The sequence below is a fragment of the Haliea salexigens DSM 19537 genome (assembly GCF_000423125.1).
Classification (GTDB): Bacteria; Pseudomonadota; Gammaproteobacteria; order Pseudomonadales; family Halieaceae; genus Haliea; species Haliea salexigens.
Genome location: NZ_AUHJ01000006.1, coordinates 57,672 through 173,014, shown reverse-complemented (window position 1 = coordinate 173,014; position 115,343 = coordinate 57,672). Strand labels below are relative to the sequence as shown.

Annotated in this window: 93 protein-coding genes and 1 other RNA gene (2 of these 94 cut by a window edge); 41 read left to right on the top strand and 53 right to left on the bottom strand. The window is 60.1% G+C overall.

The genetic code is table 11. The features are described 5' to 3' along the window. The 17 genes from G533_RS21245 to G533_RS0108790 form a co-directional block, all read right to left on the bottom strand. Positions 1–285 carry the 5' portion of a GspE/PulE family protein gene (locus G533_RS21245; RefSeq protein WP_035527260.1) on the bottom strand. 1,437 nt of this gene lie to the left of the window's left edge, so 285 of the gene's 1,722 nt are visible here — the first part of the coding sequence; its start codon is at positions 283–285; its stop codon lies off the left edge, out of view. 93 nt (positions 286–378) lie between these two features. Further along, the gene (locus G533_RS0108865) at positions 379–1,581 is read right to left on the bottom strand and encodes an acetyl-CoA C-acyltransferase (protein ID WP_027949655.1); all 1,203 of its coding nucleotides are present in this window, start codon (positions 1,579–1,581) and stop codon (positions 379–381) included. Between the two features lie 525 nt (positions 1,582–2,106). Further along, complete coding sequence (locus G533_RS0108860; RefSeq protein WP_205622589.1) at positions 2,107–2,898, bottom strand: SDR family oxidoreductase; 792 nt, start codon at positions 2,896–2,898, stop codon at positions 2,107–2,109. 24 nt (positions 2,899–2,922) lie between these two features. Continuing rightward, positions 2,923–4,113 (bottom strand): acyl-CoA dehydrogenase family protein, encoded by a 1,191-nt coding sequence (locus tag G533_RS0108855; RefSeq protein WP_027949653.1) that lies wholly within the window; start codon positions 4,111–4,113, stop codon positions 2,923–2,925. Further along, entirely contained in the window at positions 4,110–5,276 is a 1,167-nt protein-coding gene (locus tag G533_RS0108850) for an acyl-CoA dehydrogenase family protein (RefSeq protein ID WP_027949652.1), read from the bottom strand. The genes G533_RS0108855 and G533_RS0108850 overlap by 4 nt, the downstream gene beginning before the upstream one ends. Before the next feature lie 10 nt (positions 5,277–5,286). After that, positions 5,287–6,174, bottom strand: a complete 888-nt coding sequence (locus tag G533_RS0108845) for an SDR family oxidoreductase (RefSeq protein WP_027949651.1) — start codon at positions 6,172–6,174, stop codon at positions 5,287–5,289. Position 6,175: 1 nt separating this feature from the next. Continuing rightward, positions 6,176–7,324 (bottom strand): acetyl-CoA C-acetyltransferase, encoded by a 1,149-nt coding sequence (locus G533_RS0108840; protein ID WP_027949650.1) that lies wholly within the window; start codon positions 7,322–7,324, stop codon positions 6,176–6,178. A 21-nt stretch (positions 7,325–7,345) separates the two neighbouring features. Further along, positions 7,346–8,392, bottom strand: a complete 1,047-nt coding sequence (locus tag G533_RS0108835; RefSeq protein WP_027949649.1) for an acyl-CoA dehydrogenase family protein — start codon at positions 8,390–8,392, stop codon at positions 7,346–7,348. A gap of 2 nt (positions 8,393–8,394) precedes the next feature. Then, positions 8,395–9,558, bottom strand: coding sequence for an acyl-CoA dehydrogenase family protein (locus G533_RS0108830; protein ID WP_027949648.1), 1,164 nt, complete (start codon positions 9,556–9,558; stop codon positions 8,395–8,397). Between the two features lie 15 nt (positions 9,559–9,573). Next, on the bottom strand, positions 9,574–10,326 hold the full coding sequence (locus G533_RS0108825) for an enoyl-CoA hydratase family protein (protein ID WP_027949647.1): 753 nt from the start codon (positions 10,324–10,326) through the stop codon (positions 9,574–9,576). A 27-nt stretch (positions 10,327–10,353) separates the two neighbouring features. Next, positions 10,354–11,427: an NAD(P)H-dependent flavin oxidoreductase gene (locus G533_RS0108820; protein ID WP_027949646.1), complete on the bottom strand. Its 1,074-nt coding sequence runs from the start codon at positions 11,425–11,427 to the stop codon at positions 10,354–10,356. 8 nt (positions 11,428–11,435) lie between these two features. Continuing rightward, the gene (locus G533_RS0108815; RefSeq protein WP_027949645.1) at positions 11,436–12,239 is read right to left on the bottom strand and encodes a CoA-transferase subunit beta; all 804 of its coding nucleotides are present in this window, start codon (positions 12,237–12,239) and stop codon (positions 11,436–11,438) included. A 21-nt stretch (positions 12,240–12,260) separates the two neighbouring features. Beyond that, complete coding sequence (locus G533_RS0108810; protein WP_027949644.1) at positions 12,261–13,133, bottom strand: CoA transferase subunit A; 873 nt, start codon at positions 13,131–13,133, stop codon at positions 12,261–12,263. 11 nt (positions 13,134–13,144) lie between these two features. Beyond that, a complete protein-coding gene (locus G533_RS0108805) occupies positions 13,145–13,612 on the bottom strand; it encodes an Lrp/AsnC family transcriptional regulator (RefSeq protein WP_027949643.1) in 468 nt (155 codons plus the stop codon). Further along, positions 13,609–14,115 carry an Lrp/AsnC family transcriptional regulator gene (locus G533_RS0108800; protein ID WP_240472405.1) on the bottom strand — a complete coding sequence of 169 codons (507 nt, stop codon included), beginning with the start codon at positions 14,113–14,115 and terminating at the stop codon, positions 13,609–13,611. Before G533_RS0108800 ends, G533_RS0108805 begins: the two co-directional genes overlap by 4 nt. Before the next feature lie 7 nt (positions 14,116–14,122). Further along, entirely contained in the window at positions 14,123–15,718 is a 1,596-nt protein-coding gene (locus tag G533_RS0108795; RefSeq protein ID WP_240472404.1) for a FadD3 family acyl-CoA ligase, read from the bottom strand. 133 nt (positions 15,719–15,851) lie between these two features. Beyond that, positions 15,852–17,483, bottom strand: coding sequence for a 3-(methylthio)propionyl-CoA ligase (locus G533_RS0108790; protein WP_027949640.1), 1,632 nt, complete (start codon positions 17,481–17,483; stop codon positions 15,852–15,854). 239 nt (positions 17,484–17,722) lie between these two features. Here G533_RS0108790 and G533_RS0108785 point away from each other — a divergent pair, with 239 nt between their 5' ends. The 5 genes from G533_RS0108785 to G533_RS0108765 are packed head-to-tail and all read left to right on the top strand — an operon-like array spanning position 17,723 to position 22,759. Continuing rightward, positions 17,723–17,989, top strand: a complete 267-nt coding sequence (locus G533_RS0108785; protein WP_027949639.1) for a DUF4212 domain-containing protein — start codon at positions 17,723–17,725, stop codon at positions 17,987–17,989. A gap of 10 nt (positions 17,990–17,999) precedes the next feature. Further along, entirely contained in the window at positions 18,000–19,730 is a 1,731-nt protein-coding gene (locus G533_RS0108780; protein ID WP_027949638.1) for a sodium:solute symporter family protein, read from the top strand. Between the two features lie 19 nt (positions 19,731–19,749). Continuing rightward, positions 19,750–20,214, top strand: a complete 465-nt coding sequence (locus G533_RS0108775) for a hypothetical protein (RefSeq protein ID WP_027949637.1) — start codon at positions 19,750–19,752, stop codon at positions 20,212–20,214. Positions 20,215–20,216: 2 nt separating this feature from the next. After that, positions 20,217–22,094 carry a putative nucleotidyltransferase substrate binding domain-containing protein gene (locus G533_RS0108770; protein ID WP_051230132.1) on the top strand — a complete coding sequence of 626 codons (1,878 nt, stop codon included), beginning with the start codon at positions 20,217–20,219 and terminating at the stop codon, positions 22,092–22,094. Continuing rightward, positions 22,094–22,759 (top strand): 3'-5' exonuclease, encoded by a 666-nt coding sequence (locus G533_RS0108765; protein WP_027949635.1) that lies wholly within the window; start codon positions 22,094–22,096, stop codon positions 22,757–22,759. The genes G533_RS0108770 and G533_RS0108765 overlap by 1 nt, the downstream gene beginning before the upstream one ends. Positions 22,760–22,768: 9 nt before the next feature. On the opposite strand, the gene acs is transcribed toward G533_RS0108765, so the two are convergent. From acs to fabV, 3 genes are all read right to left on the bottom strand, one after another. Further along, positions 22,769–24,709, bottom strand: coding sequence for an acetate--CoA ligase (acs, locus tag G533_RS0108760; RefSeq protein ID WP_027949634.1), 1,941 nt, complete (start codon positions 24,707–24,709; stop codon positions 22,769–22,771). Positions 24,710–24,794: 85 nt separating this feature from the next. Next, positions 24,795–25,628, bottom strand: coding sequence for an MBL fold metallo-hydrolase (locus tag G533_RS0108755; RefSeq protein WP_027949633.1), 834 nt, complete (start codon positions 25,626–25,628; stop codon positions 24,795–24,797). A gap of 3 nt (positions 25,629–25,631) precedes the next feature. Beyond that, positions 25,632–26,822 carry an enoyl-ACP reductase FabV gene (gene fabV / locus G533_RS21240; protein ID WP_035527255.1) on the bottom strand — a complete coding sequence of 397 codons (1,191 nt, stop codon included), beginning with the start codon at positions 26,820–26,822 and terminating at the stop codon, positions 25,632–25,634. A 201-nt stretch (positions 26,823–27,023) separates the two neighbouring features. Between fabV and G533_RS0108745 the strand changes: the two genes are divergently transcribed. Further along, positions 27,024–28,871 carry a choice-of-anchor I family protein gene (locus tag G533_RS0108745; protein WP_027949632.1) on the top strand — a complete coding sequence of 616 codons (1,848 nt, stop codon included), beginning with the start codon at positions 27,024–27,026 and terminating at the stop codon, positions 28,869–28,871. Here the strand turns inward: G533_RS0108745 and G533_RS0108740 are convergent, their stop codons facing one another. From G533_RS0108740 to G533_RS0108700, 9 genes are all read right to left on the bottom strand, one after another. Continuing rightward, on the bottom strand, positions 28,872–30,632 hold the full coding sequence (locus G533_RS0108740) for an alpha-amylase family glycosyl hydrolase (protein ID WP_027949631.1): 1,761 nt from the start codon (positions 30,630–30,632) through the stop codon (positions 28,872–28,874). Continuing rightward, on the bottom strand, positions 30,629–31,861 hold the full coding sequence (locus tag G533_RS0108735) for a glycosyltransferase family protein (protein WP_027949630.1): 1,233 nt from the start codon (positions 31,859–31,861) through the stop codon (positions 30,629–30,631). Before G533_RS0108735 ends, G533_RS0108740 begins: the two co-directional genes overlap by 4 nt. 5 nt (positions 31,862–31,866) lie before the next feature. Continuing rightward, positions 31,867–32,709, bottom strand: coding sequence for an HAD-IIB family hydrolase (locus G533_RS0108730; RefSeq protein WP_027949629.1), 843 nt, complete (start codon positions 32,707–32,709; stop codon positions 31,867–31,869). Further along, the gene (locus G533_RS0108725; protein ID WP_027949628.1) at positions 32,706–33,635 is read right to left on the bottom strand and encodes a hypothetical protein; all 930 of its coding nucleotides are present in this window, start codon (positions 33,633–33,635) and stop codon (positions 32,706–32,708) included. Before G533_RS0108725 ends, G533_RS0108730 begins: the two co-directional genes overlap by 4 nt. Positions 33,636–33,708: 73 nt before the next feature. After that, complete coding sequence (gene aceF, locus G533_RS0108720) at positions 33,709–35,439, bottom strand: dihydrolipoyllysine-residue acetyltransferase (protein ID WP_027949627.1); 1,731 nt, start codon at positions 35,437–35,439, stop codon at positions 33,709–33,711. 20 nt (positions 35,440–35,459) lie between these two features. After that, positions 35,460–38,111 carry a pyruvate dehydrogenase (acetyl-transferring), homodimeric type gene (gene aceE / locus G533_RS0108715; RefSeq protein WP_027949626.1) on the bottom strand — a complete coding sequence of 884 codons (2,652 nt, stop codon included), beginning with the start codon at positions 38,109–38,111 and terminating at the stop codon, positions 35,460–35,462. 254 nt (positions 38,112–38,365) lie between these two features. Beyond that, positions 38,366–41,224 carry an insulinase family protein gene (locus G533_RS21235; RefSeq protein WP_084638899.1) on the bottom strand — a complete coding sequence of 953 codons (2,859 nt, stop codon included), beginning with the start codon at positions 41,222–41,224 and terminating at the stop codon, positions 38,366–38,368. A 3-nt stretch (positions 41,225–41,227) separates the two neighbouring features. Further along, complete coding sequence (locus G533_RS0108705) at positions 41,228–42,304, bottom strand: AI-2E family transporter (RefSeq protein ID WP_027949625.1); 1,077 nt, start codon at positions 42,302–42,304, stop codon at positions 41,228–41,230. Positions 42,305–42,322: 18 nt separating this feature from the next. Continuing rightward, positions 42,323–42,562 (bottom strand): sulfurtransferase TusA family protein, encoded by a 240-nt coding sequence (locus G533_RS0108700; RefSeq protein WP_027949624.1) that lies wholly within the window; start codon positions 42,560–42,562, stop codon positions 42,323–42,325. A 194-nt stretch (positions 42,563–42,756) separates the two neighbouring features. Here G533_RS0108700 and G533_RS0108695 point away from each other — a divergent pair, with 194 nt between their 5' ends. Further along, complete coding sequence (locus G533_RS0108695; protein WP_027949623.1) at positions 42,757–44,217, top strand: M48 family metalloprotease; 1,461 nt, start codon at positions 42,757–42,759, stop codon at positions 44,215–44,217. On the opposite strand, the gene nadA is transcribed toward G533_RS0108695, so the two are convergent. Then, the gene (nadA, locus tag G533_RS0108690; protein WP_027949622.1) at positions 44,218–45,291 is read right to left on the bottom strand and encodes a quinolinate synthase NadA; all 1,074 of its coding nucleotides are present in this window, start codon (positions 45,289–45,291) and stop codon (positions 44,218–44,220) included. 251 nt (positions 45,292–45,542) lie between these two features. Between nadA and G533_RS0108685 the strand changes: the two genes are divergently transcribed. The 6 genes from G533_RS0108685 (at position 45,543) to G533_RS0108660 (ending at position 59,975) form a co-directional block, all read left to right on the top strand. Beyond that, a complete protein-coding gene (locus G533_RS0108685; RefSeq protein ID WP_027949621.1) occupies positions 45,543–47,252 on the top strand; it encodes a putative bifunctional diguanylate cyclase/phosphodiesterase in 1,710 nt (569 codons plus the stop codon). Between the two features lie 123 nt (positions 47,253–47,375). Next, on the top strand, positions 47,376–49,181 hold the full coding sequence (locus tag G533_RS0108680) for a two-component system response regulator (protein WP_035527330.1): 1,806 nt from the start codon (positions 47,376–47,378) through the stop codon (positions 49,179–49,181). A 115-nt stretch (positions 49,182–49,296) separates the two neighbouring features. Continuing rightward, positions 49,297–51,207 (top strand): S8 family peptidase, encoded by a 1,911-nt coding sequence (locus G533_RS0108675; RefSeq protein ID WP_240472408.1) that lies wholly within the window; start codon positions 49,297–49,299, stop codon positions 51,205–51,207. Positions 51,208–51,527: 320 nt separating this feature from the next. Next, positions 51,528–52,151: a hypothetical protein gene (locus G533_RS21230; RefSeq protein WP_035527327.1), complete on the top strand. Its 624-nt coding sequence runs from the start codon at positions 51,528–51,530 to the stop codon at positions 52,149–52,151. Between the two features lie 140 nt (positions 52,152–52,291). Continuing rightward, complete coding sequence (locus tag G533_RS0108665; RefSeq protein ID WP_027949618.1) at positions 52,292–56,785, top strand: two-component regulator propeller domain-containing protein; 4,494 nt, start codon at positions 52,292–52,294, stop codon at positions 56,783–56,785. A gap of 34 nt (positions 56,786–56,819) precedes the next feature. Continuing rightward, positions 56,820–59,975, top strand: a complete 3,156-nt coding sequence (locus tag G533_RS0108660) for a triple tyrosine motif-containing protein (protein WP_084638898.1) — start codon at positions 56,820–56,822, stop codon at positions 59,973–59,975. Here the strand turns inward: G533_RS0108660 and G533_RS0108655 are convergent. Continuing rightward, positions 59,963–60,721 carry an enoyl-CoA hydratase/isomerase family protein gene (locus G533_RS0108655; protein ID WP_027949616.1) on the bottom strand — a complete coding sequence of 253 codons (759 nt, stop codon included), beginning with the start codon at positions 60,719–60,721 and terminating at the stop codon, positions 59,963–59,965. The genes G533_RS0108660 and G533_RS0108655 overlap by 13 nt on opposite strands. A gap of 115 nt (positions 60,722–60,836) precedes the next feature. Here G533_RS0108655 and G533_RS21225 point away from each other — a divergent pair, with 115 nt between their 5' ends. The 4 genes from G533_RS21225 to G533_RS0108635 all read left to right on the top strand — a co-directional run bounded on the left by G533_RS21225 (position 60,837) and on the right by G533_RS0108635 (position 65,077). After that, the gene (locus G533_RS21225) at positions 60,837–61,427 is read left to right on the top strand and encodes a DNA-3-methyladenine glycosylase I (protein WP_035527250.1); all 591 of its coding nucleotides are present in this window, start codon (positions 60,837–60,839) and stop codon (positions 61,425–61,427) included. 26 nt (positions 61,428–61,453) lie between these two features. Next, positions 61,454–62,800 (top strand): MATE family efflux transporter, encoded by a 1,347-nt coding sequence (locus G533_RS0108645; RefSeq protein WP_027949615.1) that lies wholly within the window; start codon positions 61,454–61,456, stop codon positions 62,798–62,800. An 85-nt stretch (positions 62,801–62,885) separates the two neighbouring features. Then, a complete protein-coding gene (locus G533_RS0108640) occupies positions 62,886–64,205 on the top strand; it encodes a TetR/AcrR family transcriptional regulator (RefSeq protein WP_035527247.1) in 1,320 nt (439 codons plus the stop codon). After that, positions 64,202–65,077, top strand: a complete 876-nt coding sequence (locus G533_RS0108635; RefSeq protein WP_027949613.1) for an acyl-CoA thioesterase — start codon at positions 64,202–64,204, stop codon at positions 65,075–65,077. Before G533_RS0108640 ends, G533_RS0108635 begins: the two co-directional genes overlap by 4 nt. On the opposite strand, the gene G533_RS0108630 is transcribed toward G533_RS0108635, so the two are convergent. The 13 genes from G533_RS0108630 to hrcA all read right to left on the bottom strand — a co-directional run bounded on the left by G533_RS0108630 (position 65,064) and on the right by hrcA (position 80,470). After that, on the bottom strand, positions 65,064–65,771 hold the full coding sequence (locus tag G533_RS0108630) for a histidine phosphatase family protein (protein ID WP_027949612.1): 708 nt from the start codon (positions 65,769–65,771) through the stop codon (positions 65,064–65,066). The genes G533_RS0108635 and G533_RS0108630 overlap by 14 nt on opposite strands. Further along, on the bottom strand, positions 65,771–67,522 hold the full coding sequence (aceK, locus tag G533_RS0108625; protein WP_027949611.1) for a bifunctional isocitrate dehydrogenase kinase/phosphatase: 1,752 nt from the start codon (positions 67,520–67,522) through the stop codon (positions 65,771–65,773). Before aceK ends, G533_RS0108630 begins: the two co-directional genes overlap by 1 nt. 17 nt (positions 67,523–67,539) lie before the next feature. Next, positions 67,540–68,331, bottom strand: a complete 792-nt coding sequence (locus G533_RS0108620; RefSeq protein ID WP_027949610.1) for an SDR family oxidoreductase — start codon at positions 68,329–68,331, stop codon at positions 67,540–67,542. After that, positions 68,331–69,371, bottom strand: a complete 1,041-nt coding sequence (locus G533_RS0108615; protein WP_027949609.1) for an LLM class F420-dependent oxidoreductase — start codon at positions 69,369–69,371, stop codon at positions 68,331–68,333. Before G533_RS0108615 ends, G533_RS0108620 begins: the two co-directional genes overlap by 1 nt. 53 nt (positions 69,372–69,424) lie before the next feature. Further along, positions 69,425–70,564, bottom strand: a complete 1,140-nt coding sequence (locus G533_RS0108610) for an acyl-CoA dehydrogenase family protein (protein ID WP_027949608.1) — start codon at positions 70,562–70,564, stop codon at positions 69,425–69,427. Positions 70,565–70,591: 27 nt separating this feature from the next. Continuing rightward, positions 70,592–71,770 (bottom strand): acyl-CoA dehydrogenase family protein, encoded by a 1,179-nt coding sequence (locus tag G533_RS0108605; RefSeq protein ID WP_027949607.1) that lies wholly within the window; start codon positions 71,768–71,770, stop codon positions 70,592–70,594. Between the two features lie 48 nt (positions 71,771–71,818). Then, on the bottom strand, positions 71,819–73,564 hold the full coding sequence (locus G533_RS21220) for an alkyl sulfatase dimerization domain-containing protein (protein WP_158413404.1): 1,746 nt from the start codon (positions 73,562–73,564) through the stop codon (positions 71,819–71,821). 158 nt (positions 73,565–73,722) lie between these two features. Further along, positions 73,723–74,577 (bottom strand): thioredoxin, encoded by an 855-nt coding sequence (gene trxA, locus G533_RS0108595; RefSeq protein ID WP_420835524.1) that lies wholly within the window; start codon positions 74,575–74,577, stop codon positions 73,723–73,725. Positions 74,578–74,622: 45 nt separating this feature from the next. Beyond that, positions 74,623–75,426, bottom strand: a complete 804-nt coding sequence (gene dapB / locus G533_RS0108590; RefSeq protein ID WP_027949605.1) for a 4-hydroxy-tetrahydrodipicolinate reductase — start codon at positions 75,424–75,426, stop codon at positions 74,623–74,625. Continuing rightward, positions 75,423–76,556 (bottom strand): molecular chaperone DnaJ, encoded by a 1,134-nt coding sequence (gene dnaJ, locus G533_RS0108585; RefSeq protein WP_027949604.1) that lies wholly within the window; start codon positions 76,554–76,556, stop codon positions 75,423–75,425. The genes dapB and dnaJ overlap by 4 nt, the downstream gene beginning before the upstream one ends. A gap of 117 nt (positions 76,557–76,673) precedes the next feature. Next, entirely contained in the window at positions 76,674–78,596 is a 1,923-nt protein-coding gene (gene dnaK / locus G533_RS0108580; protein WP_027949603.1) for a molecular chaperone DnaK, read from the bottom strand. 99 nt (positions 78,597–78,695) lie between these two features. Continuing rightward, positions 78,696–79,307, bottom strand: coding sequence for a nucleotide exchange factor GrpE (gene grpE, locus G533_RS0108575; protein ID WP_027949602.1), 612 nt, complete (start codon positions 79,305–79,307; stop codon positions 78,696–78,698). A gap of 86 nt (positions 79,308–79,393) precedes the next feature. Then, positions 79,394–80,470 (bottom strand): heat-inducible transcriptional repressor HrcA, encoded by a 1,077-nt coding sequence (gene hrcA, locus G533_RS21215; protein WP_051230129.1) that lies wholly within the window; start codon positions 80,468–80,470, stop codon positions 79,394–79,396. Between the two features lie 59 nt (positions 80,471–80,529). Between hrcA and recN the strand changes: the two genes are divergently transcribed. Together recN and G533_RS21210 are read left to right on the top strand one after the other, a co-directional pair. Beyond that, positions 80,530–82,260: a DNA repair protein RecN gene (recN, locus tag G533_RS0108565; RefSeq protein ID WP_338035397.1), complete on the top strand. Its 1,731-nt coding sequence runs from the start codon at positions 80,530–80,532 to the stop codon at positions 82,258–82,260. A gap of 78 nt (positions 82,261–82,338) precedes the next feature. After that, positions 82,339–82,986, top strand: coding sequence for a TetR/AcrR family transcriptional regulator (locus G533_RS21210; protein ID WP_051230128.1), 648 nt, complete (start codon positions 82,339–82,341; stop codon positions 82,984–82,986). Between the two features lie 51 nt (positions 82,987–83,037). Here G533_RS21210 and G533_RS0108555 read toward each other — a convergent pair whose 3' ends face one another. From G533_RS0108555 to fur, 5 genes are all read right to left on the bottom strand, one after another. Then, positions 83,038–83,916, bottom strand: coding sequence for an SDR family NAD(P)-dependent oxidoreductase (locus G533_RS0108555; RefSeq protein WP_027949600.1), 879 nt, complete (start codon positions 83,914–83,916; stop codon positions 83,038–83,040). A gap of 78 nt (positions 83,917–83,994) precedes the next feature. Next, positions 83,995–84,759 (bottom strand): acetoacetate decarboxylase family protein, encoded by a 765-nt coding sequence (locus G533_RS0108550; RefSeq protein WP_027949599.1) that lies wholly within the window; start codon positions 84,757–84,759, stop codon positions 83,995–83,997. A gap of 58 nt (positions 84,760–84,817) precedes the next feature. Then, entirely contained in the window at positions 84,818–85,789 is a 972-nt protein-coding gene (locus tag G533_RS0108545) for a Rieske 2Fe-2S domain-containing protein (protein WP_027949598.1), read from the bottom strand. Between the two features lie 15 nt (positions 85,790–85,804). Then, positions 85,805–87,052: a cytochrome P450 gene (locus G533_RS0108540; RefSeq protein ID WP_027949597.1), complete on the bottom strand. Its 1,248-nt coding sequence runs from the start codon at positions 87,050–87,052 to the stop codon at positions 85,805–85,807. 137 nt (positions 87,053–87,189) lie between these two features. After that, positions 87,190–87,606, bottom strand: coding sequence for a ferric iron uptake transcriptional regulator (gene fur / locus G533_RS0108535; RefSeq protein WP_027949596.1), 417 nt, complete (start codon positions 87,604–87,606; stop codon positions 87,190–87,192). A 74-nt stretch (positions 87,607–87,680) separates the two neighbouring features. Here fur and G533_RS21205 point away from each other — a divergent pair, with 74 nt between their 5' ends. After that, entirely contained in the window at positions 87,681–88,052 is a 372-nt protein-coding gene (locus G533_RS21205; protein ID WP_035527241.1) for an outer membrane protein assembly factor BamE, read from the top strand. 4 nt (positions 88,053–88,056) lie between these two features. Here G533_RS21205 and G533_RS0108525 read toward each other — a convergent pair whose 3' ends face one another. The 3 genes from G533_RS0108525 to G533_RS0108515 are packed head-to-tail and all read right to left on the bottom strand — an operon-like array spanning position 88,057 to position 90,207. Beyond that, positions 88,057–88,371 carry an RnfH family protein gene (locus tag G533_RS0108525; protein ID WP_027949595.1) on the bottom strand — a complete coding sequence of 105 codons (315 nt, stop codon included), beginning with the start codon at positions 88,369–88,371 and terminating at the stop codon, positions 88,057–88,059. A 6-nt stretch (positions 88,372–88,377) separates the two neighbouring features. Further along, positions 88,378–88,809 carry a type II toxin-antitoxin system RatA family toxin gene (locus G533_RS0108520; protein WP_027949594.1) on the bottom strand — a complete coding sequence of 144 codons (432 nt, stop codon included), beginning with the start codon at positions 88,807–88,809 and terminating at the stop codon, positions 88,378–88,380. A 42-nt stretch (positions 88,810–88,851) separates the two neighbouring features. Continuing rightward, positions 88,852–90,207 carry a sodium-dependent transporter gene (locus G533_RS0108515; protein WP_027949593.1) on the bottom strand — a complete coding sequence of 452 codons (1,356 nt, stop codon included), beginning with the start codon at positions 90,205–90,207 and terminating at the stop codon, positions 88,852–88,854. 107 nt (positions 90,208–90,314) lie between these two features. Here G533_RS0108515 and smpB point away from each other — a divergent pair, with 107 nt between their 5' ends. The 9 genes from smpB to G533_RS21185 all read left to right on the top strand — a co-directional run bounded on the left by smpB (position 90,315) and on the right by G533_RS21185 (position 98,116). Continuing rightward, positions 90,315–90,797, top strand: coding sequence for an SsrA-binding protein SmpB (smpB, locus tag G533_RS0108510; RefSeq protein ID WP_027949592.1), 483 nt, complete (start codon positions 90,315–90,317; stop codon positions 90,795–90,797). A gap of 85 nt (positions 90,798–90,882) precedes the next feature. Next, positions 90,883–91,869: an AAA family ATPase gene (locus G533_RS24505; protein ID WP_027949591.1), complete on the top strand. Its 987-nt coding sequence runs from the start codon at positions 90,883–90,885 to the stop codon at positions 91,867–91,869. A gap of 12 nt (positions 91,870–91,881) precedes the next feature. Next, entirely contained in the window at positions 91,882–92,826 is a 945-nt protein-coding gene (locus G533_RS24500; protein WP_027949590.1) for a DUF58 domain-containing protein, read from the top strand. After that, positions 92,823–93,293: a DUF4381 domain-containing protein gene (locus G533_RS21200; protein ID WP_051230126.1), complete on the top strand. Its 471-nt coding sequence runs from the start codon at positions 92,823–92,825 to the stop codon at positions 93,291–93,293. The genes G533_RS24500 and G533_RS21200 overlap by 4 nt, the downstream gene beginning before the upstream one ends. Further along, complete coding sequence (locus G533_RS0108490; RefSeq protein WP_027949589.1) at positions 93,286–94,266, top strand: VWA domain-containing protein; 981 nt, start codon at positions 93,286–93,288, stop codon at positions 94,264–94,266. Before G533_RS21200 ends, G533_RS0108490 begins: the two co-directional genes overlap by 8 nt. Beyond that, positions 94,263–95,246: a VWA domain-containing protein gene (locus G533_RS21195; RefSeq protein WP_035527236.1), complete on the top strand. Its 984-nt coding sequence runs from the start codon at positions 94,263–94,265 to the stop codon at positions 95,244–95,246. Before G533_RS0108490 ends, G533_RS21195 begins: the two co-directional genes overlap by 4 nt. Then, complete coding sequence (locus G533_RS21190) at positions 95,243–95,899, top strand: tetratricopeptide repeat protein (protein WP_035527233.1); 657 nt, start codon at positions 95,243–95,245, stop codon at positions 95,897–95,899. Before G533_RS21195 ends, G533_RS21190 begins: the two co-directional genes overlap by 4 nt. Next, positions 95,896–97,158, top strand: coding sequence for a BatD family protein (locus G533_RS0108480; protein ID WP_027949588.1), 1,263 nt, complete (start codon positions 95,896–95,898; stop codon positions 97,156–97,158). The genes G533_RS21190 and G533_RS0108480 overlap by 4 nt, the downstream gene beginning before the upstream one ends. 241 nt (positions 97,159–97,399) lie before the next feature. Next, positions 97,400–98,116 (top strand): class I SAM-dependent methyltransferase, encoded by a 717-nt coding sequence (locus tag G533_RS21185; protein ID WP_084638893.1) that lies wholly within the window; start codon positions 97,400–97,402, stop codon positions 98,114–98,116. Between the two features lie 183 nt (positions 98,117–98,299). Here G533_RS21185 and G533_RS0108470 read toward each other — a convergent pair whose 3' ends face one another. Further along, the gene (locus G533_RS0108470; protein WP_027949587.1) at positions 98,300–99,364 is read right to left on the bottom strand and encodes an Ldh family oxidoreductase; all 1,065 of its coding nucleotides are present in this window, start codon (positions 99,362–99,364) and stop codon (positions 98,300–98,302) included. Between the two features lie 126 nt (positions 99,365–99,490). Between G533_RS0108470 and ssrA the strand changes: the two genes are divergently transcribed. The 12 genes from ssrA to G533_RS0108410 all read left to right on the top strand — a co-directional run. Next, positions 99,491–99,882: a transfer-messenger RNA gene (gene ssrA / locus G533_RS23940) on the top strand. Positions 99,883–100,066: 184 nt separating this feature from the next. Next, positions 100,067–101,287, top strand: a complete 1,221-nt coding sequence (locus G533_RS0108465) for a tyrosine-type recombinase/integrase (RefSeq protein WP_027949586.1) — start codon at positions 100,067–100,069, stop codon at positions 101,285–101,287. A gap of 366 nt (positions 101,288–101,653) precedes the next feature. After that, on the top strand, positions 101,654–101,917 hold the full coding sequence (locus G533_RS21180; protein ID WP_051230125.1) for a helix-turn-helix transcriptional regulator: 264 nt from the start codon (positions 101,654–101,656) through the stop codon (positions 101,915–101,917). An 800-nt stretch (positions 101,918–102,717) separates the two neighbouring features. Beyond that, positions 102,718–104,190, top strand: a complete 1,473-nt coding sequence (locus G533_RS23450) for a DUF5906 domain-containing protein (protein WP_051230124.1) — start codon at positions 102,718–102,720, stop codon at positions 104,188–104,190. Between the two features lie 824 nt (positions 104,191–105,014). After that, entirely contained in the window at positions 105,015–105,215 is a 201-nt protein-coding gene (locus G533_RS0108445; RefSeq protein WP_027949583.1) for a hypothetical protein, read from the top strand. A gap of 237 nt (positions 105,216–105,452) precedes the next feature. Then, a complete protein-coding gene (gene radC, locus G533_RS0108440; RefSeq protein ID WP_205622587.1) occupies positions 105,453–105,950 on the top strand; it encodes a RadC family protein in 498 nt (165 codons plus the stop codon). Between the two features lie 27 nt (positions 105,951–105,977). Beyond that, the gene (locus G533_RS0108435) at positions 105,978–106,166 is read left to right on the top strand and encodes a hypothetical protein (RefSeq protein ID WP_027949581.1); all 189 of its coding nucleotides are present in this window, start codon (positions 105,978–105,980) and stop codon (positions 106,164–106,166) included. 650 nt (positions 106,167–106,816) lie between these two features. Then, on the top strand, positions 106,817–108,637 hold the full coding sequence (locus tag G533_RS0108430; protein ID WP_027949580.1) for a class I SAM-dependent DNA methyltransferase: 1,821 nt from the start codon (positions 106,817–106,819) through the stop codon (positions 108,635–108,637). Next, positions 108,627–110,054: a restriction endonuclease subunit S gene (locus G533_RS21170; protein ID WP_084638892.1), complete on the top strand. Its 1,428-nt coding sequence runs from the start codon at positions 108,627–108,629 to the stop codon at positions 110,052–110,054. Before G533_RS0108430 ends, G533_RS21170 begins: the two co-directional genes overlap by 11 nt. Next, positions 110,047–111,228, top strand: coding sequence for a DUF4268 domain-containing protein (locus tag G533_RS0108420; protein ID WP_027949579.1), 1,182 nt, complete (start codon positions 110,047–110,049; stop codon positions 111,226–111,228). Before G533_RS21170 ends, G533_RS0108420 begins: the two co-directional genes overlap by 8 nt. Before the next feature lie 177 nt (positions 111,229–111,405). Then, entirely contained in the window at positions 111,406–114,561 is a 3,156-nt protein-coding gene (locus G533_RS0108415; protein ID WP_027949578.1) for a type I restriction endonuclease subunit R, read from the top strand. Between the two features lie 59 nt (positions 114,562–114,620). After that, on the top strand, positions 114,621–115,343 hold the 5' portion of the coding sequence (locus G533_RS0108410; protein ID WP_158413403.1) for a KAP family P-loop NTPase fold protein. It continues 624 nt past the right edge of the window; only the first 723 of its 1,347 coding nucleotides appear in the window; it begins with the start codon at positions 114,621–114,623; its stop codon lies off the right edge, out of view.

The window sequence follows — 115,343 nt, the reverse complement described above, 5'->3', positions numbered from 1 at the left end:
GCCGCTATCGTCAGCGGCGACCGGCACCACCAGATTGTTGACCAGGAACTCCTGAGCCACGCCGTCAACCGTCACCGGCTCCTGGGGGTACTCGGAGGCCGGGTGCAGCGGAATCTCGAGCTGCTCGCTCAAGGCCAGCGCCACATCCTGCTCGGATACCAGCCCCAGCTTGACCAGTACCTGGCCGAAGCGATCGCCCATTTCGCTCTGGGCCAACAGGGTACGCTCGACATCGCGCTCCGATATCTTGCCCTGCTGGACCAGCAGCTCACCAATCCTGATCATGCTCCACCGCCACTTGCCTTCATGAGTAACAGACGGCTGAGACCGCCGTCTGCTTCCATCGAGCGCTGGATTGTAGCACAGGCCCGGCGCCGATCAGGCGACCTCAAACAGTCCGGCTGCGCCCATGCCACCGCCGATACACATGGTGATCACCACGTATTTCACACCGCGACGCTTCCCTTCGATCAGGGCATGGCCGACCATGCGGGCACCGCTCATGCCAAAGGGGTGACCAATGGAAATGGCGCCACCATTCACATTGAGCCGGTCGTTGTCGATGCCGAGCTTGTCGCGGCAATACAGCACCTGGCAGGCGAACGCCTCGTTCAATTCCCAGAGGCCAATATCATCCATCTTCAGGCCGTGACGCTGCAGCAGCTTGGGAATGGCGAACACCGGGCCGATGCCCATTTCGTCCGGGCCGCAGCCGGCCACGGCCAGGCCACGATAGATACCCAGTGGCTGCAGCCCCTGCTTCGCCGCCAGCGCACCGTCCATCAACACACAGGCTGAGGCGCCATCCGACAGCTGCGAGGCATTGCCCGCCGTGATGAAGCGGCCTTCCTTCACAAACTGGCCATCCTTGAAAACCGGCTCCAGCCCCTGCAGGCTTTCCAGCGTCGTGGAGGGGCGGTTACCTTCATCTTTCTGCAAAGTGACCGCCTCGTAGGTGGTCTCCTTGGTTTCCTTGTTGAATACCGCCTTGGTGGAGGCCATCGGCACGATCTCCGCATCGAACAAGCCGGCTTCCTGCGCCGCTGCGGTACGCACCTGGCTTTGGAACGAGTACTCATCCTGCGCCTCGCGGGAAACGCCATAGCGTTCAGAGACGATCTCAGCCGTCTCGATCATCTGGATATACGCTTTGGGCGAAACCTCCAGAACGGTTTTCGACACGTTGCGGTAGCTGTTCTTGTGCTTGTTCTGCACCAGCGAGATGGACTCCAGCCCACCCGCCACGGCAACGTCGTACTCGTTGCACATGATGGCCTTGGCGGCTGTGGCAATGGTCATCAAGCCGGAAGAACACTGACGGTCCATGGTCATGCCCGCTGTCGTGTCCGGCAGACCGCCGGCGACACCGCAGAGCCGGCCCAGGTTGTAGGCCTGTGTGCCCTGCTGTGCCGCCGCACCCATCAGGCAATCGTCGACCAGCGCAGGATCGATGCCGGCGCGCGCAACCGCCGCGCGGACGACGTGGCCGCCGAGTGCGGGGGCTTCGGTGTCATTGAAGGCGCCGCGGAAGGCTTTGCCGATCGGGGTTCTGGCGGTGCTGACGATAACTGCGTCTCTCATGGTGTACTCCTTTGATTCGGTTGTGAGTGCTTTGTTGTTGTGTTGGAATTTGGGGATTGTACTGCTACTGGGGGGAATTTGCTGTGCCGCTGGTGGTTGGGGGGGTGTGCCTCAATCCGGAGCGGCTACGGGGTTGCCCCTGACAAAACGCGTCGTGAACCCGTTCGTGGGGGATTGTGCCTCCATCCGGAGTTGCTACGGGGTTGCCCCTGACAAAACACGCCGTGAACCCATCCATGGGGGCTTCGCGCTCGCATCCATGCGAGCGAGAGTTTTGTCAGGGGCAACCCCGCATCCACTCCTCGCTCACGGAAGTGTTCAGGGTGAGCACGCACGATTAAGCCCCGAGAAGCAAGACACTAACGAACTGGCAAAATCGGTAGGAGGCTGTGGGTGGGGGCGCCGGGCGGGACCGTAGCAAACATGGATGTTTGCTTCGAGCCTACAGGGACGTATTCACGGCGAGTCCCGCCCGGCACACCCGCTCACAGCCTCCGGCACGCCCCTCCGTCCGCACGCGCCCCATCAAGCCCGCTGACTGGAGCAGGAAACAATCTCCCCGGTCATATACCCCGAATAATCCGAGGCCAGGAACATCATCACGTTCGCCACTTCCCACACCTCGGCCGCACGCCCGAAAGCCTCCTTCGCCGCCAGCTCTTCCAGCAACTCCATCGGCGTGGTCTTCTTCAGGAACTCGTGAAAGGCAATGGAGGGCGACACCGCATTGATGCGCACACCGTGGTCGGCGGCCTCCAGCGCGGCACAGCGCGTCAGCGCCATCACACCCGCCTTGGCCGCCGCATAGTGGCACTGTTCCTTCTGCGCTCGCCAGCCCAGCACGGAGGCGTTGTTGACGATCACGCCTGCACCGCGCGGCTGCATCTTGCGCAGCATGGCACGGGTCATGCGCATGGTGCCGGTGAGGGTAATATCCAGCACGCGGCTCCACTCGTCGTCGGGCATATCAACGAGTAGACGAGTACCGCCCAGGCCTGCGTTGTTGATCAATACGTCAACGCCGTCCATGGTTTCCTCAGCGTAATCCACCAGCGCCTGCACATCGTTCTCATCGGTCACATTGGCCAGCTTGCCATACACCGCATCAAGACCGGTCTCCGCTTTCAGCTGCTCGACCGCCTTTCCCAGCCGGCCTTCATGGATGTCGCTGATCATGACGGCCCGGGCTCCCTCCTCGGCCGCCCGCGTGGCAGCGGCGAAGCCAATGCCGGCGCCGGCAGCAGCGGTAATCAGAACGGACTTGCCCGCCAGCAGATTGTGCCCGGCGACGTAGGGTGGTGGTTCTTTCAATGCCATGCTGTGTTTCTCCTTTAGCCCGCGCTAGCCGCGGGGTTCGCGGGGCATGCCAAGTGCGCGCTCGGCGATGATGTTGCGCTGGATCTGGTTGGTGCCGCCGTAAATGGTGTCGGCGCGTGTGAACAGGTACATGGACTGCAGCCGGCTCAGGCCGTAGGGCGCCTCGGGAACAATCTCGCTTTCTGCGCCCAGCACATCCATAGCCAGCTTGCCCAGGTTGCGGTGCCAGCTGGACCAGTACAGTTTGTAGATCATGGCCTCTTTTTGCAGGCTGCCGTCGTCACCGCCGCCGGAGAGCATGCGCATGCTGTTGAAGCGCATGATACGCAGGCCGATGTGGGCTTCGGCAATCCTCTGGCGCAATGCCGGGTCACATGCAGCGCCGTTGGCCTTGGCAACGCGCACGATCTCGTCCAACTCGTTCTGGAACAGCATCTGTTGGCCCAGTGTGGAGACGCCGCGTTCAAAGCCCAGCAGCCCCATGGCGACTTTCCAACCCTCGCCTGGCGCACCGACGATGTCATCGGCAGCGCACACCGCGTCATCGAAGAACACTTCGTTGAACTCACTGGTGCCGGTAAGCTGCTCGATCGGGCGCACCGTTACACCCGGCTGGTCCATGGCGACGAGGAAGAAGCCCAGCCCTTTGTGCGCGCTGGAGTCAGGGTCGGTGCGGGCAATCACGAACACGTACTGAGATTCGTGCGCCAGCGAAGTCCACACCTTCTGCCCGTTGATCTGCCACTGTCCTGTGCCTTCATTGAGCCGGGCGCGGCTTTTGACGTTGGCGAGGTCGGACCCAGCCGAGGGCTCGGAGTAGCCCTGACACCAGAACTCGCGGCCTGCACGGATACCGGGGAGATAGCGCTCGCGCTGTGCCTCACTGCCGAAAGCGATCAACGTGGGGCCCATCAGGGTTTCGCCGATGTGCCCCATGCGACCGGGGCCGCCGGCGCGTGCGTACTCTTCGTTGAAAATAACCTGCTGTTCAACACTCGCCGCGCGGCCGCCGTACTGTTTGGGCCAGCCGATGCAGGTCCAACCACCTTCGGCCAGTTTCTGCTCCCAGGCCTTGCGCTCTTCGACGAAGGAATGCTCATCCCCGGGGCCACCGCGAAAGCGGATGGGCTCGAATTCGCCACAGAGGTTGTCTGCCAGCCAGATGGCCACTTCTTCGCGGAACCGTTCGTCTTCCGGACTGAAACTCAGTTTCATGCCTCACCTCCATCCAGCAGCTGTTGCGCAAGCCGCTCCCTGTGCCAGGCCGCATCGCCCAGCAGGGTTTCAGCCGATTTGGCACGTTTGAAATACAGTTGTATGTCGTATTCCGAGGTAATACCCACGCCACCGTGCAATTGAATGCCGCAGCCCGCATTGAAAAACGCCGCTTCTGAACAGTAGGCCTTGGCGATGCTCGCCGCTTCCGCGAGCCCGCTGCCCAGCGGGCCGCCGGCCAGCGCTTCATCGGCGATGCAGGCTGCGTAATAGGCTGCGGAACGCGCCGCCTCCACCTTGAGCATCATGTCGGCGGCCTTGTGCTTGATCGCCTGATAGGACGCAATGGTGCGACCGAACTGCACGCGCTCGGTGGTGTAGGCCACGGAGCTGTCCAGCGCCTGCTGCGCCACCCCAACCTGCTCGGCCGCCAGCGCGATGGTGGCGAGGTCCAGCGTTTTTGCCAGTGCCGGCCAGGCCTGGCCGGGCTCGCCCATGCAGGCGCTGCGCTCAACCTGCACATTCTCCAACACGATGCGAGCCTGCTTGCGAGTCTGGTCCATGGTGGGCAACCACTCCCGGCTGATCCCCGCGGTGCTCGCGGGCAACACGAACAGGCTGACGCCCTCGGTGCCCGCGCTGCCCGGTGCGCGGGCGGCCAGCACCAGAATGTCCGCCGTATGGCCGTCGAGTACGTAGCGATACTCACCGTCGAGCACGAAACCGTCGCCTTCACTGCGACAGGTTGCCTGGATGGCATCGGCATCGGGCCGGCTGCCCGGCGCCATGAAGGCCAGCGTGGCGGTTTTGCCGGCAGCAATGTCGCCCAGATACGCCGTTTGCTGCGCCTCGCTGCCTGCCACCAACAGGGCGTTGACGGCAAAACCGACCGTGGAGAGAAACGGTGCGCAGAGCAGGGTACGGCCCATTTGCTCCTGCATGGCAGCCAGTTCGACAAAGCCCAGGCCCAGGCCACCAAACGCCTCGGGGATATGCAGCGCGGGCCACATCAACTCTTCGCTGATCTGCTGCCAGAGCGCATCGCTGTAGCCACGCTCCGTCGCCATCGCCTCGCGCACGGCAGCCGCGGTGGACACCTCCGACAGAAACGCCTCGGCGGTGTCGCGGATCATTTGCTGTTCTTCGGTAAAACGAAATTCCATGCGCCCTGCCTCAGGTGCCGTAGACTTTTTGCGCCGGCACTTCGCGTGCCAGCAACTGCTGCACCGCACCGGCCACTTCAGCCGGCTGCCAGCGATCGCCCTTGTCCACCGGCTCGGTGGTGCGCCAGCCATCGGCGATGGAGATGCGCCCTCCCTCTGCCTCAAACACGCGGCCAGTCACCGCTGCCGACTCGGTGGAGACCAGGTAGGCAAACAGCGAGGAGACGTTCTCCGGCGCCCAGTAGTCGAAGCTGCCGTCCTCGGGCTTGGCCATGCGCTGCGCCATCTCTTCCACGGCGGTGGTCATGCCGGTGCGCGCGGCGGGCGCCACGGCATTGGCAGTCACGCCGTAGCGCGCCAATTCGGCAGCCTGGTTCAAGGTAAGCGCCGCGATTCCGGCTTTGGCGGCGGCATAGTTCGATTGGCCGATAGAGCCCTGCAGGCCCGCACCGGACGTCGTGTTGATAATGCGCGCATCTACCGCTTTGCCTTCCTTGGACTGGCCGCGCCAGTAGTGCACCGCGTGGGAGCTGATACAGAAATGCCCTTTCAGGTGCACCGCCATGATGGTGTCCCACTCCGCTTCAGTCATGGAAGCGAACATGCGGTCTCGGTTGACGCCGGCATTGTTGATGACCGCGTGCAGGTCGCCGAAGGCATCAATGGCCTGCTTGACCGCGTTCAGGCTGTCGTCGTAATGCGTGATGTCCGAGGTGTTCACCACGGCTTCACCGCCGGCCTTGCGGATGTCGTCCACCACCGCCTGCGCCGCCGCTTCATTGATATCGTTGACAACGACTCTGGCGCCCTCACTGGCAAGTACCCGTGCGTGCGCCGCCCCCAGGCCGCCGCCTGCACCCGTGATGATTACCACGCGTCCTTCACATATTCCGCTCATATCACAACCTCTCGATAATGGTGACGTTCGCCTGACCACCGCCTTCGCACATGGTTTGCAGGCCGTAGCGACCACCGCTGCGCTCCAGTTCGTGCAGCAGGGTGGTCATCAATTTCGTACCGGTGGCACCCAGTGGATGTCCCAGGGCAATCGCGCCGCCGTTGACATTGGTTTTCGCTGGATCGTAGCCGGTGTCCTTCAGCCAGGCCATCGCCACCGAGGCGAAGGCTTCGTTGATTTCCACCAGGTCGATATCCGCCAGGCGCATACCGGCGCGCTTCAATGCGTACTCGGTCGCGGGAATGGGTGCCGTCAACATCCAGATAGGGTCCGCCGCGCGCACGCTCATGTGCGCAATCCGTGCCCGCGGTGTTAGGTTGTAGCGTTTGAGTGCCGCCTCCGAGACAATCAACATGGCTGACGAGGCATCACAGGTCTGGCTGGACACAGCCGCCGTGATGGTGCCGCCCTCCTGCAATGGCTGCAGTTCCGCCATTTTCTCCATGGTGGTCTGGCGCGGCGTCTCGTCCATCTCCACACCGGCGAGGGGCGCGATCTCCCGGGCGAAGCGCCCTTCACTGATTGCCTGCAGCGCTCGCGTGTGGGACTGCAGCGCGAAGGCCTCCATGTCGCTGCGGCTCAACCCCCACTTGTCTGCGATCATCTGTGCAGAATTGAACTGCGACACCGGCACCGTGCCATAGCGCGCCACCCAGCCTTCGCTACCGGAAAAGGGGTCGGAGAAACCCAGAGGCTCGGCAGCCAGCATGGCCGAGGAAATGGGGATCTGCGTCATGGTCTGCACGCCGCCGGCAATCACCACATCGTTGACCCCGGCCATGATCGCCTGGGCGGCAAAATGCACCGCCTGCTGTGACGAGCCGCACTGACGGTCTATCGTGGTGCCGGGTACGGCCTCATCCAGCCCCGCCGCCAACCAGCAAGTGCGGGCAATATCGCCCGCCAGCGGGCCGATGGTGTCCACGCAACCGAACATCACGTCATCGTAGTCGGCATCCGGAATGCCGTTGCGCTCCACCAGCGTCTTCAATACGTGGGCACCCAGGTCGGCGCCGTGCACGCCGGCGAGCCCTCCCTTGCGGCGGCCCGTGGGGCTGCGCACTGCATCAACAATATAGGCGTCCGCCATGATCTGTGTCCTCGTCTGTATTTATTGGAAGGTGGCGCCGGCGCCCAGCGCCGCACCATCCGCAAATATCACCGCCGCCACTTGCTGCTTGTGCCAGCCGGCATCGCCCCAGGTGTTGGCCAGCGCCCAGGCCTTCTTCATGAAGATGTGCAGGTCCACCTCCCAGGTGTACCCCATCGCACCGTGTACCTGAATACTGTTCTTGGCTGCCAGGTTGGCCGCCTCGCAGGCCATCAGCTTGGCCTGCGCCACTGCCAAGGCAGCGCCGGAAGCATCCTCGGCCACAGCATACGCCGCGCGGTGGACCGGTGCCTTGGCGTATTCGAGCCGCACGGCCACATTGGCCATGTGGTGCTTGACAGCCTGGAAAGAACCGATCGCCTTGCCGAACTGTTTGCGCTCGGCGGTGTACTGTACGGACAGGTCGATCATGCGCTGCGCGAGACCCAACGCCTGTGCAGCGCAGCCCAGTGCGCCACGGTTCAGGCAGGCCGCGCGCAATGCGTTGGCCCGGGCGCCCTCGACTATCGGGGCGGTGCCCGCCTGCACAGTCACGGAATACAGGCGCCGGGCCGGGTCGATACTTTCGCTGCGCTCACAGCTGAACTGCCCCTGCTCCAGCGCAAACCACTGGCCCTCGCGCTCGAGCAACAGGAGATCGGCGACATGCGCGTCTTCCACCATCAGGTTCTGTTCGACGGCGGCGATGATGCGCGCCTCGCCGGTTGCAGCCAGGGGCAACCAGCGCGCCGCCAGTTCACCGCCGATATCCTGCAACAGGGGCACGGCAACCAGCGCGTGATTGACCAGAGGTTCGGCAAGCGCCACATAGCCGCATTCCTGGGCCAGCAATACAAAGTCCACGGCGTCCATGCCCAGGCCACCGTGTTCCTCGGGCACCGTGATACCGGTGAGACCGAGTTCGGCAAACTGCTGCCAGAGTGCAGGGTCGCGGCCCGTGTCTGTTTCCCAACCGGCGCGCAGCCGCTCGGGGGTGATTTCGTTGACCAGAAAGTCGCGGACGGAATCCTGAAACAGCAATTGGTCTTCGCTGAAAGTGAAATCCATGGTTACCTCGGCATCCCGAGCATGCGCTCGGCAATAATGTTGCGTTGAATCTCGTTGGTCCCGGCGTAGATCGGCCCCGACTGGGAGAACAGCCAACCGTCCAGCCAGGTGCCGACACCCTCCGCCGCCGGCGCATGCGCCAGCAACTCGGCGCGCGCACCGAGAATACTCATGGCGGTGGCGTGCATGTTCTGGTCGAGCTCTGACCAGAAGATCTTGTTGGTGGAAGATTCCGCGCCGATTTTGCCGCCCTGGCTCAGGCGACAGGCGGTTTGGTAGGTGCTCAGGCAGTAGCTCTCGGCATCCAGATAGGCCCGCATGACCGCCTCGCGGATCTGGGGGTCGTGGCTGGCGCTCGCTTCATTGGCGCGGTACAGCTCAACCAGGCGACGCGCGGTTTCCTGGAAGCGTGCCGGTGAGCGCAGCATCAACCCGCGTTCGAAACCGGCAGTGGCCATGGCCACCGCCCAGCCAGCGCCATCGTCACCCAGGCGATTGCTCACATCCACTTCCACATTGTCGAAGAAGATTTCGGCAAAGCCCGGCAGACCATCCAGTTGCGGGATGGGGCGCACGGTGATGCCCGGGGTGTTCAGGGGCACCAGGATGAAAGTCAGCCCGCGGTGGCGCTCGGAATCCGGGTCAGTACGGAACATGCCGAACAACCAGTCAGCCCACACCGCGCGCGTCGACCAGGTTTTCTGGCCGTTGATAATGTACTTGTCGCCCTCCAGCTGCGCCGTGGAGCGAATGGCCGCCATGTCGGAGCCGGCGCCGGGTTCAGACCAGCCCTGTGCCCAGACGTCACGCCCTTCCGCCATGGCCGGCAGAAAGCGGGCTTTCTGCTCTTCGGTGCCGTACTCCATCAAGGTGGGGCCGAGCAGGAAAATACCGTTCTGGTTCACCCGCAGCGGCGCCCGGGCGCGGTAGTACTCTTCCTCGAATATCAGCCATTCGATGAGGTCACAACCGCGCCCGCCCAGTGCTTCCGGCCAGGTGACCATACCCCAGCGGCCCTGGTTCAGGGTGGCTTCCCACTCGCGGTGCTGCTGAAAGCCTTCCTCGGTGTCGAAAGTCTGCAGCGGTTGCGCGGGCACATTGGCTTGCAGCCAGGAGCGAATCTCGGCGCGAAAGGCCTGTTGCTGTTCAGTAAATGCCAGTTGCATGTGTCAGTCCTGCGTTCAGAATTTGGCGTCGCGTTTTTCGATAAAAGCATCGCGGGACTCCTGGGAGTCGCCCACGGTGTAGGCCTCCAGCGTGAACCCCTGTTCCCAGCGGTACTTGTCTTCGAGGTTGCCGTCTTCGATACCGGTGAGGGCCTCCTTGGCCAGCTTGACCATGGCCGGGGATTTGCTGGCGATGTTGGCGGCAATGGCACGCGCGGTCGGCAGCAACTCCTCGCGACTGACAACCTTCTCGATGGCGCCCAGCCGGTAGGCTTCCTGCGCATCGATAAACTCGCCGGTGAAGTACATGTAGCGCACTTTCTGCACCGGAAACATGCGCTGCAGATGCGCACCGCCGCCCATGGCGCCGCGGTCGATTTCGGGCACGCCAAAGCGCGCGCAGTCGGATGCGACCAGAATGTCGGCGGCGCCCGCCATGCCGATACCGCCGCCCAGCACAAAGCCGTGCAGGGCGATGATGACCGGCTTGGGGTTGCGGTGAATGGCGCGGAAGGTTTCGTAGTTGCCCTTGTTCACATCGACAATCCGCGTCGATTCCGCGGCGAGTTCCTTGATATCCACGCCGGCGCAGAAGCCCCGACCCTCAGCGGCGATCAAAATGACGCGCACCGCGTCGTCGCGGCCCAGCGCGTCGATTTCATCGGCGATGGCAAACCAGCCGGCGCTATCGAAAGCGTTCACGGGCGGCTTGTCGAGGATCATTTCGGCAATGCCGTCCTCGATGGTGGTGCGAAAGGGTTTGCTCATGGTTGTTCTACCTGTCGGTGCAGTGAATTACGGGTTGACGGCGGCTCGCGCGGCGAGAGCCTGCAAACGGCTTTCCGCTTCGTCAACAATGGACTGGATCAGCTCTTCGCAGGTGAGCAGAGTGTCGATCACCCCGGCCACCTGGCCGCTGGGCAATACCCCGCGGGCCGGCTGCCCATCGACCATCGCCTTCTGGATGATCATGGGGGCATTGGCGGACATGATCGCCTGTGCGGCGGTCATGTCGTCACTGCGGCTCATGGCAACGGCGGACTTGAGCAGGCCGACCACACTGGCGCCTGTATACTTGCGGAAGGCCAGGCCGTTGCGCATGGCAATGAACAGCTTGCGCAGCTTGGAGGCACGCTCCAGCTCCGTCAGCAGTTCGTTCATGATCATGCGCTGGGGCATGCCGTCCATGGCGCGAGAAACCACAATGTCAGCCGGATTCTTGCAATCCAGGTAGCGCTGCTTGGTGGCGTCGGGCACCGGCGACTCCCGGGTCAGCAGGAAACGCGTGCCCATGGCGACACCATCGGCGCCCCAGGCAAGCGCGGCAACCAGCCCGCGACCGTCCTTGAAGCCCCCTGCCGCGACCACCGGCACCTGGGCGCCCACTGCATCCACTACCTGTGGTATCAGCAGCGTGGTCGGCACCGCACCGGTGTGGCCTCCACCCTCGCCACCCTGCACCGTGACTGCATCAGCCCCCAGCTCCACCGCTTTCACGGCATGCTTGGGTAGCCCCACCGTTGGCATACAGATCACGCCAGCATCCTTCAGCTTGCGAATCATCTCGGGGCCCGGCGAGCGGGAATAGCTCACCGCACGCACACCGTGGCGGATTACCATGTCGATGATGTCCGCCGCGTTGGGCTGGTACATGTGGAAGTTGACGCCGAACGGTCGATCAGTCAGCGCCTTGACCTGCAGGATGTCGCGTTCCATTTCCTCGGGCGGAATGGTTGCGCCGGCGAGAAAACCGAAGCCGCCGGCGTTGCAGCTGCCGGCGACCAGCCGTGGATCCGCCACCCAGCCCATCGCGGTTTGCACGATGGGGTAGCGGCAGCCCAGCAGTTCTGTCAGTCGTGTCGTGAGCATAGTGAGCCTCAGGCCCGGATACCGGGCGGGTTGTCGGCAATTTGCGCGGCGCGCTGGTTGTGCGGGTCAAGGCCGGCAATGATCGCCAGTTGTTCGGCAGTCGGCGCTGGCGTTGTCGGCACATCCGACGGCACCGCAATCGGATAACCGGTGTTTTCCTGCACTTCCTCCAGCGTGACCCCGGGATGCAGGGAAAGCAGGCGGATCTGGTGCTCCGGGCCGCCAAAATCCATTACGCACAGGTTGGTCACCACGCGGCGGATATCGACATCGTCCAGCGAGCGGCCGCGCGGCAACCGTGCGGGGTTATAACCGATAGACGACACAAAATCACACTCGCCATCCATGAACACCCGGGTGTTGTGACCGGGTACAAAAAAGCTGTTGGCGTGGCAGATGGAGTTGCCGGGGAAACCGCGCGCGCCCAGCATCATGACCTTCGGCTGCTGATAGGTACCCCCCAGCGCCGAAGTGTTGGTCTGGCCGAAGCGGTCAATCTGGGTGGGGCCCAGCATCGCATGACGCTTGCCGCTCCACACGTTGTCGAAAATGCGTGAAAAACCCATCCAGCTCTCATTGGCCTGCTGGAAATCTGCCGGACGCTTGCCCAGAGGATTGGGCTCACTCAGCATGAATGCCTCGGAGTCCGTCATCATCAGGTCGGGATTAAACGTCTTCATGGCCAGGCTCGCGGCCAGCCTGGGTACTACACCAATGCCTGTGGCCAGTACTTCTCCGTCGTGACGGAAGGCCTCGGCGGCGGCAACAATGCACAGTTCGGCGAGGGTATAATCGGTTGCTGCAGTTGACATACGATATTCTCCCTGGGCGTATTAGTAAGTGGGCAGTGCAATAGCGCGGATGGCGTCGAGCCCACCCACATTACGCTGGTATTCGGCCTCATCGGCCCCCAGGTATTTCTCCAGATAGCCCGCAATGCCACCGTCCTTGGCCGAAGCGGTGTAGGCCTTGAAATGCGCAACGTCAAAGCCATACAACGGGCTGCAGGAGCTTGGGTGTGCACCACCCGGTATTTCCACGATGGCACTGGTCGCGGCCCGTTCCCAGAATACTTCGCGCGCCCGTGCCGGGTCGGCAAAAAACGACGTATCAACCAGCTCATCACAGGACACGATGGTGGTTTTTGCGGCACGCGCAAACCAGTCATCAAGGTAGTGGTCGGGGCCCGCGATCTGGCACACCCCGCGGAAATCTGCGCGGTCCACGTGAATCAGCGACACATCAAGATTCAGTGCCGGCATGGCCACCCACTCCTTGTCGTCGTAGGGGCTGTCGATCAATTTGATATCCGGGTTCTGATTGATGACGTCGGTGCCCAGGCCCACTTCAGTCGGGATAAACGGCAGGCCCCAGGCCGCTGCGCGCAAGCCCAGCAACATCATCCCCTCGTCAATTTCCATGACCTCGATGGACCCGCTCTGGCGGGCCTGGCGGAAGTAGGGCTCCAGCGGAATAAAGTCGAGTGAAACAAACGCAAACACCAGTTTTTTCACCTTGCCCGCCGCGCAGAGCATCCCGACATCGGCGCCGCCGTAGGCGACGACAGTGAGATCCTTCACATCCGAGCGAAGGATTTCGCGCACCAGCGCCATCGGCTTGCGCCGGGGGCCCCAGCCACCGATGCCCACCGTCATTCCGTCTTCGATTTGTGCCACCGCATCGCGAGCACTAAGCCGTTTATCCATGTTGCATTCCCTCAGCTGACGATCCGCGCCATGCGGTAATCGTGTTTGACAAAATTGACACCGAGCGTGCTTTCGGTGCGCCGTACTCCCGGTATGCTGCTGATGCGCTGGTGCACGAATTCGGCGAGATGTTCATTGCTGCGCACCATGGTAATGGCCAGCAAATCGGAGCGACCGAGCATCTCGCCGACAAACCCCAGCTCGCCAATAGCGGACAGTGCCCGCGCCACCGCCTGCACCTGGTGACTCCGCTCAACCTCAATCCAGATATAGGCCAGCGCACCGTTGCGAAAACGATCGATATTGGTGATCGCCGTAATCCGGATCTGGCGCTCTTCCTCCATGCGCTTGACTCGCGCCCGCACCGTACCCTCGGTCACCCCGAGATCGGTCGCAATCTGCCGGTTGCTGATACGCGCATCCTCCGAGAGGCGCGCCACTATCTGCCGGTCGATATCGTCCAGGCGGCGCCGCGTCATGCGCTGGCACCCCGGTCGAACGGCACCCAGTCAGGCTGGTTCTTCAGCACATTGACGGCCAGCGCCGGGGTGAGGCGACGCACACCCGGCATGGTGGCAATGCGCTCATGCAACAGGCGGTGCAGCGCTACCTGGTCTTCCGCCACCATCAGTATTTCAATGTCCTGGGCACCCACCACCACATTGACCGAAAACACTTCGGGCACGGCCGCCAGCTCGCGTGCCACTTCCTCCGGTGAGCGGCTTTCCACCTGCACGCCAATCGCCAGCAACATACCAAAACCGGCGGCCTCGATGTCGGTGACTGCCACCACGCGCATGGTTCTGGATTCCTCCAGCCGCCGCACCCGCGAACGCACCGTCGCCTCGGTGAGGCCGAGCTCACGTGCTATGGAGCGGAAGGGCAACCGGCCGTCCGCGCGCAGCAGGGCAATGATGGCGTGATCCGTCTCGTCCAGCTCTATCTGCGAGACGCGCTCCGCCCGTTGCTCCTGCAGGGCCACGTCCGCGCTAGCCCCGTTCCGCCGCAATACGCTGGCGCAACTCGTTCTTGAGTACTTTGCCACCGGCATTCATGGGCAGCTCCGGCACCAGGCGCACCACACGCGGCACTTTGTAATTCGCCATATGCTCGCGCGACCAGGCAATAACGGCCGCCTCGTCCAGCTGCGCACCGGTGGCCGGAACAATCCACGCGCAGGCAACTTCGCCCATGCGCTCATCGGGAATGCCTATTACTGCCGCCCGGGTCACACCGGGCATGCTGTGCAGGCTGTTCTCGATCTCCGCAGGATAGCAATTGAAGCCCCCCACAATGAACATATCCTTGATGCGGTCGGTGATGCGAACGTAGCCGTCCTCATCCATCACGCCAACATCCCCGGTTTTCAGCCAGCCATCCGCGGTAATCGTGCGTGCGGTCTCCTCGGGGTTGTCGAGGTAGCACTGCATGACGTTGTAGCCACGGCACCAGATCTCGCCTTCAGTACCGGCCGCAACAGTGGCGCCATTGGCGTCGACGCATTTCATCTCCACGCCCGCCATGGCGCGCCCGGAGCTGTGCGAAATGCGCTCCGCGCTGTCTTCGGGGCGGCAGATTGAAATCACGCCACAGGATTCGGTCAACCCATAGGCGGTCACCACCACCTGGAAGCCCAGTTCGCTGCGCATCTTCTCGATCAACGAGACCGGCACAGGCGCCGCCCCCGTTACCGCCAGGCGCAGGCTGGAAAGATCGTATTCCGCGCGCCGCGGATGGCTGAGCAACGACTGGTAGATGGTCGGTGGGCCGGGAATGACCGATACGCGGTCGCGGTGGATCTGGCTGAGCACCGCATCGAGATCAAACTGCTTGACCGGCAGCATGCGCGCACCGCAGAGGGTGGCCGCAAGCCAACCCGCCTTGTACCCGAATGAGTGAAAAAACGGGTTTATAATCAGATAGTTGTCGTCACTGTTCAGGCCGACTGTCGCACTCCAGGTGGAAAAGGCGCGAATATTCTGCCCGTGGCTGGTGACCACCCCCTTGGGCTGCCCGGTGGTGCCCGAGGTAAAGAGGATATCCAGGGTGTCGTCCGGGGTCAGCTGGCTGGCGCGCATCTCGACGGCCGCAGCATCCACAGCGTCGCCGCGGGCGAGAAATTCCGCCCATGCCTGGGTACCCGCGCTCTCGCCTTCTAACAATACCGTCCCCTTGAGGTCAGGCAAATCCTCGTGTTCCAGCATGGCCGGGTAGCGCATACCGAGGAACTCACCTACCGTGAACAACCAGCGCGCACCGCTGCGGCGGAGGATAAAACCGGCCTCTGCTCCCTTCAAACGGGTATTGAGCGGCACCAGCACGCCGCCTATGGTCTGCGCGCCCATGGCCGCGACAATCCACTGCCACATGTTCGGCGCCCAGATGGCGATGCGTTCGCCATGCGCAAGCCCCGCCGCCAGAAAGGCCGCAGCGGCTCGCAGACGCGCCGCATCAAGCTCGGCGTAGGTAAGGGAAACGGGGCCATCGCTGATTGCCACCCGCTCGGGCAGCGCCCTGGCGGTAGCCGCGACAACCTGCGGTAATGTGCGCTGATCTGACTCGGTAATGGGCATGGCAAAAGGCACAAACAGTAAACCGGGGACACAATACTAGTCAGCGTTCCGGGGTTTTACAACCGGAATTCGTAATTATTTGCCCAGCAAACTACGCATATTGAAGCTACACTCCGCCCGGCCAGGGGCGGAGCGCCAGGCCTCGTTACTGGCCGGGGAAGCTGTAGTCCTTGAATTGCTCGCGCAGCGAGACCTTGTGGATCTTGCCCGTGGCCCCGTGTGGCAACTCATCGACAAACTCCACCGCATCGGGCTTCCACCAGGTGGCCACCTTACCTTCGAACCAGCTGAGCATGTCATCGGCAGCCAAGTCCTGGCCGTCTCCCTTGCGCACCACAATCAACAGGGGTCGCTCGCTCCATTTCGGATGGTAATGGCCAATCACTGCCGCCTCCGCCACCTTGGGGTGGCTCATCGCCACGTTCTCCAGCTCGATCGAGGAAATCCACTCGCCGCCCGATTTGATAACGTCCTTGGTGCGGTCGGTGATGGCCATGTAGCCATCAGGGTCAATGGTGGCCACATCGCCTGTTTCGAACCAGCCGGCCTCCGCGTGGGCGCCGTCGGCGTCGCGTTTGAAGTAGCCGGAACAGATCCAGGGGCCGCGCACCTTCAAGGCCCCGAAGGCCTTGCCATCCCAGGGCAGCTCCTGACCCTCTTCGTCGACAATCTTCATTTCCACGCCAAAGATGGCACGCCCGGCCTTCAGGCGCAGCCGGGAGAAATCATCCTCACTGAAGCGCTCACGCTCGGTGTCACTGGCGTTGATCGTGCCGAGCGGGCTCATTTCAGTCATGCCCCAACCCACGCGCGCGACCACGCCGTAGGTATCGAATTGTTCGGCAATCGCCAGGGGGCATGCCGCGCCACCCACGACAACCCGTTTCAGTGACTCCACCTGCTTGCCGGTGGACTTGAGGTGCCCCAACAGCGCCAGCCAGACAGTAGGGACACCCGCCGACATCGTCACCTGCTCCTCGTTGATGAGATCGGCGAGGGTTTCGCCATCGCCCATCTTGTTACCCGGGAACACCAGCTTGGAACCGGCCATCGGGCAGGAATAGGGGTTACCCCAGGCATTGACGTGAAACATCGGCACAATCGGCAACACCACATCGCTCGCCGACAAACCCATGGCATCCGGCATCATGGTGGCGTAGGCGTGCAGCATGGTTGAACGGTGCGAGTACAGGACACCCTTCGGGTGGCCTGTGGTGCCCGAGGTGTAGCACAGGGCGCAGGCATCGCGCTCGTCCAGCTCCGGCCACTCGAACTCGCTGCTCCCACCCTCGATGAGAGTTTCGTAGCAGATTGCATTGGGCAGGGTCGTTTCCGGCATGTGTTGCGCACTGGTGAGCACAATCCAGCCTTCAACACCCGGGCACTCGGGCGCCAGCTTTTCGGCCAACGGCACGAAATCAGGATCGAGGAACACGTAGCGGTCTTCTGCGTGATTGATGATGTAGACCAGCTGCTCCGGGAACAGGCGCGGATTGATGGTATGGCAAACATAGCCACTGCAGGCCGAGGCGTAGTAGGTCTCGAGGTGGCGGTAGTCGTTCCATGCCAGCGTGCCTATGCGGTCTCCACGCTGCAGACCCCAGGGACTTATGGCATTGGCGAGCTGGCGGGCGCGCTCGAAGGCTTCGCGATAGGTGTAACGGTGTCGCGGGTTGTCGCGTGTGACCGACACAATCTCCTGATCCCCGTTAACCCGCTCCGCGTGCTGGATGATCGAGGTGATCAGCAGCGGCATATCCATCATTAAACCGTGCATCCGGATGTTCTCCTTTTATTGCTTGAATCGAGATCTTTGCCCGAAGTGTAATCACTTCCAGCGAGGATAGCACCGCTTGGCGAGGGCAATTGTCAAAAACCGGCAGACGCTCCGACGCAAATACCCTACTGGACCCGCCTTCTGCCCCCACTATCGACCAAGGTCCAACAGCGATGCAGCGCGCCCCGGTGCTATAGTCGGGCTGAGTGAGACGATAACAACAGTAACGGAGAGCCCCCATGTCACGTTTAACCGAGGCCCAGGCGCTGGCCTATTGGCGCCGCAATCTTGCCCTGATGTTCAAACTGCTGCTGATCTGGTTCGTGGTCAGTTTCGGCTGCGGCATTCTGCTTGTGGATGTGCTCAACCAGATACAGATCGGTGGCTACAAACTCGGCTTCTGGTTCGCGCAGCAGGGTTCCATCTACGTGTTTGTAGTGTTGATTTTCTACTACACACGGCAGATGGCCAAGCTCGACCGCGAATTCAACGTAGAAGAAGACTAGGGGCCGCCTCATGGAACTGCAGACACTGACTTATCTCGTGGTCGGCGCCAGCTTCGCGCTGTATATCGGCATTGCCATTTGGTCTCGCGCCGGCTCCACCAAGGACTTTTACGTTGCCGGCGGCGGCGTGCACCCTGTTGCGAACGGCATGGCGACCGCCGCGGACTGGATGTCCGCGGCCTCGTTTATCTCCATGGCAGGCATGATTGCCTTCATGGGCTACGGTGGCTCGGTATTCCTGATGGGCTGGACGGGTGGCTTCGTTATCCTGGCCATGCTCCTCGCCCCCTACCTGCGCAAGTACGGCAAATTCACCGTACCGGAGTTCATCGGCGACCGCTTTTACTCCAAAGCGGCGCGCGCGGTGGCCGTGGTCTGCCTGATTATCTGCTCGGTCACGTACGTCATCGGGCAAATGAAAGGCATCGGCGTCGCTTTCTCCCGCTTCCTGGAAGTCGACTACGGCACCGGTTTGCTGGTGGGTATGTGCATCGTGTTTTTCTACGCGGTACTCGGCGGCATGAAAGGCATCACGTATACCCAGATTGCGCAGTACTGCGTCCTGATCATGGCCTATACCATCCCGGCGATATTCATCAGCCTGAACCTGACTGGCAATCCGTTCCCGCAGCTGGGACTGGGCAGCACCCTGACCGGCACGGACACCTATCTGCTGGACAAGCTGGACCAGATGGTCATGGAGCTGGGCTTCAATCAATACACAACCGAATACCGCCTGAGCGGCCTCAACATGTTTGCGTACACGGCGTCGCTGATGATCGGCACCGCGGGGCTGCCCCACGTCATCATCCGTTTCTTCACCGTGCCCAAGGTACGCGATGCGCGCAGCTCCGCCGGCTGGGCACTGCTCTTCATTGCCATTCTCTACACCACGGCACCTGCCGTGGCCGGCATGGCCCGCCTGAACCTTATGCAAACCATCGAACCCACGCCCGGTGAATACCTCGAGTACGACAAGCGGCCGGACTGGTTCCGCAACTGGGAAACCACGGGACTGCTGGCATTCGAGGACAAGAATGGCGACGGCCGTATCCAGTACAGTGCCGATGCGGCGACCAATGAGATGGTGACCGTGGACAACGACATCATGGTACTGGCCAACCCTGAAATCGCACAGCTACCCAACTGGGTAATCGCCCTGGTCGCGGCGGGCGGGCTGGCGGCGGCACTGTCCACCGCTGCGGGCCTGCTGTTGGCCATTGCCTCCGCCATCTCCCACGACTTGCTCAAGGGCATGATCGCTCCGGGCATTTCCGAGCGCGCTGAACTGCGCGCGAGCCGGGTCGCAATGGCGGCGGCCATCGTGGGTGCGGGGTACCTCGGCTTCAATCCGCCGGGATTCGCGGCCGGCACGGTAGCACTCGCCTTCGGCCTGGCAGCTTCCTCCATCTTCCCCGCCTTGATGATGGGCATATTCTCCAAGCGCACCACCAAGGAGGGCGCGATTGCGGGCATGGTCGCGGGGATTGGCGTCACCCTGTTCTACGTGTTCCAGCACAAGGGTATTATGTTTGTCGCCTCAACGGCATTTCTCGGCGACATGCCGGCGAACTGGTTCCTCGGCATTGAACCAAACGCCTTTGGCGCCGTGGGCGCCGTGGTGAACTTCGCCGTGGCCATGCTGGTGAGCCGGGTGACCAGCGCACCGCCAGCATCGGTGCAGGAGCTGGTGGAACACATCCGGGTTCCGGCAGGCGCCAGCGCCGCCCAGGACCACTGACGCACAGGGAAGCAAACTGATGTTCAGCAACCGTCATGTCATCATCGCACTCCTGGTGGCACCGCTGCTCTCCATCAGCGCGTGGTTTGCCGTTGGTCAACTGGTGGGCGAGCAGCCACAGCAGGCCGAGGCGGGGAGCGACTACCCCTTGCTGGCCAAGAGCAACTGCCGCTACGACAGCGGCCGTTGCGAGCTTGCCAACGGCGACCTCGAGCTGGAAATCGACGTCCAGGCGCTGGCATCCGGCTGGCAGCTGCGCCTGCTGTCTTCGCATCCGCTTGAGGGCGCGGTGATGGCAATCGAAGCAGGCGCTCCGCAGCCCCTGCACAGCAGCAATACAGATCCGCAGCAATGGATTCTGACACTTCCAGTGCTGCCGGCAGAGGGCGCCCGCTTGCAGCTGGTGGCCGCTGCGGGTGGCAGCCGCTACTACGCTGACACCGGGTCCGACTTCCTGCAGCGCTACCGTAGCCAGCAGCCCTGAGCATGGCGGACGCGAACAACACGCCAGCAGTGCCCCAGCCGCCCGTTGAACTCACCCCCGTGGCGGACTTCCTCGCCGCAACGCTGCCCTTCGACACCCTGTCGCCCAGCGAACTGGCCCGCCTGCTGCCGACACTGGCAATCAGCTACCACACCCGCGGCGAGTGCTTTGATGCCGGTTCGGAGCCCTGTGGCTTGCGCATACTACGCAGCGGTGCCGTGGACCTGCGCGATGCGGACAATACGCTGCTCGATCGCCTGGGCGAGGGCGAGAGCTTCCATATCGGCGGACTCAATGCCGAGCGCGGCCAGGTGCAAGCCCGGGTCATTGAGGATGCGCTTATCTACTTCCTGCCCGACACCGCCTATCAGGCACTGCGACAGGCACACCGCAACATCGACCGCCATTTCAGCAGCCAGCGCAACCGCCGGCTGCGACGGGCAGCGCGCTATCAACCGGCGGCCAATGCCCTGCTGCAACGTATCCGCGACACCATGAGTACCGACTTGCTCACGGTGCGCAGCAGCGACACCCTGCAGGCTGTCGCCGAGGCCATGACACAGCGGCGCGTATCCTCCGCTCTGGTGCTCAGGGGCACACAGCTCGAGGGCATCATCACCGATCGCGATCTACGGGCTCGCGCGCTTACCGCGGCGCTTCCTGCCGACACAGCCATCGCCAGCATCATGACGGCCAATCCGGAGACCGTCGAGGCAGACTGCAGCCTGTTCGACGCCACCCTGCTCATGACCCGCCGCGGCTATCATCACCTGCCCGTCACCGAGGCTGGGCGGCTCTGCGGCATGCTCACCACATCCGACCTGATTCTCGCGCGCCAGAATGACCCCGTGTATCTGGTACAGCATATTTCGCGGCAGGAAAGCCCCGAAGGCATAAAGGCATTGCTGGAGGGCATGCCCGGGCTGGTGGTGCAGTGGAGCCAGTCCGGCATGCATGCACACCAGGTAAGCCGGGTGCTGACGGCCATCTCGGATGCAGTCACCGTACGCCTGATACAGCTGGCGGAAGCTGAGCTGGGGCCGGCACCGGCCACGTGGTGCTGGGTGGGTTTCGGCTCGCAGGCCCGCGCCGAGCAACTGTTCGCGGCCGATCAGGACAACGGCATGATCATCTCAGACGAGGCGCGGGATGCGGACGCGGGCTGGTTTGCAGGCCTTGCTCAGCGGGTCTGTGATGGCCTGCAGCTCTGTGGTTATCAGTATTGCCAGGGCGGGGTCATGGCCACCACGGAGAGCTGGCGGCAACCGCTGCAGCGCTGGCAGGACACTGTGCGCAATTGGACCGCAACGCCGTCGCCTGCGGCGGTGATGCGAGTGAGCATCTTCTTTGACCTGCGCGCGATCTATGGCGACGACCGTTTGTGCGCACAGCTGCAGCAGGTGATGTTGCAGGAAGCCTCGCGCAATTCGATCTTCCTTGCGGCGCTCGCCGCCAACGCGCTGGAAAACCGCCCGCCGCTCGGCATGTTCCGGCGCTTCGTTGTCGAGCGCAACGGTGAACACCGCGATGCTGTTGACCTGAAGAAACGCGGGGTACTACCGATCACGGAGATCGTGCGCTTGCACGCACTGGCGCATGGCATAGCGGCGGTCAATACGGAAGAGCGCCTGCAGGCGCTGACGCGCGCGAAGAAACTGACCATGGGTGACGGTCGCAACCTGGCCGACGCCCTGCACTGCGTGCAACAGCAACGTTTGCAACACCAGTGCCAGCAGATTCTGGCAGGCGAGCCACCGGACAATTTCCTCAAGCCCCACGGACTGCCTACGCTGGCGCGGGAGCAATTGCGCGATGCGTTCACCCTGATCGACGAGTCGCAGGCCGCCGTGCGCCAGACCTATCGAGCAGGCATGAATTGATGTGGCTGGCGCTGCGCCGCGCGCGCTGCAAGAGGCGCGCGGCGAGAACACCGCTGGCAGCCTGCTGGAGCCACGCTTTACCCAGAGGGGGCGCCTTCTGCGCTGAGGTGCCTTTTCTGGTCTGCGACGGGGAGATGTCCTCTCTGGACCCGGCCACAGGCGCCCTGCTCAGCCTCGGCTGGGTCGCCATTGAGGGGGGCGCCATCCAGCTGGGCAGCGCCCGGCACTACCTGATTAGCGGCGCGCAGGCAGTTGGGCAAAGTGCCACCATTCATCATATACACGACCGGGAACTGGCGCGGGGGCTGCCCGCAGCGGCGGTGATGACGGCATTCCTGCAGGCAGCGGCGGGTAAGGTGCTGGTGTTTCACCACGCCGCGCTGGATATCGCCTTCCTCAACCGATGTTGTGAGCGGCTGTATGGCGCGCCTCTGCTGCTGCCCACCCTCGACACGTTGCGCCTGGAACAGCGACAGCGTGAGCGCCGGGGCCTGGCCTGCGCACCCGGCGCACTCACGTTAACCAGCTGTCGAGAACGCTACGGTTTGCCCGCACATGCGGCACACAACGCACTGCTGGACGCCATCGCCACCGGCGAGCTGCTCCTGGCACAGATTGCACACCGCGGCAAAAACACAGACGTGCGCCTGCGCGACCTGCGCTAGTGGCACCCGTCAACTGACCGGGTGCGCGCGATTCGCCACCAGGTGATCCACCACCGAGGGATCGGCCAGCGTGCTGGTATCACCGAGATTGGCCACTTCGTTTTCGGCAATCTTGCGCAGAATACGCCGCATGATCTTGCCGGAGCGTGTCTTGGGCAGGCCTGGCGCCCACTGGATGACGTCGGGCTTGGCAATCGCCCCGATCTCACTGGCACACAATTGCACCAGTTCCTTGCGCAGCGCCTCACTGGGTTCAACGCCGTCCATGGGCGTAACAAAGCAGTAAATGCCCTGCCCCTTGATATCGTGCGGGTAGCCAACCACAGCCGCCTCCGCGATATCCTCATGCAGGACCAGTGCGCTTTCTACCTCGGCGGTTCCCATGCGGTGGCCAGACACATTGAGCACATCGTCCACGCGACCGGTAATCCAGTAGTAGCCGTCCGCATCCCGCGTGGCGCCATCACCCGTGAAGTAGTAACCCGGATAGTTGCTGAAGTAGGTGTCCACCATGCGCTGATGATCACCGTAGATCGTGCGGATCTGGCTCGGCCAGGATGCCTTGATGACCAGGTACCCGGCGCCGGCGCCTTCGATTTCGCTACCGTCCTCATTGAGTAGCGCAAGCTGCACGCCGAAAAACGGCATGCTCGCGGAGCCGGGCTTCAGGTCAGTGGCGCCGGGCAGGGGCGTAATCATCTGCGCGCCGGTTTCCGTTTGCCACCAGGTATCGACGATGGGGCAGCGGGAGTCACCCACCACACGGTAATACCACTCCCAGGCTTCCGGGTTGATCGGCTCACCCACCGAGCCCAGCAGCCGGAGGCTGGCCCGGGAACTGCGTTTCACCGGCGCATCGCCATGGGCATGCAGGGAGCGGATGGCGGTCGGTGCCGTGTAGAAGGTATTGACCTGGTGTTTGTCAATCACCTCCCAGCACCGTCCCGAATCGGGCCAGGTAGGCACACCTTCAAACATCAGGGTGGTGGCGCCATTGGCCAACGGGCCGTAGAGAATATAGGTGTGACCGGTGACCCAGCCAACGTCAGCAGTGCACCAGAACACCTCGCCTTCACGGTAGTCGAAGGTGTATTTGAAGGTCATTGCCGCCTGCAGCAGGTAACCGCCGGTGGTGTGCAACACCCCTTTGGGCTTGCCGGTTGAGCCCGATGTATAGAGGATGAAGAGCGGGTCCTCCGCATCCATGCTCTCAGGTTCGCAGGCGCTTGCCGCCGCCGCGGTCGCATCAACGTAACAGACGTCCCTGCCCTCCTGCCACGCTATATCTGCACCTGTGATCCGCGCCACGATGCAGGTGTGCACGTTGGGACAGGACTCCAGGGCGACATCCACATTGCTCTTCAGCGCGATCGTCTTGCCGCCCCGACGGCCCTCGTCGGCGGTGATCACCGTCTGGCAGTCGGCATCCTGTATGCGGTCGACAATGGCGGTGGGTGAGAAACCACCAAACACCACCGAGTGGATAGCGCCAATTCGCGTGCAGGCCAGCATGGCATAGGCGGCCTCGGGCACCATGGGCATGTAGATGCACACCCGGTCGCCTTTGCCGACGCCGCGTGCACGCAACACGTTGGCCAACCTGCAGACCTGCTCGTGCAGCTCGCGATAGGTGATGTGTTGGCTTTGCGCCGGGTCATCGCCCTCCCAGAGCAAGGCTGTCTGATCGGCGCGAGTGGCCAGGTGACGATCAATGCAGTTGACGCTCACGTTCAGGCGCCCGCCGGCGAACCAGCTGGCGTGCCCTTCATGAAAGTCGTAATCGACTACCGTCTGCCAGGGCTCGTCCCACTGCAGGAACTCGTTGGCCTGCTCGCCCCAGAAACCCGCCGGGTCTTCCACCGAGCGCTGGTACATCTGGCGATAACGCTCGGGCGTGATGTGCGCATCGCGGAAATTGTCGGGAATTTTATGTAGGGGGAAATTGGACATGTTATTGCTTCCGCCGGTGACTTTGTACCCAATAATACTGCGTTAAGAGGACGGCGCAACTCGACCAAGGTCTAAGCCCGGCACTTCAGCCCAGCCAGGTCCAGCGCTCCGCCGGAGCATCGCTGCGCGCACGTCCTTCCGACGCCAGTTTGATCAGGTGAGCCGACAGCGAGAGCTTCGCCCACTCATGGCGTGCAGCGTCAACATCGTCGTACACCACTTTGACCAGCGCATCGAGATCGCCCTCGCCGAGCGCGGACAGGCCTGCAATGACTTTGCGCTCCCGCGCCAGGCGATGCTCCACCAGGCCAGCGACTTCCTGCACAGGGGTGTGAATGAGCTCGCCGTGGCCCGGAGCAATGCTTTGCAGTGGATAGTCCAGCAACAGTCGCAGCGACTCGATATACGCCTTCATGTCGCCACCGGGAGGCACAATCACCACAGTAGAGCCGTTCATGATGTGGTCACCGGCAAACAGCATGCCGTCGTCTTCCAGCAGGAAGCAGTAGTGATTGCTGACATGCCCCGGCGTATGCAGTGCTCGCAGGGTAAACTCGGGGGCTTGCAGCAGCCAGTTGTGGTCGAGCAGTGTTGTGGGCGCGAAGGTATCGTCCTGAAAGCGGTCATCCGCCGGCAGCGCGCCAATCACCTCGGCGCCGGTGGCCGCGGCTACAGCCTGCCAGGCAGGTGAGTGATCGGGATGGGTGTGCGTGCAGATAATCCAGCGTATGCGGCCCTCACCCGCCGCGAGAATCGCCTCGATATGTTCCGGAATGGCCGGACCGGGGTCCACCACCGCCACCTGCTCGGTGCCGAGCAGATAGGTGTTGGTGCCGGGGCCGGTCATCATGCCCGGATTCGGCGCCACCAGACGGCGCACGCGATCATTGAGGCGAAAAGGCACTCCGTGTTCGAACATGGCCTACACCATATTCCGGATGGGGACGAGCGGGTTCACGTCTGCGTCGTAATCCACACCATCTACTTCGAAACCGAACAGCTGCAAAAACTCGCGCCGATACCCCTGGAAGTCCGACAGCTCGTGCAGGTTGTCCGTATCGATCTTCTGCCAGAGCGCGGCGACTTCCGACTGCACGGCGGGGTCGAGCTCCTTGCCATCGGCACGCAGTCGGCCTTGCTCATCCAATTCGGGAGCGGGGTTGTAGAGCGCGTTGCGGAACAGGCCATCAACCTGCTCGATACAGCCCTCGTGTATACCCCGTGCTTTCATCACCTTGAACAGAATGGCCAGGTAGATTGGCATTGCCGGAATGGCCGCGCTGGCCTGCGTGACCACAGCTTTCAACACAGAGACGCGCGCATCGCCGCCGTGAGCAGCGAGGCGCTCGCGAATGCCTTCCACGCGTCGATCCAGATCCTGTTTCGCCGCGCCAATGGTGCCGTGCCAGTATATGTCCCAGGTCATCTTCTCGCCGATGTAGGTGTAAGCGGTGGTCTTTGCGCCGGCCGCGAGCACGCCCGCTGCATCCAGCGCCTCCATCCACATCTGCCAGTCTTCCCCGCCCATGACCGCCACGGTGTTGTCAATTTCCTCCTGCGTCGCAGGTTCAAGGTGAAAGTCCTGCACCTCTTGCTTGTCGGTGTTCACGCCCTTCTGCACGGTGGGCTTGCCGATGGGCTTCAGGGTGGAGTTGTGCACCACCCCGGTAACGGGGTGTTGCCGGCGCGGGGAAGCAAGGCTGTAGACGACCAGATCAACCTGCCCCATATCCTCACGGATGGTGGCGATCGCCTTCTGTTTCACTTCGTCGCTGAAGGCGTCGCCGTTGATGCTCTTCGCGTACAGACCCTCCGCTTCCGCGGCGCTGTGAAACGCTGCGCTGTTGTACCAGCCGGCGGTACCCGGTTTGCTCTCGGTGCCCTCTTTCTCGAAGAAAATACCCAGCGTTGCGGCACCGGCACCAAATGCAGCGGTGATACGGGAGGCCAGCCCGTAACCAGTCGATGCACCAATCACCAGCACACGCTTGGGGCCATTGGCCAGCGGGCCCTGTTGCCGCACATAGTCAATCTGGTTGCGGACATTGGTGGCGCAGCCTACCGGGTGAGTAGTGGTGCATAGGAAACCGCGCACGCGGGGCTTTATGATCATGATCGGTTGTTTCCCTGATTCTGTTCAGTCGAATGCGCCCCTACGGACGCAGCCGCGAGTGTATCACAGGCCTCACCACCTCAAAGACGCGTGCCCCTGTCACAGACTGGTCACCGAACTGTTACCTCAGTGCCATCACCGCGTCACAAAGTCCTCGCACCATGCTCCCACACTTGACTGGCGAACCGAACGGAGAACCCCATGCGTCGACTCAACCCCTGGCTGCTGGCCACCTGTCTGACCCTGCCTGCCGTACTGGCCGGCTGCGATGGCGACGATGGCCGCGATGGACTCGATGGCGCTGACGGGAGCCCTGGTGAACAGGGTCCCGCAGGGGAGAACGCCACCAACAGCCGCATCGCACTGAGTTTTCTGGGCCGCTACGAGACTGGAGAATTCGATGAGAGCGCTGCCGAAATCGTTGACTACGACCCGGCCACACGCCAGGCCTTCGTGGTGAACGCGCAATCCGGCAGGGTGGACATCCTCGACATCAGCGCACCCGATCTGCCCGTACTGGCAGGCACACTGAACGTGGCGGCCGATATCGCCAGCGCCATACCCGCGCTGGCTGGCCCGGAAGCGTTGGGCGCTGCCAATAGTGTAGCGGTTGCCGGGAATCTGCTGGCCGTGGCTGTTGAAGCCGACACCAAACAGGACAACGGCTACGTCGCCCTGTACCAGACAGACGGTACATTCCTTTCTGCCACCGAAGCCGGCGCGCTCCCCGACATGCTGGCGTTCACCCCCGACGGCAACACGCTGCTGGTTGCCAACGAAGGCGAGCCCAATGGAGACTACAGTGTCGACCCTGAAGGCAGCATCACGCTGGTCGATCTCACTGGCGGGGCTGCCAATGCCGTGAGCCGCACGCTGCGTTTCACCGACTTCAATACCGGTGGCAGCAAGACATTGGGGGCCGATGTACGCATTTCCGCCAAGAGCGCGAGCATTGCACAGGATATCGAACCCGAATTCATCACCGTATCAGCGGACGGCAGCACGGCCTGGGTCGCCCTGCAGGAAAACAATGCGCTGGCGGTTGTCGACGTGGCAGCAGGCGAAATCAGCGCTGTCATCGGTCTGGGTTACAAGGACCACGGCTTGACTGGCAACGGCCTGGACGCCAGCAACCGGGACGGTGGTACCAACATTCGCGAGTGGCCACTGCGCGGAACCTACATGCCGGACAGCCTGAAGAGCTACACCGTCAACGGCACCACGTATGTGGTCAGTGCCAACGAGGGCGATGGCCGTGAATACCTCACCGATGCGGCCAGCGAAGCCGAATGCAGCGCACAGAGCGGCTTCGACTACGACGATGGCGATTGCTTCCACTATCTCGACGAGATACGCGTCGGCGATATCCTGGATAGCGGCGCGACCATCGAACTGGCAAACCTGGAGCGCTTTGCACCGGACCTCGACACCCTGGCCGACAACGCCAACCTCGGTCGTATCAAGGTTATTACCAACCTCGGTGTGCGTGACTGTCCCGCCGGCAGCCTGGAGGCGAGCGGACAGCCCACCGCGGGCTGCGTGTACGAGCAACTCTACAGCTTCGGCGCGCGCTCCTTCAGCATCTGGGACAGCCGCAGCGGCGCACTGGTATTCGACAGCGGTGCCGACTTCGAAACTGTCACCGCGCAGCGCCTGACCGAGGGTTTCAATGCCAGCAACGACGACAATACCGGCGATGATCGCTCCGACGACAAGGGCCCGGAGCCAGAAGCCCTGGAGATCGCCCGCATCGACGGCAAGTTCTATGCGTTCGTCGGACTCGAGCGTGTGGGAGGCATCATGGTCTACGACATCAGCAACCCGGAGAGCGCGGAGTTTGTGCAATACATCAACACGCGAGATTTCAGCCAGGATATAGACAGCCTGGTCGAGGGCGGCAACTTCTCTGCGGTGGGTGATCTGGGCCCCGAATCCATTCGTTTCGTGCCGGCCGAGCAAAGCCCGAATGGCGAGGCGCTGTTGATTGTCGGAAACGAGGTGAGCGGCACGACTGCCCTGTTTGCAGTCAGCCTGGTGAGCGGGGAGTGATCACCCGCGCCGACTGATCCAGACCGTCTGATAGGGTTCCAGCTGCAGTAACTGATCGAGGTCGGGGCAGGGCTGCCCGCTGATCAGGTCTTCCCAATCCGCTTCCTCGACCAGGTTCAGGTCGAGGAGGTTCAGCGGACGCGGCTCATCGGTGATATTGCTGACGCAGAATATCTGTTGCTCCGGCTCCCGGCTCTGGCGTGAGAAGCCGAAGAGGGCCGTGCCGAGGTGCAGGGTGAACTGCGCCGCATTGGGATGAAACGCTGGCTGCTCTCCTCGCAAGCGCAATAGAGCCTCCAATGCCAGCATCACCTGTCGGTGCGGGCTGGCGGCGTTGCCCAGCTCCGATTCCAGCTGCGCCCATTGCCACTGGTGGCGATTGATGGCCCGGTTGTGGCCGGTGTTTTCCATCCGCTGATAGTCATTGCGCGTGCCCAGCAGGCTGTGAATGTACACACCGGGAATACCCTCCAGCGCGAACATGATGGCGTGGGCGCACACGAAGCGGGCAAACCCCATTGTGTCTACCCCACGCACTGTGCCCTGCAAGGCATCAAACAACGCGATGTTCACTTCGTAGGGGTGCTCCTCACCGCCTTCCAGGGCACGCCAGGACACCTGTCCGCCGAAGCTCTGCAGCGTCTTGAGCAATGCCGCCAACTCCCCATCGCTGAGTAACCCTTCCGCCGGCCGCAGGCCTATGCCATCGTGCGAGGCAATGAAATTGAAAAACGTCGTGCCACTGCGCGCGGGGGGCATGGCCATCAGCCACTGCCGGAGATAGGTGCAATCCCCAGTCAGTAACGTATTGATCAACAGGGGCGGCAGGGAAAAGTTGTAGACACAGTGCGCCTCGTTGGCATTACCGAAGTAGGAGAGGTTCTCCAGGTTCGGAATATTGGTTTCCGTGATCAGTATGGCATCCGGGCGCGCGTGCTCTATCAGCGTCCGCAACAGGCGTACTACTTCGTGGGTCTGCTCCAGGTTCAGGCAGGTGGTTCCCGGGATTTTCCACAGGAAGGCAATGGCGTCCAGGCGGAATATGCGCACACCCTGATCCAGATACAGCCGCACAATGCGCACGAACTGCAGCAGCACCTCGGGGTTGCGAAAATCGAGGTCAACCTGATCGTGGCTGAAGGTACACCAGACATACCGGGGCCCGCGCGCTGTCTCTACGGCGCGCAGTAGCGGCGACGTCCGCGGCCTCACCACGGCGGAAAGGTCTTCCGCCGGGTCCACGGTGAAGAAGTAGTCGCGCCCCGGCGACTCATCGCGCAGGAAGTTTTCAAACCAGGGGCTGCGGCTGGAACAGTGGTTGATTACCAGGTCGGCCATCAGGTCGTAGGCGGACGCAATCGCGCCGATATCGCCCCAATCCCCCAGTGCTTCGTTGACACTCGAGTAGTCCAGTACAGCGAAGCCGTCGTCTGAGGTCCAGGGGTAGAACGGAAGGATATGTACCCCGCTGATCACGCCGTTGGCGTGTGCGTCGAGAAACCGTTTCAGCGTGTGTAGTGGCTTCTCATCCGGTGCCAGCAGGCTATCGCCATAGGTGATCAGCAGAGCATCACGTTCAGTCCACACATTCCTGGCAGGTGCCGGGCTCACGACCTCGCCATCCAGACGCATGGCCTGCAGCAACTGCGATACCAATCCTGCCACTTGCGCAAAGGCCGCGGTGTCAGCGTAGATGACCTCGAGGTGCTGCTCTACTCGCGCCTGCAGCCATTCCCTGTCACTTTGGGTCGATAACGTCACGCTGGTGTTCCACCATAATCCTGCATATCGGCGTCCACCGCCTCCTGCAAACGGTCGAGGATATCGGGAACGGCGCTGATAACCCGGTTCCACCCCGGTATGAAGGGACGCTCCATCGGGTACTCCAGAAATGCCTCGCCGGCTTTCATGATGTTTTCCGCGAACAGCTCTACCGCCATTTCCTCCCCATGAATATCGAGGTTCAGTCCGTTCATCACCGCATCATTGTGATAGGTTTCCACAAAATCCAGGGCAATACGGTAGTAGGTCGCTTTCAGCGAGCGAAATGTCTCGCTATTGAACGTAACGCCGCGGGTCGCGAGCTTGCGAAACAGTGCCTTGGCGATATCGATCGACATGCGTGAGAGTCCGCGGGTAGCGTCATCGCGCGACATCTCCTGATGCTTGTGGTCGTACACATCCGCGATATCCACCTGACACAGCCGGTTGTTGGCGTAGTTGCGATACACCTCGGAGAGCACACCAATTTCCAGGCCCCAGTCGCTGGGAATGCGGATGTCCGTGAGCACATCACGGCGGAACGAGAATTCACCCGCCAGGGGGTAGCGGAAGCTGTCCATGTAGTCCAGGTACTCCATGTCGCCCACAGTTTTCTTGAGCGCGCGCAACAGCGGCGTCACCAGCAGACGACTCACCCGTCCGTTGATCTTGCCACCGGCGACGCGTGCGTAATAGCCCTTGCAGAACTCGTAGTTGAACTGGGGGTTTGACACCGGATATATGAGACGAGCCAGCAAGCTGCGCTCGTAGGTGAGGATGTCACAATCGTGCAATGCCACCGATTCCGCGCGACCAGAGGCCAGGGTGTAGCCCATGCAGTACCAGACATTCCGTCCTTTGCCCGCTTCGCGCGGCGCCAGATCCCGCGCCTCGAGTTCTGCATCAAGAGCGCGCAACCGCGGCCCGTCATTCCACAGCACCCGGTGGCGCTGGGGCAGCGTGGAGAAAAAATCCAGCGCACTGCGATACTGCGCTTCGTCCGCCTGGTCCAGTCCTATCACAATCTCCGCAAGGTAGGGCACCTGCGCAAGCTCTTGGACAATATGCGGCAACGCCGCACCCTCCAGCTCCGAATACAGTGAGGGCAGGATAAGACCGAGGGGACGTGTGCGTGAGAACACCAGCAGCTCCGCCTCCAACTCCTCCACTGAGCGGTGTGCCAGATTGTGCAGTGTTGTGATAATGCCGTTCTGGTAGAAATCGCCCATGACGATCAGTCTCCTTCAGTGATTTGGTAATCCCGCAGCCAGGCGAGCACACCCTCAGACCAGCCTGCCGGGCCCAGGCCGGTACTGCGCCGCAATCCGGAACGGCGTGCCAGCGCCGGGAAATCATGTGTCGGGGAGCGCACCAGCAAGGCACTCTCGGCAACTTCCAGCATCGGTACATCGTTGCCACTGTCACCGATGGCAAGGTCGTGTACCGGCTGATCCGGCGCCTCGCGCTGGTAGGCTGCGCGCAGATAGCGCAGCGCCAGCCCCTTGTCGCATTGGCCCGCCACGGTCAGGAACCGCCCACCCTGCTGCACGCGAGCGCCAGCGGCTTGCAGCGCGGCCACGAACGCTTCGCGCCGCACCGGGGTACCCAGCCACTGCACGGGCTCACTGAATTCGCGACAGGCCGCCAGTGCTGCACCGCCGGCATCCAGCCCGGTCGCCGCCTGGATTCCATCCACGCCCAGATCGTCGAACCCTGCGAATTCATCCGGGAAGTCCGTTTTCAGTGCGGCCAGCGTGGCCAGCCACCGCGAGCGCGGCGGCGCAAAGCGCACTTCCTGCCCCGCACTACAGGGCACCGCGTTCTCCAGGGGCGTGCTAAACGTCCCGGCAGGCACAACCACGGCGGCGCCGTTTTCCACAATCATTGGGTAGTGCGCTACCCCCAGCGCCTGTTGTAGCGGCGCCATCTCGGCCCGAGTCTTGCTGCTGGCCAGAATCAGCGGAATGCCGGCGCTCTGCAAACGCTGCAGGGCGTCGGCTGCCGCATCCCAGCGATAACTGAAGTGGTCCAGCAAGGAGCCATCAAGGTCGGAAAATACCAGCAGCTGCGAGCTCACACCGGCACCCGTGGCCCGGTCCAGGACTCGATGGCGCGATCACTGCCGAGATTCCATACCACATCCATCTGCGCCGGCAGCGTGGCGAGACAATGTCGGGTGAGTCGCTCGTAGTGCTGGACAAACCGCGCCAACGCAACGTCATCCATCAGGGCATGGCCGGCGGCCGGGCCGCCCTGTGTGCGAGCTCGCAGGCGATGCTCCTGCTCCGTGCGCCAGCGCAGCACTTCGGCGAAGGAAGGCGCCCGCAGCATCAACCAGAGATCACACTGGGCATGCAGCGCCGCATAGGGACCGGCGAGCTGACGGTTAACGTACTCCCGCCACACACCGTGCTCATCCTCCTGCTGCTCGAGCGGGTTGCAGGGGCGAGACAGGGCGCCGGGGGGCTCTGGAGCAGCGCCCAGGCACCAGCCCTCCAGCAGAATAATATCCAGCGGGGCCGTGACCCGGGGCCAAGCGGCGGCCGCCTGCCGGTCATCCACCGCCTTGTCGAACCGGGGCACCGCCACCTCGCCGGCCGTCATCAGTCCCTTCAGGGTAGCCTGCAGCAGGGCGACATCGTGTGTACCGGGTACGCCGCGGGTAGCGAACAGCGGGTGCACGGCTGCCGCGAGCTCGCCACGTTCAGTACGTGTCAGATAGAAATCGTCCAGCGACATCGACAGTGCGGACAGCCCGGCCTCATGCACCAACCAGTCGCAAAGATAGGCCACCAGGGTACTCTTGCCCGCACCCTGCGCACCATTAATACCCACCAGCAGTGTTGCGCCTGCACCACTACGGTGCAAAGAGAGAATCGTTTCGGCCACCGGATCGAACCAGCGCTTAGCCTCATCGAGGTACGCGGCGGGGAGACTTTCGCTGAGGAGGAAAGCGGTGCGCCAGCCCTGCTCGCCCGTTTCCCCCGTGTTGCCTGCCAACACTCCGTCTCCCCTTGCATCGGTATCCCTGTCATTGAGGATCCAAGCAGGGTCCGTGCCAACTTTCCCGCCGGGCTCAGAACAAAAGCCGGCGGATATCCCCCAGCAGGGTAACGAGTTGCGTGCAGAAACGTCCTGCGTCGCCGCCATTGATGACCCTGTGGTCGTAGGAGAGTGACAGCGGCAGCAACGTTCGCGGCTGAAATGCCTCCCCGTCCCACACCGGTTTCACGGCGGCGCGGGAAACCCCGAGAATGCCCACCTCGGGCGTGTTCACGATGGGCGAGAAACCATTACCACCGATGTTGCCGAGGCTGGAAATGGTAAAACAACCACCCTGCATTTCGGCCGGCTTGAGCTTGCGCTCACGCGCCTTCTCGGCCAGTTCCACCACTTCGTCAGCCAGTTCCCACAGCGACTTGCGGTCAACGTCGCGAATCACCGGCACCATCAGACCCACCGGCGTATCCACCGCCATACCGATATGCACGTATTGCTTGTACACCAGGTTCTCACCGTCCGCGGTGACCGAGGCATTAAACTTCGGGTTGTCACGCAGGGCATGAGCACATGCCTTGAGCAGGAACGGCATGGGTGTCAGCCGGGTACCGCGCTGCTCCGCCTCCGCCTTCATGCTCTTGCGGAAGGCTTCGAGCTCAGTGATGTCAGCGTCATCAAACTGGGTGACGTGGGGCACATTGAGCCAGCTGCGCTGCATGTTTGCTGCGGTGAGTTTGTCGAGCTTGGTGCGGGGTACCGTTTCAACCTCGCCAAAGGCGCTGAAATCCACTTCCGGTACGGCCGGTATACCGCTGCCTGTGGCAGCCGCGGGCGCCTTGCCGCTCAAGGCACGCTGGACGAAGCCCTGCACATCCTCTTTCAGAACGCGCTCGCGCGGGCCAGAGCCCGCCACCTTTGCCAGGTCAACGCCGAGTTCGCGCGCCAGCTTGCGCACTGCCGGGCCTGCGTACACCAGGCTATCATCACGGGTTGCAGCGGCGGGCGCTGTCTCGGCTTTGCCAGCGGCGGCCTCCGCGCGCGCGTGAGGCGCCGGCTCGCGTTGCGCTGTGGGCTCAGCCTTGCTTGCCTGCGGTTTGTCCGCCGCGGCCTCTGCTCCGGCAGCGGGCTGGTCTGCTGCGGCTTCGACTGTACTTTCCAGCAACACCAGCGGGTCGCCTTCGCGCACCGCAGCGCCCTCCTTCACCAGCATCCGCACGACTTTGCCGGCTTGCGGCGAAGGCACTTCCATTGATGCCTTGTCCGACTCCAGCACGACCAGCGAATCACCTTCCGCGACTTCATCGCCGGGTTTCACACTGAGCTCAATGACGTCGACCGCGTCGTCGGTGCCGATATCCGGCACCGACACGGTGATTTCCCGAGCTTCAGCATTGTCAGCGGATTGCTTTTCCGCGGAAGACCCGTCTGCCGCGTCCGTCTGCTCGTCTTCTGCAGTGGATGCTTCAGCGGCGGAATCTTTCGCAGGCTTTGCAGTGGCTTCGGCGGGCGCATCATCTTCTTTATCGCCCCCTGCATCACCCTCTGCATCATCCTCACCGGCCGCGCCGTCAGCCGTTTCCACAACCACTATCGGGTGCCCCTCGGACAACTCGTCACCCACGTTCACCAGCACTTGCAGGATCTTGCCGGCGAGTGTTGCGGGAATTTCCATGGATGCCTTGTCGGACTCGAGCACCAGCAGCCCCTGCTCCAACTCGATCTCATCCCCGGGAGCGACCAGCAGCTCGATCACTTCCGCCCCTTCCGCGCCGCCGATGTCCGGCACTGTTATCTGTTGCTTAGCCATGCGCCTCGTTTCCTGTGCCGTTAAAGGGTGGTGGGGTCGATTTTGTCTGGGGATATACCCAGGGCCTGCATCGCCTCGACCACAACGGCGGGCTTTAACGCGCCCTCATCTACCAGTGCCCTGAGGGCGGCAAGCACCACAAACTCCCGACTTACTTCAAAGAAACGGCGCAGGCGCTCGCGCGTATCGCTGCGGCCATAACCGTCAGTACCCAATACCGAATAGCGCCTTGGAATAAACTGCCGCAGCTGTTCTGCATGCGCCTTCATATAATCCGTTGCGACCACAACGGGGCCATCGTGGCCCTCCAGCTGCTCGGTAAGATAGGGCACGCGCGGCTCATCTTCCGGGTGCAGCAGGTTCCAGCGCGCCACACGTTTGCCTTCGCGCTGCAGTTCATTGATGCTGGTCAGGCTCCAGATGTCAGCAGCCACACCATAATCCTGCTCCAGCATCACCGCCGCGGCTTCCACTTCGCGCAGGATGGTGCCGGCGCCCATGAGCTGCACCCGCGGGCCCTTCTTGCGCGTGGAACGACGCAGGGAATACAGGCCGCGCACGATCCCTTCCTCAACCCCCTGCGGCATTTCAGGTTGCTGGTAGTTCTCGTTCATGGTGGTGATGTAGTAGAACTTGTTCTCCCCTTCCTGATACATACGGCGCAAACCATCCTGAATGATGATGGCCAGCTCGTAGGCATAGGCGGGGTCGTAGCTCACACAATTGGGAATGGTGCTGGCCAGCAGGTGACTGTGGCCGTCCTGGTGTTGCAGGCCCTCGCCGTTGAGCGTGGTGCGCCCCGCGGTGGCGCCGATCAGGAAGCCGCGGGCCTGGCTGTCGCCGGCGGCCCAGGCCAGGTCGCCAATGCGCTGGAAACCGAACATGGAATAAAAAATGTAGAAGGGCACCATCGGGTAGCCACTGGTGCTGTAAGACGTTGCCGCCGCGATCCACGCGGAGAACGCACCCGCTTCATTGATGCCTTCTTCGAGAATCTGCCCTTTCTGATCCTCCTTGTAAAACATGATCTGGCCGGCGTCCTGCGGTGTGTAACGCTGGCCAACCGAGGAATAAATGCCCAACTGGCGGAACATGCCCTCCATACCGAAAGTGCGCGCTTCATCCGGCACGATGGGTACCACCCGCTCACCGATATGCTTGTCCTTGACCAGGGTGGAGAGCAGCCGGACAAACGCCATGGTGGTGGATATCTCGCGTTTGCCGCTGCCTTTGAGTTGATTGTCGAAAACCGAGAGCTCCGGCGTTTCCAGCAGGTCGAGTTCTTTACGCCGCGCCGGAATCAACCCGCCCAACTCTTCACGCCGCTGCTTCATATAACGCATTTCCGGGCTGTCGGGCGCGGGCCGGTAATACGGCACATCCTTCAGTTCGGAATCGGAAATGGGAATGCCAAACCGGTCGCGGAAGGCTTTCAGGCTGTCCAGATCGAGCTTTTTCAGCGAGTGCGTTTCGTTGTTGGCCTCGCCGGATTCGCCCGTGCCATAGCCCTTCACGGTCATGGCCAGGATGACGGTAGGACGCTCGCTCTGAGCCACCGCGTGGGCATACGCCGCATAAAGCTTGTACGGGTCGTGACCACCGCGGTTGAGGTACATGATGTCGTCGTCCGACAGGTCCTCTACCAGTTCCAGGGTTTCCGGGTACTTACCGAAGAAATGCTCACGGGTGTAGGCACCGCCGTTGTATTTGTAGTTCTGCAACTCGCCGTCGCACACTTCGTCCATGCGCTGCTGCAGCAGGCCGCTGTCGTCGTTTTCCAGCAACGGGTCCCACTTGCGGCCCCAGATGACCTTGAGGACATCCCAACCGGCGCCGCGGAATACCCCCTCGAGCTCCTGGATAATCTTGCCGTTGCCGCGCACCGGACCATCCAGACGCTGCAGGTTGCAGTTGACGACGAAGATGAGATTGCCCAGGCGTTCACGCCCGGCCATGGATATGGCGCCGAGCGACTCAGGCTCATCGCATTCGCCGTCGCCGAGAAAACACCAAACGTTGCGGTCGCCATGATCGAGCAGGCCCCGGCTCTGCTGGTATTTCATGACATGGGCCTGATAAATGGCCTGGATAGGGCCCAGGCCCATGGACACTGTGGGAAACTGCCAGTAATCCGGCATCAGCCAGGGGTGCGGATACGAGGACAGGCCGTTGCCATCCACCTCACGCCGGAAGTTGTCCAGCTGCTCCTCGGTAAGCCGCCCTTCAAGGTAGGAGCGCGCGTACATGCCCGGCGCACTGTGGCCCTGGTAAAACACCAAGTCACCGGGGTGACCGCTCTCGTTGCCGCGGAAGAAATAGTTAAAGCCCACATCGTAAAGCGTGGCGCTGGAAGAGAAGGATGAGATGTGGCCGCCCAGGCCTTCATCGTTGTCGTTCGCCCGCATCACCATGGCCAGGGCATTCCAGCGCACCAGCGAACGAATGCGACGCTCCATGAACAGGTCCCCCGGCATCAGCTTCTCGTCGCGGGGGGCGATGGTATTGCGAAACGGCGTGGTGATCGCCGTAGGCAGGCGTACACCGGTTTCAGTGGCATGCTTGGCAAGCTCGATAAGCAGCTCGGCAGCGCGCTCCGGCCCACTGTAGCGACTCACCGCGTCGAGCGCGTCCATCCATTCCCGTGTTTCGATCGGGTCCTTGTCTTCGGTCATGCGGCTTTAACTCCTGAAACGGGGTGACATGTGAGTGCGCGCTTTTATAAGTTCCAAAAAAGAACCACTTATGCCGTCACATCACTCACACCAGTATAGTCGTTTATGCCAGAAAATGCCTGACTTTGCACGGACGTGCCATGCTTGCGGTACGCCACCGTACACCACCCAGTAACATTCTGCCAACTTGATAGTTCCTTTTTAGAACCCTGATGGGTCTGTTTTCGGCGGCAGCGGCGCTCACACCGCAACCCCTACTGTATGGTGTAAACCCCGAGCCGGGCCTTCACCGCGGCCGCGGATTCCACCGGCTCGCCATGCCCCTGCGGTACTGTGGCGGCCTTGCCCGGTGCTACCAGCAGCAAAGACCGCCGCTCCGCCATGAATACTTGCTCGAAGTACAGGCGCCAGTCCTCCAGCGTGATCGACCGCACCGCATCTGCAAGCTGTTGACGACCGTCAAACGCAAACTCGCGCTTGGCGATAGACTGCCAATAGAACTCCGCACGCTCCCAGAGGTTCTTCTCGGGGCGCAGGATCTCGCCTACCAGCGACTCTCGATAACGCAGGAACTGCTGTTCATCCAGGCTACCCTCCACACTGCCCAGATAGGCTTCCATCGAGGCCATAACTGCTGGCGCCGGGGTGCTGGGGGACTGCACCAGCATCATCAGTCCGGGCACATCGAGCTGGGGCCAGGCGAAGGCGCTGACCACGTAGCCGAGCTGTTGTTCGGTGCGCAGTTGCTGGTAGAACCCGGTCTTGATGATGTGCGCGGTCAATGCGGTTGCGGCGCGATCGCCCCATGCATTACCGGCGCCTTGCAAATACCACCCCACCACAGCGTCATCATGGGGCACGTCAACAACGTACTTGAGGGCGTCACCCGGTGCCAGACGCGTGACTTGCAGTGGTGGCAACGCGGGAGGTTCGCCGGCAGCCAGCAGCGCGCTCACGCGCTCCGCGACCGCCTCAACCTTGTCTGCCGTGTAATTGCCATAGAGCAGGGTTTCCGCTGTCGCGCCGCCCCAGAATCTCTGCACCCACGTATCCAGAGCGGTCAGATTCATGGCAAGCAAGGCATCAATCAGCGGCTGCTCACCCCACTCTCCGTGCAGCAGTGCTTCGCGAGCATCGTCCATCACCTGGCTGCTAGGCCGTTTGGCCACCGCGTTGCGCAGGCTGCGCACCATATCGGCGCGGATATTAATGAACCGCTGTTCACTGAAGCTGGCGCCATCAATCGCTGCCAGCAAGCGGTCCAGCAGGCGCTGCTGCTTGTCATCGTAACCGCTGATGCGCAGGCTGATACCCTGGGCATGCTTGTAGACGTCAAAATCCAGGCCGGCCAGAAGCGCTGGATAGGTGAACTCGTTGACCGCATCCTTCAACAACGCGGTATACAACAGTGCCGCAGCCGCCTGCTGCGGTGTTGCGCCCACCTCGGGCGAACGGAAGTTGATATAGAGCGCTCCCCGGGGCACCCCGAACTCGGTGTCCTGCCCGAACCACACGGTCTGCCTTGCGCTTTCGAAGGCGCGTTGCGGCGCCTGCGCTACCGGCTCATCAACCACCAGGCTGACATCCTCCGCGATAAATTCGTTGGGCGCCGGCAGTGACATCGCGGTATCAGGCGCGGGCGCGGTCCAGCGCGCCAGCCGCTCTGCGCTCACCGGCTGTACACTGTAGGGCACCTCATAATAGGGGCTCTCCCGGTCCACGGCGGCGGAGGCATGGCTGAGGGTGACCAGTGCATTCCCCGGCACCAGCGCTGCCTGCAGCTCGCTGATCAGCTCAGGTGAGTACTCACTCATCACGCTGCCGCCGCGCAGGATATCCACGGGGGCGTACTCATGCATACCGCTGGCCAGAGCGCTGACATAGCTGATCGGGTTGGCCTGCTCACGGAAGCGGAACTGCAACTCCGCGAGGCGCGCTTGCTCCTCGTACAGCCGCTGCTGTGGCCCGTTGGCACGCAGCATTTCAAGGTAACTGAACAGGAGTTGCAAAACCCGGTCCTGCTGCGCAAGCCCCTCCTCAGTCAGGCCAATGCTGATACTGAACAGGGCGCCGCCCCGCCAGCCCAGGCCAGAGCCGGCGGCGAGGGTTTCGGCAAGCCCCTCCGCCTTGAGCTGCGATAACAGGCTGCCTTTGCCCTCGTGTCCCACCAGATTGCCCAGGTAGGCGAGCGGATTGCTGCGATACTCAGCCCGGTAATCCGCCACCGGGAATGACACCTCAAGCTGACGCAGGGTCGCCTGGGGCTGCACCTGCAGCAGCATCGGCAGGCTCTCGGGCGTAAAAAGCGGGGCGGCAATGTCAGCAACCTCCGTATCGCGGTTGGGAACGTCACTGAACAACGGCGTTACCAGGGCCTCGAGCTCATCCAGCGACTCCGCGCCAAATACCACCAGGCGCATTTTGTTGGCCGAATAGTGTTGCTCGTAGAAGCGCAGCAGGTCCTCGCGAATGGGTTGTTCCGGGGTATCCGCCAGTGTTTGCAGGCTGCCAACTGTAAAAGCGCTGAAGGGGTGCGCCGGGTTCATGACATCCTGCAGCACGTCCAGTCCGCGGCGTGAATCACTGCGCAGGCCCATCTGGTACTCGGCCTCCACCGCGTTCATCTCGCGCTCAACGTAGACAGCGTCAAACCGCGGGGCAACAAAGAACTGGGCAAACCGGTCCAGAGCACCGGGCAGGTACCCCGCCTGGATGTCAAAGAAGTAATTGGTGTGCTCAAAGCTGGTGTAGGCATTGTGACTGCCGCCATGCTGGGCGATGAACTGCTGGTAGTCACCCGCCTCCGGGAACTTGTCGGTACCCAGGAACAGCATGTGCTCGAGAAAATGTGCCAGGCCCTCGCGACCGGGCGGGTTGTCTCCACTGCCTACCAGCACATCAAGCGACGCGGCGGCCTTGGGGGCTTCGGGATCGGAAATGAGCAACACTTCGAGCTGGTTGGGCAGGGTGAGGTAACGGTACCCGTAGTCGTCATTAGGGCTCTTGACTGGCTGCGGCTGCCCCACAGGCACACTGGCACAGGCGGCCAGCAACGCGAGCACAGAAAAGAGGGCCAGTGCGCTGCGCCACTGTCCAAACCGGAATGTTTGCATGATTTACTCCAGACTGCGTTGGTTATCACCCTCTGCGGGCGTGGGCCAGGCGTTGATCACCGCCTTGATCAGGGTTGCCAGGGGAATGGCGAAAAACACACCCCAGAGACCCCAGATGCCGCCGAAAAACAGCACCGCCAGGATGATGGCGACCGGGTGCAAATTGACTGCCTCGGAGAACAGCAAAGGCACCAGCACATTGCCGTCCAACCCCTGGATGACAAAGTAGACCGCCATCAGCCAATAAAATTCATTGGTGAAGCCCCACTGGAAGAAGCCCACCAGCAAGACGGGCAGTGTTACCAGGGCTGCCCCCAGGTAGGGAATGATCACCGACAGGCCAACGCACAGGGCCAGCAGCGCGGCGTAGTTGAGGTCCAGGAAGGTGAAGCTGACATAGCTGACCGAGCCCACGATGAGGATCTCCAGCACCTTGCCGCGCGCATAATTGGCCACCTGCGTATCCATTTCCGACCAGATACGACGCAATAGGGGCCGCTCAGTGGGCAGGAAGGTCGCCAGCCAGGCGAGAATCTGCCGCCGATCCTTGAGAAAGAAGAAGACCAGAATCGGAATCAGGATCATGTAGACCAGCAGCGTGAGTATGCTGGGAATGGTCGCGAGTGAACGGGTAACCACCTGCTGTCCAAGCCCGCCGAGCTCCGCCTGTGCCAGAGCGACCATCTGATTGATCTGCTGCTGGCTGACCACATCCGGGTAGCGTCCGGGCAACAGAACGAGCAGCTCACGGCCCTGCTCGAGCATGCGCGGCATTTCCGCAGCCAGCGCCACCAGCTGGCGCCACACCAGCGGCAGCAGCCCCAGCGTGACGCCGAAGAAAATGCCCACAAAGAGCGTGTAGGCAACACTCACACCAACCCAGCCAGGCAGGCCGCGCCGCTCCAGCCGTCCCGCCAGGCCTTGCATCAGGTAGGCGAGGACGATTGAAGCCACCACCGGCGCCAGGATATCGCCGATCGTTGCCAGCAAGACCACCGCCAGGAGCAGCAGTACCAGCAATAGCACCGACTCTTCCTCGAAAAGGTAGCGCTTGTACCATTTGTTGAAGATATCCAGCATGCAGCAGCTTCCCGTCGCCTAACGCTTTTTCAGAAGATAGGTGTAAACACCATCACACTCGTCAGCGGCCAACAACTGATGGCCGGACTGTTCGGCGAACACGCGAAAGTCCCGCTGTGACCCCCGGTCGGTTGCCAGTACGCGTAGACAGGCACCGGATGGCAAGCCGTTCAGCGCCCGTTTTGCCAGCAACAGGGGCATGGGGCAGTCCAGCCCTTGGGCATCAACCTCCTCCACCGCTTCGTCCGCTGCCCGCATCGCTCACTCACCTCGCCGATTCGCCGCGCAGTATATCGGTTCATCCCATACACCCCAACAGCGCTGAACTTTTCCAGCAAACCGTCATCACAAGGACTGCGACCGTGCTGGGCCGCTCGCGCGCCCTTAACGTACAATACAGTGATTGCCGTCGACCCGCGCGGCCTGGATCAAACGTGGTATGTGTTGAGCGTATGCTGCTCCAAGTCTTCAAACCCAAGCACCTGAGCGCTGCCCTGCTGGTGGCGATGCTGCCGCTGGCACCGGTTCAGGCTGTGGAAGGGCTCAAGCTGCCGAATCTGGGCGAGTCCAGCACCAGCCTGTTTTCCGCGGAGTACGAATACCAACTGGGTAGAACCTGGCTGAAAATTTTTCGCAGCCAGGCGACCACCATGGACGACCCGCTGCTCTTCGATTACCTGGAGGACCTGATTTACCGCTTGGTGATACACAGCCAGCTGGAGGATCGGCGCATTGACCTTGTGCTGGTCGACAACCCCACCATCAACGCCTTTGCGGTACCGGGCGGCGTCATCGGCGTGCACAACGGCCTGCTGATGTACGCCCAGACAGAAGACGAACTGGCCTCGGTGCTGGCCCACGAAATTGCCCACCTGAGCCAGCGCCATTTTTCGCGGCGGGTTGAGTTTCAGCGCAATCAGCAGCCCCTGAACCTGGCCGCCATGCTGGCGGGTTTTGTGCTGCTCGCCACAGCCGGCGGTGACGCCGGGATGGCAGCACTGTCGGCCGCACAGGCAGCGGCACAGGACTCCGCACTGCGCTACAGCCGCAGCAACGAGGCGGAAGCTGATCGCGTTGGCATGCAGACGCTGGTGGCAGCTGGGCTGGATCCCCATGCAACCCCCGCGATGTTCGAGCGCATGCTGCAGGCATCGCGTTACACCAGCGGCAACCGCATACCGGAATTCCTGCGCACTCACCCGCTGTCGGAAAACCGCATCGCCGACACGCGCAACCGGGCGCGGCAATACACCAGCCCGGCCCGGGAAGACGACCTGCAATACCAGTTGATGCGGGCCAGGGTGACCAATCACCTCGCCGCCACGCCGGAAGCCGCCATTCAGCAGTTTCGCGGCGAGCTGGACGGCAATACACGATCACGCGAGGCATCTACCTACGGTCTGGTGCTGGCGCTCACGGATGCGGGCCGGGTGGATCAGGCCGCGCTTGAGCTCGACAGCATCTGGTCCGGCGATGCTGACCGTCTCGAGTACAAACTCGCCAATGCGGAAATACTGATGACGCGCGGGGAGCCGGGCAAGGCAGCCGAGCTATTGGAACGCGAACTGAAGCTATCGCCCGGCAGTCACCCGCTGGCCATGGCCTATGCCCGTGCGTTGATGCGCGACAGGAAACCGCACATTTCGGAAGCCGTGTTGCTGGAGCAGAGCAAGGTACGCCCCGAGGACCCGGCGCTATGGTACCTGCTGGCTGAGGTACAGGGACTGTCCGGAAATATCGTCGGCCTGCACCAGTCGCGCGCCGAGTACTTCATTCTCAATGGCAACCTTGGCGAAGCGGAAAAACAGTTGAGCTATGCACTGAAACTGGTCGGCTCGAACCACGTGGCGGCGGCGAGAATCAACGAGCGCCTGGTTGACATCAACACCCTGCGCGAGCGCATGGACATCTGATCAGGCGTTGCCGATGACGCCCTTGTTGAGATTGGCAGCAAAATCCAGCATACGGCGCAGCGGCACCATCGCCTGCCGGCCAATCGCCGGGTCCACAAACACTTCATTGTCGTTGCGCTCGAACACCTGGTCCAGCGCCTGCAACTCGTTCATCGCCATCCACGGACAGTTGGCGCAGCTGCGGCACGTTGCGCCATTGCCGGCAGTGGGCGCGATGATGAACTCCTTGCCCGGTGCCTGCTGCTGCAGTTTGTAGAAAATGCCCTGGTCCGTCGCCACGATGAAGCGTGGATTGGGAAGCTCCTGTGCCGCGCGAATGATCTGCGTTGTGGAGCCCACGCGGTCGGCCAACTCCAGCACCGCTGCCGGCGACTCCGGGTGCACCAGCACCGCGGCATCCGGGTAAACACGCTTGAGATCCGCTATGCCACGGGCCTTGAATTCCTCATGCACAATGCAGGCGCCATCCCACATGAGGATGTCTGCCCCCGTCTGGCTGCGCACATAGTCGCCCAAGTGGCGGTCCGGGGCCCAGATGATTTTCTTGCCCTGTGCGGCGAGGTGCTCGGCAACATCCAGCGCAATGCTCGACGTCACCACCCAATCCGCGCGCGCCTTCACGGCGGCGGAGGTATTGGCATATACCACGACTTCGCGGTCCGGATGCGCATCACAGAACGCGGAGAACTCCTCAATGGGGCAACCCAGATCCAGAGAGCAGGTCGCCTCCAGGGTGGGCATGAGCACACGCTTGTCCGGGGTGAGAATTTTCGCCGTTTCCCCCATGAATCGCACACCCGCGACGATAAGCGTAGTGGCCGGGTGATCGTGACCGAAGCGCGCCATTTCGAGGGAGTCTGACACACAGCCCCCGGTAGCCTCGGCCAGCGCCTGAATCGCGGGCGCCGTGTAATAGTGCGCAACGATAACGGCGTTCTCCGCCTGCAAGCGTCGGCCAATGCGGTCACACAGCTCGCGCTCACGCGCAGGGCTCATTTCACTGCGTTCAGCGTTATCCAGGTGAATCTGAACCTGTTTGCGGATGGATTCCAGCTTGTCGGAAGCAATGCTCATGCTCGGCCTGTCGTGCGCAAGGGCGGGCGATTCTAGCACAATTTGCCCCTGTGTCGCCGGGCCCCAGACGGCCAACATCATGGCTGGTGCGCAGAAAATACTGTGAAAGCGCCTGCATTTGCGAAAAATTACTAGAATTTCTCTCATATACTACGTATAACCTCATGTTATATATAGAATAACAAGCTACATAAACACGCTGTTGAGGGCCCCGGGCTCTCTCACAGCGCACAGTAAAGCGCGGGGAACCTGTGGATCTGCGAACGATTCTGGCGATTTCAGCCAATAAAACAGATCATCTGATCCTGGCGGATTGCCTGGATCGTGCCGAGCCCAGCCGCTTCAGGCTTAACAGCAAAACCGCTCTCGAACGCCCACTCGACACCCTGATGGATCCGGCGATCGATGCCGTTATCCTGGCCGCCGGGCCGGAGACCGATTACCTGCTGCGCCTGGCGCAGAAGCACGTGCCATCACTGCCGATTATCCTTCTGCGTGACAACATGCCCGACAGCGAGCAGCTGCGACAGTTGCGCGATAGTGGCGCGCAGGACTATCTCGTCCGCGGGCAACTGCAGGACCCGATGTTGCATCGTCTGCTCGACTACAGCATCGAATTGAAGCAGGCACGCACCACCATCAGCGAACTGTCCAGCCGCGACGCACTGACCGGAGCACTCAACCGCGCGGGCTTTCGCGCGCACCTCGAACGCGCCATGCAGCGTTCGCAGCGCTACCGTTTCAAAACCGGCCTGCTCTATCTCAATATCGACCAATTCACCAATATCAACGACCACTACGGTGAACAGAACGGTGATGCCGTCATCCAGGCACTGAGCCAGCGCATGCTGAGCAAATTGCGCAGCAGTGACAGCATCGCGCGGCTCGGGGGCGACGAGTTTGCGGTTGTACTGGAAGACGTGGGTACGCCCGCTGACATGGCCCGTATCGCCGACAAGATGCTGCAGGCGATTGCGGCCCCTTACTATCTGGAGGGCCAACACGTCGCCATCGACGCCAGCATCGGCGGCGCACTCTTCGCGGATGACGCCGCCAACATGAGTGAACTGATGGATCACGCGCGCAGTGCCATGCTGCAGGCCAAGGCCATCCCCGGCTGCCGCTTCGTGGCCTACAGCGACCACCTGCAGTTTGATATGCAGGGCAGCAGCACATTGGCCGCCGAACTGCGGGTTGCCGCACGACACAACCAGTTCGAACTGCACTATCAGCCGCGGATGGATCTCGAGCGCGGACGTCTTGCCGGGCTGGAAGCGCTACTGCGCTGGAACCACCCCCAGCGCGGGCTTATTTGCCCGGGCGAGTTTATCGCCGAGTGCGAAGACATGGGCCTGATGAAAACCATTGGCTACCAGGTCATTCAGCATGCCTGCTGTGCGCTCAACTGGCTGGGCGACCAGCACATGGATGATGTGGTAGTAGCGGTCAACATTTCCTTCTCGCAGATTCAGGACGACCGTTTCATCGCCGCGGTCAAAGATACCTTGCAGCGCACAGGCGCAAACCCCGCACTACTGGAATTCGAACTCACAGAAACCACCATCCTCAAGGACCCCGCCGCCATCAAGGCGAGCATGCACGAACTGATGCAGTTGGGCATCCGCTTTTCCCTGGATGACTTTGGCACGGGCTTCTCGCAGCTTACGCACCTCACTGAGCTACCTATTTCAGCCATCAAAGTGGATGCGGCGTTCGTGCGCGACCTGCCGCACAATGTGCAACAGGCGGCGGTTTGTAGCCTCATTATCGAAATGGCGCGCCGGCTGGAAATTGAAGTGATCGCCGAGGGCGTTGAGAATCACGAACAGGTCAGCTTCCTGCGCAGCCAGAATTGCGAGCAGGTTCAGGGTTTCTACTACAGCAAGGCCATTCCGCTACAGCAGCTGCCGCGCTTTGTGCAGGAACAGCGTTTCAAACAGCGGGAGCGCATCTCATCCTGACATTTTGTAACACACCCCACGATAGGCAGAACTTCTGGGCTGCCTACGCGAAAGAGACCTATGCGGTAACGACATGGGATGATAGCCTTGTTCGCTCTTCCGGTTGCCGCGCATAACGTACTGATGCAAAACCCCAGCTCGCATACGATACGCGCAAAAATTCTGGTCTGCGACGACGACCAGATTGTGCGGTTGCTGACACGCCAGTGTCTGGAAGCAGAAGATATGGTTGTTGTCGAGGCGAGCAGCGGCCCGGAAGCACTGGAAATGTTCACCCGGGAACGGCCGGACCTCGTGTTCCTTGATGTTGAAATGCCGGGCATGAGCGGGCTTGAAGTGTGCAAGCTCATTCGCGAGATGCCGCAGGGCGAATCCATACCCATCATGATCGTCACTGGCTCCGATGATCGCGAGTCGATTGATCTCGGCTTTGACGCCGGTGCCACTCAATACAAAACCAAACCGGTCAACTGGTCACTACTGGGGCGGGACGTGCAGTACATGTTGCGCGCCAGCCAGGCGTTCAACTCCTTGCGCCGACAAGAAGACCGGCTGCGCTACCTGGCCTACTACGATCCACTGACTAACCTGCCAAACAGGCGCAATTTCAATGAACAACTGGTGCGCATTCTGAAGCGCAGCCAGCGCCGTAGTTCCTATGCGGCCCTGCTCTTCATCGACCTGGATAATTTCAAGCGCATCAATGACTCAATCGGCCACGGGCGAGGCGACCGACTACTGGTAGAAATTGCCAAGCGCCTGACGCTGGAATTGCGCCAGGACGATGCTATCAACTTCTTCAGCGACGATGATGACGACGATGACGCCAGCGGTGATGGCAGCGCGGAAATCGCGCGCCTGGGCGGTGACGAGTTCACCGTCGTGTTGTCAGATGTGCCCGACAAACAACATGTAGAAGGGATTGCAAGGCGGATTCTTGAAAGCCTCTCGCAACCCATCGCACTACAATCACACAACCCGGTTGTTACGCCCAGCATCGGGATCGCCATTTACCCAACGGACGGCGAAGACCCTGACAGCCTCATTCGCAACGCGGACACAGCCATGTACGTGGCAAAGGCCGCGGGCCGGGCCTGCTACCGCTTTTACAACGAAGAAATGAATGCCAAGGCCGTTGAACAGCTCAAAATGGAAGAAGAGTTGCGCCACGGCATGCAGGCAGGCGAGCTGGAGCTGCGCTATCAGCCACAGGTAGAGGTTGCTACCGGCAACGTGGTGAGCCTGGAAGCACTGGTACGCTGGAAGCACCCGGTACGCGGCATGGTATCACCCGCGGAGTTCATCCCGGTCGCCGAGCGTACCGGGCAGATCATTGAGCTCGGTGAATGGGTAATGACCCAGGTCGCCAAGGACTGCCAGTACTGGGACAGCCTCGGCTTGCCGTCATTCCGCGTGAGTGTGAACATCTCCCCCTTGCAGTTCAACCAGAGTGGCCTATCGGGCTTCGTGCGCGGATTCCTCGAAAACTCCAAGATGCTGCCACATCGCCTGGAGCTGGAGCTTACCGAGGGCGCCATCATGACCGATGCGGAAGCGAACATCGTCAAGCTGAAAGAGCTCAAGGCCATTGGTCTCGACCTGGCGGTGGACGACTTCGGGACCGGCTATTCATCCCTGAGTTACCTCAAGCGTTTCCCAATTGACACCCTGAAAATCGATCAGAGCTTCATTGCCGATCTTGGCAGCCCGGACGGTGCCGCGATCATCGATGCGATTCTCGCCCTGTCGCGCACTCTCAACCTGCGCGTGATTGCAGAGGGCATCGAAACCGCCGAACAGATGCGCTACCTGGTCGACAAACAGTGTGATCTGCTGCAGGGATATTTCTTTTCCATCCCTGTGTACCCCGAGGACGTGCCCAACCTGCTGCGACACAACTTTTCCGAGCAACTCGCCTCGGGCCAGTAAATTGGCCAATCGCAAACCAGCTCGTATGAATTTCGGGTCACTGTGGCTCACTGCCGTTCTGTGCCTCCCCCTCCTGTCACGTGCTGCAGCACCAGATAACGAACCTCTGTTGATAATGCTGCAGGGCGATTCAGTGCAGGAGCTGCGCGAACTGGTGGAACGCGCAGGGGGGAGCGTGACGCACGACCTGCCAATCATCAACGCCTTGGGCGCCTCCGTGACGGCGCAACAACTCGAGCAGATTCGCAGCTCCCCCGTGATTTCACGACTGATTGACGACCTGTCGATGGATATGTCCGAGCCCTTGCCGCCGCCTGATGCCACGGCATGCGCGCTGGGCGGCGCGCTGGAGGCTCACCTTGGCAGCAAGACGCTGGAGTGGGCGATTCATAACCTCGGCGAAGCAACCGACCGCCTGAAGAGCGTGGAGCTCTCCTGGCCAGCCGGTCTTGGCTCCGAGCTGCATGCACAGCTGGGAAAGGCCACACTCGAGCTTTCTCCGGCCACGCTCGATGGCGAGGACCGATGGCAGACAACCACGGACCTGGCGGAAGCAGCGGCGGGCCCGCAGCCCGGCACCCGCACACAATTCAGCATCACCTTTCCCGCCAGTAATTCTGACTTGCACGACCAGTGGCAGCAGAGCGATTTCCAGATAACACTGCTATTCGGCACAAGCTGCACATTGAAGCTCATCCCCGGCTACGCCGACTACCTATCCGACACCTATTACCCGCGCGTTTCAGGCGCCGCAGACCTCCATCGACACGGCATTACAGGGCGTGGTGTTACGGTAGCGGTGCTCGACTCCGGCCTGTGGGAACACCCTGCAATGGCCACCGATACCGAAGGTGAGCCCCGCATCATTGGCCGCTATGACGCCATAGACAACAGAGCCAGCGTGCCGGTGCCCGACGCCAGTGGACACGGCACACACATGAGCAGCGTTATCGCAAACAGTGAGCGAGTGCTCACACATGGGCAACCAGATGGCAGCTACAAGGGCATTGCACCGGACGCGCAGCTGGTCGCGATTAAAGCCTTCGACGACGAAGGGCAAGGTGACTTCCTGGACATCGTGCGCGGCATACAGTGGGTCGTGGAGCACCGCGAGCAGCTCAACATTCGGGTGCTGAACCTGTCATTTGCCGCCCGCCCCCGCTGGCCCTACTTCCTCGACCCGATCAATCAGGCACTCATGCAGGCCTGGGCAGCGGGCATTACCGTCGTCGCGGCCGCGGGCAACGAGGGCCCAGAACCGATGACCATCGGCTCGCCCGGAAATCTGCCCTACATTATCACTGTAGGTGCCTACACCGATTCCTGGACCGTGGATGACAGGAATGATGACTATATTCCGGGGTTCTCGTCACGTGGCCCAACGCCCAGCGGACACATCAAGCCAGACCTGGTTGCCCCTGGAGGCCATATCGCCGGCCTCGCAAGCCCAGGTAGCACACTCACCCGCAAACACCCCAACTACATGATCAGCAGCGGAGAGCTGGTCATGACCGGCACCTCGCAGGCCAGCGCACTCGTCTCAGGCATTGCCGCGCTACTCCTGCAACTGGAACCGGAGCTGACACCCGACGACGTCAAATGCAAACTGATGAGCAGCGCAGAGCCCGCGATTCACCAAAACGGGCGCCTCTACTACAGCCCGTTCCTGCAAGGTAGCGGAGCAGTCAGCGCAACCCGCGCTGTAACCCTCGGTACTACAGGCTGCGGCAACCAGGGCCTGGATATCGCACGGGACATCCGCGGCGAGACGCATTACGAAGGCCCCGCAATAGTGGGCGACACCAGGGAGCCCACCTTGCCGGGCCTGCAGGACCTGCTGACACCCAAGCCAACCGAAGATGCACCCTCCGACGCCCTCAGGTGGGGCGCTAAGGCTCACATTGAACGCGAAGACGGCGAGCCACCCAGCGCGGACTTGCCGGTGGATTGGCTGGAAATCTACACTGCAGAGCGCAGCAGAATCGAAGCGCTTTCCCGCCAAGATAACGGTGAGTCACCTCGCTGATACCCCCCTGCCCCGGCGTATAACCCAAATGGGGCAAGCGCTAAAAAGCACTCCACTAAAAATCACTTTCCATATATTTTTCAAAAGCTTACAAGCACCTATCTCACCCAGAACATGAGTGGGCGGACGACCACGTCAATACTGTAGAAATACAGTGCCCCAAACTGGTTATGGAAACCTCTTCAACCTCCCCTCCCAGCTCCCTATAACAGTACCGAGCGCCGCAAAAACGCGGCACAAAATGCCTCTCACGGACGAGATAGGGTTGGAAAATTTAGGCCACTGGGGTGGCGAAAACCATGCGATGGGGCAGACTACTGATGAAAAACCTTTCGAATATCTTTAAGCAGAGCGTGGCGTTATCAGCGCTTATCGTCGCTGGACCCGTGCTGGCCGACTCAAGCTTCACTCAGATCAATGTTGCCAACAGCTCCGCAACAGTTCACAAAGTCGCACACGGACTGGCAAAAACTGTCAACTATCAGTCCACGAGCGGATATAAGTGGGGCAACGCTGGCGCTACTGACACCGCGGCACCCGCAAAATGGGCAGATGCGGAAGCAGAGTCGACAAGCTACAAGTGGGCGATGACGGAAAACACCAATACCCAGAGTTCGACAGAAGTGCAATCAGCTTCGACCAGCCTCGAGTTCACTTGGGGAGAATCTAGCGTTGCTTCAGAAACTGGCTACAAGTGGGGCTTCCGCAGCTATGCCGACCAGGCTGGCTACAAGTGGGGCTTCCGCAGCTACGCCGACCAGGCAGGCTACAAGTGGGGCTTCCGAAGCTACGCGGACCAGGCGGGCTACAAGTGGGGCTTCCGCAGCTACGCCGACCAGGCCGGCTACAAATGGGGCTTCCGCAGCTATGCCGACCAAGCTGGCTACAAGTGGGGCTTCCGCAGCTACGCCGACCAAGCCGGCTACAAGTGGAGCCTTCGATAAACACGTAAGCACATGAAGAACTGAAAGGGAGGCATTGCCTCCCTTTTTTATTTGAATTCCTCTTTATACATCTCCCGATCAGACATAACCAAACAGATTGATTACACTGGAGCTATCTAAAGACTAGAACACAACTCAACATGACCTTTTGGCTGAAAATTCTAACGGCACTCGTAGTGCTCACTGCCACAACCAAGCCGATGGGAATGACCTCATCGTCTGCGCCGAACATCGACTTCCAGCCGTCCGTTGTAACCACAATGCTAACCCAGCAGATCGTAACTCAATCGTTTCAAGATTCGAGCGGCAACATGTGGTTTCTCACTCAAGAAGGACTGAATCGCTACAACGGTCATGAAGTCGAGAATTACAGGTACTCGCTCACGAACCCAAGCTCAATTTCTCACGATGCAGTTACAAGTATAGTGGAGGATCATAACGGCACTATCTGGGTGTCGACTCGAGGAGGCGGGCTCAATCGATACAATCAGATTGACAACGGTTTTGAACATTTTACCGCGGATGGGAATGATACCTCCTCCCCTCTGAAAAACGATATTCTCACGTTATTTCTCGATGAGGGCGGGCGCATTTGGTTAGGATACGATAACGCGTTCAGCATTTTCACACCAAAGACGGAAGAGTTTGAACACTACACACCAAGCGCGATTGGTCTCCCTTATCTCGGAGAGGTCAACAGCTTTACACAGGCACCTGATTCAACAGTATGGGCTGCATCTATATCGACCGGGCTAATAAAAATTAGGAACGCCGGCTCGCTCGAAGCCTCCAGAGTGAGCATTCGTGGCGTCTCCTTAGGAGATGCCGTCGAGAGTGAGCCGATTTTCAAAGTGCTTTCGGATTCAAACGGTGTTATCTGGGCACTTACCCCGTCCTCAGGTGTCATTCGCTATAACCCTGAGATGAACTCTGCAAAAAGATTTACCGCATCGAGCGAAAACGAAAGGTCACTCCTATCAAGCACTCCAATCGACATTTTTGAAGACGAATCTAAAAACATTTGGATATGCACTCTGGAAGGCCTAAATCTATATGACATAGCGCGCGACGATTTCTACAAATTCAACACGCTCAATACTAACCTCCCCTCAGATCGGATATCGAGCATTTATCAATCGAGAGAAGGGCTTTACTGGGTCGGAACTATATTCGGGCTAGCGACTGGCTCCCAAAATTTGTTTGCGAAATTTAATACGGAAACTGCCGGCCTGCCAAATGAATCAATTAACGCCTTCGGCGAGACAGCCGGGGGCACCATATGGATAGGCACTGACGACGGATTAATAAAATTAGATAAGAATAACAACTCCATTCAAAACATTAACGAACACACCACACCCTCTATATCCAGTCCGGCCGTTATGAGCCTTCTCGGCGAAGGGAACACTTTATGGATCGGAACATTCTCGGGCGGGTTAAATAAGCTAAACACTAAAACAAATGACGTGACGACGTTTAGACACTCGCGCTTCGACACCACGACGATCGGGGCTAACGGTGTAACATCAATCATGAGATCTAAGTCAGGAACACTTTATGTCGGGACCTATGGCGGAGGACTTAGTGCACTCAGCCCCGATGAATCGGAGTTCAGACGATACATATATGATCCGAGTAACGAAAAAAGTCTTAGCAATAACAATGTACTTGCGCTTTTTGAAGATTCAATGGGCTTCATCTGGGTTGGCACAGAAAACGGATTGAACAGACTTAGATCCGCTGACTTAGGAATATTTGATAGGTACTATACCGAGCGTGGCAATACAGACAGTATTTCGAGCGACATGGTGTGGTCATTCTACGAAGATGAAAATCAAAACCTATGGATGGGTACAAAAGGGGGCGGCTTAAATCGATGGGGAAAGCTAGCGCGCACTGAGGGGATTGAGAGGTTCGATCACTATTCAGAAAACATTTCACTACCAAGCTCAAATATCTATGGAATTCAGAGTGACACAGAGGGGACTCTTTGGATTTCTCACAATCGAGGAGTCACGAGATTGGAGACCGCCAGTAGAGAGGCACGTCAGTTTGGTGTACGAGATGGCTTGCAAGATACAGAGTTCAATATGGGTGCATCCTTCAAATCCTCCAGCGGGCTGATATATTTCGGTGGCAATCTAGGATTTAACATAATTGACCCTAAAGGGCTCAATGATCACGAATCACCGCCACAAGTCAGCATTTCAGAAATAAGAGTGATGAACGAAAGAAGGAATTTTGAAAAGCCATATAACCAACTCCAAGATATCGAGCTAACACACAACGACAAGATTTTTTCCGTTGAGTTTTTTGCCGCCGACTACTCAGCCCCATCACTCCTTCAGTATGCATACAAGCTTGATGGTATAAATGAAGATTGGGTTATTTCTAGTGATGCGAGACAGGCGTCCTTTACCACTCTACCACCCGGCTCGTATCAACTACATCTTGCCGCAGCAAGCCCTGGAGGTAGCTGGAATTGGGATGGAAAATCAATCAACGTGCATGTATCGCCACCGATTTGGCGTAGCGCCGCAGCATACTTGGCATATTCGATTATTTTACTGTCTTTGCTAACTGTATATTTGAAAAAACAAAGAGAGAAATCTGAACTCGCAATCGCGAGGCAAAGGGAGCTAGAGGAAAAGGTCAGGGAGCGCACCCAAGACTTACAAGAGGCAACGTACGCTGCCGAGGCAGCAAACCGAGCAAAATCTGAATTTCTTGCGACTGTAAGCCACGAAATAAGGACACCGATGCACGGCATGATTGGCATGACAGAGCTTCTACTACACACTGATTTAAGTGAACAGCAGCGCAGATTTGCGACTGCGGCCAACAACAGCGGCGCTGCGCTTCTTTCACTAATCAACGACATTCTCGATTTTTCAAAGATCGAAGCCAATAAAATGGAGATAGAAAACATTCCCTTCAACGTAGTAGATCTAGTGGAGGAAGTCTGCTACCTCCAGAGCGAACCTGCCTCGAGGAAAAATATCGAACTGAGCCACGTTATTAACGCCAGTATCAATATGGAGTTCGTTGGCGATCCTGGAAAGCTACGTCAAGTCCTAATGAACTTAACAAACAACGCGATTAAGTTCACGGAGTCCGGTCATATTGAAGTGCTTGTTGATCGTGAGAAAGTCGTAGGAAGCGACAAGTCAATGTTAGATCTCCGTATAAACGATACTGGCATTGGAATGGACCACGCGACTTGCGAAAGAGTTTTTGAGCCATTCACTCAGGCCGACGCTAGTACCACGAGACAGTACGGCGGCACAGGTCTTGGCCTTTCGATCACCAAGAACTATGTGGAACTCATGGAAGGAAGCATACACGTAAGCTCGAAACAAAATGTCGGCACCTCAGTACATCTACGTATCCCTATCCTTGACACTAGAACTCCGAGCTCTCAATCAAAAAGCCACATATTTCCGAGCACTTCTTTCGCGATAATTTCCGCCCACAAATCAACTCGCGATATGGTAGCTGAGCAGCTAAAACGCTTGGGGGCATCATCCATTGCGGAGTTCGACACGCTGCCTGAATATCAGTTTTTGGACTCGGATTCGTTTATATTCATCGACATATCAACTGTAGATAACCAGATTTTGAGTATGCATTGGACGCTCATAAAAAGCCGAACGACGATCATAGCATCTCTAAATTCCTTCTCGGAATATCAAAGCCTGGGCGCAAGTGCCCTCATCAGCAAACCGACCACGATGGAAAGCGTGAGCCAAGCGGTTGTAAATTGGACACAGGGGGCGAACGTAAGCATCGCGAGGAAAACAAAACAACAAAAAGGAGTAAGAAAACCGCTCAAGATATTGGTAGCGGAGGATATTCCGACGAACCAGAGGATTGCTAGTGAGGTAATTCGAATGTGTGGATACAGCACCGATATCGCAGAGAATGGCGAGCAAGCAGTGAAGATGCAATACCAGAATCGATATGACCTAATATTCATGGACTGTCAGATGCCGCTTATGGACGGCTTTGCGGCGACACGCTCTATTCGAAATGGAGAGGCGGGAAGCGACCATACACCCTGCAAAATCATAGCACTTACCGCTGGAACTACTTCGAGCGACCGGAAGGCATTTTTTGAAGCAGGAATGGACGGCTTCCTTGGCAAACCGTTTAGAGTTGAGGATATACGGAATATCCTAACAACTCATTTCGGCGAACTTGGATTTTCCGAAGACGAGGAAAGTCACAGCACTTCAAGAAGCGCCTCGGATAAGAGTGACGCGAGTAATGACACAGGGATTATTGACGAGCCTGCCGTGAGCAATATACTGCATATCCAAGAGCAGACAGGGAAGGCCATCCTCAAAGAAGTATACGAAGGTTTTTGCCTTCAAATGGATCAAAAAATTTCAGAGCTTAATAGTGGCAACAACAATTTAGGCTCCATAAATCTACAGTCTCTCGCTCACGCGGTCAAGTCAATGAGTGCCAACCTTGGCGCGAAAGAGGTAAAAGCGATTGCCGGGAAAATTGAGTCTGACGTAAAGGGTGGAAAAGATGTCGATTACATTTTAGCACGTGAATTAATTACATCGGCCTATTCAGCATTCAAATCCGCGTTCCGCGAAAAATATAGAAATTATCTGGATCACTAGGCGACTTAGTATTGCGCACTATAGGAGGACATGGATGCCCGCTGCCGGCTCCTATTTTTTTCTAGTTTATTTCCTCCTGATCTCTATATCAGCATCTAGCTACTCGCCCGGCGTCAGCGGATCGAGTCGCCAACCCAAATCTCAAAATACTATTCAGGTTCCCGTAGCACTAAAGCACCTCGCGTCGACAACGATATTATCAACCCTACACTCCACAGACCGTCAACTTTGGCTAGCGACGCTTGATGGTGTTACCCAGGTCGGAAGGGCAGATGATCGAAAGTTCACCCACTTTACAAACAGGTTTGGTGATCAAGTTAGATTCCGCGCACGCCACTTAATTGAGCTATGGGACGGAGAAATTTTCGCACTGACAACAGACAACAAAGCCGTATCACTACAGCGAGGTGGATCCAAGTTCGCTAGTGCAGATTGGCTTGAAGCGATCGGGGGAGATACCGAAGAGCTTGTTGAAGCCTACTTTTCTCCAGAAAAATTACTTTGGCTTGCATATAAAAATGGAAAGGTTCTAGCGCTCTCTTCACGAAGCCGAAGATTAAATATTGTCTCCACCAGTGGGCTCGGAATTCCGTCTGACATTTTCGGCACTAAAGATGGGGGAGTCTTAGTTTCGTTTTCATCTAACAACGTTTTATCGTTTTCGATGCAAGGAGACATTCGTGAGAGATTAAATCCCCATCGCTGCTCCGGCCTGAAAAATATTAGTGAGCTGGCCAAGCTAGGGAATAGTGAAGTAATCATAGGCTCTCGTGGTGGGGATATCTTTTTCTTCGACTCTCAAACAGAAAACTGCGAGCCCGCAAGGGTTTCGGATGTAAATTCAAAAAGCGTTCAATCTTCTAACGTACACGATATTGAGCTACTCGAAGACAAAAGAACCACACTCGTTGGGACAGATCAGGGGTTGTTAATATGTACGTCCGAGAGATTTTGTCAAGAACATGCATCACCATCTCATCAGTCGCTCAGCGACGTTATTTCAATAAGCCGAGACTCCAAGAGCGGCGCGTATTGGATTGGCACATACAAAGGGGTCTTCCGACTTGTTCAAACTCCCTTCCAACTTTTTGATTCAAGCACAAGTCCGCTACTGCAATCGATAGTGGGTTTTGCACAAGCAGAGAACGACGACACTCTAATAGCTTCCTATCATGGTCTCGCACTACTAAAGCGCAACAGCGAGCAGATTGTCTCGATTGATAAAGGTCGGTGGGAGACCGACTTTGTTCGGGAGGGAATCATGACCCTATATCATCACAATGAAATCACATATTTGGGGTATCGAAACATTGGCTTTGAAATTTTGCAAGCTACAACCTCTCGCGCTCAACATTGGGACCTATCGAAGATCGATGGGCTTCGCTCTAATTCAATAAGCAGCTTTCTTATAACCAACAATGGTGACCTCCTTCTCGGAACCTATGGCCAAGGCATCGCGAAGTTAGATGTTAGACAACGCGCTGCGAGGCACTTGGCTGCCGCGAGCGGGGATTCAGGAGAAAATCAGATACTCTTCATGTTTCAATCAAGTGATGGAACTATTTGGGTCGGTACGGAGGCGGGCTTGAGAACACTGAACCTTATAGACAACAAGCTTGTCCGAGTGACTTATTCTAACGCATCCTCCGAAATGGCGGAGAACCCAATCATATGGACCGCGAACGAGACAGACAATTTCGTCTGGTTTGGCTCAATGCATGACGGTTTATTCAAGCACGAAAAATCTCGTCACGAATCCACGGACCTTAGAGCTATAGTTAGCCAAGATTTTTCCGAAATCTCATATGCCGAAAAAGCAATCTATTCTATCGAGAACGGCGTCGGAGAAGAAATTTGGTTTTCCACAAATCAAGGTATTGCGCGTCGTACAAGTATTGGGAAGGTCGTTCAATACGGTGAGGAGAATGGCATAGATGGCATAGGCTTTGAACTAAACAGTTCATTTCAAGACGCTTATGGATATTTGTACTTCGGCGGTGTGAACGGATTTTACAAATTTCATCCTCAAGATATTGGCGAAGGTCCTTCCCCCGCCACTATATTCCTGAACGACATAGTAATTGGCGGGCGGAAAATTCATACTGATCGGCATGATGCGCCAAGTCAGTCCATAACCCTCGGTCACAAAGATCGCTTCCTGAACCTCGAATTCAGTACTAGAGACCTTACCAATCCGGGCTCTACCCGATACCGTCATAAGCTAGAGGGCTTTGACGACGACTGGGTGGATGTCGGGAATCGCGGCTCGGCGACATACACCAACCTCCCAGCGGGGGACTACGTGTTTAGAGCGCAAGCGCTCAACGCGTCTGGCATTTGGAATCTCTCGGGGATATCGCTCGATATTGAAGTCAAGCCGGCTCCGTGGCGCACCTGGTGGGCCTATACGCTCTATGCCTTGTTCCTTCTGGGGATTGCTTATCTGTTCCTTCGGATCTATCGCGAGCAGATGCTGAAGAAGCAGGCGCTGGAGCAGGCCCGGGAGATGCAGCGGGTGGCGGATCACTTCGCCGACGAACTGCTCGACCAAATGGATATCCAGCGAGTACTTACTGACTCCATTCATCGCTACAATAAAGAATTGTTGGCGTGGGCGAACATCTGCATCCAGCGCAGCGCCGAGTACGCTCAGGGCGATATGGGAGCTCTGCGAAGCGGGACGGACTATCGACTGCAAGTACTGGACCTGGTGCAGGATGCGCTTTACTACCGCGGCGAGGAACTCTACCTCGACCCCAGCGCTTTCGTCGGGCGCCTTTTCGGTTCAGCGGCCAGTCGATATCCGGATCTGAACCAGCGGTTGATTGCGGTAAACGACGCCACAAGTGAACTGTTGCCCGCGACGCAGGCTATACCGCTGGCGATCATCATCGGGGAGCTTTTCGAGAATTCGATGAGCCATGGGTTTTCCCACTCCGCGGGCGCCTGTTGCGTACGCGTGGTCGTCAGTATGCCGTCAATCAGGGAGGTCTACCTTGAGTATCAGGACGATGGCGCAGGCATTCCTGAGGGGCTAAGTTTCGAAGCTGCAGAATTTGCCGGGTTTTCCATTGCCGCAGAGGCGGCCAAAGCGGCAAACGGAAAGCTCGAAATAAGCCCGGACAGGCAGACGGTACACGGCTACTTCGCGCTATCGGGCGAGATGGGCGACCTGAATCAGCTGCCCTGAAACCTGGGTTCCCGCTTTTCCTGACGCGCCGCGAACCCCTCTTGCAGATCTGCCGATTGCAGGCATTCCCTTGCCAGGCCCTGGGCATACTCGCGGTCGAGCTTGCCTGCTGCTGACTGCTGGATAATCTGCTTCATCGCCCTCACCGAGAGGGGCGCCAAGGCTGCGATATCACGTGCCAGCTGGTCTGCTGTGTCTTTCAGGGCAGCTGGCTGCACCAGATAGTCGAGAAAGCCGATTTCCAGCAACGTTTGCGACTGCATCTCCTCGGCGGCAAGCAGCATCCTTTTCGCAGCGCTCACACCCAGCCGTTCAACAAAGCGGTTGACGCCGCTGACGGGGTAACACAAACCGATGGCGGCCGCGGGTACTCGCAATTTGCTGCCCGCTATGCCAATCCTGAAGTCGCAACTCAATGCCAACTCCACCCCGCCACCGTAGACATTCCCGCTTATAGCGCAGATCGTCGGGATGGGAAGCTCGGCGATGAGGTCGGTGGTTTCCTGAAAGGCGTCGCCGGACAGATTGCCGCTGCCCAGCTGTTGCAGGGAGGCTCCGGCGCAAAAGGTCTTATCGCCCTCCCCGGTTATTATCAATACTCTCGCCTGTTCGTCATCCCGCAAGGTGGCCAGGGATGCCTGGATAGCACTCAACTGCTCCTGCCCAAGAGCGTTGTGTTGGGCAGGATTATTCAGTGTTAGGCGAGCAATATGCCCGGTGCACTCAAAGCGTATGGTGTCAGTCATGGTTGTGGATTCTGTCATACCCCGATGGGCTGCGCCAGATAGCCGAGGCGACCAGTGGTAGACAGGCGTCACTCGCGGTCTGATACTGAAGGCTTTTCACGGGGGCCTGCAGAGCATGGGTACAATGAGTCGCTGTGGTTGGTGCGGATCGGACCCTCTCTACGTTGCCTACCACGATGAGGAATGGGGTGTGCCGGTGCGACACGACCCCACACTGTTCGAGTTTCTTGTTCTGGAGGGCGCGCAAGCCGGGCTTTCCTGGATTACGGTGCTGCGCAAGCGACAGGGCTATCACGCGTCGTTTGCCGGACTGGACCCGAGCAAGGTCGCCGCCTTTTCAGACGCCGAGCTGGAGAAGGCCCTGCTCAACCCGGGTATTGTGCGCAACCGACTCAAAGTCTACAGCGCTCGCAAAAACGCCCAGGCGTTTATGGCGATACAGGCATCAGCGGGCTCATTCTCCAACTACCTCTGGCACTATGTTGACGACCAACCCATCACCAATCACTGGCGCACCTTGGCGGAGGTGCCGGCACGAACAGCGCTGTCAGACACCATCAGCAAAGATTTGAAGAAACAGGGTTTCAGCTTCGTGGGCTCGACAATCGTCTACGCCTACATGCAGGCCGTCGGCCTGGTGAATGACCACCTTGTCAGCTGCTTCCGTCATCAAACGTGTGCTCAGCTGGGGCGAGGGCGTCCTTGATGCGCGGAGGGACTGCAACGAGCGAGGTGAGAGAGTCGAGCAGTGCCAGAGTATGGCAGCTGGCTTGGCCGACCATCATTTCAAACCTGTTGTTCACCACGGTGGGCTTTCTACACATCAAGATTGCCGCTGGCCTCGGCACGTCGGCGGTTGCCGCTGTGACCACCGGGCACCGCGTCTTTTTCCTGGTGCAGGCCATCCTCATGGGGCTGTCCGTGGCGACCACCGCAACGGTGTCGCGGCACTGGGGGGCGAAGCAGGTTGCACAGGCAGAAATGGCCAGCTGGACAGCGCTGCTGCTGGCTCTGCTGGTTGCCGGGTTGCTCTCTATTCCGGTGCTCACCGTCCCTACGGCCATCGCCGGCATTTTTGGCCTGGACAATGCAACCACGCTTCTGGCGGCGAGCTTCATATTTTGGCTGGGGCTGTTCAACCTGTTTTCTGCCACTAACATGATGTTGTCGACATCACTACGGGCGACGGGCGATGTAATCACCCCGCTCTACTTCCTGGCTTGTAGCACGGCTATGAACGTGGCCTTTGGCTACGCCCTGGCGTTCGGCCTGGGCCCCTTGCCTACCCTCGGCGTCGCCGGGGTTGCGCTCGGCGGGGGTATTGCGGGTGCGCTGGTGACCATCGCCTTTGTGCTCATGTGGTGGAACGGGCGCTTCAATCTGCAGCCCGTGGGAGAGGCACGCTTCGACTGGGTTGCAGCGCGCAAACTGGTGCGCATCGCGCTGCCTGCAGTGACTGAGCAGGGGGTGGTACAGATTGCCTTTCTCGCCTTCTTCGCCATTGTCGCCAACTACGGCACCAGTGCCTATGCCGCCTACGGTATTGGCATCAGCCTCGTAGCGTTCCCCATTGTCGTAGGCTTCGGTTTCGGCATCGCAACCGCTACCCTGGTGGGTCAACAACTGGGCGCCGGCCGCCCGGCCCAGGCGATGATCACGGGGTGGAGGTCACTGCGCATGGCGTTGCTGGCGATGATCACGCTTTCCGCCTGCATGGCATGGTACGCGCGCGACCTCGCGACGTTCATGATCAACGATACGGAGGTGATTGACCTCACGGTGGGCTTTATTTACATCATCTGCCTCGCACAGCCCATGATGGCCATTGATTTCGCCCTCGCGGGCGCCCTAAGGGGCGCTGGGGACACCCGCTTTCCCTTGCTGGCGACGTTCATTGGCATCATTTTTGGCCGCCTGTTACCAGCCTGGCTCTGCGTACAATTGAATCTGTCGGTGTATTGGGTGTTCGCCGTCATGCTGCTGGATTATCTGCTCAAGTCCAGCTTGCTGTTGTGGCGTTACCGGTCCCGCAAGTGGCTAGATATCAACCCCAACCGAGGCTCACCTGGCACACTATAGACAGCGACAAAAAAAATACTTAAAGTTTGAATTTGAGACTATTGAGTACGGAGAGCGGCTTTCCCGTCCTCCGCAGAGGCGCTGCATGAGTACACTGAGTGACGGGCCACGCCAGGGGTCACCGTTCAATCGAACTGCCCAGCACGACGCCAAGCGCGCAGCCATACTGTCCCAGGCGGCGCAGCTGTTCAATTCCAAGGGGTCACGGGCGACCACGCTGCGCGATATCGCGGAGTCGCTGGGCCTGACCAAAACCAGCCTCTACTACTATGTAAAAACCAAGGAAGAGCTGATTTTCCAGTGCTACCTCGCAACCCTGGATCATCACCTGCAATCGATGGCCGACATCGAGCGGCGCTTTGACAGCCCGCTGGAGCGGGCCCGGCAATTTTTTCTGCTGCAATTCGAAAACTGGCTGGCCGCGCAGGAAAACAGGGGGCCTCACTACGCTGCCCTGCTGGAGATCGCGTCTCTGCAGGGTACCCAGCGCGAGGAAGTGGAAGCGCGCTACATCAGCATGTTCAAGCATCTCCGCGGCTATCTGAGTGAAGGCATCACCGCAGGCGAAATACGGCCCTGCGAGACGATCGCTGCAACGCGAGCCATTCTCGGATCTTTGGACTGGATCTTCTTCTGGCTGCACAGCCTGCCACGGGATACCGTCGGTCACGTCGCACTCGCCGCCTGGGATCTTCTCGCACACGGCCTGCACAGTGGCGACAATACGTACCGACCTGCACCGCTCGCCGTCAGCGCCACTCCGGAGCCGTATACGCAGGGCTTTGACCGGGACGAACAGAACCGGCTGAAGCAACAGGCGTTTTACAAAACCGGCACCTGGTTTTTCAACAAGAAGGGGTTCAACGGCACCTCACTGGATGAAATTGCCGAGCAGTTGAGCGTCTCCAAGGGCGCTTTTTACTACCATATCCGGAACAAGGAGGACCTGCTGTTCAACTGCTATACCTACTCGCTGGACATCACGGAAGACATTCATGACCAGGCGGTACAGATGCAGGGCAGTGGCCTGCACAAGATTGATCAGGTATGCCGGCAGATTTTCCACGCCCAGAACTCGGAGCGCGGCCCGCTGATTCGCTACAGCACTATCACGGCTTTACCCATGGCACGACGCAAGCAGGTTCTGGCGCGCACGGAAGCGGCAAACCAGCGCTTCGGTGACTTCATTCGCGAAGGTATCGAGGACGGCAGCGTTCGCACCATCGAGCCGTTTATTGCACAGCAGTTGATCGCCGGCGCGATCAACGCTTCTATGGACATTAAACTGTGGCGACGGGTGGATGACCTGGACACCGTTGCCATCGACTATTTCGATTTATTTTTCAATGGCCTCATACCGCGCCCAGATGAGGCACTACCCTCCGGAAATAAGGCTGAATCGTGACAGACAAACTGCAAAAGCTCCTCACGCTGCTCGAAGTCGAGCGCATTGACAAGTATCTCTTCATTGGCAACAGTCCCAGCTACCCACCGCGGGTATTCGGCGGTCAGGTGCTCGCACAGTCATTGAATGCAGCCAGCCGTACCGTAGATGCCGAGCGCCTCGCACACTCCATGCATGCTTACTTTCTGCGGCCGGGCAACCCCAAAAAACAGATCGTCTATGAGGTTGACCCGATACGGGACGGCGGCAGTTTCACCACGCGGCGGGTAACGGCAAAACAGGACGGCGTGCCTATTTTCAGTACGTCGGTATCGTTCCAGACGCAGGAAGATGGTTTCAGTCACCAGTTCGAGATGCCGGAAGTGACGCCACCGGAAGAGCTGGAAACCGACTTCGAGTTCTGGAGCCAGATGGCCAAACAGCATCCGGAGCGCTTCGCCGCGCCCATGATGCAGGCACTTGAGCGGCGTCCGGTAAAACGGCGGGACTACTTAAATCCACAACCCCAGGAGCCGGAGCAGTACACCTGGTTCAGGGTGCTGGATCCTGAGCAGGTGATCGGCGACGACCCCGTCCGCCACCAGACCATTCTCACGTTTATTTCAGATTTCGCCCTGCTTGGCGCGGCCCTGCTGCCGCATCCGGTCACGGCCATGGACCCGCAGATGCAAACCGCGAGCCTGGACCATGCGCTGTGGATTCACCGCCCGCTGCGCGTGGACGACTACCTGCTGTATGCCATGGACAGCCCCAGTACCCATGGGGGCCGGGGCCTGAGCCGGGGAAGCTTCTACAACCGCCAGGGCGACCTGGTGGCGTCTACAGCCCAGGAATCCCTGCTGCGGCGCAAGCGGCCGGTCAGCGATACGTAACGAGCTGCTCGCCCTGCTGCGTGCCCAGCACCTGCAGGAAGGAGCGGTCGTTGAAGTAGGACAGCGACACCTTGTCACCGCTGTAGAACAGCTGGGTCACAGAGCAATTGAATATCGGTTCATAGAACTTGTAGGCATGCTCGCCCGACAGTCCGAGCACCTGGCTGACAATGGTGGCTATCGTGCCGCCGGAGGTGAAAATACCGACTGTTTTACCGGCACCCTCGGCTGCCATCACATCGCGCAACGCTGCTGCGACTGAACCCGAGTAATCAGCCCAGCTTTGAATGCGCGGCTCATCGCAGGCCGGCGAGGTCCAGTGCGTGAATACGGCCTCGATGACTTTCTGGTAATCCTTGCTGGACTTCAGCCCCTTATCCACCAGTGCCTGAATAGACGGGTTCGCCTTGGCAACCACTGGCACCAGGTAGCGGATCTGCTCGTCATTGCGCACCTCGTCGAAGCGCGCATCAATGTGATGGGGAACGTCGCCCGACTGGCTGGCCAGTGCCAAGGCGGTGGTTTCGCGCTGACGCAGCAGTGCGCCGCTGTAGGCGGCATCCAGCTGGATGCCCTGATCACGCAGGTAGTGCCCCAGCACCTCCGCCTGACGGCTGCCCAGTATAGACAGTTTGTCGTAATCGTCGGCGCCGAAGGACGCCTGTCCGTGCCTGAATAAATACAGTGTGGCCATTATGCGTTGACTGCCTGTTGATCCGTGTTGCGGTTGAAGCGCAGTTTGCGCCGGTAGGGAAAGAAGTCTTCGACATGCCCCTCGCGGATGCGTTCCTGCAAACCACGCCAGAAGCTCGCCTCGTAGATATCACTGTGCATGGCATCGAACACTTTGCGCGCGCGCTGGTTGCCGGAAAAGAACAACCGAAACTCCTCGGGGAAAATATCATTGGGCCCCACGTTGTACCAGGGCTGGCTGGCCAGTTCCTCGGCTTCACTGCGCGGCTCGGGAATCTCCCGGAAATTGCAGTCCATCAGCGGCACGATTTCGTCGTAGTCATAGAACACAACCCTGCCGTGACGGGTGACACCAAAATTCTTCAGCAGCATGTCGCCGGGAAATATATTGGCCGCAGCAAGCTGCTTGATCGCATTCCCGTACTCATCCATCACCGCGCCCACCTGTTCATCGCTGGCATTCTGCAGGTAAAGATTGAGTGGGGTCATGCGGCGTTCTACATACACGTGCCGAATAACCAGCGCTTTGCCATGTTCCTCGATCATTGAGGGGGCCACTTTGTGCAGCTCCTCCATCAGCTCGTCGGAGAAACGCTCGCGCGCGAACGCCAGATTGGTAAACTCCTGTGTGTCTGCCATGCGCCCGGCGCGGTCCCAGCGCTTTACCAGCCGGTACTTTTCCTTCACCTGCTCCCGGGTCATCTCTTTCGGCGGCGTGAACCGGTCCTTGATGATCTTGAACACGAAATCATACGAGGGCAGTGTAAACACGCTCATTACCATGCCCTTGATACCCGGCGCGATAATGAACTGGTCACTGGTTTTCTGCATGTGCCGGAATGCACAGCGGTAGTAATAGGTTTTACCGTGCTTGTTATAGCCCATCGAGCTGTAGAGTTCGGAAATGGGCTTGGCCGGCATGAGCTGCTGCAGAAACAACACATACTGCGACGGGATGCTCGCGTCCACCATGAAGTAGGCGCGGGTGAAGCTGAAAACCACGCTCATTTTGTCGGCACCGAACAGGATGGTATCGACATACACCTCGCCGTTCCCCGAGTGCAAAATGGGGATCACGATGGGCATGGAATCGGGTCCGGAAACAATCCGCCCAACGATGTACGCACCCTTGTTGCGGAAGAAGTGGGGTTCCAGGGTCTGCAGCTCGACCCCCTCACGCGAGAGGCTCAAGCGCTCGGAGAGACAACGGGTTATGGCGTCGGCCAGGCTGTTGATATCGCGCGTCAGGTCTTCCCACGGCAGGCTGAAGCCATAGTCATCCAGCAGCCTGCGCAGCACACCCCCCAGGTCACCTTCGAAGGGGTAGGCCCTGTACACCTTGCTCACATCCGGTGCCGGCATGTCGCCCTGGGGAGAAAACACGAACGCGTATTCGTCGCGAATCTTGCGGTGTTTGAACACGCCGCAGTACACGGAATTGAAAAATGTTTCAGCAATTTCAAAGTTGTTGTGGCCGCGCACCAGGTCGGCGTAGACCACCCGTGCCTCCTGCCAGAACTGCAGAGCGTGCAGCTGTTCGCCCGCAATCACTTCAACGTACTCGAGCACCCGGGTAGTCGCCTCCTTGTAGAGGTCGATGCGACGGATGGACGCGGCGTGCATACCCAGCCAGTCTTGCGCCTCGAAGCGCGAGCGCGCGGCCAGCGTGATGTTCTGGAACTCGGCGAAGTAGGCTTCGAAGCCGTTGAGGATGGTGCGCGCAAAGCGCGCCTGCTGCTCTTTCCGTTGCATGGTGAGGCGCGGCCGCCTTAAAGGTTCGGGTTGCCGAAGCGGCGGCGCAACTTACGCATGCCACCGAGCCAGCGGTCGTAATCGGCAGCCTTGTGCGCACGGTAATCAGCAACCTGCGGATGCGGCAGTATCAGAAAGCGCTCTGCGGCCAGGCCCTGAACAACTGCCTCAGGGACTTCATCCGCGGTCAGGATACCGTCGACCCCCGCGGTGCCACCCTCTTCCACACTGCCGATCATTTGTGTCGCAACCGCCTGCGGGCATAGCACGGACACCTTGATTCCGTCGTCACCGTGGGTAATTGCCAACGCCTCGGCAAAACCGATGGCGGCGTGCTTGGTGGTTGAATAGGCTGCATCGCCCACCTGGTTGAGCAACCCCGCTGCGGAGGCCGTATTCAGCAGGTATCCCTCGCCACGCGCCAGCATGCCCGGCAAGCAGGCGCGGGCCGCAAAAACATGGGACATGACGTGGATGTCCCACATCGCCTGCCAGGTTTCGTTGGGCGCCGAGGTGGCCCACCAGGGCTCCCCATCACCGGCGATAATGCCCGCATTGCTGCAGAACAGGTCGACCCGACCGTATTTCGCTTCCACCTCTGCGACCATCGCTTGCAGCGCGGCTTCGTCACGCACGTCGAGGCCATAGGCATCGCCATCGACCACGGCAGCAACTGCCTCAGCATCGGCCGGGTGCAAATCCACCACCACCACCTTGCGGGCGCCCTCGCGGTGAAAGCGCTCACACAGGGCCTTGCCAATGCCGTTGCCACCGCCGGTGACAATAACAATGGCGCCCTCTACCACCACTACAGCAATTCCTTGGCAAACAGCTCGAGAACCACCGGGTCGTGTACACCCAGCAACATGGTACCCACTTCGCCGCGTGCCGCCGCCGCTTTCCAGCTGCCCAGGCGCTCGATGATACGCTCACGCGGGCCGACCAGTGCCACTTCATCCAGCAGTTGGTCGGGCACCAGTGCCTCCGCTTCCGCCTTTTTGCCGCTGAGGTACAGGTCCTGAATGCGCTCGGCCACCTCGCCATACCCGGCGCGGGCGGCGTAGTCGTTGTAGAAGTTCTTGCCCTTGGCCCCCATGCCGCCGATATAAAGCGCCAGCCAGGGCCGCAGGGAGTCGTAGGCCGCTTTCAGGTCATCGTTCAGCGCGACTGACACAAAAGGTGCGATATCAAAATCAGACAGGCTTTTGCCGTTCCCGGCGGTATCCAGACCTTTCTGGATATGGTCACCCAGAATGCTGAATTTGTCCGGGTCCATCCACACCGGGAACACGCCGTCCGCCACTTCACCCGCACAACGCAGGCCAGCGGGTGTAATGGAGGCGGTGTAGATCGGGATATTCGGGTTGCCCTCGAGAATCGACTTCAGGGGCTTACCCAGGCCGGTGGTGCCAGCGCCGGTATTGGGCAGCTGATACACATCGCCGTCGAACTCTACCGGCCCTTCACGGGCCATGATCTTGCGCATGATCTGGATGTATTCCCGCGTGCGGGTGACCGGCTTGCCGTAGGGCACACCGTGCCAGCCCTCGACCACCTGTGGCCCGGACGCCCCCAGGCCAACGATGAAGCGACCACCAGAGAGTTGATCCAGAGACATGGCGGTCATGGCGCACATGGCAGGCGTTCTCGCCGGCATCTGCATGATGGCGGTACCCACGCGGATCTTGTCGGTTTGCGCCAGCACCCAGGCCGCTGCGGTCACCGCATCATTGCCGTAGGCTTCCGCTGTCCATACCGAGTCGTAGCCCATGGATTCCGCCTGACGGATCAGGTCGATCGGGATGTTGATCTGTTTGCCGGAATAGCCCAGCAGTATGCCCAATTTCATTGTTGCTTCTCCCTGGTGGTTATCATCGAACCGGCCACTGCTCTCGTCCGCACTCAGGCACTGTAGCGCAGTTCATTGAACTTTGCCTGATGGTAGTCACCATTGCCGAAGGTGGTGTTGATCATCATCAGACGCTTGGCGTAATGGCCAATGTCCAGTTCGTCGGTAATACCCATACCCCCATGCAGCTGAATCGCCTCACCGAAAATCTTCCGGCCATTGCGATCGACCAGGACTTGCAGGGCATGCACACAGGCGGCCGCGTCGTCACCAGCGCCGTCCAGTTCACACACGGCCCGATACAGCAGCGACTTGACCTGTTCGTAGGCCATAAAGGTATCCACCATACGGTGTTGCAGCGCCTGGAAACTCCCGATAGCCACATCGAACTGCTTGCGCGTTTTGGTGTACTCCAGGGTTTTGGCGTTCAATTGCCCCATGATACCCAGCGCTTCCGCTGCGAGTGCCACGTTGGCCTGGGTAATCACCGGGCCCATGACCGCATAGCCGTTATCCAGCTCACCCACAATATCCGCCACCGGCACCTGCACGTTGCTGAAAGTGATGTTGGCAACCACCTGCCCGTCCATCAGGCGGTAAGCCGTGCGCTCGACACCGGCTGCATCCGCGGGCACCAGCACGAGGGTTATGCCCGCTTCATCGCTCTGCTCGCCACTGCTGCGCGCCGCGACGATCAACTGATCCGCACTGGCCCCGTTGAATACGACCACTTTTTCACCGTTCAGGACCAGCTGGTCGCCCTCAACAGTTGCGGTCGTCTTGATATCGGCCAGCTGGTGGCGACTCTGGCGCTCCAGATAGGCAAACGCGCCCTGACAACCGCCCTCGATAATGCGCGGAATGATCTCTGCCTGTTGCTCTACACTGCCGCCACGCTGCAGGAGCCCGCCGAACAGCAGCACAGTTGCCAGGTAAGGTTCCAGCACGATGCCCTTGCCGAACTCTTCCATCATCACCATGGTATCCACCGGACCGCCGCCAAAACCGCCGTGAGACTCGGCAAAAGGCACGGATAACCAGCCGAGTTCGGCAAAGGTCTGCCAGTTCTCGCGGCTCATGGCTTCATCAGTTGCCGCGATTTTACACCGGGTATCAAAATCGTAACTGTCCTGCACAAAGCGCGCCACGCTGTCCCGCAGCATGCCCTGTTCTTCAGTAAACTCGAAATTCATTGCTATATCCTCTCCAGCAGTGCGGGATTAAAGGCCGAGCACGGCCTTGGCGATGATGTTTTTCTGTACCTCGTTGGAGCCGCCGTAGATCGTTGAAGCGCGACCATACATGTAGGTCTGACGGGCCTGTGAGCCAAAGTCGTGGCCGAGCTGCTCCGCTGTCAGGTCATTGGGCAGTACACCCTGGTAATAGGCGGCGACATCCATGCGCAGCTCCTGCACGGCCTGCTGCATCTCTGTACCCTTGATCTTGAGCATGGAAGACTCGGCACCGGGCGCGCCTCCAGCCGCCACCGTTGCCAACACCCGCAGTTCGGTAAACTCCAGGGCCATCAGCTCGATTTCGATATCGGACAAACGCTTCTGAAACAGCGGATCGCTCAACAGGGATTTGCCACCGTTGACTTCCCGCTCGGCGAAGGCGCGCGTTTCCGCAAGGCTGCGCTTGCTGTCCGCCACACCCGCAATCGCGGTGCGCTCATGGGCCAGCAGGGCCTTGGCATAGGTCCAGCCCTTGTCCTGCTCGCCAATCAGGTTGGCGACCGGCACCCGCACGTCGTTGAATTCCACTTCATTCAGGCTGTGGTGATTGTCTATCGAGACGATCGGGTTGACCTTGATCCCCGGCGAGTTCATGTCGATCAGCAGAAAGCTGATGCCATTCTGTTTCTTGCCTTCGCTGCTGGTGCGCACCAGGCAGAAAATCCAGTCGGCATACTGGGCATAGCTGGTCCAGATCTTGGCGCCAGTGACCACATACTCGTCGCCCTCCCGCACGGCGCGGGTTTTCAGTGACGCGAGGTCGGACCCCGCGCCGGGCTCGGAGTAGCCCTGGCACCACCAATCGTCGCTCTGCAAAATACCTGGCAGAAACCGTTCTTTCTGTTCCTCGTTGCCAAACGCATAAATGACAGGGCCAACCATGTTGAGGCCGAAGGGAATGACATCGCGAATACCCGCGGCGCTGCGTTCAGTCTCAAAAATGAATTTCTGCGTGGCGTTCCAACCCGTGCCGCCGTATTCCTTGGGCCAGCCGGGGGCGATCCAGCCCTGCTTGTAGAGGCGCTTCTGCCAGTCGATGACCGCGTCCTTGAACGTCTCGAGGTTGTTCAAGCGCGCCTGCAGGTCGGCATCGTAAGCCTCTGCAAAAAATGCGCGCACTTCATCGCGAAACGCGAGATCTTCCGGAGCAAAACTTGTATCCACGTGGCTACCTCTCGATTGAATTGAACTGGCCCGAAGGCCGCTGTGAATTTATTCCTGACGAAACAACGCCAGAAAACGCAATAACTTCGCCGTGTCCGCCATGCCCCCGGACACTTGCACAGTGCCGTCTGCCAGCGCCAGCGGAAAACCGCGCTGGCCGGTCATCAGGGCCAGCCACTCCGTGGCCGGCACCGTCACCACTACGCTTTCATCCTCTGGCACCGAGGGCAGTGCATCGATCACTGCCACCTGGTGGCGCACATGCACCGCGTACTGCACGCCCTGATCGGGGAACACCAACACCACGCGCTCGTTCACCCCTGCGCTGCGCTCCGGATCCAGGTTCACCGCCATGCTGCGCAGTACACCAGCAATCGGGAAGCCCTGCGCAAAGGCAACACGCTCTGCGCTGATGGGCGAAGGCCCTGTAGTGATGCGCTGCTCCAGTTCCAACGCATCGGTGAGATACCAATTGCGTGCGTTCGGGTTCGGCGTAACCTCTGCGAGCATACGCAGGGCGCGCGCCTTCAGCTCAGCCGCAACCGGAACAGAATCGGGACTGGCAGCCCGCACCAGGTCGGCAAGCTCCGCGGCCCACTGTGGATCAGCCGGCAGTTGCGCCTCGGCCTCAGCCAGCACGGCATCTGCACCGCCCGCCAGTGCCAGCAAACGCTGAGCCCGGGTGGCGCTCGCTATGGGAAACAAGGTGCTGCTGTTGCCCTCGAACCAACCGAGATACCCATTGTAAATTGCTCTTACCGACCAAGGCACGGTGCCGTAGAACGGCTGCAACCAGGGATGCTCGGCAAGCTCGGCGGGCAGTTGCACGGTGCGCGCCAGGGTATCGGCATCCAGCCCCTGGTTTATGCCGCGCACTGTCTGGTCGTGCACGAATTGAATGGCGTCGCCGTACACCTGAAGAATGTCATCGACAGCCTTTGCACCCGAAACCGGGCGTGTATGGCTGGGGATCAGGTGCTCGGCCCCCAGCGAGCGCATCAGGCGCACACTGTGCGCCCACTGCATAACGTCTCGATAGCGGGTACCGCGAATGGTGTAGAGGTTGGGGAAGGCCTTGTACACATTGTCGCCAGGCAGCAGCACCCTCTCATCAGGCAGCCAGACCAGCAACTGGTCGTCGGTCTCGCCGGGCGCGTGCATCAGAACCAGCCGACGCCCCGCTATGGTCACCTCCAGCCGCTCGTCGACTGTGTGCGTGGGGGGCAAGAGGCCGTAAATATCGCCATCCCCGGTTGTGCTGTGCGCCAGGGCCGGCCCGATGCCGTCGTTGATGATAGCCTCGCCGCCCGCTTCCAGGTAGTTGCCGAACATATGGAAAGAGCGCGTTTCAATCACCGGACGCAGCACGTTCATGATGCGCTCGATATGGCTCCAGGTGGTTTTGTGGGCATAGACCGGCACGTCCCTGCCTGCGGCGAAGGCCTCGGCGCCGAAGATATGATCCGTGTGGTTGTGGGTGTAGATGATCGCCTGCACCGGCTTGTCGGTGATGCGGTCAAATTCGGCCTTGACGGTGCGCGCCGCCTCGAGCGACTCGGTGGTGTCCACGATAATGACGCCGTCATCACCTTCGATCAGTATGACATTGGCCAGCGCGTACCCAATCGCCACGTGGATGCCCGGCACCACTTCGATGATGTCGCGCCTGAATTCGGCTGAGTGCGCCTCCAGTGCTGCGCTGCCCGCCACTGCAGGCGGTGGGGCCGGCGCCTCGGAGCAGGCGATCAGAAACGCCGCCAACGCCGGGCCCATGCAAGCACGAAAGTGCCGCACGCTCTGCCTTGGAGCCCTGTTCCGGGTACACGCCATAGCGGTTTTGACCTTGGAGTATGTTTTTCATCGCCAGGGCATGTACCTTAACGATTACCGCAGAGCAAAACAAGCGTCAGGGCCGCGGCACTGCCGGGCATGGGGGCTGCCCCGGCTTGTCCTCAGTACAGCAGGCTGTAAAGTTTGCGCTGATACTCGGCGGCCAGCGGGTCGCTCTTGCCCAGGCTGGCAATGGTGTCGATCAGGGCTTTCTTGGTCGCGCCGTCGGCGTGGTTAAGGTCCTGCCGCAAAATCGTGATGAGGTGCTCCAGGGCTTCGCGAAAATAGCCGGCGTTGGTGTACTGCACCGCCAACTGGTGCCGCACATCGTGGTTGCCCGGCTCCGCCTCGAGGCGCTCCTCCAGTGCCGCCATCTCCGGTGTTACCGCCGCCTCGCGCTTGAGTTTCAGTTGCGCGACCAGCTGCTCCCACGCCGGGTCCTGATCCGCCATGCGCACCGTACCGAGAACCGCCTCCGCATCGTCCAGCCGGTTGCACTCGAGCAGCGCATGCGCGTAGGCGAGCGTGATGTCGTGACGCTGGCCGGAGTCCTCGAAGGCCTGGCGCAGCGGGCTCAGCGCAGAACTGAAATCGCCCGCCGCCATGAGCGCCTGACCCTCTTCCAACAAGCCATCCCAGGGCTTGGGCAGGTATTTCTCCAACAGCTCGCGTACCTGGGCCTCCGACTGCGCGCCAACGAAGCCATCCACCGGCTGGCCGCCCTGCATCACCATCACGGTAGGCAGGCTGCGCACGCCGAACTGCTGGGAGATCATGGGCTGTTCGTCAGCGTTCACTTTGGCCAGCAGGAACGCACCGGCATATTCGTTGGCCAGTTTTTCCAGCACCGGCATGAGGCTTTTGCAGGGGCCGCACCAATCAGCCCAGAAATCCACCACGACCGGGCGCCGATGGGACTCCTCAATCAGCAGCTCCGCGGCATTGGTTTCGTCGATGTTGACAATGGACTCGGTCACAAACATTCCTCCAAAGCGAGCGTTAAAGGGGCCAGCGGCTCAGCCTTACAGGCCCAGTACGTCCTGCATATCATATAAACGCGGCTCACGGCCCACCAGCCAGCCTGCGGCGCGCACGGCGCCCCGGGCAAAAGACATGCGGCTGGAGGCCTTGTGGGTAATTTCCACGCGCTCCCCATCGGCGGCAAAGATCACTGTGTGGTCGCCGACAATATCCCCCGCGCGTACGGTGGCAAAGCCGATGGTGTCGCGCTGCCGCGCGCCGGTTTGCCCCTCGCGGCCATACACGGCCACTTCAGCCAGGTCGCGACCCAGGGCATTTGCCACCACACCGCCCATAGACAGGGCTGTGCCAGAGGGGGCATCTATCTTGTGCCGGTGATGCGCCTCGACGATCTCGATGTCCACATCATCGCCCAATACGCGCGCTGCCATGTCCAGAAGCTTGAAGCACAGGTTGACACCGGTGCTGAAGTTCGACGCCTTGCACACGGGCACCTTGCCCGCCGCACGCTTGATCAGTTGGTCCTGTTCCGCCGTGAAGCCGGTGGTACCGATGATCATCGCCTTGCCCGCCGCCGCGCAGGCCTCCAGATTCGCCAGGGTCGCCGCCGGCACGGTGAAGTCAATCAACACATCGATCTGCGCAATCACCTCGGTCAGTGCCGCGGAGACCGGCACGCCGAGCTTGCCGAGACCGGCCAGCTCGCCGGCATCCGCGCCAATCAGGCTGCTCTCCGGCTGCTCGACGGCCGCCGCCAGCTCCAGGCCGGGCTGCTGGGCGATGGTTTCGATCAGAGTGCGCCCCATGCGCCCGGCAGCGCCGGTGATTCCGACTTTTATCGTCATGGCTTCATGTCATCAAAAAAGGTTTTCACGCCCTCGAACCAGCTGGTCTGGCGCGGTGACTGTGCATCGCCGCCCTGGCCGAGGCTTTCCTGGAACTCGCGCAGCAGTTCTTTCTGCTTCTTGTTCAGGTTAACCGGCGTCTCCACGACCGCGCGGCACAACAGATCGCCTACCGCGCCACCTCGCACCGGCTTCACGCCCTTGCCACGCAAGCGGAACAGCTTGCCGGTCTGGGTTTCGGCGGGAATTTTCAGTTTCACGCGGCCGTCCAGCGTGGGCACTTCCAGCTCACCGCCAAGCGCCGCAGCGACAAACGTGATGGGAACTTCGCAGTACAGATTCTTGCCGTCGCGCTCGAAAATGGGGTGCTGGCGCACCGACATCTGCACGAAAAGATCCCCGGGTGGGCCGCCATCCGGGCCCGCTTCGCCCTCGCCGGACAAACGGATACGGTCGCCCGTATCCACGCCCGGTGGCACTTTTACCGACAGCGTTTTGCGTTTTTCCACGCGCCCTTGCCCGTGGCACTTGCCGCAGGGGTCTGAAATCATCTTGCCGCGGCCGCGACAGGTGGGGCAGGTCTGCTGTACCTGGAAGAAACCCTGCTGCATGCGCACCTGACCGATGCCGCCGCAGGTCGTGCAGTCTACCGGCGAGCTGCCCTTGCGTGCACCGGAGCCGTCGCACTCCTCGCAGGTGGCGAGAGTGGGCACCTTGATCTCCACCGTGGTGCCCTTGACCGCATCCTCGAGTGAAATATCCAGCGTGTAGCGCAGGTCCGACCCACGTTGCGGGCCGCCGCGTCCGCGGCCACCGCCGCCACCGAAGATATCGCCAAACACATCGCCGAAGATGTCGCTGAAGCTGCCCCCGCCGGCGCCAAAACCGCCTGCGCCCATATTGGGGTCGACACCCGAGTGGCCAAACCGGTCGTAGGCCGCGCGTTTTTCCGCGTTCATCAGAACGTCGTAAGCCTCGGTGGCCTCTTTGAATTTGTCGTCGGCATCCGGATCATCGGGGTTCCGGTCCGGGTGGTACTTCATGGCGACCCGTCGATAGGCCTTTTTGATGTCCTTCTCATCGGCCGCTTTCTCGACCCCGAGCACTTCATAATAATCGCGTTTTGACATAGTCAGCCTGGCGTTGAACCGCATTCTCGCAAATGACTACGCGGGCTCTCAGGTCCCGCGCGGTCAAGTTAACTGACGGGGCGCTGCAGCGCCCCGGGTGACAGGAAGCGTTAACGCCTACTTCTTGTCGTCCTTCACTTCTTCGAACTCGGCGTCGACCGCTTCATCGCCCGTTGTGGACTGTTCCGCACCCTCGGCCTCGGCACCCTGTGCGGCTTCTGCCTGCGCCTGGTACATTTTCTGTGCGACCGGACCAGTGGCCTCGGTCAGCTTGGCAGCAGCCGCCTCAATGGCATCCTTCTCGTTCGCCTTGAGGGCTTCCTCCGCCTCGCTGATCGCCGACTCGATAGCGGCCTTTTCGTCCGCTGTGGCGTTATCGCCGGCCTCTTCGAGCGTTTTACGCGCAGCGTGCACCAGGCCATCACAGCTGTTGCGCGCAGCAATCAGCTCTTCGAAGCGCGCATCGGCATCGGCGTTGGCCTCGGCATCCGCCACCATCTTCTCGATATCCTCCTCGCTCAGGCCGCCTGAGGCAGTGATGCGAATGGATTGCTCCTTGCCGGTTGCCTTGTCCTTGGCCGACACATTGAGAATGCCGTTGGCATCGAGGTCAAACGTCACCTCGATCTGCGGCATGCCGCGGGGCGCCGGCGGAATGTCCGCCAGATCAAAGCGGCCCAGCGACTTGTTCTGGGACGCCTGCTTGCGCTCACCCTGCACCACGTGGATCGTCACTGCGGTCTGGTTGTCGTCAGCCGTCGAGAACACCTGCGACTTCTTCGTCGGAATGGTCGTGTTTTTCTCGATCAGGGGGGTGGCAACACCGCCCATGGTCTCGATACCCAGCGTCAGCGGGGTCACGTCCAGCAGCAGCACGTCCTTGACGTCGCCAGACAGTACCGCGCCCTGGATGGCAGCGCCCATGGCGACCGCCTCGTCCGGGTTGACGTCCTTGCGCGGCTCCTTGCCGAAGAAGTCTGCCACCGCTTTCTGCACCATCGGCATGCGGGTCTGACCGCCCACCAGGATCACATCGTTGATTTCGCTGGGGCTCAGGCCGGCATCCTGCAACGCCACCTTCACCGGCTCCATGGAGCGCTTGACCAGCTCTTCAACCAGCGACTCCAGTTTGGAGCGCGACAGCTTGACCACCAGGTGTTTGGGGCCTGTGGCATCGGCTGTGATGTAGGGCAGGTTCACTTCCGTCTGCTGGCTGGAAGACAGCTCGATCTTGGCTTTCTCCGCCGCTTCCTTCAGGCGTTGCAGCGCCAGCGGGTCGTTGTGCAGGTCGATGCCGCTTTCCTTCTTGAACTCCGCCGCGAGGTATTCAATCAGGCGCAGGTCGAAGTCCTCACCGCCGAGGAAGGTGTCACCGTTGGTCGACAGCACTTCGAACTGGTGCTCGCCATCGACTTCGGCAATCTCGATGATGGAGATATCGAAGGTACCGCCACCGAGGTCGTACACAGCAATCGTGCGATCGCCCTGGGCCTTGTCCATGCCGTAGGCGAGCGCCGCTGCGGTCGGCTCGTTGATGATGCGCTTCACTTCCAGGCCGGCAATGCGGCCGGCGTCCTTGGTTGCCTGGCGCTGGGAATCGTTGAAGTACGCCGGCACCGTGATCACCGCCTCGGTGACGGCTTCACCCAGGTACTCCTCGGCAGTGCGCTTCATTTTGCGCAGCACCTCGGCAGAGACCTGCGGCGGCGCCATTTTCTCGTCCTTGGCCTGTACCCAGGCATCGCCGTTATCGGCTTCAACGATCTTGTAAGGCACCATCTTGATATCTTTCTGTACCACGTCGTCCTTGAACTTGCGTCCAATCAGGCGCTTCACGGCGTACAGCGTGTTGTGGGGGTTGGTGACGGACTGGCGCTTGGCGCTCTGCCCGACCAGAATTTCGCCATCCTGGGTGTAGGCCACAATCGACGGCGTGGTGCGATCGCCTTCGGAATTCTCGATCACGCGCGATTTGCCCCCTTCGAGCACCGCGACGCAGGAGTTGGTGGTACCCAGGTCGATACCGATTATCTTGCCCATGTGTTCATCTCCTCATTTGCGCCGGCACGGCCGGCTGCAGTATTCACTTGCTGTCTATATTGGCGCTGAACCAACAATTTCAAGGGGCCGACGCCGTTTTTACTGCGCGGCAGGCGCCTTGCTGACCATAACCATGGCGGGCCGCACCAGGCGCGCGTTCAGCGTGTAGCCTTTTTGCATTACCGCGATAACCGTATTCGGCTCCACGTCTGCGTTTTCGACCATGCTCATGGCCTGGTGCAGCTGCGGATCAAACGGCTCGCCTTCGGGGTCAACTGGCTCAATGTGGAACTTGCGCAGGGCGTCGGCAAAGCTCTTCAGGGTCAACTCCAGGCCATCGACAATCGGCTTCACCGAGTCATCGTGCCCGGCGGTGACGGCCAGCGCCCGCTCCAGGTTATCCACCACGGGCAGCAGCTCCTTGCAGAAGGATTCGAGGGCGAACTTGCGCGCCTTTTCCACGTCCTGCTCGGCCCGGCGCTTGATGTTCTGGGCATCCGCCTGCGCGCGCAACGCCGCATCGCGGGCCGCATTGAGGTCTTCCTCCAGCGTTGCCATCAACGCTTCCGGGGTGACCTCTTCGCCGCCCGGGGCCGCGTCAGATTCGGTGGAGGCTGCCGTTTCCGCGTACGCTGCCGCCTCGGCTGCCTGCCGCGAGACACCGCTGTCGCCGGCTTCAGATTCTGGTTTGTTCTGCTCGTTCTCAGCCACGTCTGGACTCCATCACTGGCATTGTGAATTGCACAGGCACGACGCTTGCGCGCCGATTCGCTGCGGTCAGGAACGATGTTGGGACGTTATGAGGAAATTTCAAGGCCACCCTGCGCCGGTGGCTGCTTTAAGCTGGACAGGGCGGAGCTCAACATGCGCGCGGTAATGTCCACAACCGGGATAACACGCTCATAGGGCATGCGCGTGGGCCCGATCACGCCCAGCACACCGAGTGTGCGGGCACCATCCGTGTAGGGCGCTGTGACGACGCTGTAGTCGCCGAATACCTCGTAGCCGGCCTCGTTGCCGATGAAGATCTGCACGCCGTTGGCGCGGGTACACCGCTCCAGCAGGTGCAGCAGGTCCTTCTTGCGCTCAAACGCATCGAACAGCTCGCGCAATCGCCCCACATCCTCGGGGCTGACATGGCCAAGCAGGCGGGACTCGCCGGCCATCAGGTATTCTTCTTCCGGGGCCTCCTGGTTGAGGGCTTTGCTCGCCAGGTCCAGCGCCGCCTGCAGGTAGCTGTCGATGCGGCTGCGGGCATCCTCCATTTCCGCCAGAATACGATCCTGCACTGCGCTCAGGGGCTGGCCCGCGAAACGCTGGTTGACCAGTGCAGCGGCCTCGCGTAGCTCGGCTTCGGTAAACGGCCGCTGGGTGTGGATGATGCGGTTCTGCACCTCGCGCTCATTGACGACCAGAATCACCAGTACGCGGTCACCGGACAGGGGCAGGAACTCGACCTGGCGCAGCTGGTGCGTCTCGGGCCGCGGCACGGTCACCAGGCCGGCCTGCGCTGTAATGGCGGAGAGCAGCGATGAGGCGGATTGCACCAGTTCTGTCGTGGACTTGTCCGGGTGCAGCTGCTCGCGCAGCGACACGATGGCCCGCTCGTCCAGGGGCTGCACCTGCAGCAAACGGTCCACGAACAAGCGATAGCCCTGGGCAGTAGGCACCCGGCCGGCCGACGTATGGGGTGAATGCAGCAAGCCGCGTTCTTCCAGCTCCGACATGACGTTGCGTACGGTCGCAGCGCTCACCGCCAGCCCCGCCTCTTCCAGCAGGCTGCGCGACCCCACCGGCTGGCCGTCGCGTATGTGCCGCTCTACCAGTGCCTTGAGTATGGTCTGCGCGCGCTCGGACAAATCCGCTGAGTTCATACTCCATCCTGTAAACCTGTGGCCCCGGTTGTATCACAGTGCCCCGGGAATACAAAGCGATGACCGCTGCGGATGTTTATGCCGCAACAGATCTGCGGTATAACAGCACAAACAGCAAGCGGTTCGCCATGCTCACCCACATCCATATCAGCGCGTACACCATTGTCGACACCCTCGACATGGAATTCCACGGCGGCATGACCGTCATCACCGGGGAAACCGGGGCCGGCAAGTCCATCATGCTAGACGCTCTGGGCCTGTGCCTGGGCGACCGGGCCGACCCCAAGGCCGTGCGCACTGGCAGCGAACGAGCGGAGGTGACTGCGACCTTCGACATCGCCGGCAACGCGCCAGCCGCCGCGTGGCTGCAGGCCCGCGACCTGGCGCACGATAACGAATGCCTGCTGCGCCGCGTGGTCACCGCAGAAGGGCGCTCGCGAGCCTATATCAATGGCAGTGCTTCCACCCTGCAGGACTGCGCCGAACTCGGCGAACTGCTGATCGACATCCACAGCCAGCACGCCCACCAGTCGCTGCTGCGCAAACCCGTCCAGCGCGCGATGCTGGACACCTTTGCCGGCCAGCAGACACTGGCCCGCCGGGTGGAGCAGTCCGCCTCCGACTGGCTGCGCGGCCAGCGCGAGCTGACTGCACTCACCGACAACCGCGACGAAACCGCGGCGCGAGCACAATTACTGGCCTACCAGGTAGACGAACTGGAACAGCTGGGCCTGCGTGACGGGGAGCTGGAGGAGCTGGAGCGCGACCAGAGCCTGCTGGCCAATGCGGAAGATAATCTCCAGGGCGCCCATCAGGCGCTGGAGATTTGCGAAGAGCAGGCCAGCGCAGCGCGCCACGCCCTGCAGTTGATGCGCAGTGCCGCCGGCAGCAGCAAAACCGCCGATAACGCCCTCAGCCTGTTGGACTCAGCAGCGATACAACTCGACGAGGCACACCGCGAGATCCAGCGCCATATCGACTCTATCGAGATTGACCCACAGCGGCTCGCGCAGGTAGAAAAACGCCTTGAACAACTGCACGATGTGGCGCGCAAACACCGCATCAAGCCGCCACAACTACTGGAACTGCAGGCCGGGTTGCAGGAGGAATTGGCGGGGCTGGCGCAGGGCGGGCAGCGCATTGAGGCGCTGCAGCAGGAGCTGGAAGACCTCGCCGAGGCCTACCACAAGGATGCCGCCAAACTGAGCAGGGAGCGGGCCAAGGCCGCCAAAAGCCTCATCGCCAAAACGGCCGAGGTGCTGCACACATTGGCTATGGCCGATTGCCGCTTTGCCATTGCACTCACCCCGCGCGAGTCCGCCGCACCGCATCCACATGGCGCGGAGGACATCGAGTTCCTGATCAGCACCAACCCGGGGGCCGCGCCACAACCCCTGGGGAAGATCGCCTCCGGCGGCGAGCTGTCGCGTATCAGCCTTGCCATTCAGGTGGTCACCGCCAAGGGCGGCACACTGCCGAGCATGGTGTTTGATGAAGTTGACGTGGGCATCGGCGGTGCGGTGGCCGAGGTCGTCGGAAGGCTGTTGCGCGGGCTCGCACGCGACGCCCAGGTACTCTGCGTCACCCACCTGGCGCAGGTGGCCTCGCAGGGGCACCGGCACCTGCTGGTCAGCAAGACCTCCGACAAGACTGCAGCCTGGGCCCGCCTGGCAGCGCTTGAAGACGAGCAGCGGACACAGGAAATTGCCCGGATGCTGGGCGGCGTCAAGCTGACCGAGCGCTCACTCGAACACGCCCGGGAAATGCTGCGCGATGCGGAAGACGCCTGACGCTGGCGCCGGGCGCGGCTTGTAGTGTATGGTGGCACCTGTCACATATGCTTCACACGCCAAGAAAAGACGCCTATTTTGACCAGCCCAGCACCCCGCACAAGCCTCAGGGAACGCAAAAAACAGGCGCAACGCGCACGCATCATCGACGAAGCGCTGGCCTTGATCGGCGAGCATGGCATTGACGATATGACCATTGATGCCATCTGCGAACGCTCTGGCATATCTCGGAAAACCTTCTACAACTATTACGGCACGCGCCACGACCTGCTGTTCGACATCTGCGTAAGTCGAACGCTGGAGTTGGTGCGGGGCTCGGTGGATGCAGCGCTGGAACGGTTTACGCGGCTGGATCAACGCATTACGCATGTCCTGAAAGCGCAGAAACACCAACTTTGCCAGGCATCTGACCTTGAGCACGAGCTGGCGCGTTATTCTATCGCCAGCATCGGCAACAGCCTTGCCAGCGGTGCAACCCTGCTGTCGGTGATGAACGAGAACTTCCTGCGGCTGTATGCCGCCAGCATTGATGATCTGAAAGACGCTTTATCGCCGGAGTTTTGTGCCGAGATGACGGTCGGCATGATCGACACAGTAATTCTCAACCATCTGCACAATCCCGACTATGACGCGGCCAGCCGCTATGACGAGCTGATAGGTTTCCTCTGCCACAGCCTGGTATGCGAGCGAGCGCAGCTGCGTGTGACGGGCGCCGCGCAGGGCTAAGCGCCGTTCAGTGCGTGCCGGGGCTCATCGCACCCGGCACAGGGAGATGGCTTAGCCGTGCAGACCGTGCGTGATCGGACACTCACCGCGCGCCAGCTTGCGGGCACGCTCCACCAGTGTTTCTTCCATGGTTTCACGACCAATCATGATCACAAAATCCTGCTTGCGCAGCCCGTCGAGAGCAAATTCCGCCAGCTCATCGAGGTCCTGTACCGGCAGGTCAACGCCGATCTCCTTCATGCCCTGCATGAATTCATCAAACGTCATTTCCCCGCCCTCAGGCACCGGCTTCTCACGCGCCAGCTCCTCGGGACGGTTGCGCCGCGTAGTCCAGATACCCGTGGGCAGAATGCCGCCGGAGGGGTAGAAAATACAGGCCCGGAGCTTGGTTTCCTGGCCGACCAACTGGGCGTTCAGGCACTCGGTCATGATGGAGACCCCGGCCTTGCTCGAGGCATACACCGACTGGTCCGCCAGCGGTGAAATGCCGCCATCACCGGAAGAGGTATTCATCACCACGCCTTCCTCGCCCGATGCCAGCATGCGCGGCACGAAGGCCTGCACACCGTGCGCTATGCCACGCACATTCACACCCAAAACCCACTGCCAGTCGTTCGGCGTGGTATCCCAGACGTTGGTGTTGGTGACGCTCACGCCAGCGTTGTTGCACAGTACGTGGCAGGCACCGAACTCGTCGAACACGGCGTCTGCCAGGGCATTCACCGAGTCGGGCTTGGACACGTCGGTGACGATGGCCCGCACCGTACCGCCGCCCGCCGCGAGCTCATCGCGAGTGGCTTCCAGCGCGCCGCGCTCCACGTCAGACAGCACCACCTTGGCCCCGGCGGCGAGAAAGGAGCGGCCCAGGGCCTTGCCGATGCCGCTGGCACCACCGGTGATCACCACAACCTTGTTATTGAAATCCTGCATGCTGGGAGGTTCCTTTACAGTAATGACGTGAAAGGCCGCGGGCATACGCCAGCGGCCAGTGAGTATCCGAAAAGACGATCAGGCCTTGAGGGGACCACCGTGGGTGCCGAGCCAGCGTGAGTTGCCGATGGTGCTGGCCCAGGGCTCGAACGCATCCGCGTCCAGCGGGTCACCCAGATCTACACTGCGGCCGAGGAATTCGGGGGTCCACAGGTAGGTATCAGGCTTGGAAACCGGCGGCAGGCGCTCGGTGAGCGGATCCCAGGGGCTGTCGCGCAGAATCAGGTCGCCTTCCACTTTCAGCTTTTGCGCTGTGCCGTAGTTGCTCACCACGTTGACCACATGCGGCGGGAAGTCGAAGCCCGGCTTCACGTAGGAGGCCGCGCGCGAGTACTTAACCCAGAACTCGTACTCATCGAACTTGGGGCCGTTGTCCAGCGTATCGGTCACTTTGCCGTAGAACTCGAGGAAGGTGTAATTCTGGTGCGTGACGCGCGCGCCCACTTCTTCACCCAACCGGTAGTACTTGATTTCTGCCGGGTACTTGGGCTGACCGAACTTCTCCTGGCTGATGAAAATTTCCGCTTCCTTGTCGATCGCATAGCCCAGTGCGAACTGGCCTTCCTGGCCCTTGTAATTACACAGTACCGTGGTCAACAGGCCCTGCTCCGGCTCGCCGTTGACCGGCACGTTGTACACCGTCAGCGTAACTTCCGGGCGGCTGCCGGGCTCAAAGCCCGGGGGCAGCACCGCAGCCAGCTTGGCCGGATCCGTCAGATAGCGGATCTTCAACATCGGCCAGTTGTAGTGATCGCCGGGCGTGGTGGCAAGTTTCTCGTTCATACTCGTTATCCTCTGTTATGAGTGCTTTCGGTGTGCTTGCTTTCCTGAGCCCGGGGGCTCAGGCATAAAACTGCTGGAACCATTTGCGGTATTTGGCGATGGGGCCGTCACCGTCGCACAGTGCCGGGTCATCCAGATACACTTTGTGCTCCCAGATCGGAATATCCTGCTCCACTTGGCGCACAATTTCGTGCACGGTGCCGGTCGCCATCATGGCGTTGTCTTCGGACTGCTTGCGGGGCACCGAAAAGTTGAACCGCAGGTGCACGTTCTGGTCATCAATGGGGGTTACCGTACCCATCATCAGCACGTCGAACATGCGCGAAAAGCGCTGGAACGTGAAACCGGGGCCCACACCTTCTGAGCGCAGGTGTATGGCATCGTGATTGTCACCGCTGAGGTCGACATTGCCCTGTTCATCAATCGCGTGTGCACGTGAATCGAACTCGGTCACGCGACGCGGACCTTCCATATCGACAGCGCCCTGAGGCATGGCCGGGCTACCGTGAACGGTAATAAAGTGGGCAAGGTCGGCGGCGTTTTCACCCGTTTCCTGAATAATGGTGTTGATTTTCCAGTCGTAGGTATCCAGCGGCGTCCATTCGTCGGATTTCAGCTCGGCGATCTCGTCAATGTCGAACAGCGGTGCCTCGCCCTTGGGATGGTACCAGGCCCAGATCATCTGGTTGCGCTCGATCACCGGGTAGCTCGGCACACATTCCTTGCCTTCCACTTTCGGCGGAATACGCTTGGCATAGGGCACTGACGTGCACTGACCTTCGCTGTTGAACTCCCAGGCATGGAAAGGACAGCTGATCGCCTCGCCTTTCACAATACCGCCGTAACCGAGGTGTGCACCGAGGTGCGGGCAATGCGCACCCAGCAGCGACGCCTCACCGGACTCGGTGCGAAACAGCACCAGCTCTCGCCCGAAGTATTCCACGGGGCGCACATCGCCGGGCTTCAGCCCATCACTGTAATCAATGGCGTACCAGCCAAACGGAATCGGCTTGTCATAGCGCTTAGTCATCGTCTTCTCCTCGTCTTATTTGCGGATGTTGGTGCGCACGCGCAACTCGCGGAACACCACCGCGTTGTGGTCGTTGTTGTCTTTCTCTGGCTCGCCATCCAGTTCCAGATCCGGGAATTGCTTGAACAGCTCTACCATGGTCAGGTACAACTGGCGTTTCGCCATGGCAGCACCGATGCAGTAGCGCGGGCCGTAGCCAAACAACACATCGGGGTTGAATTCGCGCTTGACGTCGAAGCGCTCAGGATCCTGGTAGTACTCGGGATCATGGTCCTTGAGGTGCGGCATCAATAACACCATCTGCCCCTTGGTCACATTCTGGCCGAGGATTTCCATGTCCTGCGGTGCGTAGCGCGCAAAACCCATCTTCGACGAGATTGACCAGCGCATCACCTCGCTGAAGGCGTTGGAAAAAGCATCCGGTGATTCCAGCGCCGCGGGAATCTGGTCACGGTGCTTGAGCAGCGCGTACAGAGTCCATTGCTGCGCCACCAGTGTGGTATCCGCGCCGGCGCCAATCAGCGCAAGAACCAGGGTGATGATATCCCACTCGCCAAAATTTTCGTTCTCTTCCTCAATTTTCAACAACACGCTGAGGAAGTCGTCTTCGCCCGGATTCGCGCGGCGCTCGGCAATGACCCGCTGCAGAATTTCAATCGCGCGGTTACTGTCCTGCCGGGCGGACTCGCGGCGTTCATCGCTCAGTGTGGGATTCCAGGCTTCAGTGAACGTGAGCACCACCTGCTTGATTTCCGGCCAGTATTTTTCGGGCAAACCGACCATGCGGCTGATGGAGATGAAAGGGATATGGTTGGCGACCTTCTCGATGTAGTCAAAGCTCTCCAGATCAGCCAGTTCGCCAATCAGCTTCTCCACGTCGGGTTTGATGCGGCGCTGGATCTCATCAACCACGTTGCGTGAAAACGCTGGCGATACCACCCGGCGCACGAGTCGATGATGACCGTGGTCGGCGAGCAAACTGTGGCCGATCATGGCGCGCTCGTAGTTGCTCCACTGATCTTCCGGTGGACGCGGCGGCGCAAACTCCCAATCGTAGAAGTCAGAGGACAGATATTCGTTGCGCCAACATTCCATGATGTCGGGCATACGGGTCATGATCCAGGCCTGCCAGGGCGCATACCACACCAGGCGACCGCGCTGGGCCAGCGCCAGATACTGGCTGGGCGCCGTCTTCAGATACTCCTCTGACGCCGGATTGAACAGTTCCTCTATGGGCTGTTGAGTTTCGCTGACTGCCTGCATATTTTGCTCCTCTGCCAAATGGCTGACGCAAGAATATACGTTCAGAGAAAACTACACACAAGTGTATTTTTATTAAAAACGCGTCATTACCGACCAAAGAGGGGCAAAAAACACGACAAAAACCGCTCAGTAGCGGCTCAGCTGCGTTTTTCGCGCACGTAGAGCACCAGCGAGTGGTCCACAATTTCGAACCCGTGCTCGGCGGCGATTTCCATCTGACGGCGCTCAATCACCGGGTCGTTGAACTCGATGACGCTGCCCGTGGTCATGCACACCATGTGGTCATGGTGTTCACCCGTGTCCAGTTCGAATACCGAGTGGCCGGTTTCGAAGTTGTGGCGATTGACGAGCCCGGCGGTCTCGAACTGGGTCAGCACGCGGTACACCGTGGCCAGACCTACATCCTCGCCGGCATCGCGCAGCTTCTGGTAGACATCTTCCGCGCTCAGGTGCTCGCTGGTCTCGCTGGTGGCCTCCAGAATCTGCAGAATCTTGACGCGCGGCAGCGTGACCTTGAGACCGGCATTGCGCAATTCCTGATTGTCGGTCGGCATGGCTTCGGGGGTTCTCTGTACAGGTCTGGACGGGTATGATGCCACCCCATCATGACAAGTGGAAGTTAAAGCCCATGCGCAGCCTTTTCCTGGCACTGGCACTGGCCTCGCTCACGGCCTGCGGCAATTTCGGGTTCCCCGGGGTGTACCGTATTGACATCGAGCAGGGCAACATCGTCACCCAGGACATGATCGACCAACTGCAGCCGGGCATGAGCCAACGTCAAGTGCGTTTCATCCTCGGTACGCCGCTGGTGGAAGACAGTTTCAACGCCGACCGCTGGGACTACCCGTACCTGTTGCGCAATGGCAACGATGTGATTCGGGAAGCCACGGTCAGCATCCACTTCGAGGGCGACAGTCTGGCAACCGTCACTGGCGACTACCTGCCGCAATGGGCGGCGGCCACGTCGACTGATGCCGCCGCCAGCGAAGCAAGCGAATAGCGACTCAGCCCGCGTCTTCCTGACGCCGTTCCTTGACCCGCGCTGCGCGCGCCTTGCGCACCTCCTTGGGGTCGGCCTTCAGCGGCCGATAGATCTCCACCCTGTCGCCCGCGCGCAGCACCTGGTCAGCGGCCACCAATTTCCCGAATATGCCCAGACGGGCGTCGTCCAGATCGAGCCCCTCAAAACGCTCGGCCACTCCCGAACGCCGTGCAGCCTCCAGCGCCGTGGTACCCTCGGCGACCGTCAATGGAATGATGGCCTGCCTCTCGGGCAGCGCATAGGCGACTTCAACCTGGATCATTGCTGTCTCGCTCATCCTGCTCTAACCGTATAGTTGCCGCGCGCGGCGCCCAATCGCATCCACCAGGCTGTTGGTGACGCTGTCAAACAGACGGCTCACTGCCGCACCCACCAGCAGGCTGCTGGTGCTGAACTCCAGGTCCAGCGTCACCTTGCAGGCGCTATTGCCCAGACCTCGAAACTCCCAGTTACCCTGGAAATAATCAAAGGGGCCATCGAGCAGCTCCAGCGTGATGTACTGCGGCGCCTGCAGGCGGTTGCGGGTACTGAAGCTTTGCGTGATGCCGCCGCGCGCGAGATCGAGACGCGCTTCCACTACATCCGCCTCGCGCCGCAGCACGCGGGAACCCACACAGCCTTCCATGAATTCGGGGTAAGCCTCGATATCATTCACCAGCTCAAACAGCTGCCGGTCTGCATAGGGCAACAAGGCATGGCGGTAGATTCGGGTCATCGCGATCTCTTTCAGAGGTGGCGGCCTGGCACCGCCCCGGGTTTACTCGGTCAACAGGGCAGTTGCCATGACCAGCAGGATGCCCAGCGGCGCAATATACCGCAACAGGAAGTACCAGAGCGAAAAAAACTGCGGGCTTTCGCGGTACAGCTGGGCCCGCAGCAGCGGCCTGCCCAGTCGCCACCCCACCAGCAACGCGGTGCCCAGCGCCGCCAGCGGCAACAGCACCCCGCCCGCCAGCTGGTCCATGTGGCGAAACAGGTCCGGCGCCGTGCCGCGGCTGCTCGGCGCCAGCGTCGCCGCCGCAGCGTAGGCCAGCAGCCACACCACAGCGCCCACAATAACCGCCGAGGTGACCCGACGCAGCCCGAAACGCTGCTTGATGGCACCGGTCACCGGCTCCAGGATGGCGATGGCAGAACCCAGCGCCACCAGTACCACCAGCGCGAAGAACAACGCCCCGAACACCTCACCATTGAGCATGTTGCCAAAAGCGTACGGCAGGCTGATGAACATGAGGCCGGGGCCCATGGAAGGCAGTAGATGGCTGGCGAATACCAGCGGAAATATCGCCAGGCCCATGGCAATGGCGACCAGCGTGTCGAACAGCGCCACGGCCAGCACCGAGCGTCCGATCGGTGCACGCACGGGGGCATAACTGCCGTAGCTGATACCCGTGCCTACGCCAACCCCGAGGGTGAAGAAGGCCTGGCCCAGCGCCATCAGTACTGCCTCGGAGTTGAAGTCCAGCCACTGCACGGAAAACAGGAACTTGCCCGCCGCCGATGCATTGCCATTCGCCAGGCTGTACTGCACCAGCAACACCAGGCCCGCGAGCAGGGTTGGCACCAGGAGCCAGGCGAGAAAACCAATGCCGCGACGCACTCCCGCCCCCACAACAGCCACCGCGCAGGCGAGAAACACCGTCTGCCCCAGCAACATGCGATCGCCGTCTTCCACCAGCGCCTGGAAATACTGGCCGGCGTTGAACATGCTCGCGGCATTGAAGCTGCCCGCATACATGGCCACCGCGTACACCAGAGCCCAGCCGGCAACCACCACATACAACGCCAGCAACAGCACCCCTGTGGCGCAGATGAACCACGGCAACACACGCCACACAGGGCGCAGACGCGAGCGTTCCACGGCTCGGTTGATCGACTCCACCACGCTGCCCATGCCCTGCCGTCCAAGCACCAGCTCGGCGATCAGCAGAGGCACACCCAGCAGCAGCAGAAATACGACATAGGCGACCACAAAGGGGCCGCCTCCGTACTCGCCACTCAGGTAGGAGAAACGCCATAAGCTCCCCATGCCCACCGTGGCGCAGGCCAGCGACAGCACAAACGTCATCCGTGAGCGCCATTCCCCCAGCGGATTCCCCACACCCGAACTCACCGGGAAAACTTCCTTCTAATCATGGGCTTGGAGTGTACCAGAGGGCGGGCGATGAAAAGAGCCAAATTCACGTTCCAGTGCGCGGGCTTGTCCGTATAATGCGCGGCATGAGCAAGAAGAAGCCAGCAAAAAACGACAATGTGATCGCACGTAACAAGCGCGCGACCTTCGACTACCACCTGCTCGACAGTTATGAAGCCGGCGTGGCGCTGGAGGGCTGGGAGGTCAAGAGCCTGCGGATGGGCAAATGCCAGCTCACGGATTCCTACGTATTAATGAAGGACGGTGAGGCCTGGCTGCTGGGTACGCAGATCACGCCACTGGACACGGTATCCACGCACTTCGTGAGCGACCCCACCCGCACCCGCAGGTTGCTCCTGCACCGCAAGGAACTGGCCAAGATTCTGGCAGCAACCAGCCAGAAAGGCCTGACCTGTGTGTGCACCCAGCTGTACTGGAAGGGCCATCTGGTCAAGGCGCGCATCGCACTGGCGGAAGGCAAGAAAGGCCACGACAAACGCGACACGGAAAAAGAGCGGGACTGGGACCGGCAGAAGCAGCGCATCATTCGCGACAACGTCAAGCAGTAACCCCCCAGGGCTGTCAGGGGCCATTGTCGGACCTCGCCAACGCTGGCAACATAAGGCTGCCCCTAACGAACTCAGGTCGCCCCGCATGTCGAAAGCACGTATCAACGAACTGCGCTCGCGCATGCAACAATCCATTGTCGGCCAGGAGGCCGTCATCGAGCGGTTGTTGATAGGACTGCTGGCGAATGGCAACCTGCTGGTGGAGGGGCTGCCGGGCCTGGCCAAGACCCGTGCCATCAAGGCTCTCGCCGAACACCTGGAAGCCGACTTCAGCCGCATCCAGTTCACGCCCGACCTGCTTCCTTCCGATGTCACCGGCACTGAGGTCTATTACCAGGACGGCAACCGTGGGGACTTCCGCTTCGAACCTGGCCCCATCTTCGCCAACATTGTGCTCGGCGACGAAATCAACCGCGCGCCGGCCAAAGTGCAGGCGGCCATGCTTGAAGCCATGGAAGAGCGCCAGGTCACGGTGGCCGGCAAGACGCACAGTATGCCACCGCTGTTCATGGTGATGGCGACACAGAACCCGGTGGAACAGGAAGGCACTTACCCGCTGCCCGAAGCGCAAATGGACCGCTTCCTGATGCACGTGAATATCGTCTACCCGCCTGTGGAAGACGAAATGCGCATCGTCGACCTGGTGCGTTCCGAAGAGCAGCGGGCTCAGGTGGCCAGCGACCAGGGCAGCGCCGCCGAAAAGCCCGCGCGCATTCCGCAACAGGCCGTATTCGACGCGCGACGGGAGATTGCCGAGGTTCATGTGTCGGAGCCAATGAAGCGCTATATGGCCGATCTCGTTTACGCCACCCGTACGCCCGAGAAGTACTCCGCCGACGTGGCGCGCTGGATCGAGGTGGGGGCCAGCCCGCGGGCCTCCATTGCACTGGACAAGTGCGGCCGCACTCACGCCTGGCTGCACGGGCGCGACTACCTCGACCCCGAAGACGTCCGCGCCATCGTCCACGACTGTCTGCGGCACCGACTGATGCTCTCCTACGAAGCACACGGTGAAGGCATGAACGCCGACAAGGTCATCGACACGCTGTTGGCCGAGGTGGCGCTGCCCTAGCGGCGCCTGATCATGCGCGACGACCCCCGCATCCACGTGTCTCTTGAGCACTTGCGTAACCTGCAGGGCGCCGCGGAACAACTCAGTTTCCTGCCGCGCCAGCCCGCGCGCAGCGTACTCAACGGCCAGCATGCCTCGCGGCTGCGCGGTCGCGGGCTCAACTTTGAGGAAATGCGCGACTACCTGCCCGGCGACGACGTGCGTTCCATCGACTGGAAGGCCACCGCGCGCACGGGCTCGCCGCATGTGCGGGTGTACACCGAGGAACGCGACCGCCCGGCGCTGCTGGTGGTTGACCAGCGCATGTCCATGTTTTTCGGCTCGACCCTCAACATGAAGTCGGTCACTGCGGTGGAGGCGGCGGCCATTGCCGCCTTCGGCGTGCTGGGCGCCGGGGATCGCGTCGGCGGTATCGTGTTCGATGACAGCACGCAGGCGGAGTTTGCGCCGCGTCGCAGCCGGCGCACGGTGTTTGCCCTGCTCCAGGCAATGACCCGCTTTAACGGGGCACTGCACGCGGCAAAGCGCGTGGACGAAAGCGCCGACCGCCTGAACGATGTGCTGCGGCCGGTGGCGCGGTTGGCCCGCCACGACCACCTCGTCGTTATCTTGAGCGACTTTGCCGGCGCCAATGAAACCACGCGCAAGCGGCTTGCCACCATAGCCGCGCACAACGATGTGTTGCTGATGCTGGTGCACGATCCGCTGGCCGAGCAGGGCCTGACCCAAGGCGAACCGATCGTGCTTGGCGACGGCCAGTTGCAGGCGGAAATCGACCTCGGCCACAGCGCCACGCTGGAAGCCGTGGGCGGTTTTACCCGCCAGCGGCTGCAGACCATCAGGAACTGGCAGCGCGAAATCAACCTGTCGGTTCTGCCCTTGAATGCCGCACACAGCACACTGCCCCAGATCCGCCAGCTGCTGGATCAGCGGCGCCCCGCCCGGAGCCGCGCATGAGCCGGTACGACGGTCTGTCGCTGTCGCAACTCATCGACCTGATGCACGACATCGTGCCACCGGAGCCGGTGTCCCTGCTGCCCACCACCGTCGGCTGGTGGCTACTGACAGGCTGGCTGCTGGCACTGGGGCTGATTGCGTTGGGTCACCGGGTGGCCACGTACCGGGCCAACCGTTACCGGCGCGAGGCACTGCGCGCGCTGGATGCGCTGGCGCGGCAAGAGGCCGGCGCCAGCCAGGCCGTCGCCGTGCTACTGAAACGCACCGCACTGGGAGCCTATCCGCGCCATGAAGTCGCCGCGCTGCAGGGCGCCGCGTGGGCGGAGTTCCTGTGCTACAGCAGCGACAACGATCCCGAGGTACGGGCCGCCGCAAGCGCGCTGGCGCAGGCCGCCTACAGGCCACCCGTCAGTGACCCCCGGCTGATGGCCGCCGCACGCCGCTGGATCGAGGTGCACCGTGCTTGAGCTGGCCTTCGCCTGGGGGGCACTGGCCCTGCCCCTGCCCCTGCTGCTCTGGTGGGGCCTGCCGCCACACCGGGAGCGCGCGAACGCGCTACGGGTCCCCTTTTTTACCGATATCGTTGCCGCCTCGGGAGTGGAACCCGGCACAGGTGCAGTTGTGCGCCGCCGCAGGCGCCTGCAGGCCGTTATTCTCTGGCTGACCTGGTTGCTGCTCGTGCTGGCGCTGATGCGCCCCACCTGGGTCGGCGAACCCATTGTGCGCACCGAGGTTGCCCGCGACATCATGCTGGCAATCGACCTTTCCGGCTCCATGGACTACCGGGACTTCCCCGGCCTGGACGGCGAACCGATCTCCCGCCACCAGGCCGTGCAGCAGGTGGTGACCGACTTCATTGCCGCCCGCCAGGCAGACCGTGTAGGGCTGATTGTTTTCGGCGACAAGGCCTACATCCAGCTCCCCTTCACTCGCGATCTCGCCACGGCGAGCCAACTGGTAGACCTGATGGCCGTTGCCATGGCCGGGCCGCAGACGGCGCTGGGCGATGCCATAGGCCTCGCTATCCACGCCTTCGAGTCGAGCACACTTGAGGAGCGCATTCTCATCCTGCTCACGGATGGCAATGACACCGCCAGCCGCATGACGCCCATCAACGCCGCCGCCATCGCCGCGCGCAACGAACTGGAGATTTACACCATCGGCATCGGCGACCCCCAGGCCACGGGGGAAGACCGGGTCGACTTCGGCCTGCTGGCGGAGATTGCCGAGCGCACGGGTGGTGAATTCTTCAACGCCGAAGACGAATCCGCGCTGGCAGCGGTCTACCAGCGCATTGATGAAGCCACTGCCGCGGAGGTAAAAACCGAATCCTGGCGGCCGCGCTACTCACTGGTGGCCTGGCCTGCGGGTGCCGCTCTGCTGCTCGGCGTCATGGCACTGACGTTTCTGCTATTCAACCGGCAGAGGCACAGCGCATGATTGAGCAACTGCATTTCCTGCGCCCCCTGTGGCTGTTTGCAGTGCCCGCCATAGCCGGCGTCTGGTGGCTCCTGCGCAGCCGCCAAAACCCCGAGCAACCCTTCGGCAATCTGGTCGCGCCACATCTGCGCAGCGCCCTCACCATCCAACACAACACCCGCACACGTGTCAGCGCCCTGGACAGCTTCGCCCTGGCCCTGCTGCTACTGGCCCTGGCCGCCGCAGGCCCCGCCTGGCGCCAGCAAGTGGCGCCCTGGTTCGAGGAAACAGCGCCGCTGGTTATCGCCATGGAGGTCACCGACTCCATGCGCAGCAACGACCTGACGCCCTCCCGCCTGGAGCGCGCCCGCTTCAAGGCGCTGGACTTGGTCGCCGCACGCACCGGAGCGCGCACAGCGCTGATTGCGTATGCCGGTTCCGCGCACATCGTGGTGCCGCCCACCACCGACGGCGCGATCCTGGCAGGCTTCCTTGAAAGCCTGGACCCGGCCATCATGCCCCGCGACGGCACCAACAGTGCTGCAGCACTCCCCCTGGCCCTGGGCCTGCTCGGCGAGAACGCCCAAATCGGCACGCTGCTGTTCATTGGCGATGGCTTTGACAGCGCAGACATTCCCGCGCTGGCGAGTTTTACCGCCGACCCGGCGGCGCCGGCGGTAGCTGCACTGATAATGGGTACCGATGCTGGCGGCGTGGCGCTGCTCCCGGATGGCAAGCCCGTGCTGGGGCCCGGTGGCGGCGCCCTGCAAACCGCCATCGACGGCGACCTGCTGGCCCGTGTAAGCCGCGAAACCGGCCTGACCGTGGTGCGCAGCGAGCCCGGTGATGGCGATATACGGCGCTTGCTGCGTCTGGTCGAATCCAACCTGCTACAGGCAGATGACCCGGACGCCGAATGGCACGACGAAGGCTGGCTGCTGTTGTGGCCCGCCCTGCTGCTGGTGCTGTACGGCTTCCGCCGCGGCTGGGTGTTGCGATGAGCCGCACCCGGCACAGCCCATGGTGGCAGCGCGCGCCCCAGCAGCTGGGGCTGGTGACGCTGCTCGCCCTGCTGGCGCTGGCCTGGCTGGCCAGCCGTGAAGCCACTTTTGCCGACCTGTGGCTAACCCGCGACCAGCAGGGCCAATTGGCCATGAACCAGCGCGACTGGCCGGGCGCCCTCGAACATTTCGAAGATCCGGCCCGGAAAGCCACTGCGGCCTATAACGCCGGGCAGTACGAGCAAGCCGCAGAGCTCTTCGCGCGCATTCCCGACGCCACCGGCTTCTATAACCGTGGCAACGCCCTGATAAAGGCACGTGACTACCGCAACGCGATCCGCGCCTTTGAACTGGCAGTCGCCGCGGCGCCCGGGTGGCAGGAAGCCGCCGACAACCTCGCCCTGGCGCAGTACATCTCCCACTACATCGAGCAATTACGGGAAGACAGCGACACCGAGGACGAATCCGAGCTCGGCGCAGACGACTATGTGTTCGATAACGAAGATGAACGCGGACGCGAAATGGAAATCACCCGGGAAAGCACCATCGGGCTGGAATCCGCTGAGAAATGGATGCGCTCGGTGAACACCGACACCGCCGACTTCCTGCGCACCCGCTTCGCGCTGGAACAGAGCCGGAGGGAAGCACCATGACACGTCTGCTGGCCGCCTGCTGGCTCGTCCTGCTGAGCGTCACCGCCTTTGCCCAGGTGGAGCCCGTGGTGGAGGTGACCGTCAAGCCGGAAACAGTGCGGGTGGGGGAGGCACTGGAACTGCAGGTGACCGTGCTGGTGCCCACCTGGTTTGCGCAGCCGCCGGAGTATCCGGATTTCGAACTGGCCAACACCGTCACCCAGCGCCCCCCGGACAGTTCCTACCCCACCAGCCGCACCATCAACGGCGAGAACTGGTCGGGCATTGTGCGCAGCTTCCGTATTTACCCGCTGCAAGCCGCCGACTACCGCATTGACGGTGCCGAGCTGGGTGTGAGCTATGCCAACCCGGGCGCCGCGCCCACCCGCACGACCGTACCGCTGCCCGCCGTGCGCTTCAGCGCCGTGGTGCCCGCGGGGGCCGAGTCACTTTCACCGTATCTGGCGGGGTCGGCACTGCGGCTCAGTGTAAGCATCAGTGGTGACACCGGCACCCTGGCCAGTGGCGATGCCGTCACCCTGGAATACCGCGCCGAACTGGACGGCCTGCCCGCCATCTTCCTGCCACCACTGGCGCCAGCGCTGCGCTTTCAAGGTGCCGCCGTCTACGCGGACCGCCCGCAAACGACCGATGGCCCACTGGCCACACGCCGCGAGAAACTCACGCTGGTATTCGAAGCCGGGGGAGAATTCGAGGTCCCGCCGGTCACCCTGAGCTATTGGAATACCGAGCGTGGCACCGTGGAACAGGTGACAACCGAGGGCGCGACATTCCACGTAAACGGGCCCGCCCCCGCGGACAGCACTGCAGTAGACAGCAGTGGCAACGTGCTGAACTGGCGGTCATTCATCGCCGCAGCCCTTGCCGGCCTGCTGGTTGGCGCGCTCTGGCAAGTGTGGCGACGGCTTCTGCAACCCGCCTGGAAAACCTGGCACAAGCGCCGGTTAGCGAGCGAAGCCCATGCCTTCAAGGTGCTGCAGCGCGCCTTGCGGGCCAACGACAACGTCGCAGCCTACCGCGCGTTGATGGCCTGGAGCGAGCACTTACAACCACCCATGCACAGCCGGGAGTTCGCGCTGCGATACGGGAATGCTGAGCTCGCCAGCGCCCTCGACGACCTGGGCACTGCGCTGTTCGGCCAGGGGAAGGCGGCACCCGCCGGCAGTGCACTAGCGAGGAAGCTGCAGAGCGCGCGGCAGCGTTATCACAAGGCCAGGCGCGGGCGCACGGCGCCGGCGCTGCCTCCGCTGAACCCCTGACGGCGCTCCCAGGAAAAAGCACATTTTCGAACAACCCCTCCTGTTCCAGGCTGCGAGCTACACGCTGACTGATCAGCTGAGCCAACTCATCGTTATAACGAATATTCACTTGCTGTCAGCCTCCGGTGCCGAGATTTATCAAAAAAATCACTGCAGAACTCGAAACTGGTAAACTGGGGCTTATCGATATGACGCTATGCAAAGGCGGATTCCCCACTTAAGCATAAGTAGAGGTGCCACCATGTGGGATGAGCGATACAACAGCAAAGACTACATTTACGGCGAAGAACCCAACACCTTTCTGGCGGAAAATTTTCAGCGTATCCCCAAGGGAAAAGTGTTGTGCCTCGGTGAGGGTGAAGGCCGGAATGCGGTATTCCTCGCCCGGCAGGGCTACGACGTCACCGCTGTGGACCTGTCCAATGTCGGCCTTGAAAAGGCCAAAAAACTGGCGACTAAACACGGCGTAAGTATTCACTGTATACACGCCGACCTGGAACATTTTGACCTCGGCACCAATCAATGGGATGGAATAATTTCTATTTTTTGCCATGTACCACCACAGCTTCGCAAACGCCTGCATGATAACCTGACTCTGGCCTTGAAACGCGGCGGCGTTTTTCTACTTGAGGCCTACACCCCAACGCAACTGGACTACGACACCGGTGGTCCGCCCGTCGCGGAACAGATGATGAGCAAGGCCGCCCTGGAACAGGAACTAACCGGGCTGCAAATTGATTATCTTGAAGAACTTGAACGCGACGTTATCGAAGGTAGCCACCACACGGGACGCGGCGCAGTGGTTCAGGCAATCGCAGTAAACCCCCTCCGGCGGTACCAGGTATCAAGCAACCGCAGCTCGCCCACTCACAAACTACGTTATGTGGAATCGGGTGGCGGAGAAAGCAGCACCAGTTGCACACTCTGCAAACCCACGATCGCCCCACGAGAAGATTAGCGCGCAAATTATGGATGCCCATCCCCCGTGTATGGGCTCGTTCTCGTTTACAAGGGGTTTGATCTCAGGCAATAGCTTCCACAGCCCGGTCCGCGTCGTATTCGCGATCATGATGGCGTAGTGCCCCGGCCAAGCGCGGGCACGCAGCGCCAGCGACGCCTCCGCTGAACCCCTGAGGCCAGGTCAGCCCAGCGGCACGGGCTGGGTGACCTCCAACTGCCGCGCTAGTGGTGCCAGATCCTCCATGATGCTCGGATACAGCGCCACGCCGCCAGCCAGCTGCTCGGTGCGTCGCTGCCAGGCTCGCTGCCCCGGGAAGCGCACCGGCGGCGCGCCCTCTGGCACCTCGCTGGCCGTCACCAGGTATTGCAGCGCATGCAGTTGCTCCTTGAACGTGGCCAGGGATCCGAACGCTGCGGGGTCGATAATTTGCAGGTACACCGAATTGGCTTCACCATCACCCGCGGCCTCCGCATCCGCGCGCCCGTAGCCGCCCAGCGCCATACTCAGCACTTCCGTGGCAGCGGAAAGCGCTGCGCCCTTGTAGCCATGCTGGGCACCGCCAATGGGCATGATGCTGCCGCGCGGCGGGCCCTCCAGCGCGGCCGGATCGTCGGTCACCCGGCCATCGGCATCCTTCAGACACGGCTCGGGCAGACGTTCGCCCTCGCGAGCTGCGCGCGCCACGTAGCCACCGGCAGTCACCGACATGCTGATATCAAACAACAGCGGGTATTCCTGCCCGGGCGCCCCCATGGCCAGCGGGTTGGCGGAGAATACCGGGGTCAGGCCGCCAAAAGGGCTCACGGTGTGCTCAGAGGGCGTGGAACACGTGAGCATGCCCAGGTAACCCGCCTTGATCACACGCGGCAGGTACGCCGCAAGGCAGGCGATGTGTTGGCTGCGGCGCAGCGTTGCCGTTACCACACCGTGTTCCGGTACCCGCGCCAGCGCCGTGTCCACCGCCTGACTCACCACCCATGGGCCCGGCAGGAAAGCGGCGTCCCAGTTGAACAGAGCACCCTTGTCGACCAGCACCGTGGGCTCACCGCTGCAGCGGCTTGCACCTTCCATCAACCAGCGCACGTTGTGCGCCACCCGCTGCATGCCGTGGGTGGTAAAGCCCATGAGATCGGCCTCCAGCAGGATTTCCGCCATCACTGCCGCACGCTCAGCGGGCAGGCCTGCGGCCTCAAACAGGCGCTGGCTGAAGGAATGAAGATCGGCGTGAGCGTAACGCACTGACATGTCAGGCTCCTTTTTCAGGGGAGTGAATAGCCCACTCACCTGGAAACGGATGAGTAGGCCCACGGGAACTTTTGCACAATTCACAGTCTAACATTGTGCAATTGAGGTACAATTGCGAGTCACACTGGGGGCGATACGGATTCGACGACGGTAACGAACCCTGAGGTGCATGCCGTGATGGTAGCCAATCACGTTAATCCAAAGCTGCAAACTATTAGTTGCCAACGACGACAACTACGGTGCCCAACTGGCTGCGTAAGCAGCCCGTGAAAGCACCAACTAGTGGCTTCGGCCCTAGCGGTCTTTAGTAAGGTGCCAGTACCGCACTACTGACTGTCATATAGAACTGGATCGCTGTGAAGCCTGCCTGAGGTGGAACTGCTAAAACTTATTCAGGCTCGCCAATTACGTCCTGCCCGTTGGGCTGTATGAGGCTAAATTAATTAACGGAAACTAAGCATGTAGAGCCGAAGGCAGAGTACTGGCGGACGCGGGTTCAACTCCCGCCGCCTCCACCAAACACCCATCCAAGCAAGTCCAAAGAAGTCCTTAAAGCCCTGATATTCAGGGCTTTTTTGTTTATACTGCGTCCTATACCGTCCACATGATCCAACCAGATCCCGTCACCTTTGACGGTACAGGTGGCGGTATATTCGGTACCGTCAAAACGTGTACCGTCAAAACCAGGAGAGGACTGCAGATATGGGCAAGCTGACGGCAACCCAAGTAAAACACGCAAAGCCAACTGACAAGCAGTACAAGCTCAGCGATGGTGACGGGCTATACCTGCTAGTCCACCCCAACGGCAGCAAGTATTGGCGCTTCGACTTCCGGTTTGCCGGGAAGCGGAAAACACTCGCACTGGGCGTATATCCCGATGTCTCCCTGCTGGAGGCCCGCGAGGCGCACCAGGATGCCAGGACTAACCTCAGGAAAGGCATTAACCCCGCAGCAACCAGGAAGGTGGCAAAACAGACACAACACCTGACGGACCAGAACACCTTTGAAGCAATCGCCAGGGAGTGGTTCAGCACGAAAATGTGTGATCGCTCCAAGAGTCATCAGGACAGGACGCTCCGGGCACTGGAGAAGGACCTGTTTCCCTACCTGGGTGACCGCCCCATCACAGGTATCACAGCATCAGACCTTCTCAACACGCTCCGGCGGATCGAGTCCAGAGGCGCTGTCGAGACCGCACACCGCGCCAAACAAACCGCCGGCCAGGTATTTCGATATGCAGTCGTCACTGACAGGGCAGAACGAGATCCTTCAGCGGATCTCAAGGGCGCCCTGAAGAACCCCAAGAAGAAACACCTGGCAGCGATCACAGATCCGGTCGAGGTAGGCAAGCTGATGGTCGCCATTGATGGTTTTCGTGGCACTGCTGTTGTACGGGCAGCCCTTAGGCTATCTCCCCTTATCTTCCAACGCCCCGGAGAACTTCGGGCCATGGAATGGTCTGAGTTGAACTGGACGGAAAAGCGCTGGGAGATACCAGCTGAAAAAATGAAGATGGGGCACGCCCACATTGTACCGCTCAGCGAGCAAGCGCTATCTATCCTCCAGGAAATCCAACTACTGACAGGACGCGGCAAGTTCGTCTTCCCGAGTGCCCGCGGCGGCAGCCGGTGCCTTTCTGAGAATGGAGTACGAACAGCACTAAGGACCCTGGGCTACGACAACGACACCATGACCCCCCACGGTTTCCGGGCCATGGCCAGGACGCTGCTTGATGAGGTTCTGGGCTTCCGTCCCGACTGGATCGAACATCAGCTGGCGCATGCAGTGAAAGACCCCAATGGGCGGGCCTACAACCGCACGTCTCACTTGGATGGCAGGAAGGAGATGATGCAGGGGTGGGCGGACTACCTGGACGACCTCAAGGAGAAAGCCGCTCGCGCCGCCGTGGCCAATGCTGCCTAGCCGCAACTCCTAATTGCTGTAGGTCCTCTCCCACGCACTGCCACTTCGATCATTCATCGCTAGGGCTTAAGCAATAACTTTCCGCCTGCTTTTCCGCCGCGAGATCCTTGGTCGCTTCTTTCCGAGTTAGTTACGAGACCCGAGCTGCCCTACGGCATCTGGGAAGCTATCCGTGTGCTTGCCGTAGCGTCGACGTACGTCGAGGAAAAATCACAACTGGAGAAATTTTTCTTCAGTATCGATGTGTAATATTTCCTGCCTATCCCCCGCAAATTCTTCAGAAAACGATTTTCCAAACAGCAAAACTATGCCCAGTCCAGCGAGAACGCTGCGACCTTTTCAGTCACCTGCGATAAGGATCTCCCTATGCAGACACTACTAGCAGACCAACTCGTCCTGGATGAGGACGGTTACTACACCGACTACCGGCTCATCCGTATCCGTGAGGTTATGAGGCTTTGCGGCCTTAGCAAGAGCCACATTTATGCCCTCGCCGCAGAGGGGCGTTTCCCAAAAAGCGTGCCACTCGTGCCGGGCGGAAGCTCTCGCGCATGGATCGAGGCAGAAGTTCGTGCCTGGATTCAGCAGAGGATTACCCAGCGCGATCAGGAGGTTGCCAGCAATGCATAGTTTTGGGAAACCCGGTGTGAAATCGTCGCGGGCCATTCTCAAGCCAACTTCGATAAAGAGCGCCCCACAGCCATGGATGATTCGCCCCGTGGATGAACAGGGCAACGTGACAGTGTCACTGTCGAGCAAAACGACTTCGATTACTTTGCCTCAAGACCCAGGGCGGGCGCTAGGGCATTTCCTGACCAACGGCAGGAAGTGGATAAGCTGGTCCGAGCTCCGAGACGCTGGGGTCAGTGATCCCGAGGCGGCGGTCAGAGAATTGGAGGCCCTGGGGGCATCATTCCAGAGAAAGACCAAGGATATGGTGACCTCGACGTGGGAGATCCACGAGGACGCGCCCTACTACAAACTCCTTGGGCTACACATCAACACGACGGTACTTGGCTTTAACACCATCACGAAGGAACCCACTCATGACCATGTTGCTACAACAAAGTTCGCTAATGACTCCTGCAACGGAGGTGCCCAATAATGCGTAAGCAGAAAGTATTCGTAGGTTTCCCCAACACAAAGCTCGGTGTGTTTGTTTCGCCTGCTCAGGCATCGGTACTCATATTTCTTATCAAGGCAGGGACACAAGGCGCCACGTGGAGAGATATCGAGCAAGCGTGTGGTGTCGGTGCCGCCAGTGCGGTCTCTAGGTTGCGAGCATGTGGGGCCTGGATCGACACATATCCCGCCAGGCAAACCGTACGCCATGGCGCCCGTCATGTCGGCTTTGCGAGGTACGTGTTTCGAGGTTGGGATTCGCTCGCTCCCGCTAACTATGCCGAAGGCTTGTCGAAGCAGGAGGGGTCATGCAGAGTCTAAATGCCGAAGGTCCTAGTCTCCGCGTGATGGCGGAGAAAGAGGATGAAGCCCTGGTCGCTGGCCGGCAATCCCAGAGCCTCTCCTTATTCCAGCAACGCAACAGTAACACATCTGTGGTCTCGATGCAGTCCTGGTCCGCGCATAGCGCGGGCCTCGACCAAGCCCGGTTGAGGGATCCAGATCTGTGTGTGGCAGAGCTCAACAAGCGGTATGCGGTGGTCAACTGCGGTAATCAGGTCATGATTGCCGATGACTTCAACGCGACCCATCCGTTTCTTACTGAGAAAGCGTTCCATGGATTGTACGCCAATGCCATGGTGACGGTGGGAGGACGGGAACAATCTGTAAGTCGATTGTGGTTCTCGCACCCGGACCGCCGACAATACACGGAGGGTACGGTATTCGACCCTGGGGGATCTTCGCCAGCAGAGTACTACAATCTTTGGAAGGGCTTCGCAGTGAAGGCTGACCCCCGAGGGTCCTGCCAGTTGTTCCTGGATCACGTTAGGGATGTCATCTGCAATGGTGACGCAGACTGTCATGAGTACGTCCTCAGCTGGTTGGCGCTGATGATCCAGCGCCCTGAGAGACTACCCGGCGTCGCACTCTGCCTGCTCTCTGGACAAGGTACGGGCAAAGGTGAGTTCGTCAAATACTTGGGCAAGATCATCGGCAGGTACCTCAAGCACTTGACGAATCGAGGCCAGATATTTGGGCAGTTCACTGAACACCTAGATGATGCTCTCCTCGTCTTTGCTGACGAAATGCACTGGGGTGGCAGCAAAGATGAAACCGGACTGCTCAAAGGGTTGATCACCGAGGAATCCAGGTCATCTGAGCGAAAGTATGGAGCAGTGATGGCTGTAAGCAACTGCATACACCTCATTATTGCCTCCAACGAGGAATGGGCGATTCCCGCAGAAATCGATGACCGCCGGTTCTTTGTCCTCGAAGTGTCCGACCACCGCGTCGGGGACTTCGCCTACTTTGAGCGGCTCGCTGCAGAGAGGGACAATGGTGGCCCTGAAGCGTTGCTGGCATATCTCCAAACCAGGGATATCAATGCCTTTAATACTCGGGATTTTCCGCGTACCCGTGCCCGGCTGTTGCAGCAGCTTGAGTCTCTGAAACCCATTGATCGTTGGGTGTTTGAGCTTGCCAGTTCAGCACAATTTCCGCTGAGTGTTGTGGGGGATGGTGACCCTTGGCCGCTCAAAGTCCCCAAGGAGGAGCTCTACCAAGCCTACATGGCTTGTCGGAACGAAACCAGGGCGAAGGGTTCGGTGGAAAGTAAAAGGGCGCTAACACAGGCTCTGGCACGCTTCGGCTTCGCAGCAACTAAAGGGCAGCATCCTGCAGGTGGGAGGCGTGTTCAAGCCTACGAGGTCCCTTCAATTGAAGGTCTGCGCTCGAACATCGACCGCTTGCTCGGTTATCCGACCGACTGGGAGCCGCTGTAGCGTTTATGGAGGGAGTCCTGGGCGGCAGCTGTCTAGGATTCTCAACCCTCACCCCTCAATCTCGGACGCCCACAAGCCGCGCGGTTGCTGGGTTTGTCCGAGATGTCCGGCTTGTCCGGGCACTCTTCCAAAACCTCTCTCCTGGCCCTACTACTTATCTATATTTATTTTTTCATTTAGCTTGGGCAAGTTGGACAACCCGGCCATGCCTAACATTCATACGGCTCTCAGCTGTCCGGGTTGCTTGCGAGAAGTTGGACACATCGGGCAGAGAGACACTTCTCTTGGCCACGTTCGCATTCCGCGCAGCCCCGCAAGGTAGCGCGCAGCGCTCGCCGCTGCGAGGGCGGAGGCGGGATGAGGACGTGGGCACAATGCACCTGTCGTCTATACCGAGGTGTTGACGATAAGTCTTCAGCCAAGGCCCTAGTGCTCTTCACTATGAAACCAGAACTGATCAAATAACATCCAACTCTCTGGATCGGTTTCATCCCTCCGAAAGAAGTTCTCCAGACTTCTCCACCGAAGTTCTCCCGATGTACTAACGCCCCGGTATCAACCACTGCTGACTATGTACAGCCGAGGTACTAATTCCACCAAACCAAAACCATAAGGAAAATTTGCTCACCTGCCTACGACCCCAGTACTCGGTGCCTCGCTGTCGCATTGGCAAATACCCCCCCCGGGGTAAGCCAGCGACAGTGGGGAGGAGCACCGCCCCCCCCCAGTACGTTCCCATAGGCATCGTCTTCGCTACTGATGCTGGCACCGCTGCGCGGTCGGTGTGGCGAACGCCACCCCATAATGACTACGGAGCTACCCTCATGTTCACAGCTATCGGCAACTTCTTCACCGCAATCGCTACCCTCTTCACCGCCATGAACCGTGGTGCATCTGCCCTCGACCATTGCGCCAAGTGGGCAGAGCACGAAGCCGCAGACTTCGAGAACCGCACTCAACTGGAGCGCAGTGCTCGGCTTGAGCAGCTACAGATCGAACTTAAGACATTGCCTCGCTTGACCTGATCAACAACTACCTGCCTTCGGGCAGGTGTTTTTTACACATCCACACAACCAGATAGCCTCTACTCCCCCCTTTTAGCCTCTTGGTTTCATTGGTTACGTCCTCGCCCATCCCTGGCGCTGCGCGCTAGGACTGGGAGGCACAGGCACGTTCCTGACTTTCCCTTGACCCTTGCCGCCATCAACCTTGAAAGGTCTCGGCTGCGCTCACACACACTTTCGAACGCCAGGAGCTAAACCATGAACACTCACCAAACCAAGGAAATCACTTCTCCGCTCACCTACGCCATGTGCTTTGAAGAGAAAGAGCAGGCCACCATCCAAGAGGCCCTGATGATTCTCGAATCTCGAATCCGAGACTCTGATGTGTATAGCAATCCTTCCAACGTGAAGGCCTTCTGCCGTCTGCAGATCGCACATGAGTTGGATGAATACTTTGCCTGCATGTTCCTCGACAACCAGCACCGCCTCATTGCCTTCGAACGTATGTTCCGGGGCACGGTAGATGGTGCTGCTGTCTACCCCAGGGTCGTCCTACGACGTGCCCTGGAGCACAACGCAGCGGCTGTCATCTTCACCCACAACCACCCATCAGGCATTGCCGAGCCCAGCGATGCCGACATGAGAATCACTACCCGCCTGAAGGACGTGCTAACGCATGTTGATGTCCGAGTACTGGACCACATCATCGTCGGTACTGAGGGCGTCTACTCCATGGCAGAACGCGGTCGTCTCTAAACCCTATCATCAAGAAGGAACTACTCAATGAGCAAGCAAGACAAAGTCGCGTTTCTGGTTAGCAGCATCCTGGTCATGCTGGGGCTGTTCATTACAGCAGAGGAAGGGCCTGCAGGGCTTATTCTCTGTGCCCCTGTCGTTCTGTACTGGCTCTACAGGTACTTCAGTGGCGACATCAGCTTCATTAGCCGGGACTCAGATCAAGGCAAGCGATAGCTACCAAAACCCATCCACGAACAGGGCTGCATCGGCGACGGTGCGGTCCTCTTTTTTTTCTTGGCTTGGAAGCCAGGTTAAGAAGATACAAGGCAACAGCAATGATGTCGCAGAATGACCATAAGACGGGATTATGCGCAGTCCCGCTGGGAACTGTCCGCTCTCGCCGCATAATCAGTCCTATGGATAAATCTGCTTGGCTGCTTATGGCGGCGCCACTGCCTCCGCGCTCCCGGCGCGTCGCTCGGTCTCGTCACTCAGGCTCACCACCGACCTGCACCTTGCTACGGCCAGGGCCGTAGCCGCGCGGTGCAGGATCGGCGTCTCGCCTTCCCTCCTCTACCGATCTAGCTTGGGCCACGGATGCTGTAGCGCCACCAGAGTTGGGGGTGATTCTCGCCCCCTCCTGCCTGAAAACGGTACTTGTCTATCCATACAGCGCTGCGCCACCGTTCCGAGTGCCGTAGATTGGAGATAAGACTGGGGACGAGGCTACCGATCCACTGGGTTTGCTGGCTCCGTCACACTGCGCACGTTGTGCTTTTCCACGGCGGCGGATGATGGGTATAGTCCTACACATCCCACGGGCACCAGCCAGGGTAGCGGGTCATGTCCGGCAAACCAAGAAGAACAGCACCCACGAGGGACCGATGAGCAATACCGAACAGCAATTCCTGAAGGAACTCGACGACAAGCTCTGGAAGGCAGCCTGTAAGCTGCAATCTAGCCTGGATGCTGCGAACTACAAGCACATCGTTCTGGGTCTGATTTTCCTGAAGTATGTGTCCGATGCCTTCGAGGAACGGCAGGAGGCTTTGCTGGAGCTGTTCAAGGCGGACAGTGACGACAATATCTACTACCTGCCCCGGGACGACTACGACCGCGACGAAGCCTATCAGCAGGCCCTGCAGGATGAGCTGGAAGTGCGGGACTACTACCGCGAAGCCAATGTGTTCTGGGTGCCCAAGGCTGCTCGCTGGAACACTCTGAAGGAAAAGGCCGCGCTGCCGGCTGGTACCGTGCTATGGCAGGACGACGCTGGTAGCGACGTGAAGCTGCGCTCCGTCTCCTGGCTTGTCGATAACGCCCTTGAGGAGATCGAAAAGAACAACGCCAAGCTCAGAGGTATTCTCAACCGCATCAGCCAGTACCAACTAGATAACGACAAGCTGATTGGCCTGATCAACACTTTCTCTGACACCAGCTTTACCAAGCCGGTATTCGCTGGTGAGAAACTGAGCCTGCACAGCAAGGATGTCCTCGGCCACGTGTACGAGTACTTCCTCGGCCAGTTTGCCCTGGCCGAGGGCAAGCAGGGTGGCCAGTACTACACCCCCAAGAGCATCGTCACCCTGATAGTGGAAATGCTGGAGCCCTACTCTGGCCGCGTCTACGATCCCGCCATGGGCTCCGGGGGCTTCTTTGTATCCTCGGACAAGTTCATCGAGGAGCACGCCAAGGAGCAGCACTACGACCCCGCCGAGCAGAAAAAGCACATCTCCGTCTACGGCCAGGAATCCAACCCCACCACCTGGAAGCTGGCGGCGATGAACATGGCCATCCGCGGTGTTGACTTCAACTTCGGCAAGAAGAACGCCGACACCTTCCTAGACGACCAGCACCCGGACCTGCGTGCGGACTTCGTGATGGCCAACCCGCCCTTCAACATGAAGGACTGGTGGAGCGAATCCCTGGCCGAGGATGTCCGCTGGCAGCACGGCACGCCGCCCAACGGCAATGCCAACTTCGCCTGGCTGCAGCACATGCTGTACCACCTGGCACCTACCGGCAGCATGGCCCTGCTGCTGGCCAACGGCTCCATGAGCTCCAATACCAACAACGAGGGGGAGATCCGCCGGCGCCTGGTGGAGGAAGACCTGGTGGAGTGCATGGTGGCCTTGCCGGGGCAGCTGTTTACCAACACCCAGATTCCGGCCTGCATCTGGTTTCTGACCCGCGACAAGGCCAACGGTGTGGTACGCCAGGAGAAGAAGCGCGACCGCCGGCGGCAGTTCCTGTTCATCGATGCCCGCAACCTGGGCTATATGAGAGACCGGGTGCTGAGGGATTTCACCGCCGAAGACATAGCCAGGATTGCCGACACCTTCCACGCTTGGCAGCGACCAAATGACCAAGAGAAGATCGTACAAAAATTCGAAAGTGAATCCGGCGTCAAGTTGAGCAAAAGCGGACAAGATGCATTAGGTGCGCTCGATAACATTTTTGGGGTAAGCCTGTACGAGGATGTCCCAGGCTTCTGCAAATCAGTCAGCCTGGCGGAGATCGAAAAGCATGACTTTGTACTCACGCCGGGGCGCTATGTGGGCGCTGTCGAGCAGGAGGATGATGGTGAGCCATTCGCCGAGAAGATGGCGCGGTTGACCGGGCAGCTGTGGGAGCAGTTTGCGGAGAGTGAGCGGTTGGAAGCTGAGATCAGGCGCAATCTTGGGGGGATGGGATATGATGTCTGAATGGACAACTATCCCGCTAGGTAAGGTGTTGACGCTGCAGCGGGGCCATGATTTGCCAGCCCAAGACAGGCTTTCTGGAGATGTGCCCATATTGGGGTCATCGGGTATTACCGGATATCACAATAAGGCCAAAGCACCTGGTCCTGGTGTCACTGTTGGGCGTAGTGGCAACTCTATGGGAGAGGTAAGTTATTCTGATAAAGATTTTTGGCCGTTGAATACTGCTTTGTATATCACCGATTTCAAAGGCAATGACCCCAAGTTTCTTTATTACTTGTTAAAAACCATAAATTTTGATCAGTTCAATTCCGGTAGCGCTCAGAAGTCATTGAACCGAAACGCTGTTTATCCCTTTGAGGTAAAGGTTCCTAGCAGCCTTAGTGAGCAGCGACGAATTAGTTCAGTACTGTCTTCTCTAGAAGACAAAATTGAGATCAATCACCAAATCAACCAAACCCTCGAACAAATAGCCCAAGCAATATTCAGAAGCTGGTTCGTAGACTTCGAGCCCGTCAAAGCCAAGATCGCCGCCAGGCAGCGCTGGCATGCGCTACAGCCTGTCGCCGAGCCCGCCTCCCCGGTCTGTTACGCTGACGACGAGGTGTCGTTGCCCGACCTGGAAACCTACATGAACCTGGCCGCCATGCGGGCCATTTCCGGCAAGGATGAAGCGCAGCTGACGCAGATGCAGGCAGAACAACCGGAGGAGTATGCCGAGCTGTTGGCGACAGCCGAACTGTTTCCGTCGGCCATGCAGGATAGTGAGTTGGGGGAGATTCCGGAGGGTTGGGAAGTCAAAATGATTGGTGATGCAGTTACAGTAGTTGGCGGCGGTACTCCATCCACCAAAGAACCTTTATTCTGGGACGGAGGGAAAATACATTGGACCTCTCCCAAGGACCTATCGAACCTTACCGACAAGGTGCTCATCGATACAGAGCGGAGAGTCACCCAGGCGGGTCTATCCAAGATCAGTTCAGGTTTACTTCCAGTAGGCACAGTGTTGATGTCGTCACGAGCTCCTGTGGGTTATTTGGCTTTGGCCAAAATCCCCGTAGCAGTGAACCAAGGTTATATAGCGATTAAATGTGAGACGGTAGTGACGCCTGAGTGGGTACTTCAATGGTGCTCTTCCAACATGGATGAAATTAAAAGTAGAGCCGGCGGCACAACTTTCGCCGAAATCAGTAAAAAAAGCTTCAAGATTATTCCGGCGGTGATTCCCTCAAAGGAGCTGGTTTCAGCATCCACAAAACTGCTGAGTGGAATCTATATGAGTGTTGAGAATAACGTCCGAGAATCAACAACCCTCAGTCTGATCCGCGATACATTGCTACCCAAGCTCCTATCCGGAGAAGTCTCCGTCACTGGTCCAGCGGCTCAGATAGCTGAGGCTGAAGAGGCTGCTGATGTTTAAGATTGACAAAACCGCCAATCGCATCAACCCCTTGGAAGCCAAACGCTTCACTGAGCTCGGCTTCACCGAACGCAAGCACCTGCAAGAGTGGCTGGAGAACTACCCACAAGCGCTGGCCCAGGCTGACGGTGAGGAGCTACTCATCATCCAGAAGGAGTTCGACGGTTTCGATGATACCCGCGAGCGCTTGGACCTCCTGGCCATCGACAAGGAAGGCAGCCTGGTTATCATTGAGAACAAACTCGATGATACCGGGCGCGATGTGGTCTGGCAGGCGCTGAAGTACGCGGGATATTGCGCCAATCTGAGCAAGTCGCAGGTGGTCGATATTTACCAGCGCTACCTGAACCAGAAAGCGCAGGAGACCGGCAAGCCTGCCGTCAGTGCTGAGGATAACCTGGTCGAGTTTCTGGAGGTGGATGGGCTGGAAGCGGCACAGATCAACCGGATCATGACCCAGCGCCTTATTCTGGTTGCCGCCCGCTACCGCAAGGAAGTGACCAACACGGCGCTCTGGCTCAGTCAGTTCGGTATCGCCTGCAAATGTTTCAAGGTCACACCCTATCAGTCTGGCGAAGAGCTGTTCCTGAATGTGGAGCAGATTATCCCTACGCCTGAGTCCACCGAATTCATGATCGGAATGGTGGCCAAGGAGGCTGAGGAGAAAAGTGCCGAAACTGAGCAGAAGCATCGCCACACTTTGCGCCTGGCGTTCTGGGAGCAGGCTCTGGAGGCTTTCAGTCAGAGCAGCTGCACCCTGTACAACAATATCAGTCCAAACAAGGACCATTGGCTCAGTGCCGGTTCGGGCATCAGCAGCATGCCCTATCAGCTTATTTTCGGTAAACAGGAGGTTCGCGTAGGCTTGAGCCTCCAGAATAGCCAGGCGGAAGCCAACACCTTTGTTTTTGACCAGCTGCACGCGCGCAAGTCTGAGATAGAGGCTTGCCTTGGCCATAAGCTGGACTGGTTGCCATTGCCGAACAAAAAGGCCTGCCGTATTCAGTATGCCAAGGCGGTGGATGGCTATGACAAGGCCAATTGGCCTGAGATGGTCCATTGGATGATCGACCACATGACGAAACTGGAAGGTGCTCTGAGCAATCACCTGAAGACCATCAATCAGCAGCTCAAACAGAGCTCTTTCGATGCAGTCGAGATTTCAAGTGACTGAGTTTCAGGTACAGATGTTTGACACCACACCTGAAAACGTCCTGATGCACCTGCGGAACATCTGCAAAAGTAAGGAACTCGTGGAGCAGGCAACCACTAAGAATTTCTTAGTAGTTCGCCAGGAGTGGCGAGGCAGGTACTCCTGTTCAAGGAGCCAGCGGTGGACAAGGACTGAGGCATGACCGAAGACCAACTGGAACAGCTCTGCCTGGAATGGTTTGCCGAAGGCGGCTGGGAGATCGCCCACGGCCTGGACCTGGCCCCGGATGGCCCGGCACCCGAGCGGGCCGACTATCGGCAGGTGTTGTTGCTGGCTGATCTGGAAGCCGCCATTCGCCGCATCAATCCGCACTTGCCGGACAGCGCCATCGAGCAGGTGGTGGCCCAGGTGCGCAAGCCAGAAAGTCTCGGCACCGTGGTCAGCAACCGCGCCTTTCACCGCCTGCTACTGGACGGGGTGCCCGTCGAGTACAAGCGTGACGATGAGGTGGTTCATGACCACGCCTTCGTGATCGATTTCGGCCACCCGGACGCCAACCGCTTCCGAGCCATCAACCAGTTCACTATCGAGGGCAGCAAGCAACTGCGCCGCCCGGACATACTGGCCTTCATCAACGGCCTGCCCCTGGCCGTGCTGGAGCTGAAGAGCCCCAAGGCCGAGAACGTGGATATCTGGGATGCCTTCAATCAGATCCAGACCTACAAGGATGAAGTGCCAGACCTCTTTGCCTTCAACGAGGCCCTGGTAGTCAGCGATGGCTACAACGCCCGGGTGGGCTCGCTAACGTCTAACCAGGAGCGTTTCATGCCCTGGCGCACCCTCAAGAGCGAGGACGACAAGCCACTGCTAGAATGGCAGCTGGAAACCCTAGTGCATGGCTTTTTCGACCGGGAGCTGTTCCTGGACTATATTCGCTATTTCGTGATCTTCGAGACGGACTCCGACAAGCTGGTCAAGAAGATTGCTGGCTACCACCAGTTCCATGCTGTGCGTGAAGCGGTGCGAGCCACGGTGATTGCTGCCCGGCAGCCAGAGAAAAACGTACAGGCTGACAAACGCGCCGCCTACGCCGACGACGTGGTACCAGGCAGCAAGAAGGCCGGGGTGGTCTGGCACACCCAGGGTTCCGGCAAGAGCATTTCCATGTGCTGCTATGCGGGCAAGCTGTTGCAGCAGCCAGAGATGAACAACCCGACCCTGATTGTGGTCACCGACCGCAACGATCTCGACGGCCAGCTGTTCGCCACGTTCAGCGCAGCCAGGGAGTTGCTCAAGCAGGAACCCGTGCAGGCCCAAGACCGGGAGACTTTACGCCGCCTGCTGGCGGAGAGGGAGTCCGGTGGCATCATCTTCACCACCGTGCAGAAGTTCGCCATCCTGGATGACGAGAAGGGCCACCCCATCCTCAATGACCGCCACAACATCGTGGTGATCTCGGACGAGGCCCACCGCAGCCAGTACGGCCTGAAAGCCACCCTCAAGAAGGATGGCAGCTACAAGTTCGGCTACGCCAAGCACATGCGCGATGCAGTGCCCAACGCCGCCTTTATTGGCTTCACCGGCACGCCCGTCGCCACCGAGGACAAGGACACCCGCGCAGTTTTCGGCGACTACGTATCCATCTACGACATCCAGGATGCAGTGGACGATGGTGCTACCGTGCCCATCTACTACGAATCCCGCCTGGCCAAGCTGGACATCAACCGTGAAGCCATTGAACAAATTTCGGAGCAGGTAGAGGAAGTCGTTGAGGACGAGGAAGACCTGGGCTCAAGGGAGCGGACCAAAGGTGAATGGAGTCGCCTTGAGAAGCTGGTGGGTGCCGGGCCACGGCTAACCGAGGTGGCTAAGGACCTGGTGCAGCACTTCGAGACCCGCTCAGCCGTGATGGAAGGCAAGGCCATGATTGTGGCCATGAGCCGGGAGATCTGCGCCCACCTCTATAACGAGATCGTGGCACTGCGGCCTGACTGGCACGACCCGGACCCGGAGAAGGGTGCGATAAAAATCGTGATGACTGGCTCAGCTTCCGACAAGGCACTGCTGCAACCTCACATCTACAACAAGCAAACCAAAAAGCGCCTGGAGAAGCGCTTCAAGGACATCAACGACCCCCTCAAGCTGGTGATCGTGCGGGACATGTGGCTGACCGGCTTCGATGCCCCCTGCTGCCACACCATGTACGTGGATAAACCCATGAAGGGTCACAACCTGATGCAGGCCATCGCCCGGGTGAACCGGGTATTCAAGAACAAGCCCGGTGGCCTGGTGGTGGACTACATCGGCATCGCCAACGAGCTGAAACAGGCTCTGAAGACCTACACCGACGCCAAGGGCAGGGGCGAGCCCACCCACAGCGCCGAAGAAGCCTACGCTATCCTGCTGGAGAAACTGGACATCATCCATGGCCTGTTCGCCAAGGGGCCCAAGGGAGAAGGCTTCAACTACAGCGGCTTCGAGGACCAGGCCAACCAGTTACTTATCCCTGCCGCCAACTACATCCTTGGCTTGGAGGACGGCAAGAAGCGCTTCCTGGATACCGTGCTGGCCATGAGCAAGGCCTACTCGCTGTGCAGCACCCTGGATGAGGCCCGTGCCTACCACAAGGAGGTCGCTTTCCTGTCCGCAGTGAAGGCCGCCATCACCAAGCACACCAGCGTGGACAAGAAACTGACCCAGGAGGACAAGAATTCCGCCCTGAAGCAGATCCTGGACAACGCCATTATCGCCGACGGCGTGACCGACGTGTTTGCCCTCTGCGGCCTGGACAAGCCGAACATCGGTTTGCTCTCCGACGAGTTCCTGGAAGACGTGCGCCAGATGCCCTATCAGAACTTCGCCGTGGAGCTGCTGGAGAAACTCCTTAAGGACGAGATCCGCTCCGCAACCCGCAACAACGTGGTCCAAGAAAAGAAATACGGTGACCGTCTGCAGGAGACCCTGCGCAAGTACAACAACCGCGCCATCGAGACCGCCCAGGTGATCGAGGAACTGATCGCCCTGGCCAAGCAGTTCCAGGCAGAGCTGGAACGCGATACCGCCCTGGGGCTAAACCCGGACGAGGTAGCCTTCTACGACGCCCTGGCCAACAACGAGAGCGCAGTGCGGGAGCTGGGCGACGAGATCCTGAAGAAGATCGCTATCGAGATAACCGAGAAGCTACGGCAGTCTACCACCGTGGATTGGCAGGTGCGGGAGAGTGTGCGGGCCAAGCTGCGGATTCTGGTGCGCAGGACTCTACAGCGGTACAAGTATCCACCGGATGATGCACCGGGGGCGGTTGAGTTGGTGTTGCAGCAGGCGGAGGTTTTGTCGGGGCAATGGAGTCGGTAGGAAATCCCATGTCGTCGTCGCAAGTGACAGTACCAAAATTTGCTAATGGGACGGAGCACATGAATATAGCCACCTTCCAAGATGACCTCCTTGAGCTGAGAGAGTTCTCAGAGCGGCTAGGTCGATTTATTGATACTGAGCATGAGTTCGTGGAAGGCAGCCTGGTTGTTGCCCTGAGTTCGAGGTTCGGTTCCGGAAAATCCACTTTTCTTCGAATGTGGCGTTCAGCAATGGAGGATGGCGATGAGAACAGGCCGCTTGTCGTGTCGCTAAACGCTTGGGAGAGCGACTACAACGGTGACCCTTTATTCGCAATTGTTTCTGCATTAGCGGAAGCTGTCCGGGAAAAAGGAGAAGCTGCAGATGCTCTATTGGAGGCAGCAAAGGACTTTGGATGGTTCGCTACAGCAATTGGATCTCAACTCGTCAATGTGCTCACCGGAATTGATCCCGTCGCAGCTGGTGAAGTTGCGCAGAGGAAGAGGGCCGAAAGAATTGAAGGAGCTCATCAAACAATGGATGCATTCTCTATCTACGAAGCGAGAAGGAATGCGATGTATTCATTGAAGAGGGCTATCCGTGAGATCGTTGCCTCTTCTAAGCCAAAAGTTTTATTCCTTGTCGATGAGTTAGATAGGTGTCGACCGGACTACGCAATTACCTATTTAGAGACCATCAAACATCTTTTCGATACTAGCGGTGCCGTCTTCATCCTGGCAGCAGACCGTCAACAGCTGGAAAACTCAGCGAAGACCGCCTTTGGTATTGATCTAGACTTTGAA

Coding starts and splice junctions, on each gene's coding strand:
- G533_RS0108520 (WP_027949594.1), bottom strand. CDS start 88,809: ATGACCCGAATCTACCGCCATGCCTTGTTGCCCTATGCAGACCGGCAG.
- G533_RS24505 (WP_027949591.1), top strand. CDS start 90,883: ATGTCGAAAGCACGTATCAACGAACTGCGCTCGCGCATGCAACAATCC.
- G533_RS0108445 (WP_027949583.1), top strand. CDS start 105,015: ATGTTCACAGCTATCGGCAACTTCTTCACCGCAATCGCTACCCTCTTC.
- G533_RS0108435 (WP_027949581.1), top strand. CDS start 105,978: ATGAGCAAGCAAGACAAAGTCGCGTTTCTGGTTAGCAGCATCCTGGTC.
- G533_RS0108840 (WP_027949650.1), bottom strand. CDS start 7,324: ATGGCGGACGCCTATATTGTTGATGCAGTGCGCAGCCCCACGGGCCGC.
- G533_RS0108815 (WP_027949645.1), bottom strand. CDS start 12,239: ATGTCAACTGCAGCAACCGATTATACCCTCGCCGAACTGTGCATTGTT.
- smpB (WP_027949592.1), top strand. CDS start 90,315: ATGAGCAAGAAGAAGCCAGCAAAAAACGACAATGTGATCGCACGTAAC.
- G533_RS21180 (WP_051230125.1), top strand. CDS start 101,654: ATGCAGACACTACTAGCAGACCAACTCGTCCTGGATGAGGACGGTTAC.
- G533_RS0108755 (WP_027949633.1), bottom strand. CDS start 25,628: ATGTTCGAACACGGAGTGCCTTTTCGCCTCAATGATCGCGTGCGCCGT.
- acs (WP_027949634.1), bottom strand. CDS start 24,709: ATGTCCAATTTCCCCCTACATAAAATTCCCGACAATTTCCGCGATGCG.
- G533_RS0108615 (WP_027949609.1), bottom strand. CDS start 69,371: ATGAAATTGGGCATACTGCTGGGCTATTCCGGCAAACAGATCAACATC.
- G533_RS0108700 (WP_027949624.1), bottom strand. CDS start 42,562: ATGCGGGCAGCGGACGAAGCGGTGGAGGAGGTTGATGCCCAAGGGCTG.
- G533_RS21190 (WP_035527233.1), top strand. CDS start 95,243: ATGAGCCGCACCCGGCACAGCCCATGGTGGCAGCGCGCGCCCCAGCAG.
- G533_RS0108770 (WP_051230132.1), top strand. CDS start 20,217: ATGGCGGACGCGAACAACACGCCAGCAGTGCCCCAGCCGCCCGTTGAA.
- G533_RS0108810 (WP_027949644.1), bottom strand. CDS start 13,133: ATGGATAAACGGCTTAGTGCTCGCGATGCGGTGGCACAAATCGAAGAC.
- G533_RS0108820 (WP_027949646.1), bottom strand. CDS start 11,427: ATGCTCACGACACGACTGACAGAACTGCTGGGCTGCCGCTACCCCATC.
- hrcA (WP_051230129.1), bottom strand. CDS start 80,470: ATGAACTCAGCGGATTTGTCCGAGCGCGCGCAGACCATACTCAAGGCA.
- G533_RS21225 (WP_035527250.1), top strand. CDS start 60,837: ATGGGTACAATGAGTCGCTGTGGTTGGTGCGGATCGGACCCTCTCTAC.
- G533_RS0108735 (WP_027949630.1), bottom strand. CDS start 31,861: ATGGGCGATTTCTACCAGAACGGCATTATCACAACACTGCACAATCTG.
- aceK (WP_027949611.1), bottom strand. CDS start 67,522: ATGCAACGGAAAGAGCAGCAGGCGCGCTTTGCGCGCACCATCCTCAAC.
- G533_RS0108790 (WP_027949640.1), bottom strand. CDS start 17,483: ATGCACGGTTTAATGATGGATATGCCGCTGCTGATCACCTCGATCATC.
- G533_RS0108465 (WP_027949586.1), top strand. CDS start 100,067: ATGGGCAAGCTGACGGCAACCCAAGTAAAACACGCAAAGCCAACTGAC.
- G533_RS0108480 (WP_027949588.1), top strand. CDS start 95,896: ATGACACGTCTGCTGGCCGCCTGCTGGCTCGTCCTGCTGAGCGTCACC.
- dnaK (WP_027949603.1), bottom strand. CDS start 78,596: ATGGGCAAGATAATCGGTATCGACCTGGGTACCACCAACTCCTGCGTC.
- G533_RS0108865 (WP_027949655.1), bottom strand. CDS start 1,581: ATGAGAGACGCAGTTATCGTCAGCACCGCCAGAACCCCGATCGGCAAA.
- G533_RS0108550 (WP_027949599.1), bottom strand. CDS start 84,759: ATGAACGAGAAACTTGCCACCACGCCCGGCGATCACTACAACTGGCCG.
- nadA (WP_027949622.1), bottom strand. CDS start 45,291: ATGAGCATTGCTTCCGACAAGCTGGAATCCATCCGCAAACAGGTTCAG.
- G533_RS0108825 (WP_027949647.1), bottom strand. CDS start 10,326: ATGAGCAAACCCTTTCGCACCACCATCGAGGACGGCATTGCCGAAATG.
- G533_RS21230 (WP_035527327.1), top strand. CDS start 51,528: ATGAAAAACCTTTCGAATATCTTTAAGCAGAGCGTGGCGTTATCAGCG.
- G533_RS23450 (WP_051230124.1), top strand. CDS start 102,718: ATGCAGAGTCTAAATGCCGAAGGTCCTAGTCTCCGCGTGATGGCGGAG.
- aceF (WP_027949627.1), bottom strand. CDS start 35,439: ATGGCTAAGCAACAGATAACAGTGCCGGACATCGGCGGCGCGGAAGGG.
- G533_RS0108765 (WP_027949635.1), top strand. CDS start 22,094: ATGTGGCTGGCGCTGCGCCGCGCGCGCTGCAAGAGGCGCGCGGCGAGA.
- G533_RS0108845 (WP_027949651.1), bottom strand. CDS start 6,174: ATGAGCGGAATATGTGAAGGACGCGTGGTAATCATCACGGGTGCAGGC.
- G533_RS0108540 (WP_027949597.1), bottom strand. CDS start 87,052: ATGCAGGCAGTCAGCGAAACTCAACAGCCCATAGAGGAACTGTTCAAT.
- G533_RS0108655 (WP_027949616.1), bottom strand. CDS start 60,721: ATGACTGACACCATACGCTTTGAGTGCACCGGGCATATTGCTCGCCTA.
- G533_RS21195 (WP_035527236.1), top strand. CDS start 94,263: ATGATTGAGCAACTGCATTTCCTGCGCCCCCTGTGGCTGTTTGCAGTG.
- dapB (WP_027949605.1), bottom strand. CDS start 75,426: ATGACGATAAAAGTCGGAATCACCGGCGCTGCCGGGCGCATGGGGCGC.
- G533_RS0108430 (WP_027949580.1), top strand. CDS start 106,817: ATGAGCAATACCGAACAGCAATTCCTGAAGGAACTCGACGACAAGCTC.
- G533_RS21200 (WP_051230126.1), top strand. CDS start 92,823: ATGAGCCGGTACGACGGTCTGTCGCTGTCGCAACTCATCGACCTGATG.
- fabV (WP_035527255.1), bottom strand. CDS start 26,822: ATGATCATAAAGCCCCGCGTGCGCGGTTTCCTATGCACCACTACTCAC.
- G533_RS0108745 (WP_027949632.1), top strand. CDS start 27,024: ATGCGTCGACTCAACCCCTGGCTGCTGGCCACCTGTCTGACCCTGCCT.
- G533_RS21170 (WP_084638892.1), top strand. CDS start 108,627: ATGATGTCTGAATGGACAACTATCCCGCTAGGTAAGGTGTTGACGCTG.
- G533_RS0108775 (WP_027949637.1), top strand. CDS start 19,750: ATGTTCAGCAACCGTCATGTCATCATCGCACTCCTGGTGGCACCGCTG.
- G533_RS0108640 (WP_035527247.1), top strand. CDS start 62,886: ATGAGTACACTGAGTGACGGGCCACGCCAGGGGTCACCGTTCAATCGA.
- G533_RS0108420 (WP_027949579.1), top strand. CDS start 110,047: ATGTTTAAGATTGACAAAACCGCCAATCGCATCAACCCCTTGGAAGCC.
- G533_RS0108415 (WP_027949578.1), top strand. CDS start 111,406: ATGACCGAAGACCAACTGGAACAGCTCTGCCTGGAATGGTTTGCCGAA.
- G533_RS0108835 (WP_027949649.1), bottom strand. CDS start 8,392: ATGGATTTCACTTTCAGCGAAGACCAATTGCTGTTTCAGGATTCCGTC.
- G533_RS0108545 (WP_027949598.1), bottom strand. CDS start 85,789: ATGACTAAGCGCTATGACAAGCCGATTCCGTTTGGCTGGTACGCCATT.
- recN (WP_338035397.1), top strand. CDS start 80,530: ATGACCGCTGCGGATGTTTATGCCGCAACAGATCTGCGGTATAACAGC.
- G533_RS0108660 (WP_084638898.1), top strand. CDS start 56,820: ATGCCCGCTGCCGGCTCCTATTTTTTTCTAGTTTATTTCCTCCTGATC.
- aceE (WP_027949626.1), bottom strand. CDS start 38,111: ATGACCGAAGACAAGGACCCGATCGAAACACGGGAATGGATGGACGCG.
- G533_RS0108470 (WP_027949587.1), bottom strand. CDS start 99,364: ATGTCAGTGCGTTACGCTCACGCCGATCTTCATTCCTTCAGCCAGCGC.
- G533_RS0108630 (WP_027949612.1), bottom strand. CDS start 65,771: ATGGCCACACTGTATTTATTCAGGCACGGACAGGCGTCCTTCGGCGCC.
- G533_RS0108860 (WP_205622589.1), bottom strand. CDS start 2,898: ATGGCATTGAAAGAACCACCACCCTACGTCGCCGGGCACAATCTGCTG.
- G533_RS0108805 (WP_027949643.1), bottom strand. CDS start 13,612: ATGACGCGGCGCCGCCTGGACGATATCGACCGGCAGATAGTGGCGCGC.
- fur (WP_027949596.1), bottom strand. CDS start 87,606: ATGCCGACCGACAATCAGGAATTGCGCAATGCCGGTCTCAAGGTCACG.
- G533_RS0108680 (WP_035527330.1), top strand. CDS start 47,376: ATGCAAAACCCCAGCTCGCATACGATACGCGCAAAAATTCTGGTCTGC.
- G533_RS0108610 (WP_027949608.1), bottom strand. CDS start 70,564: ATGAATTTCGAGTTTACTGAAGAACAGGGCATGCTGCGGGACAGCGTG.
- G533_RS21235 (WP_084638899.1), bottom strand. CDS start 41,224: ATGCAAACATTCCGGTTTGGACAGTGGCGCAGCGCACTGGCCCTCTTT.
- G533_RS24500 (WP_027949590.1), top strand. CDS start 91,882: ATGCGCGACGACCCCCGCATCCACGTGTCTCTTGAGCACTTGCGTAAC.
- G533_RS0108830 (WP_027949648.1), bottom strand. CDS start 9,558: ATGCAACTGGCATTTACTGAACAGCAACAGGCCTTTCGCGCCGAGATT.
- G533_RS21185 (WP_084638893.1), top strand. CDS start 97,400: ATGTGGGATGAGCGATACAACAGCAAAGACTACATTTACGGCGAAGAA.
- G533_RS0108665 (WP_027949618.1), top strand. CDS start 52,292: ATGACCTTTTGGCTGAAAATTCTAACGGCACTCGTAGTGCTCACTGCC.
- G533_RS0108855 (WP_027949653.1), bottom strand. CDS start 4,113: ATGAAACTGAGTTTCAGTCCGGAAGACGAACGGTTCCGCGAAGAAGTG.
- G533_RS0108785 (WP_027949639.1), top strand. CDS start 17,723: ATGTCACGTTTAACCGAGGCCCAGGCGCTGGCCTATTGGCGCCGCAAT.
- G533_RS0108705 (WP_027949625.1), bottom strand. CDS start 42,304: ATGCTGGATATCTTCAACAAATGGTACAAGCGCTACCTTTTCGAGGAA.
- G533_RS0108695 (WP_027949623.1), top strand. CDS start 42,757: ATGCTGCTCCAAGTCTTCAAACCCAAGCACCTGAGCGCTGCCCTGCTG.
- dnaJ (WP_027949604.1), bottom strand. CDS start 76,556: ATGTCAAAACGCGATTATTATGAAGTGCTCGGGGTCGAGAAAGCGGCC.
- G533_RS0108675 (WP_240472408.1), top strand. CDS start 49,297: ATGCTGCAGGGCGATTCAGTGCAGGAGCTGCGCGAACTGGTGGAACGC.
- G533_RS21205 (WP_035527241.1), top strand. CDS start 87,681: ATGCGCAGCCTTTTCCTGGCACTGGCACTGGCCTCGCTCACGGCCTGC.
- G533_RS0108780 (WP_027949638.1), top strand. CDS start 18,000: ATGGAACTGCAGACACTGACTTATCTCGTGGTCGGCGCCAGCTTCGCG.
- radC (WP_205622587.1), top strand. CDS start 105,453: ATGAACACTCACCAAACCAAGGAAATCACTTCTCCGCTCACCTACGCC.
- G533_RS0108850 (WP_027949652.1), bottom strand. CDS start 5,276: ATGGAATTTCGTTTTACCGAAGAACAGCAAATGATCCGCGACACCGCC.
- G533_RS0108555 (WP_027949600.1), bottom strand. CDS start 83,916: ATGCAGGATTTCAATAACAAGGTTGTGGTGATCACCGGTGGTGCCAGC.
- G533_RS0108525 (WP_027949595.1), bottom strand. CDS start 88,371: ATGAGCGAGACAGCAATGATCCAGGTTGAAGTCGCCTATGCGCTGCCC.